88 protein-coding genes, 2 tRNA genes, 1 rRNA gene, 2 pseudogenes, 1 CRISPR repeat array and 1 other annotated feature (2 of these 95 running past the window's edge) are annotated in these 111,912 nt (G+C 42.7%); of the genes and pseudogenes, 14 read left to right on the top strand and 79 right to left on the bottom strand.

All coding sequences use genetic code 11. The features are described from left to right. From NQ536_RS07880 to NQ536_RS07895, 4 genes are all read right to left on the bottom strand, one after another. A protein-coding gene (locus NQ536_RS07880; RefSeq protein ID WP_147566364.1) for a DUF4190 domain-containing protein crosses the window boundary here: on the bottom strand, positions 1 to 476 show its 5' portion. The gene continues 217 nt to the left of window position 1, outside the view; 476 of the gene's 693 nt are visible here — the first part of the coding sequence; it begins with the start codon at positions 474 to 476; its stop codon lies beyond the left edge, outside the window. Positions 477 to 641: 165 nt separating this feature from the next. Further along, entirely contained in the window at positions 642 to 2,273 is a 1,632-nt protein-coding gene (gene groL, locus NQ536_RS07885; RefSeq protein WP_004853959.1) for a chaperonin GroEL, read from the bottom strand. Between the two features lie 136 nt (positions 2,274 to 2,409). Further along, on the bottom strand, positions 2,410 to 2,697 hold the full coding sequence (locus NQ536_RS07890; RefSeq protein WP_015534141.1) for a co-chaperone GroES: 288 nt from the start codon (positions 2,695 to 2,697) through the stop codon (positions 2,410 to 2,412). Positions 2,698 to 2,849: 152 nt separating this feature from the next. Then, positions 2,850 to 3,725 carry a DNA-3-methyladenine glycosylase family protein gene (locus NQ536_RS07895; RefSeq protein WP_119202660.1) on the bottom strand — a complete coding sequence of 292 codons (876 nt, stop codon included), beginning with the start codon at positions 3,723 to 3,725 and terminating at the stop codon, positions 2,850 to 2,852. 223 nt (positions 3,726 to 3,948) lie between these two features. On the opposite strand from NQ536_RS07895, the gene NQ536_RS07900 reads away from it, so the two are divergent. After that, a complete protein-coding gene (locus tag NQ536_RS07900) occupies positions 3,949 to 4,668 on the top strand; it encodes a DUF6062 family protein (RefSeq protein WP_004853954.1) in 720 nt (239 codons plus the stop codon). Positions 4,669 to 4,891: 223 nt separating this feature from the next. Beyond that, on the top strand, positions 4,892 to 6,109 hold the full coding sequence (locus tag NQ536_RS07905; RefSeq protein ID WP_167530854.1) for an IS256 family transposase: 1,218 nt from the start codon (positions 4,892 to 4,894) through the stop codon (positions 6,107 to 6,109). A 230-nt stretch (positions 6,110 to 6,339) separates the two neighbouring features. On the opposite strand, the gene NQ536_RS07910 is transcribed toward NQ536_RS07905, so the two are convergent. Together NQ536_RS07910 and NQ536_RS07915 are read right to left on the bottom strand one after the other, a co-directional pair. Then, positions 6,340 to 7,062, bottom strand: coding sequence for a hypothetical protein (locus NQ536_RS07910; RefSeq protein ID WP_004853948.1), 723 nt, complete (start codon positions 7,060 to 7,062; stop codon positions 6,340 to 6,342). Between the two features lie 129 nt (positions 7,063 to 7,191). Further along, positions 7,192 to 8,868, bottom strand: a complete 1,677-nt coding sequence (locus NQ536_RS07915) for a glutamine--tRNA ligase/YqeY domain fusion protein (protein ID WP_004853947.1) — start codon at positions 8,866 to 8,868, stop codon at positions 7,192 to 7,194. Positions 8,869 to 9,119: 251 nt separating this feature from the next. Here NQ536_RS07915 and NQ536_RS07920 point away from each other — a divergent pair. Then, positions 9,120 to 9,192, top strand: a tRNA-Thr gene (locus NQ536_RS07920). A 73-nt stretch (positions 9,193 to 9,265) separates the two neighbouring features. On the opposite strand, the gene NQ536_RS07925 is transcribed toward NQ536_RS07920, so the two are convergent. Genes NQ536_RS07925 through cysS form a run of 4 tightly spaced genes read right to left on the bottom strand, consistent with a single transcriptional unit; the run spans position 9,266 to position 12,532 of the window. Further along, positions 9,266 to 9,856, bottom strand: coding sequence for a sigma-70 family RNA polymerase sigma factor (locus tag NQ536_RS07925; RefSeq protein ID WP_004853945.1), 591 nt, complete (start codon positions 9,854 to 9,856; stop codon positions 9,266 to 9,268). Between the two features lie 12 nt (positions 9,857 to 9,868). Then, entirely contained in the window at positions 9,869 to 10,651 is a 783-nt protein-coding gene (gene rlmB, locus NQ536_RS07930; RefSeq protein WP_022058312.1) for a 23S rRNA (guanosine(2251)-2'-O)-methyltransferase RlmB, read from the bottom strand. Position 10,652: 1 nt separating this feature from the next. After that, positions 10,653 to 11,156: a Mini-ribonuclease 3 gene (locus tag NQ536_RS07935; RefSeq protein WP_004853942.1), complete on the bottom strand. Its 504-nt coding sequence runs from the start codon at positions 11,154 to 11,156 to the stop codon at positions 10,653 to 10,655. Next, entirely contained in the window at positions 11,141 to 12,532 is a 1,392-nt protein-coding gene (gene cysS / locus NQ536_RS07940; RefSeq protein WP_004853940.1) for a cysteine--tRNA ligase, read from the bottom strand. The genes NQ536_RS07935 and cysS overlap by 16 nt, the downstream gene beginning before the upstream one ends. Positions 12,533 to 12,626: 94 nt before the next feature. After that, positions 12,627 to 12,922, bottom strand: a binding site (T-box leader). Between the two features lie 142 nt (positions 12,923 to 13,064). Here cysS and NQ536_RS07945 point away from each other — a divergent pair. Together NQ536_RS07945 and htpG are read left to right on the top strand one after the other, a co-directional pair. Beyond that, on the top strand, positions 13,065 to 13,562 hold the full coding sequence (locus NQ536_RS07945) for a DUF5721 family protein (protein ID WP_044998399.1): 498 nt from the start codon (positions 13,065 to 13,067) through the stop codon (positions 13,560 to 13,562). A gap of 277 nt (positions 13,563 to 13,839) precedes the next feature. Further along, complete coding sequence (htpG, locus tag NQ536_RS07950) at positions 13,840 to 15,825, top strand: molecular chaperone HtpG (protein WP_044998398.1); 1,986 nt, start codon at positions 13,840 to 13,842, stop codon at positions 15,823 to 15,825. A gap of 237 nt (positions 15,826 to 16,062) precedes the next feature. Here the strand turns inward: htpG and NQ536_RS07955 are convergent, their stop codons facing one another. The 8 genes from NQ536_RS07955 to NQ536_RS07990 all read right to left on the bottom strand — a co-directional run bounded on the left by NQ536_RS07955 (position 16,063) and on the right by NQ536_RS07990 (position 24,257). Next, positions 16,063 to 16,935: a methionyl aminopeptidase gene (locus NQ536_RS07955; protein WP_004853934.1), complete on the bottom strand. Its 873-nt coding sequence runs from the start codon at positions 16,933 to 16,935 to the stop codon at positions 16,063 to 16,065. Between the two features lie 100 nt (positions 16,936 to 17,035). Continuing rightward, entirely contained in the window at positions 17,036 to 19,171 is a 2,136-nt protein-coding gene (locus NQ536_RS07960; RefSeq protein ID WP_155803905.1) for an LTA synthase family protein, read from the bottom strand. Between the two features lie 165 nt (positions 19,172 to 19,336). Continuing rightward, entirely contained in the window at positions 19,337 to 20,011 is a 675-nt protein-coding gene (pyrE, locus tag NQ536_RS07965; RefSeq protein WP_004853930.1) for an orotate phosphoribosyltransferase, read from the bottom strand. An 18-nt stretch (positions 20,012 to 20,029) separates the two neighbouring features. After that, positions 20,030 to 20,932, bottom strand: a complete 903-nt coding sequence (locus NQ536_RS07970; protein WP_186814610.1) for a dihydroorotate dehydrogenase — start codon at positions 20,930 to 20,932, stop codon at positions 20,030 to 20,032. Between the two features lie 11 nt (positions 20,933 to 20,943). Next, positions 20,944 to 21,708 carry a dihydroorotate dehydrogenase electron transfer subunit gene (locus NQ536_RS07975; RefSeq protein WP_004853925.1) on the bottom strand — a complete coding sequence of 255 codons (765 nt, stop codon included), beginning with the start codon at positions 21,706 to 21,708 and terminating at the stop codon, positions 20,944 to 20,946. A gap of 72 nt (positions 21,709 to 21,780) precedes the next feature. Next, positions 21,781 to 22,707, bottom strand: coding sequence for an orotidine-5'-phosphate decarboxylase (gene pyrF / locus NQ536_RS07980; RefSeq protein ID WP_004853924.1), 927 nt, complete (start codon positions 22,705 to 22,707; stop codon positions 21,781 to 21,783). A 29-nt stretch (positions 22,708 to 22,736) separates the two neighbouring features. Further along, positions 22,737 to 23,600 carry a chorismate mutase gene (locus NQ536_RS07985; protein ID WP_004853922.1) on the bottom strand — a complete coding sequence of 288 codons (864 nt, stop codon included), beginning with the start codon at positions 23,598 to 23,600 and terminating at the stop codon, positions 22,737 to 22,739. Between the two features lie 105 nt (positions 23,601 to 23,705). Further along, the gene (locus tag NQ536_RS07990; protein ID WP_004853921.1) at positions 23,706 to 24,257 is read right to left on the bottom strand and encodes a VanZ family protein; all 552 of its coding nucleotides are present in this window, start codon (positions 24,255 to 24,257) and stop codon (positions 23,706 to 23,708) included. A 150-nt stretch (positions 24,258 to 24,407) separates the two neighbouring features. On the opposite strand from NQ536_RS07990, the gene NQ536_RS07995 reads away from it, so the two are divergent. Further along, positions 24,408 to 25,370, top strand: coding sequence for a DUF6709 family protein (locus tag NQ536_RS07995; protein WP_004853918.1), 963 nt, complete (start codon positions 24,408 to 24,410; stop codon positions 25,368 to 25,370). 109 nt (positions 25,371 to 25,479) lie between these two features. Here the strand turns inward: NQ536_RS07995 and NQ536_RS08000 are convergent, their stop codons facing one another. Together NQ536_RS08000 and NQ536_RS08005 are read right to left on the bottom strand one after the other, a co-directional pair. Further along, a complete protein-coding gene (locus tag NQ536_RS08000) occupies positions 25,480 to 26,070 on the bottom strand; it encodes an NADH peroxidase (protein WP_004853916.1) in 591 nt (196 codons plus the stop codon). A 334-nt stretch (positions 26,071 to 26,404) separates the two neighbouring features. Continuing rightward, complete coding sequence (locus NQ536_RS08005) at positions 26,405 to 28,069, bottom strand: GGDEF domain-containing phosphodiesterase (protein WP_227909643.1); 1,665 nt, start codon at positions 28,067 to 28,069, stop codon at positions 26,405 to 26,407. A gap of 382 nt (positions 28,070 to 28,451) precedes the next feature. Between NQ536_RS08005 and NQ536_RS08010 the strand changes: the two genes are divergently transcribed. Next, positions 28,452 to 29,900 (top strand): sodium:proton antiporter, encoded by a 1,449-nt coding sequence (locus tag NQ536_RS08010; RefSeq protein WP_004853913.1) that lies wholly within the window; start codon positions 28,452 to 28,454, stop codon positions 29,898 to 29,900. A gap of 12 nt (positions 29,901 to 29,912) precedes the next feature. Further along, a complete protein-coding gene (locus NQ536_RS08015; RefSeq protein WP_004853911.1) occupies positions 29,913 to 30,530 on the top strand; it encodes a TerD family protein in 618 nt (205 codons plus the stop codon). A gap of 98 nt (positions 30,531 to 30,628) precedes the next feature. On the opposite strand, the gene NQ536_RS08020 is transcribed toward NQ536_RS08015, so the two are convergent. The 39 genes from NQ536_RS08020 to NQ536_RS08205 form a co-directional block, all read right to left on the bottom strand. Continuing rightward, a complete protein-coding gene (locus tag NQ536_RS08020; protein WP_044998397.1) occupies positions 30,629 to 32,611 on the bottom strand; it encodes a DUF4153 domain-containing protein in 1,983 nt (660 codons plus the stop codon). 72 nt (positions 32,612 to 32,683) lie between these two features. Further along, a complete protein-coding gene (locus tag NQ536_RS08025; protein ID WP_259805290.1) occupies positions 32,684 to 34,573 on the bottom strand; it encodes a hypothetical protein in 1,890 nt (629 codons plus the stop codon). Beyond that, complete coding sequence (locus NQ536_RS08030; protein ID WP_044998423.1) at positions 34,563 to 35,498, bottom strand: GTP-binding protein; 936 nt, start codon at positions 35,496 to 35,498, stop codon at positions 34,563 to 34,565. The genes NQ536_RS08025 and NQ536_RS08030 overlap by 11 nt, the downstream gene beginning before the upstream one ends. 41 nt (positions 35,499 to 35,539) lie before the next feature. Further along, positions 35,540 to 35,818, bottom strand: coding sequence for an acylphosphatase (locus NQ536_RS08035; protein WP_004853903.1), 279 nt, complete (start codon positions 35,816 to 35,818; stop codon positions 35,540 to 35,542). Positions 35,819 to 35,823: 5 nt separating this feature from the next. Continuing rightward, positions 35,824 to 37,110, bottom strand: coding sequence for a dihydroorotase (locus tag NQ536_RS08040; RefSeq protein WP_004853900.1), 1,287 nt, complete (start codon positions 37,108 to 37,110; stop codon positions 35,824 to 35,826). 30 nt (positions 37,111 to 37,140) lie between these two features. Then, a complete protein-coding gene (locus tag NQ536_RS08045; protein ID WP_004853898.1) occupies positions 37,141 to 38,283 on the bottom strand; it encodes a PrsW family intramembrane metalloprotease in 1,143 nt (380 codons plus the stop codon). A gap of 236 nt (positions 38,284 to 38,519) precedes the next feature. Next, positions 38,520 to 39,473: a DUF4097 family beta strand repeat-containing protein gene (locus tag NQ536_RS08050; protein WP_004853897.1), complete on the bottom strand. Its 954-nt coding sequence runs from the start codon at positions 39,471 to 39,473 to the stop codon at positions 38,520 to 38,522. 3 nt (positions 39,474 to 39,476) lie between these two features. Further along, entirely contained in the window at positions 39,477 to 40,070 is a 594-nt protein-coding gene (locus tag NQ536_RS08055; RefSeq protein ID WP_022058287.1) for a DUF1700 domain-containing protein, read from the bottom strand. After that, a complete protein-coding gene (locus NQ536_RS08060) occupies positions 40,063 to 40,383 on the bottom strand; it encodes a PadR family transcriptional regulator (RefSeq protein WP_004853893.1) in 321 nt (106 codons plus the stop codon). The genes NQ536_RS08055 and NQ536_RS08060 overlap by 8 nt, the downstream gene beginning before the upstream one ends. A 206-nt stretch (positions 40,384 to 40,589) precedes the next feature. After that, positions 40,590 to 41,465, bottom strand: coding sequence for an aldose 1-epimerase family protein (locus tag NQ536_RS08065; RefSeq protein WP_004853892.1), 876 nt, complete (start codon positions 41,463 to 41,465; stop codon positions 40,590 to 40,592). A 237-nt stretch (positions 41,466 to 41,702) separates the two neighbouring features. After that, positions 41,703 to 42,617 carry a quinolinate synthase NadA gene (nadA, locus tag NQ536_RS08070; RefSeq protein ID WP_004853890.1) on the bottom strand — a complete coding sequence of 305 codons (915 nt, stop codon included), beginning with the start codon at positions 42,615 to 42,617 and terminating at the stop codon, positions 41,703 to 41,705. A gap of 25 nt (positions 42,618 to 42,642) precedes the next feature. After that, the gene (locus NQ536_RS08075; RefSeq protein ID WP_022058290.1) at positions 42,643 to 43,167 is read right to left on the bottom strand and encodes a transcription repressor NadR; all 525 of its coding nucleotides are present in this window, start codon (positions 43,165 to 43,167) and stop codon (positions 42,643 to 42,645) included. Between the two features lies 1 nt (position 43,168). Next, positions 43,169 to 44,023 (bottom strand): carboxylating nicotinate-nucleotide diphosphorylase, encoded by an 855-nt coding sequence (gene nadC / locus NQ536_RS08080; protein ID WP_004853885.1) that lies wholly within the window; start codon positions 44,021 to 44,023, stop codon positions 43,169 to 43,171. A 2-nt stretch (positions 44,024 to 44,025) separates the two neighbouring features. After that, positions 44,026 to 45,306, bottom strand: a complete 1,281-nt coding sequence (locus NQ536_RS08085) for an L-aspartate oxidase (protein ID WP_004853883.1) — start codon at positions 45,304 to 45,306, stop codon at positions 44,026 to 44,028. Between the two features lie 344 nt (positions 45,307 to 45,650). Continuing rightward, positions 45,651 to 46,433, bottom strand: a complete 783-nt coding sequence (locus tag NQ536_RS08090) for an AlkZ-related protein (protein WP_004853882.1) — start codon at positions 46,431 to 46,433, stop codon at positions 45,651 to 45,653. An 8-nt stretch (positions 46,434 to 46,441) separates the two neighbouring features. Beyond that, entirely contained in the window at positions 46,442 to 46,852 is a 411-nt protein-coding gene (locus NQ536_RS08095; RefSeq protein WP_004853880.1) for a peptide deformylase, read from the bottom strand. A gap of 20 nt (positions 46,853 to 46,872) precedes the next feature. Further along, positions 46,873 to 48,066 (bottom strand): class I SAM-dependent methyltransferase, encoded by a 1,194-nt coding sequence (locus NQ536_RS08100; protein WP_004853878.1) that lies wholly within the window; start codon positions 48,064 to 48,066, stop codon positions 46,873 to 46,875. Positions 48,067 to 48,132: 66 nt separating this feature from the next. After that, the gene (locus NQ536_RS08105; RefSeq protein ID WP_004853876.1) at positions 48,133 to 48,582 is read right to left on the bottom strand and encodes a YaiI/YqxD family protein; all 450 of its coding nucleotides are present in this window, start codon (positions 48,580 to 48,582) and stop codon (positions 48,133 to 48,135) included. Positions 48,583 to 48,608: 26 nt separating this feature from the next. Then, a complete protein-coding gene (locus NQ536_RS08110; protein ID WP_004853874.1) occupies positions 48,609 to 48,815 on the bottom strand; it encodes a YdbC family protein in 207 nt (68 codons plus the stop codon). Between the two features lie 140 nt (positions 48,816 to 48,955). Further along, complete coding sequence (locus NQ536_RS08115; RefSeq protein ID WP_004853872.1) at positions 48,956 to 49,219, bottom strand: ADP-ribosylglycohydrolase family protein; 264 nt, start codon at positions 49,217 to 49,219, stop codon at positions 48,956 to 48,958. Next, positions 49,212 to 49,598: an ADP-ribosylglycohydrolase family protein gene (locus NQ536_RS08120; RefSeq protein ID WP_004853871.1), complete on the bottom strand. Its 387-nt coding sequence runs from the start codon at positions 49,596 to 49,598 to the stop codon at positions 49,212 to 49,214. The genes NQ536_RS08115 and NQ536_RS08120 overlap by 8 nt, the downstream gene beginning before the upstream one ends. Before the next feature lie 145 nt (positions 49,599 to 49,743). Then, positions 49,744 to 54,605: a CRISPR direct-repeat array (repeat unit 32 nt; unit sequence ATTTCAATCCACGCTCCGGCGAACGGAGCGAC). 175 nt (positions 54,606 to 54,780) lie between these two features. After that, on the bottom strand, positions 54,781 to 55,071 hold the full coding sequence (gene cas2, locus NQ536_RS08125; protein WP_044998422.1) for a CRISPR-associated endonuclease Cas2: 291 nt from the start codon (positions 55,069 to 55,071) through the stop codon (positions 54,781 to 54,783). Positions 55,072 to 55,081: 10 nt separating this feature from the next. Next, entirely contained in the window at positions 55,082 to 56,113 is a 1,032-nt protein-coding gene (cas1c, locus tag NQ536_RS08130; protein ID WP_004853855.1) for a type I-C CRISPR-associated endonuclease Cas1c, read from the bottom strand. After that, entirely contained in the window at positions 56,110 to 56,775 is a 666-nt protein-coding gene (cas4, locus tag NQ536_RS08135) for a CRISPR-associated protein Cas4 (protein WP_004853854.1), read from the bottom strand. The genes cas1c and cas4 overlap by 4 nt, the downstream gene beginning before the upstream one ends. Continuing rightward, positions 56,775 to 57,686 (bottom strand): type I-C CRISPR-associated protein Cas7/Csd2, encoded by a 912-nt coding sequence (gene cas7c, locus NQ536_RS08140; protein WP_004853852.1) that lies wholly within the window; start codon positions 57,684 to 57,686, stop codon positions 56,775 to 56,777. Before cas7c ends, cas4 begins: the two co-directional genes overlap by 1 nt. Then, positions 57,687 to 59,432, bottom strand: coding sequence for a type I-C CRISPR-associated protein Cas8c/Csd1 (gene cas8c, locus NQ536_RS08145; protein ID WP_004853850.1), 1,746 nt, complete (start codon positions 59,430 to 59,432; stop codon positions 57,687 to 57,689). It abuts the gene before it with no gap. After that, positions 59,429 to 60,091 carry a type I-C CRISPR-associated protein Cas5c gene (cas5c, locus tag NQ536_RS08150; RefSeq protein ID WP_004853848.1) on the bottom strand — a complete coding sequence of 221 codons (663 nt, stop codon included), beginning with the start codon at positions 60,089 to 60,091 and terminating at the stop codon, positions 59,429 to 59,431. Before cas5c ends, cas8c begins: the two co-directional genes overlap by 4 nt. Before the next feature lie 209 nt (positions 60,092 to 60,300). Beyond that, positions 60,301 to 62,442 carry a CRISPR-associated helicase/endonuclease Cas3 gene (locus tag NQ536_RS08155; RefSeq protein ID WP_004853847.1) on the bottom strand — a complete coding sequence of 714 codons (2,142 nt, stop codon included), beginning with the start codon at positions 62,440 to 62,442 and terminating at the stop codon, positions 60,301 to 60,303. Positions 62,443 to 62,674: 232 nt separating this feature from the next. Further along, complete coding sequence (locus NQ536_RS08160; RefSeq protein WP_044998395.1) at positions 62,675 to 63,346, bottom strand: 3'-5' exonuclease; 672 nt, start codon at positions 63,344 to 63,346, stop codon at positions 62,675 to 62,677. Between the two features lie 193 nt (positions 63,347 to 63,539). Beyond that, complete coding sequence (locus NQ536_RS08165; RefSeq protein ID WP_227909642.1) at positions 63,540 to 65,771, bottom strand: ATP-dependent helicase; 2,232 nt, start codon at positions 65,769 to 65,771, stop codon at positions 63,540 to 63,542. Between the two features lie 265 nt (positions 65,772 to 66,036). Further along, a complete protein-coding gene (locus tag NQ536_RS08170; protein WP_004853840.1) occupies positions 66,037 to 74,856 on the bottom strand; it encodes a leucine-rich repeat domain-containing protein in 8,820 nt (2,939 codons plus the stop codon). Between the two features lie 178 nt (positions 74,857 to 75,034). Further along, positions 75,035 to 76,168, bottom strand: a complete 1,134-nt coding sequence (locus NQ536_RS08175) for a hypothetical protein (RefSeq protein ID WP_022058676.1) — start codon at positions 76,166 to 76,168, stop codon at positions 75,035 to 75,037. Continuing rightward, a complete protein-coding gene (locus tag NQ536_RS08180; RefSeq protein ID WP_004853833.1) occupies positions 76,168 to 76,974 on the bottom strand; it encodes a helix-turn-helix domain-containing protein in 807 nt (268 codons plus the stop codon). The genes NQ536_RS08175 and NQ536_RS08180 overlap by 1 nt, the downstream gene beginning before the upstream one ends. Before the next feature lie 170 nt (positions 76,975 to 77,144). Further along, positions 77,145 to 77,852: a zinc metallopeptidase gene (locus tag NQ536_RS08185; RefSeq protein WP_004853832.1), complete on the bottom strand. Its 708-nt coding sequence runs from the start codon at positions 77,850 to 77,852 to the stop codon at positions 77,145 to 77,147. Positions 77,853 to 77,963: 111 nt separating this feature from the next. After that, entirely contained in the window at positions 77,964 to 78,974 is a 1,011-nt protein-coding gene (locus NQ536_RS08190) for a GH25 family lysozyme (protein ID WP_004853830.1), read from the bottom strand. Positions 78,975 to 79,104: 130 nt separating this feature from the next. Next, positions 79,105 to 79,428, bottom strand: coding sequence for a hypothetical protein (locus NQ536_RS08195; protein WP_004853829.1), 324 nt, complete (start codon positions 79,426 to 79,428; stop codon positions 79,105 to 79,107). 556 nt (positions 79,429 to 79,984) lie between these two features. Continuing rightward, complete coding sequence (locus NQ536_RS14020) at positions 79,985 to 80,191, bottom strand: helix-turn-helix domain-containing protein (RefSeq protein ID WP_004853828.1); 207 nt, start codon at positions 80,189 to 80,191, stop codon at positions 79,985 to 79,987. A gap of 426 nt (positions 80,192 to 80,617) precedes the next feature. After that, positions 80,618 to 81,628, bottom strand: coding sequence for a GGGtGRT protein (locus tag NQ536_RS08200; protein ID WP_004853826.1), 1,011 nt, complete (start codon positions 81,626 to 81,628; stop codon positions 80,618 to 80,620). Between the two features lie 29 nt (positions 81,629 to 81,657). Then, positions 81,658 to 82,359 carry an iron-sulfur cluster assembly scaffold protein gene (locus NQ536_RS08205; RefSeq protein WP_004853825.1) on the bottom strand — a complete coding sequence of 234 codons (702 nt, stop codon included), beginning with the start codon at positions 82,357 to 82,359 and terminating at the stop codon, positions 81,658 to 81,660. Positions 82,360 to 82,703: 344 nt separating this feature from the next. On the opposite strand from NQ536_RS08205, the gene NQ536_RS08210 reads away from it, so the two are divergent. Next, a complete protein-coding gene (locus NQ536_RS08210; RefSeq protein WP_004853823.1) occupies positions 82,704 to 83,624 on the top strand; it encodes a PHP domain-containing protein in 921 nt (306 codons plus the stop codon). Positions 83,625 to 83,763: 139 nt separating this feature from the next. Here the strand turns inward: NQ536_RS08210 and yajC are convergent, their stop codons facing one another. The 3 genes from yajC to NQ536_RS08225 all read right to left on the bottom strand — a co-directional run bounded on the left by yajC (position 83,764) and on the right by NQ536_RS08225 (position 87,272). Next, the gene (gene yajC, locus NQ536_RS08215; protein ID WP_004853822.1) at positions 83,764 to 84,135 is read right to left on the bottom strand and encodes a preprotein translocase subunit YajC; all 372 of its coding nucleotides are present in this window, start codon (positions 84,133 to 84,135) and stop codon (positions 83,764 to 83,766) included. Positions 84,136 to 84,215: 80 nt separating this feature from the next. Further along, complete coding sequence (tgt, locus tag NQ536_RS08220; RefSeq protein WP_004853821.1) at positions 84,216 to 85,349, bottom strand: tRNA guanosine(34) transglycosylase Tgt; 1,134 nt, start codon at positions 85,347 to 85,349, stop codon at positions 84,216 to 84,218. A 255-nt stretch (positions 85,350 to 85,604) separates the two neighbouring features. Further along, entirely contained in the window at positions 85,605 to 87,272 is a 1,668-nt protein-coding gene (locus tag NQ536_RS08225) for a S1C family serine protease (protein WP_227909641.1), read from the bottom strand. Positions 87,273 to 87,470: 198 nt separating this feature from the next. On the opposite strand from NQ536_RS08225, the gene NQ536_RS08230 reads away from it, so the two are divergent. The 4 genes from NQ536_RS08230 to NQ536_RS08245 are packed head-to-tail and all read left to right on the top strand — an operon-like array spanning position 87,471 to position 90,557. Further along, positions 87,471 to 87,743 carry a hypothetical protein gene (locus tag NQ536_RS08230; RefSeq protein WP_022058680.1) on the top strand — a complete coding sequence of 91 codons (273 nt, stop codon included), beginning with the start codon at positions 87,471 to 87,473 and terminating at the stop codon, positions 87,741 to 87,743. A 1-nt stretch (position 87,744) separates the two neighbouring features. Beyond that, positions 87,745 to 88,407 carry an ATP-binding cassette domain-containing protein gene (locus NQ536_RS08235; RefSeq protein ID WP_004853818.1) on the top strand — a complete coding sequence of 221 codons (663 nt, stop codon included), beginning with the start codon at positions 87,745 to 87,747 and terminating at the stop codon, positions 88,405 to 88,407. Between the two features lie 29 nt (positions 88,408 to 88,436). Further along, positions 88,437 to 89,552, top strand: coding sequence for an ABC transporter permease (locus tag NQ536_RS08240; protein WP_004853817.1), 1,116 nt, complete (start codon positions 88,437 to 88,439; stop codon positions 89,550 to 89,552). A gap of 9 nt (positions 89,553 to 89,561) precedes the next feature. After that, entirely contained in the window at positions 89,562 to 90,557 is a 996-nt protein-coding gene (locus NQ536_RS08245) for a hypothetical protein (protein WP_004853814.1), read from the top strand. Here the strand turns inward: NQ536_RS08245 and NQ536_RS08250 are convergent. The 12 genes and pseudogenes from NQ536_RS08250 to NQ536_RS08305 form a co-directional block, all read right to left on the bottom strand. Further along, the gene (locus tag NQ536_RS08250) at positions 90,508 to 91,128 is read right to left on the bottom strand and encodes a YigZ family protein (RefSeq protein ID WP_004853813.1); all 621 of its coding nucleotides are present in this window, start codon (positions 91,126 to 91,128) and stop codon (positions 90,508 to 90,510) included. The genes NQ536_RS08245 and NQ536_RS08250 overlap by 50 nt on opposite strands. Beyond that, positions 91,125 to 91,592 carry a transcriptional regulator NrdR gene (nrdR, locus tag NQ536_RS08255; RefSeq protein WP_004853812.1) on the bottom strand — a complete coding sequence of 156 codons (468 nt, stop codon included), beginning with the start codon at positions 91,590 to 91,592 and terminating at the stop codon, positions 91,125 to 91,127. The genes NQ536_RS08250 and nrdR overlap by 4 nt, the downstream gene beginning before the upstream one ends. 190 nt (positions 91,593 to 91,782) lie before the next feature. Next, positions 91,783 to 92,568 (bottom strand): RnfABCDGE type electron transport complex subunit B, encoded by a 786-nt coding sequence (locus NQ536_RS08260; protein WP_004853811.1) that lies wholly within the window; start codon positions 92,566 to 92,568, stop codon positions 91,783 to 91,785. A 12-nt stretch (positions 92,569 to 92,580) separates the two neighbouring features. Then, positions 92,581 to 93,153 (bottom strand): electron transport complex protein RnfA, encoded by a 573-nt coding sequence (locus NQ536_RS08265; protein WP_004853810.1) that lies wholly within the window; start codon positions 93,151 to 93,153, stop codon positions 92,581 to 92,583. A 527-nt stretch (positions 93,154 to 93,680) separates the two neighbouring features. Further along, a pseudogene (gene rsxE / locus NQ536_RS13945) lies at positions 93,681 to 94,412 on the bottom strand (electron transport complex subunit RsxE); the annotation flags it as partial. Further along, positions 94,412 to 95,074 carry an RnfABCDGE type electron transport complex subunit G gene (locus NQ536_RS13950; protein ID WP_306801014.1) on the bottom strand — a complete coding sequence of 221 codons (663 nt, stop codon included), beginning with the start codon at positions 95,072 to 95,074 and terminating at the stop codon, positions 94,412 to 94,414. The gene NQ536_RS13950 and the pseudogene rsxE, both read right to left, overlap by 1 nt. Positions 95,075 to 95,122: 48 nt before the next feature. After that, a pseudogene (locus NQ536_RS13955) lies at positions 95,123 to 96,055 on the bottom strand (RnfABCDGE type electron transport complex subunit D); the annotation flags it as partial. A gap of 12 nt (positions 96,056 to 96,067) precedes the next feature. Continuing rightward, positions 96,068 to 97,393: an electron transport complex subunit RsxC gene (gene rsxC, locus NQ536_RS08285; protein WP_004853807.1), complete on the bottom strand. Its 1,326-nt coding sequence runs from the start codon at positions 97,391 to 97,393 to the stop codon at positions 96,068 to 96,070. 96 nt (positions 97,394 to 97,489) lie between these two features. Further along, positions 97,490 to 97,993, bottom strand: a complete 504-nt coding sequence (locus tag NQ536_RS08290; RefSeq protein ID WP_004853806.1) for a Gx transporter family protein — start codon at positions 97,991 to 97,993, stop codon at positions 97,490 to 97,492. Continuing rightward, on the bottom strand, positions 97,990 to 98,379 hold the full coding sequence (locus NQ536_RS08295) for a NusG domain II-containing protein (RefSeq protein WP_004853805.1): 390 nt from the start codon (positions 98,377 to 98,379) through the stop codon (positions 97,990 to 97,992). The genes NQ536_RS08290 and NQ536_RS08295 overlap by 4 nt, the downstream gene beginning before the upstream one ends. Positions 98,380 to 98,424: 45 nt before the next feature. After that, the gene (locus NQ536_RS08300) at positions 98,425 to 99,534 is read right to left on the bottom strand and encodes an FAD:protein FMN transferase (protein WP_004853804.1); all 1,110 of its coding nucleotides are present in this window, start codon (positions 99,532 to 99,534) and stop codon (positions 98,425 to 98,427) included. Positions 99,535 to 99,568: 34 nt separating this feature from the next. Then, positions 99,569 to 101,365 (bottom strand): nucleotidyltransferase family protein, encoded by a 1,797-nt coding sequence (locus tag NQ536_RS08305; protein WP_004853803.1) that lies wholly within the window; start codon positions 101,363 to 101,365, stop codon positions 99,569 to 99,571. A 222-nt stretch (positions 101,366 to 101,587) separates the two neighbouring features. Between NQ536_RS08305 and NQ536_RS08310 the strand changes: the two genes are divergently transcribed. After that, a complete protein-coding gene (locus tag NQ536_RS08310; protein ID WP_004853802.1) occupies positions 101,588 to 103,522 on the top strand; it encodes an ABC-F family ATP-binding cassette domain-containing protein in 1,935 nt (644 codons plus the stop codon). Positions 103,523 to 103,624: 102 nt separating this feature from the next. Here NQ536_RS08310 and NQ536_RS08315 read toward each other — a convergent pair whose 3' ends face one another. The 5 genes from NQ536_RS08315 to NQ536_RS08335 form a co-directional block, all read right to left on the bottom strand. Next, a complete protein-coding gene (locus NQ536_RS08315; RefSeq protein WP_155803903.1) occupies positions 103,625 to 106,063 on the bottom strand; it encodes a hypothetical protein in 2,439 nt (812 codons plus the stop codon). Positions 106,064 to 106,120: 57 nt separating this feature from the next. After that, complete coding sequence (locus NQ536_RS08320; RefSeq protein WP_004853800.1) at positions 106,121 to 108,379, bottom strand: ATP-binding protein; 2,259 nt, start codon at positions 108,377 to 108,379, stop codon at positions 106,121 to 106,123. Further along, entirely contained in the window at positions 108,376 to 109,536 is a 1,161-nt protein-coding gene (locus NQ536_RS08325; RefSeq protein WP_004853799.1) for a metallophosphoesterase family protein, read from the bottom strand. Before NQ536_RS08325 ends, NQ536_RS08320 begins: the two co-directional genes overlap by 4 nt. 361 nt (positions 109,537 to 109,897) lie before the next feature. Beyond that, positions 109,898 to 109,968 (bottom strand) — tRNA-Trp (locus NQ536_RS08330). A 191-nt stretch (positions 109,969 to 110,159) separates the two neighbouring features. Next, positions 110,160 to 111,912, bottom strand: a 23S ribosomal RNA gene (locus NQ536_RS08335) (it continues 1,127 nt past the right edge of the window).

The raw sequence follows: 111,912 nt of genomic DNA on the forward strand, positions 1-111,912 counted from the left end.
GTAATACAGCATCCAAATGTAAGCGAAAAGATACCAAGCACCATAGATGCTATGGATACGCCTTTGCTCTCCTGTGGCTGCATATTATTCTGTGGATATGCCGGACCTCCGCCCATATTCATATCCTGGTTAGCATAATTCTGTCCGTATGGATCTCCCGGCTGTCCGTAGCCCTGGCCATACTGACCATAATTCTGTCCGTACTGTCCGCCTGGCTGTCCATAATTCTGTCCATACTGGCCACCCGGCTGACCATAATTCTGATCATACTGTCCACCCGGTTGACCATAATTCTGTCCATACTGGCCACCTGGCTGACCATAGTTCTGATCGTTCTGTCCATACTGAGGCGCACCTTCATATGGATTCTGCTGTCCCACCTGTCCGTTGTCTTCTGTTGGCTGATAGCCGCCAAAGCTGTTGTTATCTTCTCCCATCTCTTCCTGCCTTTCATTTATAACTTTTTTATAACCCATACTTTCCCTTAGTCGAAAAATATCTGTTCTGATTATCTCACACATGCCGGTTAGTGTCAATTAACCTACATAAAAAAAGAAACACATCACCCAATTACGAATGATGTGATCCTTTTTTATCTTAGTCTTTGCATTTTACTGCGAAATCGTGTCTGACTCTATTCCTTAGAAGCCCATTCCGCCGCCCATTCCTGCTCCGCCTGCCGGCATTGCTGGAGCGTCTTCCTTGATATCAGCTACAACTGACTCTGTTGTGAGCATTGTTGAAGCAACTGATGTAGCGTTCTGAAGTGCACTTCTTGTAACCTTAACAGGATCAATGATTCCTGCCTCGATCATGTTGACATATGTCTCATTGTATGCATCAAAGCCCACACCAACCTCAGACTCTTTGATCTTGTTGATGATGACTGATCCCTCAAGTCCTGCATTGGCTGCGATGTGGAACAGTGGAGCCTCCATAGCCTTGAGAACTACCTTAGCGCCTGTCTTCTCATCGCCCTCAAGATCCTTTACAAGCTCTGCAACCTTCTTTGCAGCATGGATATATGCTGAACCACCACCTGAGATGATTCCCTCTTCAACTGCAGCTCTTGTGGCATTGAGTGCATCCTCCATACGGAGCTTAGCTTCCTTCATCTCTGTCTCTGTAGCTGCGCCGACTCTGATAACTGCAACTCCACCGGCAAGCTTTGCGAGTCTCTCCTGAAGCTTCTCTTTATCAAACTCTGATGTTGTCTCCTCAAGCTGGGCCTTGATGACATTTACACGACCTGCGATGTCTTCCTTAGCGCCCATACCATCAACGATAACTGTGTTCTCCTTTGTGATCTTAGCACTCTTTGCACGTCCAAGGTCATCAAGAGTAGCATCCTTGAGCTCATATCCAAGCTCCTCTGAGATTACCTTACCGCCTGTAAGAATAGCGATATCCTGAAGCATCTCTTTTCTTCTGTCGCCATAACCAGGAGCCTTTACAGCTACTACCTGGAATGTACCACGCAGCTTGTTGACGATAAGTGTTGTGAGAGCCTCGCCCTCGATATCCTCAGCGATGATCAGCAGCTTTGAACCGCTCTGAACGATCTGCTCAAGAAGTGGAAGTATCTCCTGAATATTTGAGATCTTCTTATCTGTTATAAGTATATATGGGTTATCAAGCTCTGCAACCATCTTCTCCATATCTGTTGCCATGTAAGCTGAAATATAACCTCTGTCGAACTGCATACCTTCTACAAGGTCGAGCTCTGTCTTCATTGACTTTGACTCTTCGATTGTGATGACTCCATCCTTTGACACTTTCTCCATAGCGTCGGCAACCATCTGTCCAACCTCATCGTCACCAGCTGAGATAGATGCAACTCTTGCGATCTGATCCTTTCCACTGATAGTCTCACTCATATCAAGAATAGCCTCAACTGCCTTGTCACAAGCCTTCTTCATTCCCTTTCTGAGAACGATAGGATTAGCACCTGCTGCCAGATTCTTCATTCCTTCATTGATCATAGCCTGTGCAAGAACTGTAGCTGTTGTAGTACCATCACCGGCAACATCGTTTGTCTTTGTTGCAACTTCCTTGACGATCTGAGCACCCATGTTCTCAAATGCATCCTCAAGCTCGATATCCTTTGCGATTGTAACACCATCATTTGTGATGAGTGGTGAACCGTATGACTTTGCAAGTACTACGTTTCTTCCTTTAGGTCCAAGTGTAACTCTTACTGTATCTGCTAACTGATTAACGCCTGCTTCAAGTGCCTTTCTAGCTTCGGCACCATACTTAATTTCCTTTGCCATTTCTGTCTACCTCCATATCTTGATCTATCATTACCTTGATCTATCATTTCGTCTTATTATTTATTCCGGTCAAACATTACATCACAATATATGTTATATCCTTCTTACGTGTATCGGATCAGTCTCAAGAGATTGATTATTTCTCTACGATTGCAAGAATGCTGTCCTGCTTGATAACTATGTACTCCTCATCGTCAAGCTTTACCTCTGAGCCTGCGAACTTCTGATATATTACAGTATCTCCAACCTTAACATCCATAGGAACAAGCTTGCCATCAACAACTGCTCCAGGACCTACCTCAATAACCTCTGCATACTGTGGCTTTTCCTTTGCCTGACCTGGCAAAACTATTCCAGACTTTGTTGTCTCCTCTGCTACTGACTGCTTTAATACTACTCTGTCTCCAAGTGGTCTCAACTTCATGATATATACCTCCTGATTTCTTATTTTTCTATTACTCTTCTTTTCACCTTTGTTTTTAGCACTCATTTTATGTGAGTGCTAACACTGTTTTATATTCTATACATTTCTATAAAAAAATCAACCCTTATTTTCTAAAAAAATTATAAAACTGATTATTTGAATAGTGTTGTCCTTGCATAGTCGAACAGATACTGCTGTGCATATCCTCCAAGATCTCCGAATTTATTCACCGCAAATGCCTCTATGTCCTGTTTCTTTGTATCTTTTCCGTCAAAATACATCTGCTCCATTATCCTCTTCATCCACACATCCACAGGAAACGCTTCCCGTCTGCCAAGTCCGAACAACAGAACGCAGTTTGCAACCTTTTCCCCAACGCCCTTTATCGTCATTAACAGTTCCCTTGCCTGTGCTATGTCCAGCTCGTCCAGCTTCTCCTTTGTGACTGCACCTGAATACACTGCCTCCGTAGCATTTTTGATATACGGAGCCCGGAATCCCACTTTGCACTCCCTGAGTTCTTCCTCTGTTGCATCATGCAGCCTCTGAACATCCGGGAATACATAAAATGCCTCACCGTTATATCCTATGACTTCATCACCAAATCTATGCGATATATTTTTTACGCACTGCTTGATCTGCGGTATACTCTTATTCTGTGATACGATAAATGATATAAGTGTCTCAAAAAAATCCTGGTTTAATATGTGGATTCCACTCTTCTCATCAACAGCCGTCTTCAGTGCCCCATCTGCCTTTATAACACTTTGCTTAATAAGTCCATAATCATTGTCCATATCAAGATACAACTTCCATATTCCTTCATAATCCTCCATGGATGAACCATATATCCTGAGCACCTTGTCTGTCTGCTCCATCTTTACTGCTCTGCCAAATGCCACGACTTCATACACTTCTTCGTCAAGCTTATCAAAATGGAAACACTGACCGCACTCAAGTATCTGAGAGAGTGTAAAATCATTCACACCGTCTACTGTTACTATATTATTCTCACAACTTACTTTCATCTTCTGTACACCTGCCATTTCCTGTATCTAAAATCTCATGAATTGCACTATATCTTTATCTATCTTAAGCATACCGCGTATCAACCGTCTAATAATACTTATTTGTAAATTACCTTTATAAAACACACCAGACTATTGTATAATACACGTATATTATTTTCAACGTCACTTATATTATGGTAAACGGAAATAATTGCCTATATTTAAATTCACAGGAGGACTTATGGCAGAACAAATATATACCATTCCGGTAAACGATGCATTTGACAGTGAATGCGAATGTCCTATGTGCCAGATGCAAAAGGAACTTGAACGAAACGCAATCGAATACACTATGGGACCAAGCTATATGGAGGATGACAATCGCGCCATGACTGACAAGCTTGGATTCTGCAGTCATCACCTGAGACTTCTCTATCAAGAAAAGAACCGCCTGGGACTGGCTCTCATGATGAACACCCATATGAACAAAACTATCAAGGATATGAAGGAGCTTGCGGCTAAAGGTCCCGCGTCAAAGGCTGGTCTATTCGGCAAAAGCACTCCAAACGCCCCTATAGTCGACTACATCGATAATATGGAAAAAAGCTGCTTTATATGTGGGCGCATGGACAATATGTTCGTTAGATATGTGGACACTATCTTCCACATGTGGAAGAAGGACGCCGAATTCAGAGAGAAATTTGCGAGCTCTAAGGGATTTTGTACATATCACTATGGTATCCTCTACAAGACAGGTCAGAGCAAGCTGAGCAAAGAGCAATACAGCGAATTCATCAACGCTTTAAACAAAGTCTTCTTTGAGGGAATGGAGAGAGTGAACGAAGACATCAGCTGGTTCATCGACAAATTCGACTACAGATATAAGAATGAACCTTGGAAGAATTCCAAAGACTCCGTACAAAGAGGAATCATCAAAATGGGACATACATTTGTGGAATGATGGATAAATAATGCTGAATAAATAAAAATGGATAAATATAAAAATATCTGAAAATAACAGTTATAAAACAAAAGTAAAAAGTCATCTGCTCATGCTATCAATGACGAAACACGCGGGAGCATCCCAAAGTTTGTGTAAACCTCCAAACTGATGTAAGATAAAATTACTCAGTTTGGAGGTTATTTTTATGGCAAGAAGAAAAGACAGCCCACAAAAAGCAGCAATGAGAGAAATGATGCGTGATTATCTGAAGAATAATGATATCAGCATCAAAGACGGCACCGATGTAAACAGTATCATGCGTGACATGATGTCTGTCATTTTGGAAGGTGCTTTGGATGAAGAACTGGATGAAGAATTAGGATATTCCAAGTACGACTATCGAAACAAAGAAACAGACAATAGTAGAAATGGACATTCCAGCAAAACCATGCACACCAGTTATGGAGATATGGATGTGGCAATCCCAAGGGATCGTAATGGTGATTATGAACCACAGCTGATTAAAAAATATCAGAATACCGTAACTCAGGACATGGAAGAAAAAATACTTTCCATGTATGCCAAGGGAATGACAACTGGAGACATTGAATCCCACATGCGTGAATTATACGATATTGATATTTCTGACAGCACAATCAGCCGGATCACAGACAAAATCCTGCCGATTGTAAAAGAATGGCAGGAACGCCCTTTGGAAGAAGTGTATGCTGTAGTATTTATGGATGCAATCCACTATCACGTCCGCAGTGAAGGACGTATTGTAAAACGTGCGGTTTACATTGCCCTTGGTATCGATATGAATGGGAAAAAAGATGTTCTTGGAATGTATGTTGGAGAAAACGAAAGTGCGAAGTTCTGGCTTTCTATCATGAATGGATTAAAAAACAGAGGCGTTGAGGATATCCTGATTGCATGCGTTGATGGTTTAAATGGATTTCCACAGGCAATCGAGGCTGTTTATCCAAAAACAGAGATTCAGCAGTGTATCATCCATCAGATCCGTAATTCAACGAAGTTTGTTTCTTACAAAGATATCAAAAAACTGATGGCTGATCTGAAGCTTGTATATGCGGCTCCAACGGAAGAAACCGCTTTAAATGAACTGGAACTGTTCAAGGATAAATGGGATTCCAAGTACCCGAAAATCTATAAATCCTGGCATGATAACTGGGCAACACTGTCCACTTATTTCAAATATCCAGAGGCAGTAAGACGGCTGATTTATACCACAAATGCCATTGAAGGATTCAACCGCCAGCTCCGGAAAGTGACCAAAAGCAAAACGGTTTTTCCGTCGGATGACAGCCTTTTGAAAATGCTGTATCTGGCAACCATGGATATCACGAAAAAATGGACCGGACACAGGCAGGACTGGGGACAGATCCATTCCCAGCTTGAAATTTATTTTGAAGAACGTCTGGCGGGACGGAACCTGTAAAGCAGTCAATTTTAGGCAGGTTTTATTGACATGCCTAAAAACTACTGTATAATGCAGATATGGGCAGAATCCGGAAAATCGGCTCTGCCCATTTGTAACTATTCACAAATCTTATATCAGTTTTTAACGTTTACACAAAACTTGAAACGGTCTCAAACACGCCGCCATTGTCACATATGCAGATGACTTTTTTATGGTTTTATATTGTAATATTACTTGTCAGCTGACTATCAGCCGACTTTCCAAGACATGATACCGATACCATCTGTCAATGACGTTTTTCCGACATTCATATCATTTGCAGTATCTGAGTCAGCCGATATTACACTTTCTATCCTATTGACTACTCTATCGTCTATTCTGTTGCCTATTTCATTGTCTATTCCATGATGGTGCTTATATTTCTCATGCAGATATGCTCTATAATCTGCAAGGCGTCCCGTGAACACAGGTTTAAGCATAGTGCATTTTCCGAAATCTCCAGGCTTTACCAATCCCGGTTTCTTGTGGAATATATCAACTCCGGCATTTCTAAGTACTGCCGCTACGAATTGAGAACAAAAATAATTATATTCTCTGTCCATGGCTCTATGAAAAAATACACTGAACACTCCAAGGAAATTATAACCATATCGCTCAGGATGCTTCTTGAATCTTACCAATTCCCGCTGTATGTGGTCATATTGTCTTTTTGTCACATTGAGCTCGTACACTGTACATCTAGTTTCTTTATGCTTGCCAAATATACCCTTCTCTATATTCTCACTGATGAACCCACCGTTAAACGGGTTGTACATACCTCTTCTTGCAAAACTGTACATTTCATTGAGACTGATATCAAGAGCCAGAGATGTGTGACTATATGGTTCCCTGGTAAACAGCTTTATCAGATTTGATGGTATCGTCTCCGTCTTGGACAGAAGTATATATATCCTCTTGTAATCGTATTCCATAATTTCTTTCCAATCACATGTATTTGATACGCACGCCTCCCCTTAAGGCGTGTGCTCATCCCCACATATTTTCATATAATATCTGCAGATCAAAGTCAGTACTGCAGATTCTGTAATACATTGTATCTCTTACTTGCCTGGCTTGTATGAACTCTTGAGTGATACAATCCTGTTATACACAGGGTGCTCACTTGTCGAATCCTTTGAGTCAACACAGAAGAATCCATTTCTGAGGAACTGGAACGCCTCACCTGGCTGAGCATCCTCAAACGCCTTCTCAAGCTTACATCCCTGTTTGATGACAAGCGAATTTGGATTGAGGTTTAATGTACCGTCATCGTTGAGTTTTCCCTTCTCCTCGTCGATGATATTCTCGTACAGACGAACTTCAGCATCTATGGCACTCTCAGCTGATACCCAGTGTATGGTTCCCTTTACCTTACGGCCCTCAAAACCTGAGCCACTTCTTGTCTCAGGATCATATGTACAATGAATTGTTGTCACATTGCCATCCTCATCTTTCTCAAAGCCAACGCACTTTACAAAATATGCGTTCTTGAGGCGAACCTCATTGCCAGGGAAAAGTCTGAAATACTTCTTTGGTGGCTCCTCCATGAAGTCCTCTCTCTCTATATATAAATACTTGCTGAATGCAACCTTTCTGCTTCCAAGCTCCTCATTCTCCTGATTGTTCTCCACATCAAGATACTCAACCTGATCCTCAGGATAGTTGTCTATGACAAGCTTTACAGGGTCTACAACAGCCATGTATCTCTTTGCTGTGAGCTTTAAGTCATCACGCACACAATACTCAAGCATAGCATAGTCAACAGATGACTGGCTCTTTGATATTCCAACCAGCTCCATAAATTTCTTGATGGCAGATGGTGTAAATCCTCTTCTTCTGAGGGCAGCTATACTTACAAGACGTGGATCATCCCATCCATCAACTATTCCATCCTCAACGAGCTTCTTTATGTATCTCTTACCTGTTATTACATTTGTAAGGTAAAGCTTTGCAAACTCTATCTGCTTTGGTGTGCCGTCAGGTGAATCCTTGTAGCCAAGCTCCATAACAACCCAGTCATACAGAGGTCTGTGATCCTCGAACTCAAGTGTACATATGGAATGTGTAACACCCTCGATCGCATCCTCGATAGGATGGGCAAAATCATACATTGGATAGATGCACCACTTGTCGCCTGTATTGTGATGGTTCATTCTTGCTATTCTGTAGATGATCGGATCTCTCATGTTGATGTTAGGGCTTGCCATATCTATCTTCGCACGAAGTACCTTGCTTCCATCAGGGAACTCACCATTCTTCATCCTCTCAAACAGATCAAGATTCTCCTCGATACTTCTGTCTCTATATGGGCTGTTCTTACCAGGCTCTGTGAGTGTTCCCCTGTACTCTCTGATCTCATCCGGTGTGAGATCACACACATATGCCTTGCCCTTTTTGATAAGCTTTATCGCTGCCTCGTACATCTGATCAAAATAGTTAGATGCAAAGAACACTCGGTCACCAAAGTCTGCGCCAAGCCACTTCACATCTGCAAGTATGGACTCGACGAACTCTGTCTTCTCCTTTGTAGGGTTTGTGTCGTCAAATCTGAGATTGAACTGTCCGCCATACTGCTTTGCCAGACCGTAATTTAAAAGTATTGATTTGGCATGTCCTATATGTAAATATCCATTTGGCTCCGGTGGGAATCTGGTGACGATCTTCGGAACCTTTCCCTCAGCTATATCTTTCTCAATTATCTGTTCAATGAAATTCTTACCTGTCATCTCTTCAGCCATTTTATTGCCTCCCGCTTATAATATAAAGACGCATCAACATACGTGCGTACGGCGTCTGTATGTATCATATTTTCCCGTGTTTCAATAGTTTTTACCCTATTTTTGCACGCGATTATAATTATTTTACCATACTTTTGCCACTTGTACCACAATTATCTTTTGATTTGCAATAATTTTCACAACAAATACAAATATTCCGCTTGATTTTTCACATCTGTTTTGGTATAGTTATTATTGCTTTTGGAAAGCAAGCTACTATAGCTCAGGTGGTAGAGCGCAACATTGGTAATGTTGAGGTCACGGGTCCGACTCCCGTTAGTAGCTTTTATTTTTTTGCAAAAAAATGGAAACAGCTTCACGCTGTTCCCATTTTAGTTGAATCTCTTAATTTGTGTTTTTATATGTTTCTGAGTTTAGTTCGTATACGCTGTATCGCATTATCTATAGATTTTGCAGGTTTGCCCAGCTTTAAGCCAATCTCTTCATACGATGCCCCTGTCAAATATTCTTTCAAGACCATTATCTCCAGCTTTGACAGTTTCCTGTCTATGGTCTTTAATATATCTGACTCTCTAAGCCTTGCCATCATAATCTCTTCCGGATTGGTAATAACACCACTGTCCATTTCATCAAGCGGACTCATATATTCACTTTTTTCATCACCATATATTGATATGTAATGATTAAGCGGTGTATTTTTCTGGCTATTTGAACTGCTGACTGCTGTGAGCATCTGTCTTCTCACACACGTAAATGCAAAAGTTTTGAACGACGCTCCTCTATCCGGCTTATAATCATTTATCGCCTTTATCAGCCCTATCATACCTTCCTGTATAAGATCTTCTTCATCTGCTCCGATAATATAAAGGCTTCTGCTCTGCCTGGTCACCAGAGGGCCATATCTTTTTATAAGTGTCTCCATAGCCTCATTATTCTTTTCCGTTCCGATTAACTCAAGCAATTCATTATCTGATAAATCCGAATACATATAATGTTCCTCTTACTTACCCATTCTCTGCCTTACTACCTCGTAGGCCAGAACTCCCGCTGCAACAGATGCGTTAAGTGAATCGATATCCCCCTTCATAGGAACTGATACAACATAATCACACTTTTCTTTCACAAGTCTGCTCACACCATTTCCCTCGTTGCCAATAACAAGTCCGAGCGAACCCGTGAGATTGCATTTGTACATGAGCTCTCCATCCATGTCAGCACACGCAAACCACATACCACGCTCTTTAAGCTCCTCTATGGTCTTGCTGATATTTGTAACCTTAGCAACAGGTGTGTAGTTGATGGCACCTGCCGACGCCTTTACGACGGTGGCTGTTATACCGACTGCACGTCTCTTTGGAATTATGACTCCATGTGCACCACACAGATTTGCTGTTCTTATGATCGCACCGAGGTTATGTGGATCCTCTATCTCATCAAGTATGAAGAAAAATGGGTCCTCGCCCCTGCTCTCTGCAAGTGCAAACATATCCTCTATCTCAGCATACTTGTAGGCAGCAGCGTGGGCGATAACGCCCTGGTGTTTTCCCGCCTGTGACATCTGATTTAACTTATCCTTTGAGAGATAGTTTATCACTGTGTCCTGCTTCTTTGCCTCTCTGACTATGCTGTTCACCACGCCATCTCTGCATCCGTCAAGGACATACAGCTTATCTATAGTCTTTCCTGATCTGAAAGCCTCAAGCACTGCATTTCTTCCCTCTATGACAAATGCCTCCTCAGCATTTTCATTTACATCGTTGTTGTTCTCAAATTCTCTGCTCATATTACTCTCCATCCACCGTCACGGTGTCTTCTTCATATTTATCTGTCTCTGCAATTTTCTCTTTATTTTCGTCAGGTTCAGGCATTGACAGTATCAATTTGGTGATTTCAAACATTCTGTCATACTGCTTATCGAGATAAAGATATCCTATAAGGCACTCAAATCCGGTCGCCATACGGTACTGCCCCACCGTGGCATTCTTGGCTGTGGAATGTGTCTTTGTATTTCTTCCTCTCTTGTATATCCACTCTTCATCATCGGTGAGAAGTCCATTGTCTAGCAGATAAATGATATATCCCGCCTGTGCTTCAGCCTTAACCTTCTGGCTGACTTCTTTGTGATATTTGTATGCTTGCTTATTGTCCTTCGTGACCGCAAGTGTCTTTATGAGAAGATCAAACACACTGTCGCCTATATATGCCAGGGACAGCGGCGAATACTCTCTGGGATTGGTATACGTCACTCCTAGTATCTCAGTAAAATAGCTGTCTATGCTCTTTTCCATTTTACGCCCTCTCTTGTATCCTCAAGGATGATTCCCATGCTGCTTAGCTGATCACGGATCTCATCTGCTCTTGCAAAGTTCTTTGCCTTTCTTGCCGCCTGTCTCTCCTCGATAAGAGCCTCTATATCAGAATCAAGAATCTCCTCTTTCTTCTCGGTGATGATACCAAGTATGTCACAGAGTTTTTCTATGGTATTAAGTACAAGCTCCACTGTAGCCTTTGATGACTCCTCAGTCACATTTACATTTGCATACTTTACAAGCTCGAATATAACTGATATTGCATCCGCAGTGTTGAGATCATCATCCATGGCATCCTCATACTTCTTAACAAATGCATCCATCTCATCAGCCACTGACTTATCCACATCACCATCTATACCGTTTATTGACTTCAGTCTATCTACTGCTGTGAGTATTCTCTCAAGACCGTTCTTTGATGCCTCGACAAGCTCCGCCGAAAAGTTGAGAGGACTTCTGTAGTGTGCTGACAGCATAAAGAATCTGATGACCTGAAGAGGATACTTCTCGGCAATCTCCCTGACTGTGAAGAAGTTGCCAAGAGACTTGGACATCTTCTCATTGTTGATCTTGAGGAAACCGTTGTGCATCCAGTATCTTGCAAATTCTGTGCCATTTGCTGCCTCACTCTGGGCTATCTCGTTCTCATGGTGTGGGAATATAAGATCCTCACCACCGGCATGTATATCTATGACATCACCGATATACTTCTTGGACATAACAGAGCACTCAAGATGCCAGCCAGGTCTTCCGTCACCCCATGGTGATGGCCATGAAGGCTCTCCCTCTTTCTTTGGTTTCCAGAGAACGAAATCGAGTGGATCTTCCTTCTCATCAATTCCGGATACGAGAAGATCTCTGTTGCCTGAACGAAGATCGTCTATGTTCTTCTTTGAAAGCTTGCCATAGTCCTTGAACTTTCTTGTTCTGAAATATACTGTTCCATTCACCTCATATGCATAGTCCTTCTCTATAAGAGTCTTGACCATCTCTATCATATCAGGTATCTCTTCGGTAGCCTTTGGATGTGTCGTCGCCTCGCGGACATTGAGCGCAGCCATGTCTTTCTTGACCTCTGCAATATATCTCTCAGATATAACACTGGCATCCACACCCTCTGCATTTGCGCGCTTGATGATCTTGTCGTCAACGTCTGTGAAGTTTGATACATAATTGACCTCATATCCCTTGTACTCAAGATATCTCCTGAGAGTGTCAAACACTATCATAGGTCTGGCATTTCCTATATGAATATAGTCATACACCGTAGGTCCACATACATATATTCCGACCTTTCCCTCATTGATCGGCTTAAACTCTTCTTTTCTTCTCGTGAGTGTGTTTAAAATCTTCATAAAATATATCGTCCTTTCTATAATAATTAATACTCAATGACCAATACCATCTGTATACAAAAAACTTCGTCTCAATACACATACATATTATGCATATAGAGACGAAGTATCAATTCACGTATATTGTATTACGTATATTCTCCGCGGTTCCACTCTAATTGAATATACTCTGATATGGCATTCCACATATCAGCATATGATTCCACTTTTACGGGTGTAACGTCCCTTGCACGTGCCGGAATACTATAATTAGAAGTATTATTAAAATCAATTCCTCCGGCAGGCTCCCAAGTGCACTTCACCCCATCTCCGATAACCATGCTCGCAACCGATGGCACAGTCTCTCTGAATCTTCTGAATGTGGCTACTCTCCCTGTTCACAGCCTTTCGCATTTAGTATATGTGGGTGGGTGTTGTTTGTCAACAACTTCATTTTCCTCCATTGCTTTTTCCATTGCTTTTCCCATCTTTTCTGTTATACTTTTATATAGTTATAAACTTTATTACCTCGGCACCGAACAGGAGAATTTTGATGTTAGATATTACGATTACAGAGACACGGGACTTTGTCAAGAAACTTCTCATGGAAAATACATTTGACCACTTTCTCACCATGGAGGCATTTGTAAGAAGTGGCATCACATACAGCTTTGACGGAAGAATAAACAAAGACTTCTATGATAAGGAAGAACTCGAGGCAATGGCTTCGACATCATATACGACATGGGAAAATCTCAGGACTCATGTATACAATGTGATCCGCGGGAAAAAGCTCCCTCTGAGTTTCAAGATCGTACTGGTGCTCTCACAGTCTGATATAATGGATATGCTTGAGAAGAATCACCTCACAATCCCCGTTTCTGACGTTGCCAACCTCACACTCAATATATATTATGATGGAATGAGCATCCAGCTAACGTCCATGGCAACCCAGAACATTTTTACCATGGACAAAACTCTTGAACTCGTATGGGACGCAGAGATACGGGAGTTTCTGAAGAAAGCCGGCATATATTTTACCGACAACTAATCAATGTATTTATGAATATATTAAGGAAGTCTGAGTTTTTATATGCTCAGACTTTTTTGTTCTCACGGGCAGTAGTCAAAGGAAGTATTGCGCAAAAGTCTTGTTAGCACTCATTATATTTGAGTGCTAATTTTTTCTTGACTTTAGTAACGGGCTGATTTATCATATCTCTTAGCTTGATGTGTCAGTGTATCTTTCATACATATATGAACAGGAACACGATACGGGGATGACACATCTTTATTCTAGAAAATTATTTATAGGAGATGTATACAATATGAAGAACGGTAATTTATCAATCAATAGTGAGAACATTTTCCCTGTCATCAAGAAATGGCTTTATTCAGACCATGACATATTTGTCAGGGAGCTTATATCAAATGGCTGCGATGCCGTAACAAAGCTTAAAAAGCTGTCACTCATGGGCGAATTTGACGAGCCAGATGAGCCTTACCGCATCGATGTGACCACAAGTGCCAACGACAAGACCATAACCTTCACTGATAACGGTATCGGTATGACAGAGGAAGAGGTCGAGAAATATATCAACCAGATCGCATTCTCAGGGGCTGAAGCCTTCCTTGAGCAGTATAAGGATAAGGCGACTGAGGAGCAGATCATCGGACATTTTGGACTTGGTTTCTATTCAGCATTCATGGTTGCCGACAAGGTAACAATTGAGACAAAGTCATATAAGGGAGACGAAGACGCTGTCTACTGGGAGTGCAAGGATGGTCTTGAGTACTCCATGAAGAAGAGTCTCAGAACAGAGCGTGGTACCACTATCACTCTTTATCTGAATGAGGACAGCTATGAATTTGCAAATGAATACAGAATCAAGGAAGTTATAGACAAGTACTGTTCGTTCATGCCTGTTGAGATATACTACACCAACGCTGACGCTCCAAAGGAGAATCCTAAGGATGCAACTGTTGATGTAGACGCAAAGGAAGTCGATGAAAAAACAAACGATGCTGAAAACAGCACAGACAACAAGACCACTGATGCGGAGGCTTCAGCTGATGACACCAAAGATAAAAAGGACGGAGAAAAGCCTGAGGCTCCTAAGCCTCTCAACACCACTACCCCACTGTGGGCTAAACATCCAAATGACTGTACAGATGAGGAGTACAAGGAATTTTACAGAAAGGTATTTCACGATTATAAGGAGCCTCTGTTCTGGATACATTTGAACATGGATTACCCATTCAACCTGAAAGGAATCCTTTACTTCCCTAAGATCAACACACAATATGATAACCTTGAGGGAACCATCAAACTTTACAATAACCAGGTATTTGTCGCTGATAACATCAAGGAAGTTATTCCTGAGTTCCTCATGCTGTTAAAGGGATGTATCGACTGTCCTGACCTCCCTCTGAACGTATCACGTAGTGCACTTCAGAACGATGGATTTGTCAAGAAGATATCCGATTACATCACCAAGAAGGTTGCTGACAAACTCTCAGGCATGTACAAGGTACACAGAGAAGACTACGAGAAGTACTGGGATGACATCAATCCATTTATCAAGTTTGGCTGCCTGAAAGATCTCAAATTCCTCGACAAGATGAAGGACTACTGCATCTACAAGAACCTTGAAGGCAAATATATCACACTTCCTGAGTATCTTGAGGCAGGAAAAGAAAAGTATGAGAACAAGGTATTCTATGTAACTGACGAGCAGGCTCAGTCACAGTATATCAACATGTTCAAGAGCGAAGGAATGGATGCCCTGATCATGACTCAGACCATAGACAGTCCATTTATCACAATGCTTGAGCAGAAGAATGAGAACGTTCACTTCTACAGAATAGATGCAGAGCTCTCTGACAACTTCGTTGGTGAAGAACTCTCTGAAGAGACTGCAAAGGAATACAAAGATAAACTCACTGCTACATTTGAGAAGGCTCTTGATATGAAGAACCTCAACGTAAAAGTTGAGTCTCTCAAAGATGAGAATACATCTTCTATCCTCACACAACCTGAGGAGACAAGACGTATGCAGGAAATGATGAAGATGTACGGAATGGCAGGCATGGATCCTTCAATGTTCGGTCAGGGCGAGGGCGAAACTCTCATACTGAACAGCAATAACAAGCTTGTAAAGTATGTACTTGACAATCCTGACGGAGAGAACACAGCAACAATCTGCTGCCAGCTGTATGATCTGGCTGTACTTGCCAACCGTCCGCTGTCAGCTGATGCGATGACAAAGTTCATAGCAAGGAGCAATGAGATACTTTCAATCCTTACCAAGTAATAATGACAGGTAGCCCCAATAGAGGGATAAAATATGATCCATAATAATAAAAGCAGCCAATCGGTAATGCAGACGACTGAACTTTGACGTTTCTATGCTAAGGCGAAGCGCGCAACGCCCTTATAGCACGCGTGAGCCGCATGCATATAGAAACCAGTCAAAGTAAAGGTAGTCAAATGTGATTGGCTGCTTTATTTTATGGATATTTATCCCCATTGGGGCTATCGTTCATACTCTTTAGTGTGCCAGTATCTCTACTCCGTGATCAGTCATAACCAGTGTATACTCCCACTGTGCAGATGGTGATCCATCCTCTGTATATATGGTCCATCCGTCGTCAGCATCCTGATATACATCAGGGCCACCAAGATTGATCATAGGCTCGATAGTGAACACCATACCCGGGGCAAGCACATAATCTTTGCCAGGCTGTCCTATATGGCATACATACGGATCCTCATGTATAGCAAGACCAACTCCGTGACCTCCTATCTCCCTTACAACTGAGTATCCCTGCTCCTGTGCAAATTTGTTAATGGCATATCCTATATCGCCTATAGTAACATAAGGCTTGCCGCAGACCTCCACACCTATATCAAGTGCCCTCTTTGTATCCTCGACAAGTTTCTTCCATGCCGGATCAACATCGCCCAGCATGAACATTCTGGATGAGTCTCCAAAATATCCGTTGTACTCTGTTGTACAGTCTATATTGACAATATCTCCATCCTGAAGAATGATATCGTCACTTGGAATACCGTGACACACCACATCATTTACAGATATACATACACTCTTTGGATATCCTTCATATCCAAGACATGCAGGAATCGCATTTATAGACTTGGTATAGTTGTAGATGAGATCATCAAGCTCTCTTGTCGACACACCGATCTTTACAAATGGAGTAATATAGTCGAGCACATCTGTATTGATCTTTGATGCAATTCTTATCCCCTCTATCTGCTCTGAGTTCTTGATCATCTTGTGGGTTGGAATCTTGAAGCCTCTGTTCTTCATGTCCTCAAGCTTCTCATCCAGTGCCAGATGACACGCCTTATATTTCTTTCCACTGCCACACCAGCACATGTCATTTCTTCCAAGTTTCATAACTAACCTCTTTCCTATTATCTACATTTTATGTTTCATATCCACAAGTAAATATAATACATTTTGGAGAGAACTTCTACATTTTATGTGATAAATATTGTCATTTGCCAAGATACTCAGCAACATAGCTATAATATCCTGTCTCCGTTATATTGTCCGCTGCGGTAAATTTATCTGCAACATAGAGCTGCATAGCATCAAACGTCTCATCCGAGACATCCCCCACAATCGTACCAAGTGCGGCATTGTACTCATATGTATCAGTCACATAACTGCGGTCAGGGAACAGAACAAGCCCCGCGCTGTCCGACAAAATATCCCTGCCGATTATGAGTCTTGAATCATATTCTGCCCCCATAAGATTAAGCAGCGTTGGAAGAATATCTATACTGCTGCAGACCTTGTTTACCATCACAGGCTTTTCCATGGCCCCCGACCATATGACAAGCCTGCTTCTGTATGCATCCAGACTGTAGCCAAATTCCTGTCCAGCCAGTTCGTCTACAACTTCCATATTGTCGTATGGAACATGATCTCCCGCCAGCACTATGACCGTTTTGTCCAAAAGATTTTTCTTTTCAAGACGTTCCACTATCCCCTCAAGCATCTTCTCCATCTCATACTGTGACGCCAGATATGCCTTTGTCGTATCCGAATAGTTCAGGTCAGACACAACGTCTTTATTCTTCTCTGACATGGCATTAGCCGCACCGTACCCATAAGGCACATGTCCGCTCACCGTCAGATAATACAGATGGAATGGCTGATCGTTTGTATATTTGTCAAATGTCTCCTCCATCATTACTAGATCAGACTGAGGCCAGATGTCCTGTCCATATTCATCAGTCTGATATTCAAGCCCATTGCCACTGGCTATCCACTCATAGCCAAGCGCGGGATGTGTTATATTCCTGTCATAATATGTATAGTCATTGTCATGGAATCCATAACAGCTATACCCCATGCGCTTCAAAGTGTTTGCCAGAGAAAAGTACATGCCATTTTCGTTGTCGGCGGCCCTGCACATGCTGAGATATGCTCCGTTCTTTGTCGGACTTCCCATCAGATTTGCATACTCCCCGCCGAGGGTCGAGCCGTACCACAAAGGCTGATAGTAACTATCAAACACAAACCCTTCATCAGCAAGCTTTGATAATGTAGGGAACAGCCCGGATTCAAGTGCATATCCCGTGAATCCCTCAGCGGTTATCCATATGACATTATATCCCTCAAACATGCCCGTATACTCATTCTTCTTTGTCGGCGTTACATTTTCAAAATACTCACTCAGAGAGGCAACTGCATCGCTGCCAGAAAGCTCATTTATAGCTTCAAAATCGAGATCAAGCATATTTGGAGATGTGTCAACCGGAACCTCGGTTGTCGCCTCCGTGGTCGATACACTCTTATCTCCGGATGTATCTGTATCTTCATCAACATTTTTATATGTATTTGGCTCTTTTGTATCTGAAGCATCTGGGATATTTTCTGATGTTTTTCCTCCTTCAAGAGGATCGACCACACTGTCCATTCCTGCGGAAGCAAAACTTATCTGGCCTTTATCCGATCCGCTTGTCACTGATGCCCTTACATCTACTACAAAGCTCTCCATTACACCGAGCTTCTCCACCGCCAGATCAACAGATGTATACTGGCTGTATATCTTGTATGGACTATATACATCTGAATCAACAGCCCACATAACCATGATCGTTGCAATATACACCACCGCAACAATACCTGTTCCTATTAGATTAGTCCACCATCTGCGCCTGTCAAATGCCATTATCGTCCATATCAGAATTATCGCTATAATAACAGGGATAACCATTAGGATTATATCGGATATCTGCGCTTTCATATTAGATATGACCGTATCCGCATTATCTGCCGCCTGATTGCCAAACCGTATCGTACCCATGACCGACAGATAATTGTTGAACACCGAGTGGTATATATACTGTGCAACAAATAAGATTCCAATAAAAAGTGTGAGCACAGTGGCTATTATCTTGTCAACTATGACCGGAAATACATTTGTGATAATTCCGCATACACCCCCGCCGACAAGGGCAAATATGATTATCTGCACAATATTTCCATCGCCGATACCAAAATTCAATTCATGGAACAAAAGCTCATAATACAACAATATGGCTGTAAATAAAATCCAGCCAGACCATTTCCCGAGATAATACCTCAGATCACCAAGCGCCGCCTTGCAATGATTTATCATATACTTCTCCATAATCCGCAAAATCCGTAAAAGATCCTTAAAGTAAACCGTATTGTATGTTATCTAAACAAAAATAAAGATGCAGCCCAATTATGACCACACCTTTATTTTATATATTATCCCAAGATATTTTACAATATTTTAAGGATTAATATGCCGAATTTTTTATTTTACGCCATACTGATCGTAATATGCATCTATGGCAGCCTTCAATGTGTCATCTATGATGACTCTGCCCTTGTACTCCTTATTATACAGATGCTCAACAACCTCTGCCATGGTTACAATGGCGGTTGTCTTGATTCCATAATTCTCCTCGATCTCAGTGAGAGCACTCTTCTCTCCCTGACCTCTCTCCATTCTGTCTACAGAAACAACAAGTCCCATAACATCCACATCGCCCTGTGCCTTGATGATAGGAAGTGTCTCCTGAATGGATGTTCCGGCCGTTGTGACATCCTCTATGATAACAACCTTATCTCCATCCTGTATAGGACTTCCAAGAAGGATTCCCTTATCTCCGTGATCCTTTATCTCTTTTCTGTTTGAACAATACTTGATGTCCTCGTCATACATCTCCGCGATGGACATAGTAGTTGCAACTGTAAGAGGGATTCCCTTGTATGCAGGTCCAAATAATACATCAAAATCAAGTCCGAACTCAGCGTTGATAGCCTCTGCATAGTACTCACCAAGTCTCTTGAGCTGTGCTCCTGTTCTGTAGAAACCTGTATTTACAAAAAATGGTGTCTTTCTGCCACTCTTGGTAACGAAATCTCCAAACTTGAGCACGTTACAATCGATCATAAACTCAATAAATTCCTTCTTATACTGTTCCATAGTTCTCTGATCCTCCTTTTATTTAACACATCCAATCAACTCATGTATATCGCTGATGGAATTCTTCTTCATATACTCCTCTATGCCTTTGATTATCTCAACTGTCGCATATGGGTTGTGGAAATTCGCTGTACCAACAGCAACCGCACTTGCTCCAACCATGATCATCTCAAGGGCATCCTCAGTTGTTGCAACACCGCCCATTCCGATGATCGGAAGCTTTATCGCATTTGCTACCTGATATACCATACGCACTGCTATCGGGTGGATCGCAGGGCCTGACACACCAGCTGTCTTATTTGCCACAGCAAATGTTCTTCTGTTCACATCTATCTTCATACCTGTCAGTGTGTTGATAAGTGATACCGCATCAGCACCGCCTGCCTCAGCCGCCCTTGCCATCTCGGTTATATCTGTGACATTTGGGCTGAGCTTCATGATGATAGGCTGCTTTGCCGCTGCCTTAACCGCCTTTGTTATATCATAGAGAGCATCCGGCTGCTGACCAAATGCGATTCCGCCCTCTTTGACATTCGGACATGACACGTTGATCTCAAGCAGATCCACGTCACAGTCGCCAAGCTTTTCCACGCAGTCCACGTAGTCTTCCTTGGACTTTCCACACACATTGACGATTATCTTCGTATCATAATCTCTGAGGAATAGAATATCCCTCTTCTTGAACACATCTATTCCTGGGTTCTGAAGTCCTATGGCATTCATCATTCCGCCGTATGTCTCCGCTATACGAGGTGTAGGATTGCCCGGCCAAGGCACATTTGCCACACCCTTGGTGGTCACTGCACCGAGCTGTGAAAGATCCACAAACTCACTGTACTCCATACCTGAGCCAAATGTTCCTGATGCAACTGTTATCGGGTTCTTGAGAGTAACACCTGCTATATCCACTGACATATTGATCTTATCTGACATTACAGCTCCACCTCCTCTGCATAGAATACAGGACCGTCCTTGCATATCCTTCTGTTATGCACCTGTGAGTGCTCGTCTATATCCTTAGTCTTGCATACACAGGCAAGACATGCGCCCACACCGCACGCCATCTTCTCCTCCATGGATATCTGACACTCAATGCCCTTCTCCATGGCGTAAGCCTTGATTCCACGAAGCATAGGAGTCGGACCACACGCATATATGACAGCACCGTCCACGCCGTATTCCTTTATGGCATCTATTACATTGCCCTTCACACCGTGCTGTCCATCCTCGGATGACATGTACACGTGTGCGTACGGCTCAAACTCTTCGTTAAGAAAGATTTCGTCCCTGTATCCGAGTACAACCGACTTCTCGCAATCAAGCTCCTTTGCAAGCTGAAGCATAGGTGGGATTCCTATACCACCACCTATCAGGATCGCCTTCTTGTCTGACTTCATGAAACCATTTCCAAGAGGTCCCAATATATCCACGGTATCGCCTGCCACAAGCTGTGAGAACTCCTTTGTTCCAAATCCAACCACTCTGTACACAAGACGGAGTGTTCCCACCTCTCTGTCTATTCCGCAGAGGCTGATAGGTCTCGGGAGCATCTTACTGCCATCATGAGTGTACACAGACACAAACTGTCCCGCTATAGCCTGTGCAGCTATATCAGGCGCTTCTAGTACCAGGCTGTATACGTCAGTGGCAAGTGTCTCCTGGCTGACCACCTTTGCTGTCATCTTAAGTTTGCCCATAGTCTTCCTCCATCATCTCTTTATTATCAGTGTACGGCGGACTACATTGATCCGCCAAACACATTCTGCTTTTTACGCGTCAAGTGCGCCGTTGATATCCTCTATCATGTCAACTACTGCCTGTCTTGAAGCATCAGCGTAGTTCTCTGCACCAAACTGTGCATACTTGTCCTGCTTATAAGCTGCAATGATTCCTCTTGATGAATTGACGATCGCACCAAGTCTGTCTTCATTGAAGTAGTGTACAAGGTCTGCAGCCTTACCGCCCTGTGCTCCATAACCAGGTACAAGGATAAATGACTTTGGCATAACCTTTCTGAGCACCTTGCCCATCTCAGGGTATGTTGCACCGACAACAGCTCCAACTGCTGAGTAACCGGACTCGCCTATGACATCACTGCCCCACTTGTCAACCATCTCTCCGACTATCTCATAGAGTGGACGTCCATCAACAAGTCTGTCCTGGAACTCACCTGATGATGGATTGGATGTCTTGACGAGAACAAATATACCCTTGTTCTCCTCCTTGCACACATCCACAAATGGCTTGATTCCGTCTGTTCCAAGATATGGATTTACTGTGATGAAATCCTCATCAAATCCGGCGTATGTCTTGCTTCCAACCTGTACCTTGCCGATATGTCCAACCGCATATGCTGTTGATGTTGAACCTATATCGCCTCTCTTTATATCTCCGATAACGACAAGTCCCTTCTCCTTGCAGTAATCAACTGTCTTCTTGAAAGCCTTGAGTCCTTCGATTCCGAACTGCTCGTACATAGCTATCTGTGGCTTAACCGCAGGAATGAGGTCATATGTTGCATCAACTATTCCCTTGTTGAACTGCCATATAGCCTCAGCAGCACCCTCGAGTGTCTCTCCATACTCTGCAAATGCAGCCTTCTGGATATGCTCTGGAACATAATTCAGCATTGGATCAAGTCCAACTACTATAGGTGCATTTGTCTTCTGAATGTTTTTCACTAACTTGTCTATCATGATATTTTCTCCTTAAAATGTATTTTTTATTAAAACTGTTCCTCATCACAGGCATAACTGCCAAGTATCGTAAATTCTTCTGTCTCGTTCATAAGCTGGAATACTAAAGCCTGTATGTCTTTTCTAAGGAAATTGGCAGACAGCTCCACATAGAATCTGTAATTCCAATGCTCCTGCCTGTTCGGCGCCGAATGTATCTCTGTGAGGTTCACACCATAATCAGATATCATGGACAGTACACTACTGAGACTTCCGCTTTTATTCTTGCACACGAACATGACCTTCAGCCTGTTGTGGTTCTCCTCCACAATGAGGTGGTCGGCAAATGTGACGACCTTCTTGTTGTGTCCATTCTCCTTCACCACATTACATCTGTATATGTATAACTTGTTGTTTGTCAGAACCTCGTGAAGCGCATCTGACACACCATAACTGATGTCCTCCAGGATCCCCATTCCGGCATCAACACGTCCTGACTTTATAAGCTCGTACACTTCGTCATATGAATCGACCGCAACTACCTTATCCCTTGAACATCCCTGGCATATATACAGCTCCGGCTTTATCATTGCCACGGCATCTATATCCGGCTCATTCACATCATAATTGACGTTCAGGCAGTTCCTAAGCTCCAAAGTTCTTCCATACTGATACTTTCTGCTTATCTCCATGATTCTCTTGATAAGCGCAGTATATTCCATCTTGATATTATCATCCACATCCCCTGTCAGATTGGATATGATGATCTCCTCACGGTCAGGCTTGTATATGTCGTCCTCAGTCTCTGCCTTGACCTGGGCCACCTGATCAGCCAGCTCCATCCTCTCACGGAACAGCTTCTTGATCTCCTTGTCAACCCTGTCTATGTTTTTCCTGACATCTGCTAAAGTCATTATTTGTCCTCCAGTCGGGCATCTGGCATCTCCTGATGCTCATAGTCTTTATTAATATACCATCTGCAACAATCTAATTCAAGCTTACCCATGACTAAATCCCCATTAAAACGGCCACAAAAGCAGAAACATCGCCGCAGCCACCAATACTATACCTATCAGGAATCCTGTAACTACTCTTCCCCTTGTACTTTTCATACCTGATATGATGAGCAAAGCTATCACCGCTCCACACATATCTATAAGCACATCTGATCCCTTGCCTGCCCTGTCGGCAACAAACAACTGATGTATCTCGTCTGAACACGCATAGGCAAATGTTATAGCCGTAGACCACACATATGTCCATCCTGCAGATATCTTTCCACAGTTTTTCTTAACCGCAAGGACTAGCAACGCCATAAGAATTCCATACTCTGTCATATGGGCACCTTTTCTGACCATCACCTCGACCACACCTGTCATACGGTCGACTGCCGGTGCTGTATCGTGTCTCGCTCTCTGAAATATATCCACTATCAGATCAGTTATCGGATTGCTGACAGCAGATGAACCCTCTCCTGTTTTGGCTGACATATAGAATATAAATGTCATCCACAGAATGACCGGTATTATATATATGTATTTTTTTTCTTTCTTCTTAGAGCTTCTTGCCATAATTCTCGCACCTCCTGCATGAGTATAGCATAAAAAAGATTATTTTACATAAATTACTTTTTTTAGCTTGAAATATCACTTTTTTACCTGTAATGTAAAAATGAGGTAATTGGAAGGGGCTAAACACATGAAAAAGAGAGGTAAATTATCATGGCAAGACAAAGGAAAAAGGGAAATCCAATTGTAACTGCAGTCATATTCGGAATCTTTGGAATAGTTCTGTTATTTCTGGGTATACGTACTTTTATCGGTTTACACGGCACACTGCTCAATGTAACAACCTGTGATCCGTCAGAGATCAAACCGGGTATATATGTAGAGGGAACCATATCATATGGTTACGGTGCATATATCGAAAAAACTACTACATATAACCACATTGTCACCAAGACAGACGGCTACTATTATCTTGTAGATATATGTGACAAGAATGCAGACGGATCAGACAATGACACTGCAAGATGGATCGGAATATCCATATCCAAGAGCGATAACGATAAGTTCGATGCAATCTCCACACAGGATGACGCACCACCTATCGAGATAACCGGAGTTATCCGCAAGAACAGCAGCAAGGTTCAAGGCTTCCTCGATGATTATATAACAAGCTACGTTGACATGTACGCAAGCTACTATGACTATACAGCAACCAGCGAGGATTATGCCAACGCCAAGGCCGAGGCCTTCCCTTATTATATAGAGATGGTCGATTCATCAGACTACATATTCAACCTTGTGCTCGGGCTTATATTCGTCCTCGTCGCAGTGTTCATGGTATTCAAGGCAACAAGAAGCAAGAACCATATCAGCGCTCCTGCCCAGCCGGCCGGAACAGCATACTACGATGGCAGTGGTGATTTCAATGGTATCAACGCAACAGGTTATGTGTATCAGCCAGGCAATACATCCGGCATGTATACTCCTGGCATGAGCAATATGGATAACACCAGTTACCTGCAGCATCAGACCACAACACCACAAACCCCTTACAATGATCCTTTCTATTCACAGCAGCCAACTGCAGATGAGCTGCAGGCCACTGATTCAACAACATATGGAGCTACAGACACAGCAACCCTATCATCCTCGTTCACTCTCAAAAGCGACGACTAGGACGATGATATAGACAATACAAAAAGAAGGCATATACAGATCATAATCAATCTGATCCGCATATGTCTTCTTTTATACTTCTATATCCTACTTTTTATACTTCTATATCCTACTTTCCAAAGTATCTGTCAAGAAGTCCCTTGAGTGCCTTGCCATGTCTTGCTTCGTCACGAGCCATCTCATGAACTGTATCATGAATAGCATCCAGATTGTTCTTCTTTGCACACTTTGCAAGATCAACCTTTCCTGCTGTTGCTCCAAACTCGCAATCTACTCTCCATGCAAGGTTCTTCTCTGTTGAATCAGTCATGTTATTCTCAAGATCTGATCCGAGCATCTCTGCAAACTTTGCAGCATGCTCAGCCTCTTCATACGCTGCCTTCTCCCAGTACAGACCAATCTCTGGATATCCTTCACGATGAGCTACACGAGCCATGCACAGATACATTCCAACCTCTGAGCACTCTCCCTCGAAGTTTGCCTTGAGCTGATCAAAGATATACTTCTTATCCTCATCACTGATCTCTGAATTGTTCTTTACTGTTGAAGCGTATACACCAAACTCATGCTCTGCTGCAAGTGTGAGTTCACCCTCAACCTTCTTAAACTTATCTGCTCCTGCATGGCAGATTGGACACTCAGCTGGTGCCTGCTCTCCTTCATAAATATAACCACATACTGTACATACAAACTTTGACATAATCTTAAATCTCCTTTTCTTAATTAAATAATATTGTGTAGTATCTGCGGAACTCTATTCCGCATTTTTTGTTTCTTTTGTTGTTGTTGATATTTTGTCATCAACTATATCCTATTATAGCAATAAAAATCTCATTGTCAACCCTTATTGGGAATAATTCTTAATTATCTTTTTTCTATATTATATAATATGTATATTTTCATTGTATATTATCCACTAAACTTTTTGTAGAAGTGGGGACGGAGGTACCTGGCCCCTCCGTCCCCATTGTACGCCCACATAAAAAGGGACCAAAAATAATTTCTGGTCCCTAAAAATAATATCTTATATATTGTCAATTCTGACCTAGCACAATCTTCTTTAGAAGATATTCATATCCGGAAATAGGTATCGGCTTGCTGTAGTAATAACCTTGAATATAATGGCATCCCCATTCTCTGAGGTATTCCTTCTGCTCAAATGTCTCAACGCCCTCTGCAAGGCTCTTGATTCCAAGGTGTCTAGCCATTGTCAGGATATCCTGTGTCATGAGCATGTCTTTGTTATTCAGCTCTCCTGTTGCTATACCATCTATAAAGCTCTTATCTATCTTGATAATGTCAAGTGGCATATCCTTAAGCAGCGCCATACTGGAATATCCAGTTCCAAAATCATCCATAGAGATCTTAAATCCCTTATCCTTCAGCTGGTTCAGTACCTCTATGAGATACTGTACATCTGCAAAATCAGCACTCTCTGTAATCTCAAAATCTATAAGCGAGTGGTCAACTCCATACTCATCCACTATATCACACAAAATATATATCAGATCCGGTCTCGATATCTGATGCCTTGAGAGGTTACAAGATATCGGATACAATGGATATCCCAGTTCTTTCCACTCCTTGAACTTTTTGCACACCTTTCTGAGTACATATCTGTCTATGATATCTATTGTTCCGTCTGCCTCAAACTGTGGAACAAAATACTTAGGTGACAGGATATCTCCACCTTTATAAAACCATCTTATCAAAGCCTCAGCACCAGTAAGTGTGTCATTCTGAGGATTATATTTAGGCTGTAGATATACCATGAGATCTTCATTCTCAATGGCATCTGGCAGTTCAAGCTTATACTGCTGAGCCATTACATACTCCCTCTTCATCTCTGACGTATATATCTTTATCTCATTAACATTTGTCTTGATACATTGTAAATGAGCCATCTGTGCCATATCCTCTATGCGCATGGACATGTTAATCTTCTCAAACTCATCATAGAATACCAACCCACAGCTATAGAATATCTTGTACTTTTTATTCGTAGGAAGCTGTCCAATCTCCTCAAAGAATGTATATAGCCTGTTGACTATCTCATCCTCAGGCATATATTTGATTATCATGGCAAAATCGTCGCTTGTACACTTTGCTGAATACAGAATCCAATCCTGTTTCGACATCGCATCACACACATATCTAAACAATTCCTTTGCAACATCTCTTCCCATGACATTGTTGATAAGTCTAAACCCCTTTATATCAAACCTTGCAAATATAAACTGATCAAGACCTATATATTCACACTGTTCCAGCTTCTCTTTAAGCCATGTCCAGTTATAGTATCCTGTCGCTGGCTCTCTGTAGGCAATTTCATACAAATCCCTCTTGCTCATATTGTCTAGTGTAAGCATCTCTTCCGTCTTCGTCTTTTTCGACCACACAGGTATCTCAACGCATAGACTGTCCGAACTCTCCATATAACATATATATGGAAGTTTATGATTGGAAACTATATGAAGTTTCTCTGTCTCTATATACAGCTTGGCATATGAATAAGCCATAGTCATAAGCCTTGGTATATCCTCTATAAGAGATATATCAAAGCCTTTTATATCCACCACATCAAACCCCGGTATAGTCACACTGACGCAGCCCTGTGGAATCTGTTCCATGTCGCTGTAACCTATCTCAACACCACCACAAAGTCTTGAGTATCCGGCATCCATCATCTTATCAGGCATATAAAATAAGGCCCTGTTTGCCAGTGGCCTATACACATTGCTGAATATCTTATACCAATCATATCCGTTTTCTTGACAAAAATTGTCAAATCCTTCCGCCTCCCGAGATCTCAATACATAGAGTTTTCTCTTCGGCTTATATGCCTTTGACCATTGGTGTTCCATAATCTATCTACTACCTCTTATCCTGCCCGACGGCAATATTACAATATTATTACAGCTTTTATTATTCTATCACATAATCCGTCTTCAAGCCACACTTAATATATTTTTGTTTTGGAAAATAAATAGCAAAGTTTCGTTATTTTTCGTTGAATTTTTACCATATATTTGTTAGCATAGATAAGGTTTTTCAATTATAATTAAATAGGAGGCAAAAACAATGAAAAACAAGTTATTTCTAGGTCTTGGCACATTTATCTCACTCATTGGTCTTTCACAGATAAATGTTCTGGCGGCAAGCAGCGAATCCGGTTCTAAGTCTCTTGGTGCCGAGCTTCCCCTTACATGGTGCATCCCTTTCGTATGTATGCTTCTATGTATAGCGGTTATGCCACTTATCGCCGGTGAATGGTGGGATAAGCACAAGCAGTGGGCCGTTGCCGGCTGGTCTCTTTTATTTTTAATACCATTTGCCATATTCCATGGTTTTGGAACCATGGGCGAGCAGTTGCTGGAAGTAATGATAGGCGACTACCTCACTTTCATAGTATTGCTCTTCGCGCTCTTCTGTGTTGCAGGCAATATATCACTTGAAGGCGATCTGGCCGGAACTCCAAAACTTAATGTGATTCTTCTGCTGATAGGAACACTTCTTTCAAGCTGGATCGGTACCACAGGTGCCAGTATGCTCATGATCCGCCCTATCATCAAGGCAAATAAATGGAGACGAAGAAAAGTACAGATCATCGTTTTCTTCATCTTCCTCGTATCAAATATCGGTGGATGTCTCACACCTGTTGGTGATCCTCCACTCCTGATGGGATTTATGAATGGAGTTGACTTCTTCTGGAGTCTGCGTCTGGCAAAGGTTATGGGGGTAAACCTTATCATACTCCTTACAGTATTCTTCTTTCTCGACACCAGAGCATACAAGAAGGATATTGCTGACGGACGTGTGCAGCCTGTATTTGACAAGGATACAAAGAAGCCCGTCAGACTCAAAGGCGCGCACAATATCATATTCCTTGTCATGATAGTCGGCGCAGTTATACTCAGCGGCGTTCTTCCTATGAAGTTCCCTGTATTTGCAAAGGGCATCAACTTCTGTGAAGGTGTGACTCTCTCATGGGCTTCAATCATCGAGATCGTCATCATGCTCGCTGCTGCACTCCTGTCATTCAAGACAACAAGCAAAAAAGTCCGCAAGGCAAATAACTTCACATGGGGGGCTATCGAAGAAGTTGCCATACTGTTCATCGGTATATTCATAACCATGATCCCGGCTCTTCTCATCCTCAAGGCGAGAGGCTCAGAGCTCGGACTCACACACCCGGCACAGTTCTTCTGGATGACCGGATTGTTATCAAGTTTCCTTGATAACACACCTACATATCTTGTATTCTTCACGACCGCTGCTTCCAGTGGATTTACTGAGGGTATAAGTACAGCTATGGGTATCGTACCTCAGGTTATGCTGATGGCTATATCATGTGGTGCCGTATTCATGGGTGCAAACACTTACATTGGAAATGCGCCAAACTTTATGGTGCGCTCAATAGCTGAAGAAAATGGTATCAAGATGCCTTCATTTGTTGGATATCTTGCATGGTCAGTTTCAATTCTTGTACCTACTTTCTTTATTGATACACTGTTATTCTTCTTACACTAGGGGGGTATTTTTATGAATGAATTTGTTGTAAAAGATGATAACAAACTAACAGTCGGCATAGGCTGGGATGCCAAAAAAGTCGATCTCAAGAAAAAAATAAAAATAGCTATAGACAGCATTATGAATGCCACCTCAGAAGATACCTACGATCTCAATCTTGCTGCCATCGTTGAACATAACGACGGCTCGGATCCTGAGCTGGTATTCTGGGGTCACAAATACAGCCGCAGCGATTCTGTTGTCCTCAAGGGCGATGAAAGGACCGGTGAAAAAGAAGGAATTGATGAGGAGATGCGTATCTACCTTGACAGAGGTGAAAATGTCGGACGTATCATACTCTTCCTCTACATATACAATGGCAATCTCCACAAGCAGTGTCTTGCCGAGGTTGATAATGTATTTGCACTCATAAAATGTAAGCACACTGAAAAGGTTTATGTCAGAGAGGATGCTATCTTCAAGGCATGTGAAGACGCAAAGCATAACAACTGCTATGTATTTGGCGAAGTAATTCACAACGGCGATGAATGGATCGTGAGGGAGCGCTCACAGTTCCTTCCATACGACAAATCAGAAGATATATTTGAGTATTACACCTCAAGACATTATGTTCCTGAAGAGGACGACTAATACACGACGACTAATACACAAGGAAAGCCCCCGGTTTCCGGTTTTTAAACCAGGAGCCGGGGGTTTTTGTATATATTGATCTATGATTTCTCATTCCACTACTTTATATAATTCTCTATAGCCTTTGAAGCTCTGTATCTGGAGACGTTAAAGCCTCTGATATATCCCTTGTCATCATTCTCCTCAAGTATCTTTTCAAATCTATCTTCCACCGTGTCGTCTCTCCAGTAGTATTTGTCCTCGCTATACTTCGAAACTGTCTCCTCCATGGTCATTTCAGGCGTGATGTCTTTGGTTCTGAAATAATCGATCAAATATGGAACTCCATCACTACCTATATCCATCACATACTCAATATCCACTTTCTTTCCATTGTGTGCCTGACTGATATTGTACTTCGATATCACTGCACCAGGTCTGACAAATGCATATAGTGTAAACATAACCATAACCGTCAAAAATATGTATCTGAACAGCGGCATATTTCTCCAGAACAGGCTTATGATAACACCTAGCATCACAATAGACGTGACTATCAGTGCCCATATCGTATTAATCCTCAGATATGTGAGAGCATATTCCTTTATGTACATCGAAAGTCTCACCGCTGAAGACGCAATCATGATATAGGTGCATATACACATAACTACCAACACAGTCTTCAGCACTACGCTTTTTCTAAATATAGCATCGAATATCAATACAATACATACATTTACGACTGCCACAAATAGAAGCTGGAAAAATCCACGTCTGGCATACTCTGCATAAGTCATATCATCAGGAAGTCCTGCACTGTTCATGAAAAGATATACGATCTGAACAACTGCAAATATGAGATAAAACGCAGTAAGCACAACCGTTATCGTTATTCCGATCACCGGTTCATAGCTTCCTTCCTTAGGTGCATTTGCCCCTAGATCTCTTCTGCCTGTCTTTACAATAAAACCATACACAAAGAAGAATATCACAGCTGCAAAGATCACGATCTTGACAACATCCCACGAATAGAACAGCTTGCCAAATATATCCTTTATAACCTTGGCAAATACCGGATCAGCCGATGACAGCAGATTCAGTATAATGACAAGAAGTGGAAGCGCTATTGCACAGCCGAGAAGAACATACATAAGCTTGGAATTGCGCTTTCGTCCCGTCTCTTCACGCTCTGCTCTTCTATCTGCAAAAGGCATATTTATATATCCAATAGCTCCGAAGAACATCTCTAGGAAGGATATGATCCCTTTAATAATGCCGTGATTTTCTGTATCATTGTAATATGACATCACTGCGTACATTTCCGTCAATATTATTCCAACATTACAGCCAAATATCATACATGACTCATCTGTAAGACTAACCGCTATCGATAAAAGCATTATGATAATAAAGTACGGTACAAGTTTCATCTGGCTTTTCGATACAGAACCTGTATCTGATCCCGAGTCAGAAGAACGCCTCTTTTCCCCACGAGAAATATTCACGCTTATAAATGCTATCGATACCACAGCCATAACTGCAGACAAAATGCTTGACCAGTTATTATATAGACACGCTGCACTCACTATGGCATATATGAGTACCGGTATTCCAAACATCTTAAACCGTTCTGCAGATATTGCAGGATTTCTCCTCTGCGGTGGTCTCGTGGCTCTATACCCCTGTGGTGGAACTCCCATTCCTCCGTTCATATATCCCGGCGGTGGTGGCGTGCCCGGTCCCATTCCATTCGTATATCCCGGCGGTGGTGGCGTGCCCGGTCCCATTCCATTCGTATACCCCGGCGGTGGTGGCGTGCCCGGCCCCATTCCATTCGTATACCCCGGCGGCGGTGGCGTGCACGATCCCATTCCATTCGTATATCCCGGCGGTGGTGGCGTGCCCGGTCCCATTCCATTCGTATACCCCGGCGGCGGTGGCGTGCACGGCCCCATTCCATTCGTATATCCCGGCGGTGGTGGCGTGCCCGGTCCCATTCCATTCGTATATCCCAGTGATGCTGATCCCGTATTAGCATTACCCATATTATCTGCTATTGCCTCAGATGAATGTTCTCCATCCTTATTTAATTCTTCTCCCATAAAATATCCTCCACTCCTTGTAAATTCCCAAATCCATATACAATACATTGTACATTTTATCACACATATCTATTACCTTCTCTGCACTAGAGCAGATTCGTCAAGGCTCACAACTCTATCCATACACACAGGGGCTGTCAGCCTGTATGCAAAGCTTCCTGACTCAAATAAACAATACAATCTGCCATTGTATGAATATATCTGTTCCAATTTCTGCGGAAGCTTAAGTTCCTGCTTCGGCGTTTCGCTGCTATAGTTTGACCCGGATATTTTTCCTGATTTGATGTCATACACCTCTACTTTAGATTCATCTATACCGTATGATATCGAAAATATGATCTCATTTCTGTAAACCTGAAGCCCCTGAACTCTTCCGGGGATGTAAAACGCCTCTTCCGGATCATCGGCAATTGCCGTCCCCCCATTCACTATCTTGTAACTGGCAGCCATACTATAGCCATTTTTCTCCTTTTTCCAATATCCCGCATATATGAGCCCATCATAATATGTTATAAATGATGTAGCAGGGAACATGACTGGACAAGTATTTCTATACGCTATAGCTGTATTCTGGTTATCGAAATTATACGCAACCATAGACTGAAGCGTCAGACAAGATATAGATGCATATTTCGTTCTGGTATCCTCCTCTTCCACTGACAAATATGAAGAGAACCACAAAACATCATTCTTATCATCATAGGCCAGCCCGCCAGCATGAGTTGTATCCTTAAGAACGATCGTCTTGAGATATGCTCCAGTCTTTGAATCAAGCATGAATATAACTGATCTATGCGCCTTGGTCCTGCAATATGCGCTTATAAATGTATATTTATCAGTGACAGCGATCCCCTGCGGTGTCATGGAAGTGCAGCTATCCGGCTCTTTTGTCTCGCAATTGAGAGTCATCGCATAGTCAAGTCCCGGAATAGTCATCATATCATATGACCTCGTCATATCTGTATTGTACATACCCATATTGTAGAATTCTGACTCTGTTGACATCTCCCACATCTGTGCCAGGAAAGAACCATTGCTTACAGCATGTGTACTCGTGCTATCCGAAACACCTGGCAACTCATAATTTCTGCAAAACACAACGCTATATAAGGCAATTACTCCTATAGATCCGAAATATAACACCGCAAATGTCTTTATCAGCCGTCTTGGTATCTCCTTCGTTGACAGTAGGATCGCCATTCCCATATGGCATATAATGGTGACCAGCATCAGTGCATTTGTCAGCACATCCCCGTAACTTAGGAGCTGCAGTGGTATGCCGACAAACATTAACCAGTATGACTTTTTCTTAACAGATAGCCTCAATATGCCAAGCCAGCCCTTTTTCTTCATAAACCACACCTGTATCGACTGCCATATAACGCACAATCCATACCCGATACACGCCACTCTCAAAAGCTGTCTACACACGGCGACCATGATAGCTTCCAATGGCTGCCCGGCAGCATACATTGCCTGATAATACACTCCATATGACAACTGCCTGAGTCTCCATAGTATCATCATGATCATGGCTGCAAATGACACAAGGGCAAATATATTGGTGACCGTCTTTCTCCTGACTCCATCGCGATGTTCCTTCATATCCCGGTGCAGTTTTTTCTTTGTCTTTGTGAGGTCGCGAACATGTCTTTTTATCCTGCGCACTCTCTTGTATTCTGCACTAAGATACTTTAACGGAGCGTGCCGTTCTTTCATCTCATGATAATCTGCCTTTACACGTTCCAATTTTTTTTCTTCATCCACCAGCTCCTGCCTTACCGCCCTAAGTGCTGATCTACATGTAACGTATCCCTCCAGATCGATCTGTGCCTGTTCCTGCAGCTCCTCGACTTGTTTTTTCAACTTCTGTTCTTTATTCAATTTAGGCCTTTTTCTGTCTTTTTTATTATCTTTTCCGTCATCCCTCATGAATAAACTCCCGGCATATCTATTCTTCAAAGTATTGTTTTATTTTATCTTCCATAAGATCAGAGCCGATAATTATGATTATTTTCTGTCCTTTATCAATGGGTTTTATCTCTGTCTTATGGACTGTGGCATTAAGCTCCAGCCAGCTGTCCTGTTCTACGCTAAAAAATCCCTTTATCCTGAACACATCTCCGCAATCTTTATCCGAAAATACCCGATTCACTATATCGACAAGTTGTTCTCTGGTAAAATTCCTGTTCATTATATATACAGAGCTATAGACATCGCTTTGTTTGAACCAAAGCTTCGTAAAATCATTGAGCTTATATCCGACTGACATAAATCTCTCATAGTCTTCACTGCCAAACAATTCCCAAGCCTTTGTGATCACATCTCCGTCAAACCGGCGTCTGCACTGAAATTCCTCCAGAGTTTTATTCACAAATTCCTTTGTATGCGATATTTCATCTTCCGAAACTCCGCTCGTCTTACTCATGACCAAAGCTCCGCAGTTGGCGATTTCAGATGCAAGAACATACCTTGACTGTCTGGACATATCTGTATCAAGCTTTGCATCGACTATTGCAATAATGCTTCCAACCTCATACCACCTGTCAAGCGGTTCCTCATGAAGAGTATCAAAGAATTCATCTACATCAAATATTCCAGAAGGTTCCACAATAACCCTGTCATATCCGCTCATCCCCATTGCTATGAGTTTTGTCTTGAATCTTCTCTTATGGCAATCCTCTCCACAGCCTCCTGCCACCATCTCGGCATGACAATTAGGACCCATCAAATCCTGCAGCAGCATCATATCCACATTCACTGCACCATAATCGTTCTCCAATATTCCAACGTTGTATCCCTTATCAACCAAATATTTCACATATTTTCTGATAAATGTAGTCTTGCCTGATCCCAGAAATCCGGTTATCAAATCTATCTTTACCACAATGTATGCCTCTCTTTCTCTGCGACCTTTGCAGTACATCTTTACCAGCCAGACCTCACATGGAATCCCCTGTCATCTTCCAAAGGAATATTCTTCACATCCATATCCTCGATAAAAATATACCTGTCCTGTCTAAGAACCGACACAACCTTATCAAGTGCCTCTGGGATTCCTTCGGCCTCCATCTCAACCGATCCGTCATACATGTTGCGAACCCATCCTGTGACACCGAATCTGGAAGCAGCGTACTCCGCCTTGTATCTAAATCCCACGCCCTGAACACGACCTTTAAACACATAATGTCTTCTAATTTTCTCCATGTAATCTATCTCACCGCGTTATCATACTTATCTGCGTCAAATACTATTTTTCCGCCACACATTGTATAGTGTACCCTTCCCGGCAATGTCCATCCAGCAAACGGGCTGTTCTCCGCCTTTGATGCAAAATTGCCAACTGTCCACTGCTCATTTTCACCAAATATGACCAGGTCTGCCGGTGCACCCTCTGCTATCTTCCCCGGCTCCATGCGGTAAAATTCCGCCGGATTCTTACTCATAAGCTCCATAAGCTTCATAAGTGATATATAGCCCGGCTGTACAAGAGAATAAATACCTAATGCCAGCGATGTCTCAAGACCGGTTATGCCACTTGGTGCTTTGTCCAGAGCTCTTGCCTTCTCCTCACTGCTATGTGGCGCATGATCCGTAACGATCATATCTATAGTTCCATCCTGAATGCCTTCTATGATCTGTCTTCTATCCTTCTCCGTTCTGAGTGGTGGATTCATCCTTGCCAGTGTGCCATATTTCAACACAGCATCCTCTATAAGGGTAAAATGGTGTGGTGTTGCCTCTGCATGAACATCCGCACCAAGTTTCTTTGCCGTCCTTACTATATCCACCGAATTTCCTGAACTGATATGCTGTATACACACAGAGGCTCCGGTGTGGAGAGCCAGAACACAATCCCTTGCGACCATTATATCCTCGGCTGTCCTCGACGCGCCTCCATACCCAAGCTTTTCTGAGACTTTGCCCTGATTTACCCCCGGCTGTACTATAAACAGTGGATCTTCTTCATGAAGGCTTATAGGAAGATCAAGCTCTCTGGCCTTTTCCATGGCTTCAAGCAAAAGTTTCTCGTCCATAATAGGGATTCCATCATCCGTGAATCCTGCCGCACCAGCCGCTGCAAGACCATCCATGTCCACAAGTTCCTTGCCTGCGAGCTCTTTTGTCACTGTGGCAGTCTGAACAACGTGAATACCAGTCTTGGCGCCTTTCTCCTGTATATACTTCAGAGTATCCAGATTATCCACTGCAGGCTTTGTATTCGCCATACATACAACCATGGTAAATCCGCCCCTGGCTGCAGCCGCAGCTCCTGTATTTATATCTTCTTTATATGTGAATCCTGGATCACGAAAATGCACATGTGTATCCACAAGTCCCGGCGCGATCACAAGTCCCGTGGCATCAATCACCTCAGCACAATCCACATCCAAGTCCTTTCCGGTCTTTGCTATAGTATTTCCGTCAACCAACACATCCATAATCTCATCTGTACCTGTTACAGGGTCAACGACTCGTCCGTTTTTTATCAATATCATTCTTTATTCACCTCATCACAATATTTAGTATTATCTTCTATTATCTGGCTGTGTGCCATAATTTCCTGTCTGACCATATGTATCCGTATGCCCGAACTGTCCATATATATTCAGCTGTGCTCCGTAGCCGCCCGGCTGACCGTATGTATTCGACTGTGCTCCGTAGCCGCCCGGCTGACCGTATGTGTTCGGATGCGCTCCATAGCTGCCCGGCTGACCATATGTGTTCGGCTGCGTGCCGTAGCTGCCCGGCTGACCGTATGTGTTCGGTTGCGCTCCGTAGCCGCCTGGCTGACCGTATGTGTTCGGCTGCGCTCTGTAGCCGCCCGGCTGACCGTATGTATTCGGTTGCGCTCCATAGCCGCCTGGCTGACCGTATGTGTTCGGCTGCGTGCCATAGCCGCCTGGCTGGTTATAATGATTTGACTGACAGCCTCTCATAGGCATATATCTGAAATTGTATGGTGCTGTCCATATAGGCTGTACAGCTATAATATGATCCTCCTTTGCCGCATGTGTTATAAGAAGGAACATCAGAATTATCACTAGCGCAAGTACCGCTATACAGAGCAGAACACTGGTGTCCTCAACCGACAGAACGAAGTCATACAGACCATGTATTCCAAGAGGACACACATACGCAAGCAGAAGATTGCCAAATGCACTCTCACCATTATTGGCATCTTCTCTCGCTTTGGCATATAAAAATCCCATAACAACACCACACGCACAGTGAAGCGGAACCGCAGATACGGCGCGCATGATTCCGGTACCTATTCCTCCCTGAAACACATATATTACATTCTCAAGAGTTGCAAATCCGAGGGATGAGCAAACTCCATATATCACTCCGTCATAGCTGTGATCAAAATTCTTGTTCTTCCATGTCATCAAAAGCATTCCAAGGAATTTTCCAAGCTCCTCTATCATCGCAACTATGAAAAAACACTCCACAAAATTATACATTGCAGAGCTGGGATCCAATCCAAGCATATACAATAATCCCGAACCCAAAATTTCAACAATGACCGCAGGTATGGCACTCACCGCGCCAAGAACCGCCAGCCACACAAGGAGACTGGTTGGATTTCTTCTCTGTTTATTTTTCCCCACCACAAACAACAAAAGTAAAATCGATGGCAGTATCGCCAGCCTCAACGCAAATGCACTCATGTAACACTCTCCCTTTATCTTATGCTAATAGACATATATATTCTAAGATACCATTTTTGATTGAAATTCACAATAAGCAGTGACCTTACATGATATTATTTTTCACAAATACGCAAAGAGCGGACATCCCTCAAATGGAAAAGCCCGCTCTCTGTCATACTATAAAATTGCTCTGTATACATGTATTATATATTCTATGATTTTACATGTACTATATACCTGCCTTATATACGCATTTAATCCCTCTTCGTCACATCTATATCACCGCTGCTCGTAATGATCTCACAGCTGCCCTCTGCATCAACATAAGAATCCGGAACATCTACATCGCCACTGCTTGTCTTTGTCTTATAATTGAATCTCTTATTTGAAGTTATATCCACTGATACATCACCACTTGAAGTTTCTATGGTGAATACTGCCGCATCACTGTCCGAGAGTGTTATATCACCACTTGACGCATTGCATACTACCCTCTCTGATTTCATATTTGTTGAACTGATATCACCACTCTTCGTTGTGAATTCAGCCTTATCTGCAGCTACAGTGTCGCTGAGTGTGAGATCTCCGCTATTTGCGGAAAGATTCAGCTCCTCTGTCGCAACACTGTCAAGCTTTATACAACCGCTACTTGCTTTTACTGTGATGCTGTCTGCATTTGCACCTGTTATACCGGTGTCTCCGCTCGAAGTAACAATGTCTATATCCTTCACCGCAAGATAATATTCCACATCCACATCGCCGCTGCCTGTGACTATCTTTATATCCTCATATTCAGTCCCAGCGAGATATACTGTAACCGACGGCCATGCAACTGTACTCACACCCAGTGATATATTAAATGCTCTATTTCTCGTATCATCGGCTGTTATCTTCAAAACCCCATCCTTCACATCAACATGATGTGTAAGACCTGTGCAATCATAATACTCAACGTAGTCTGCATCTCCCTCGGCCTTCTTCACCATGACATCTATATCCGATGAGCTCTCTATGTCTATGCTCTTGAATCCATCTTTTACATACTCTGTCTTTTTCTCATATTGTATATTCTCTGACTTCATATCCTTGAGATTGATCTGCACATTCGGCCAGCTGAAACCATTTGCCGCAAATGCAGATATTATAGTTATTATTCCGGCAACTATCATAACCGATGCCGCTATAACCGCTTTCTTTGTCCTGCTCATATCCTATTTCTCCTTTACAAACATTCTCTTGATACCGTTCACACTGGCCTTGCACACCTTGAATATGCCCACTGTAACAGGTTTTACCGACACAATGAAAAGTATCGCAATTCCTGTACCGATAAGCGCTGCTCCAAGCATGAGAAAAGCTGCATATGGGCAATGGGCTATGAACAGTGGGATTACACTCACTATTCCGCATATCCCTGCCACTACAAAACTGAGCACGACCACATAAAATGACACAAGCAGTGTAAATGCTACTATCCAAAGTGTTAATAAAAGCACCGCTGCGGTTATGAGAAGCGGTATCCATACCGGCGATCCGAGAATTATAAGGATAACCTCCCAAGCTTTGAGCTCATGCTTTGGCTTTATCTTCTCTTTGACGATCTTTGCAAGAGGCATCTCCGAGAGTATCTGTTCTACCGCATCATCCGGCGACACCATATCCGCAACAGCATCATCCTCGGAAAGTCCATCCTCGATCCTGTCATCGATCATCTCACTATAATAATCTGTAAATCTCTCTATATCCTCAGCCGGCATGGCCTTGATCTTCTCCCTTATGGCCGTCAGATATTCCTGCTTATTCATCTGCTTCATCCTCCTTCACTATGAACTGATATATAGATTCCAATTCCTTCCACTCTTCTTTGAACTCTTCTATCCTCGCCCTTCCGGCATCTGTTATATGGTAATACTTTCTTAGTCTGCCATTATGCTCCACAGAATACACATTCAGGAAAGCGCCAGCTTCAAGTCTCCTGAGTATGGGATAAAGTGTTGATTCAGATATGGTCACATATGGTTTCATATCTTTGATGATCTGGTATCCATATGAATCCTCGTCCTTTATGGCTGCCAGCACACATACATCCAACATTCCTCTTTTTAATTGTGTGTCCATCGCTATACCTCCTAACGTGGTATACTATACAACGCATAGTATTATGTGTCAAGTGGTATTTTCTATAATATCTCCACTTCGACAAAGGGGACAGGTACCTCCGTCCCCCAATGGAGTATATAAAAAGTGCGGGATATCTCTGTTTTAGAGGCTCCCGCACTTTCGATTTCTTTTATATATGCAATTCTAAATTTTCGGCACTTTTATTATAAAACTTCTATAACGTACTCTTTGTTGAATGAATGTCCACTCTCAAGGCTGTTTGAATACTCACGGTCTTCTAGTTCACCGGCATAGCCCTCTCTGTCGCATCTGCCAAACCAAGGCTCTATGCAGACAAATGGTGCATGCTTCTTGGCAGGCGACCATATACCAATCTGTGGCACGTCAAATTCCAGCTGAAGAACCGGCTTATCCGATACGTCCTTGAGTGTCACGGTATTTATGCCCTTCCCGTCTATGATAAGGGCATCCTCGTCAAACATCTCATCGGTAAGCTTCAGCACACCAGCCGTGAGGCTATGGGTAACTGTCCTGCTGCCAAGAACACCACTTTCTGTAAGCAGACCACATTCAACCTCGGACTTATTGGTATGCATATCAAGTGAATAACCATTTACGCCGCCATCGCAGGCAAACGCAGGATGTGCACCGATTGAGAAATGAAGCTTTCCGGCGCCTGTGTTGACCACTGTCCACATCACATGAACACCTGCGCCCTCAAGCCTGTAGCCAATGCGGAGAGTAAAATCAAATGGATAGTTCTTCTGCCACTTCTCGTCCTTCACCAACTCAAACCACACTGTATCCTCTGTCTGCTCTGCCACCACAAACTCGCTGTCCCTTGCAAAACCATGCTGCGGAATACCCTCATATGTAACTCCATCATGTCTATATGTCTGATTCTCAAGCTTTCCGACAAATGGAAACAGCACCGGAGAAACTCTTCCCCAATATGCTGCATCTCCGCACCACATATACTCTCTATCCGTCTCGTTACTCTTCAGACTCACAAGCTCTGCACCGTGAGTATTTACTCCGATAGCAATTCTGTCATTTTTTAATTCAACAATACCCATCATGTCCTCCTATACTCCAGCCAGTCTGGCTGATCATAATTTACAAATAATATTATACACATTTACAACATTATAGCACAGGTAAAAAAAATACGGTCACTTAATGAACTAATAAGCAACCGTATTTTATATAATTAAGCAATAGTCGCTGTCGGGGTCCCAAGTATCACATGAAGCCTTGAAAGTAAAGGTTTATTACAAAACTTTGTTTATATACTGTTTCCCGGCATCCGCAAATCGTTATCCAAGCGCGATCATTCTGTTGATGCATCGGGAAGCTCCCTCCATCACCTCATCAGAAAGGACTATCTCTTCGCCACCTGTGCCCTTTAATACATTCAATATGTCAACCAGGGTAGTAAGTTTCATATTATGGCACATCAGTTTTGAAGAAATTGGATAGAACATTTTGTCAGGGCACTCATACTGAAGATGCTCCACAATACTGTGCTCTGTACCGATGATAAATTCTTTTTTCTCTGACTTTCTGGCATATGCCATGATTCCTGTGGTTGAACCTACATAATCAGCTTCTGCTACTACATCCGGTCTGCACTCAGGATGGACAAGAAGTTCCGCATGTGGATGTAGCTCTTTTGCCTTCAAAGCATCATCTAGGGTAACCGCAAGATGTCTAGGACATCCGCCGTTAAAAAATGCAAATTCCTTTTCCGGCATCTGCTTTTGAACATAGCTTCCAAGATTCGGATCTGGAATAAAAAGAATCTTGTCGTTATCAAGCTTGCTGCAGATCTGCACTGCTGATGAGGATGTCACACATACGTCACAGGCAGTTTTTAATTCAGATGTCGTATTTATATAGGCGACAACCGCATATCCCGGATACTTCTTCTTCATCTCATTCAGCGTTTCAAGGTTCATCTGCTCAGCCATCGGACATCCGGCCTCAGGGTTAGGCAGGTACACATTCTTATCAGGGGACAATATCTTACATGTCTCCGCCATAAAACGCACACCACACATTATTATATTTTTGCGGGAATCCTTGCTCGCCTCCACGCTAAGTCCATATGAATCTCCCATATAATCTGCAACTTCAAGAATCTCATGTCCCTGATAAGCATGTGCCAGTATGCAGAAATCTTTCTCTTTCTTCAGTCTGATTATCTCTTCCTGTATCTCTTTTATCGTCATTTTATTCTCTCCAAATCATTTTATGTTATTTCTCCCACTCCTGCCACGGAACAAGGAAGCCTGTCTCATCAAGTTTCTGCTCTATGTTGTCCAGGATCTCTTCACTTGGAGCCTCTATCAGATGGTAATGATATCCGTTCGTAGCATTTCCAAGCAGGGACGACTGGCTGTTTTCCAATTTTTTCATAAATTTTGCCACGTCGTATCTGGAAGCAATATTCATCTTTGCAGTAACACGATTGTACACCGTATGACTTATACTTACATTCTTTACAACACCGCCATAATCAACTATGATCGTGAGTTCTTCCTCAGTCCTGTCATAACCGTGTTTTACTTTAAACTCTCTCTGACATTTTGATTCATTCTTGTATATATAACCCCTGTTAGTTGCAATTATGCCATCATCAGCCGCCCTGATCACTGCAATATCCTGCACTATTATCTGTCTACTGACATCGAATTCTGACGCAAGCTTATTTGCCGGAACAGGGACATCTGAATTCTTCACAATGTCAAGTATCCTTTCTCTTCTCTCTTTTGCCTTCACTTTATTCCTCCGCATGAAGATTTTTCATCGATATATCCATTATAGGTGAGCTGTGTGTAAGCGCACCGCTTGATATATAATCCACTCCCAATGATATCAGTCTCTCTATGTTCTCTTTTGTAACATTGCCTGAACATTCTGTCTCCGCACGTCCATCGATCAAATCGATCGCAGCCCTCATCTGATCCGTTGTCATATTGTCAAGCATAATGATATCGGCTCCCGCTTCAACAGCCTCTTTTACCTGATCCAGTGTCTCAACTTCAACCTCTATCTTGCGGACAAATGGTGCATACTCCTTTGCCATTCTCACTGCATTGGTTATACTTCCCGCAGCGCCTATATGATTATCCTTAAGCAATACTCCATCCGACAAATTGTATCTATGATTGCTGCCTCCGCCGACTCTGACTGCATACTTCTCAAATATACGGCAATTAGGCGTAGTCTTTCTGGTATCCAGCAGAGTAGTCTTGCTTCCTTTAAGAAGTTCTGCAACCTCATGGGTATACGTAGCTATACCACTCATACGCTGCAGGTAATTAAGCGCAACCCTCTCGCCAGAGAGAAGAACCCTGATATCACCAGTCACAATTCCCATAAGCTGTCCAGCCTTCACCTCATCGCCATCTTTGCAGAAGAACTCAACCTCAGTGCTGTCATCTAAGAGTGTAAATACTCTTGCATATACATCAAGTCCTGCAATGATTCCATCCTGCTTGCATATCAGGTCTACTTTTCCTTTCTGTGCCTTTGGCATCACCGCATTTGTGGATACATCCTCACTTGTGATATCCTCCTGTAAAGCCATCATTATAAGCTTGTCCGCATTCAATTTCATTGTTATCTGATTCATTCTCAGCCTCTTCTTTCCGTTTCTGTCAAAACTATATTCTTATATTCTCTAAACAAACCATCTATATCTTCATATTCAGACAGATCTATGTTGTCTTCTCCACAGCCTCTGTGCTCTCTGCTGAACATGATATCATCTGACGCCCTCTGTGCAAATACAAGCGACTCAAGTAACGAATTGCTTGCCAGTCTGTTTCTGCCATGCACTCCATTACATCCGGCTTCTCCTACCGCGTACAATCCTTCCATGGATGTCCTTCCGGCGAGATCTGCCTTCACTCCGCCCATGTGGTAATGCTGAGCCGGCACAACCGGTATTGGTTCAACAAGCACATCATACCCCTCATCCTTGCACTGCCTGTATATATGTGGAAAATGCTGCAGGATCACATCTCTTCCAAGCGGTCTCAGATCTTCCCATACATGCTCCGTTCCATCTAGCTCCATCTGTTTCCATATTGCATGGCTGACTACATCACGAGGCTGCAGTTCATCTGTAAACCTTTCGCCCGCCTTGTTTAGAAGCCATGCGCCTTCGCCTCTCACAGATTCAGATATCAGAAACCTTCTTCCTTTATTCCGGCTAAACAGTGTCGTCGGGTGGATCTGCACATAATTCAGATTCTCTACCTCTACACCATGTTTTAAGGCAATTGCTATGGCATCACCTGTTATATGGGCAAAATTCGTTGAGTTTTTATATATGCCTCCGATTCCACCACACGCCAATACAACGTTGTTGGATCTAAGTATGCTTATATTCTTCGCTTCATCAGCTATAACCACGCCACCACAGGCATTGTCATTGCAGACGATGTCGAGCATAGTCGTATACTCATATATCTCGATATTGGATTTCTTCTTTGCACACTCCAGCAAAGTGGATGTAATCTCTTTGCCGGTAATGTCCTCGTGGAACAATATTCTTGGCTGGCTATGAGCTCCCTCCTTGGTGAAGGCAAGCTTTCCGCTCTCATCTCTCTCAAATCTGACTCCAAGCCTTATCAATTCTCTGATAACAAGATTCGATGATCTGATCATCAGATCGACTGTCTTTTTATTGTTCTCATAATGACCGGCTCTCATGGTGTCTTCAAAATAATCTTCGTAATCTTCCTCACCCCGCAGCATACATATGCCGCCCTGGGCCAAAAAAGAGTCGGACTCATCAGCCCGCTTTTTTGTGATAATACAGACTTTTTTTGTCTCTGGAAAATTTAACGCACAGAATAAACCTGCAGCGCCAGTTCCAACGATAATAACATCATATACAGTGTTCATCATTTCTCCTCTTCAAGTAGGCATCATATTATTCTTTATAACCTGACTTGCATATAAACATAACATATGTAAACTCATATGTAAAGATATATGTAATGTTATGTGTAAACTTTTGATGTAAAGTTTTGAATTAGAGTTTTGAATTAATGTAAGTGCATGTAAACCTTAAGTCCATATAAATTTTATATAAAAGAATAAATATTTCATATAGAGTGACTACTATAGGAGTAATTGCTATGTCATCCAATTTATTTCATAAAAAACTGCACCAACATGACTATTTTCAATCGTATTGATGCAGTTTCCATACATATAAATATTTTCGTCATCTTGTCTGTATATCGTATCTACTTTAAGACTTTTTTTATCTGTTTCTCTGTGGCAATCGGGTAGATATCATCCATATGCTTCACTATCCTCTCCCACGATTCCTCAGGGCTCTCACCATATGCGGACGTCACATGATCATATCCCCACAGCTTTTCCGGCATGGAATACACAGCCACATTCCAGCCGTATTCCGCTCCCTTTTTGTTCACCCGCTTTCTAAAATCGCATGCACACAGATAGGTCTGCATCTGAAGCTGTGTCATCGTACCCTCAAAGCCCTTCTCGCCGTCCTTGCCAAATCCGGCAAGCTTCTTGATATCAAATGATAACAGCTCTGTATCATACAGGCTCTCCGGTTTTTCTGCTGCAAATTCCGCATCGCTTTCCTCATCTATCCGGTCATCCATGAACAGATCCATGATCTTCTTCTGTCTGAATGATGCAAGCTCATCATCCCATCTGGCATCGAAATCATATCCTGATCTTCTGTAATTTGCAAAATACGGGAACCATTTCTTTGAGATAAATCCCGCCTTATTGTGGAAAAATTTGCCATATGCGATATCGCCTCTTCTGGCTATGATCTCACGCCATACCCAAGGATCCATCTGTGCATCCTCACTCCACCAGTACTTCTCCGTGGTTCGCTCCTCCACTGAAAATCCAGGTATCTCATTGCGGAAAAGAGGCAGAAATCCCACTTCCTCTATATATCCGATAAGCTCATCCACCGTGTGCAGGCACTCCGGATCATCCTCCGAAACTCCATACATGATCCATGTTCCGTCTTTTGATTCCATAAACTCTCCTAAATTATTCGCCCCTCAAGGTGATCCATCTCATGGAGCACTATCTGGGCTATATATCCGTTGAACTTCATACGCTTTTTTGCAAATGATGCATCCTGAAACTCTACCTCTATGTCTCTATACCTTGTCACCTTTCTCGTGCCGTCCAGAGACAGACATCCCTCCTCTGTCTCGTAAGCCCCCGACTTTGACAGAAGAACCGGATTCAGCATGACAACATTGGCAAATCCCATGCTGACGATGATTATCCTCTTCTTATACCCGATCATGTTGCCCGCCATTCCGACGCACCTCGCCTGATTTGCCGCTAATGTGTCCTGCATATCTGCAATGATACCCGCATCCATAGGAGTCATCGGAGATGACTTCTGGCTGAGAAACATCTGGTCTCTTACTATCTGTTTTACCATGGTCTATTACCTTTCCTTATCTACTCACCATTCTTCACGTACAGGAATATTTTTGACTTGAGAAGCCTCTTCGGTGTTGCCGAGATCTCGCATATCTCCTCATATATACGGTTGCACACGATAAAATACGCTGCCATCGCCGTCAGCACATTCTTCTGATTTGCCCGCTGGAAATTATACATTCCAGTCTTCTCGTTCCTGTCACTTCTGGCATGTTTTACCAGATTATAGTCATTCCACCAATCTGCGATACGGTCACCCACAAACGCACTGAACGGCTTCAGCTCAATATCCTCAAAAGTATCTATCGTCCTCACCGCATCCAGCCGGATATCCGGGAATTTTCTAAGCACAGGAGTGAGCCTGTCATGTATGCTGTACTTCTTCCTGTAATCATCCTCCTCGACTATCTTGCAATATATCTCTATCAGAGAGTCTATATTGCTGCAGATATTCAGGAACATATTTATGTATCTGCTTGAAAATGTCGAGAAGTTGCTCTTGTGGATATCCACATACTCAGAACTGATCCGGACGTCCTTCTCAATGATCTGGTATTGCTTCCAGAAAATATTCAGGAACTCCTTCTCAGTTATGACAACTCTGGTCTTCTTTACCAGAACATTTACCCACAAATGCCCCTGACCTGTCCTGTCAGGTCTCACATCCTGACTCGTCCATACATCCTCAAGGGCCGCGCCAGAAACCGAATACACCATATCACAAACCTTTGTCTCAGTATAATTGGCAAATGTTCTTCCATCATCCCGCGTCTGCTCACCTTTTCCATACTTCCACGAAGCATAAAATACACCGCCAACCTTAAGCGCTTTCATAACCTTCGCAAAGATCCTGATCATATCACCCTTGTCAACATGGAGCATCGAGGCACACGCCCACACCGCATCAAATTCATTTTCGCAGTTTATATCCTCAATACGCATATTCAGAGCAGGTCTTCCCGTGAGCTCATATGTCTTCTTACACATTGTTTCAGACGCATCCAGAGATACGACATCATATCCCTTGTCCAGAAAATATTTGCTGTCGCGGCCACTGCCGCAGCCAAGATCAAGAATCCTGCTGCCTGGCTTTAGATGTTCCTCAAAGCGCTTGTAAATGTCCGACATGTCTGCATTTCTGGTTATCTCGGAATACCTGTCAGCATGTGTGTTGTAGTATTCTATTGTTCTGTTTGTATTTTTATCATCCATTAAAATCTGACCTCTTCCGGTTCATGTGTAGTAAGGGTGCGAATCCCCCTCCACTTTCATATGTATCTACAAATTATTTGCCTTTCGCAGCAGCTTCTCAAAAGACTCCGCAAATCTCTGGTCATCCTCGTCTGTCCTCTTCCTCGGCCCTTTGATATGATTCCTGCTCGATGCCCTTCTCGCTTTCTTGTTCAGATGCCTCTCCATAAGCATCTGATCGATATTCTCATTTGTATACCATTTACCCGATTGGTGTATCGCAAATGCACCTTTTCCCAGTGCCATCGCAGCCACGCCATAATCCTGAGTTACAACTATATCGCCTCTATGGCAAATGCTTATCAGCTTGTAATCCACCGCATCCGCTCCAGCACCGACTACTACAACCTCACTGTAATCAGATGTGAGGACATGGTTCGTATCGCATAGAAGCGTTACCGGGATGTTATATTTTGTTGCTATGTCTTCAACTATATCAACCACCGGACACGCGTCAGCATCAACAAATATCTTCATTGACCTAGTCCTTTCTCGTGCTGTCTCTACAGCAACGACTTTAATTTAGACGCCTCCTCTTCTGTAAGTGTCACACCCTTACCCATCTTCTCATGCTCCGGTGCCCACTCTCTGATATCATACTTCGGTGTGCCACCGTTCCACGATATCTTATTAAGTTCCTTAGTCCATCCCTTTGCACTTTCCGAGATTACTCCTATGTGCTCCACTATTTCGTATTTAAAATCTGCCATTTTCTATGTATCTCCTTTATCCTTTAAAGATAAAGCCCGTCACAACTCTTTGTTTGATGTGATGGGCCGTTGTTAATCATTATATCTGTTTTTATGAGGTTTTTCAATGATGCTATATCCTCAGAGACGTGGGATTGCAATTATTGGAGCAAAGAAAATAATTCTTGATCTATCATGTCCATTGACTTCATCTTTGACAACCACTCATCTGGTATACCTTCAAGTCCATACATGATTCCCGCAAGTCCCCCGGCTACCGCTGCGGTCGTATCCATATCGCTACCCAGATTCACAGCCTTGAGCACACAATCCCTGTAGTTATCCGTCGTAAGCAGGCACCACATAGTCGCCACAAACGTATCAACAACGTACCCCGAAGATCCTACGGATAAACTGTTAACCATATTCTCTATTCCAATAGCTGCCGATAGCTTTGAACCTTCCGGTACATGTTCCATTATTGCCTCTGCAAGCGGCACACCATTTACAAGAATATGCTCCTTCTTTTAGCCATCTGCGGAATCTATCTCTGATGTCGTCCACATCAACTCTGCCACACGCTTTGATACTGGCGCAAGTGGCAAGCGCCATACTGGTATCATCCGACCAGGTTCCCTCCGGCTGATTGTGCGTACCATAGCCTATCATATCTGTACACTCAAATGCGCCCCTGAATTTAAATTCATACGGAACTCCCAACGCATCGCCTACGGCAAGACCGTAGATGGCGGATTTTAAAGTATTTGTATTATCACGCCCACTTAAATCCTCCCTGTTTATCAATGATTTACTTGTCCAGCGGTCTTGTAAATTTGCACTTTAGATATGCACTACATCGCCTGTAATTCTCGGTGTCATGTGCACGTTGAACATACTTATTCATATTTTGTTAATATCTGGTTCATTTGCACCTGGCACCTCGTTTGTAAACGCAATCCACGCTCCGGCAAACGGAGCGACAGAAGACCAGCATCAAGCCACGGAAGTACATCCAATTTCAATCAACGCTCTGACAAACGGAGCAACTGCAATAAAGAACTTGCAGATGACCTTATCGACAAATTTCAATCCACGCTCCGGCGAACGGAGCGACGATCAAGCTTATGACTTATGAGAGAGACACAGAATTTCAATCCACGCTCCGGCGAACGGAGCGACACCAACCATTCCTGCCATCTGTGCAGCAATCTGATGATTTCAATCCACGCTCCGGCGAACGGAGCGACATTGTATGACGTGCTTATTAAGATAAGACCAAACATTTCAATCCACGCTCCGGCGAACGGAGCGACCTGCACAAACCGAGAGCCACGGAGCAAGAACGCAATTTCAATCCACGCTCCGGCGAACGGAGCGACAGCGTGGACTTACACTAAAGACGGTAAGAATACAGATTTCAATCCACGCTCCGGCGAACGGGGCGACCAGCATCCCATGTGTTAAGAAATCCAGTTATTGAAATTTCAATCCACGCTCCGGCGAACGGAGCGACGACTTTTATGCTTTTTCGTGGGTTTATGCTAATATTTCAATCCACGCTCCGGCGAACGGAGCAACGATATTTACCATTACAACAAACAGGATCTTCTAAAATTTCAATCCACGCTCCGGCGAACGGAGCGACTCGTTATAGTTTCAGTGTCAGAACGTTTAGGAAAATTTCAATCCACGCTCCGGCGAACGGAGCGACGTGCAGAGTAAAGCTATTTTTGGTGACTGTTATGTATTTCAATCCACGCTCCGGCGAACGGAGCGACCATACACAATCTTGGATGGAGCTGGTGTGACATGGGTATTTCAATCCACGCTCCGGCGAACGGAGCGACACAACATCCATTAAACAATTCTCAAGTGCATCTTATTTCAATCCACGCTCCGGCGAACGGAGCGACTAGCTGTGCCATAGTTCTGTGATGCCGCATTAGCATTTCAATCCACGCTCCGGCGAACGGAGCGACATCATGCCGGTGATAATCTCTATAGATATGAATATTTCAATCCACGCTCCGGCGAACAGAGCGACTGGAAATACTCATCAGCCGTGTACCCGGCCTCAGCATTTCAATCCACGCTCCGGCGAACGGAGCGACCGTCTTCCGTCGTCTTAACTGTTGGAATATTTGTATTTCAATCCACGCTCCGGCGAACGGAGCGACTATGCCTTGTATTTTATATTCTCATCCTCATCAAATTTCAATCCACGCTCCGGCGAACGGAGCGACTAACTCAAGAAAATCATAGCAGAAAAGGGGAAGAATTTCAATCCACGCTCCGGCGAACGGAGCGACTACATGTGATTTCTACTATCAGCGCATTGAAACATTTCAATCCACGCTCCGGCGAACGGAGCGACTGTGGTATACCATTTATTTCCTCCTACAAAAAAATTTCAATCCACGCTCCGGCGAACGGAGCGACGTGTCCACTTGGGCGGTTCATTCGCTTTGCCATATTTCAATCCACGCTCCGGCGAACGGAGCGACCTCCAGCTTATCAAAGAGTATAGAGAATTTAACATTTCAATCCACGCTCCGGCGAACGGAGCGACTTTAATAAATATGACGGTCTCCCGGTCTGGAACATTTCAATCCACGCTCCGGCGAACGGAGCGACTTATTCAGGCAGGTGAAAGCGGGCTTACAATTAAAATTTCAATCCACGCTCCGGCGAACGGAGCGACCCATAATCATGATCACAGTAATCAATTAAAGATATTTCAATCCACGCTCCGGCGAACGGAGCGACATTATGCAGGAAGTGCTTGACGGCACTAATGTGCGAAATTTCAATCCACGCTCCGGCGAACGGAGCGACCACATGAATATGGTCATTATTTCGATACTAAAGCAATTTCAATCCACGCTCCGGCGAACGGAGCGACGACGTACACAGATTACTATTATGCGGATGAATTTAAATTTCAATCCACGCTCCGGCGAACGGAGCGACTTCTTCCAGTTACGACCTTTTTCCTGAGTTGGAGATTTCAATCCACGCTCCGGCGAACGGAGCGACACGTTGATTTTCCGTTATTTCCCATTCCGTACAAATTTCAATCCACGCTCCGGCGAACGGAGCGACTGCCTGTATTGCCATTCTATAAGCACTTTCAAAAATTTCAATCCACGCTCCGGCGAACGGAGCGACCTTTTTGCTGTGCCCTAGTGTGGACAAGCACACAATTTCAATCCACGCTCCGGCGAACGGAGCGACACAAGTTTTATTTCATCCCTGAATAATTCCTCCATTTCAATCCACGCTCCGGCGAACGGAGCGACGATTAACGCCATCTGCTGTGCTGAAATCAATATTGGAATTTCAATCCACGCTCCGGCGAACGGAGCGACGCTAGAGAAGTATCAGCATCTCCTATTATAATTATTTCAATCCACGCTCCGGCGAACGGAGCGACAAAAATGTGTAAATTACCTTACAATGTATATCAGTATTTCAATCCACGCTCCGGCGAACGGAGCGACTGTATAATTCCGGATGATGTAAAAGCTCTGCTTTATTTCAATCCACGCTCCGGCGAACGGAGCGACATTCTTTATACAAAATATCAAGCTGTTCAATAAATTTCAATCCACGCTCCGGCGAACGGAGCGACCTACCCTTTTCGATATCTCCGCCCATCTTGATAGAATTTCAATCCACGCTCCGGCGAACGGAGCGACCGGGCGTACGCTGTGGCTCACACATACACAAATTTCAATCCACGCTCCGGCGAACGGAGCGACCATTTCTCGCCTCCTTCACCCTGCAGATGTGCTATTTCAATCCACGCTCCGGCGAACGGAGCGACAATTGTTACAAGCTCGGCCTTATTGTCCTTAAAATTTCAATCCACGCTCCGGCGAACGGAGCGACTTCTTGATCTTAAGCGCATTCTCATGCATCATCAGATTTCAATCCACGCTCCGGCGAACGGAGCGACTTAATTCTCCGTCCTTATTTTCATCTTTATCATGCAATTTCAATCCACGCTCCGGCGAACGGAGCGACTTTTTAAAATCTGTCAATATCCTTGATACTGTACATTTCAATCCACGCTCCGGCGAACGGAGCGACTCCAGAAGATGTACTATCACCATTACCACCAGACATTTCAATCCACGCTCCGGCGAACGGAGCGACAATTTCCTTTGTCAAACGGACTCTCTTCATCAATATTTCAATCCACGCTCCGGCGAACGGAGCGACTAGCATAATCCCACTTAAAAGTTCTAACATCTGACATTTCAATCCACGCTCCGGCGAACGGAGCGACGCATTTCTGCCTCACCTATGGTCATTCCCTCACGATTTCAATCCACGCTCCGGCGAACGGAGCGACAGGCTATCAATGCTGACACTGTAGCTGGTATGCAATTTCAATCCACGCTCCGGCGAACGGAGCGACAGCCAAACACCGTTATATTGTCCCCTAAATCGGGATTTCAATCCACGCTCCGGCGAACGGAGCGACGTAGGTGAGGGTGATGAAGGTATCACCCGGACTATTTCAATCCACGCTCCGGCGAACGGAGCGACGGATTCAATCTGTAAGTGGTTCGGTATCACATCATTTCAATCCACGCTCCGGCGAACGGAGCGACCAAAGGAACCCACTTTGGCATGGATTGTTTGAAAATTTCAATCCACGCTCCGGCGAACGGAGCGACAGGAATTTGTTAGGGTAAATGCTACAGATAACCTACAATTTCAATCCACGCTCCGGCGAACGGAGCGACCTTTGTCACAGTCAAAGCCAAGATCTTTAATGTATTTCAATCCACGCTCCGGCGAACGGAGCGACGTTGAAAGATATAGTCGATTACTATTTTGATGACATTTCAATCCACGCTCCGGCGAACGGAGCGACGGTCACAATGTTGAATGGACCTTATTATTCATTCATTTCAATCCACGCTCCGGCGAACGGAGCGACGCGGAATTAAATGACGCGATGGCGCAAGTGGGCATTTCAATCCACGCTCCGGCGAACGGAGCGACTTATTGCTCGGCCTGCTGCAAAAAACACACTGATATTTCAATCCACGCTCCGGCGAACGGAGCGACGATAATATCTCATGTTTTTATACCTCCTTAACAATATTTCAATCCACGCTCCGGCGAACGGAGCGACCCTCAGTTGCTTTGACAATACAAAAATCAAAAGATTTCAATCCACGCTCCGGCGAACGGAGCGACACATGCAGATGGGGCAAGACGCATATATGCAGAGCATTTCAATCCACGCTCCGGCGAACGGAGCGACATATCAGACAAAGCTAACCCGGTTTGAACTGCTAATTTCAATCCACGCTCCGGCGAACGGAGCGACGCAAAATCGGGTTATTTAGCAGTGCGCAATTATATTTCAATCCACGCTCCGGCGAACGGAGCGACGGTAAACACTCTATAAACCGTCCTTATTACATTCCAATTTCAATCCACGCTCCGGCGAACGGAGCGACGCAAGCTCTATATAAAAATGACACCGCTTACAATATTTCAATCCACGCTCCGGCGAACGGAGCGACTTATTAACACAATAAAGACTTCCAGTGATCTGACATTTCAATCCACGCTCCGGCGAACGGAGCGACACCTGCACTTGCACGCTTTTGCACTCTCACCTTATTTCAATCCACGCTCCGGCGAACGGAGCGACTATCATAACAAGTTGTAAGCCTTTTTAATCCATAATTTCAATCCACGCTCCGGCGAACGGAGCGACGTAAAATCCGGGGAGATCACAATTGATGAGCTTGGCATTTCAATCCACGCTCCGGCGAACGGAGCGACAGCAATTTTGCACAAAAAAATTTAAAAAACTATACAAAACCGCTTAATAATATTATTGCTTTTTACAATTAAATCTGTTTCTTATGCATATATAGATAGATACGCTTCTCAGCTGTATATTTTTCATGGTGCGAATGACCTTGTAATTCTATGTTCACTATCATTACGCACAACATCAAAAAATTAATGGCTGATCAACATCTATCCCCTTATCACATCCTATATGATCAACTTTAGTTTGATATTTACTTCCCAAATAATAAAACCTGAGACTGTCCACTGTATCATCAATTATTTCAGACAACAAGGCTTTCAATTTAACGCTCTGTGCTTGGTCCACTATACATTCGAAAACTGAATTCTGTACTCGTCGGCCATAATTTTCACATTGTTTTGCAACCTTTCTCAATCTATTTTTTCCTGCAGATGTTTCCGTATTAACATCATAGGTTATCAATAATAACATTCTTATCACCTCATTTCCACAAAAAAACAGGGTATCCATCAATATCCCCTCGGAGATATCTTGCCAAAAGCATTGTCTGAACATATGGCACTATTCCCCACTCAACCTTTTCCTTCAAATATGGATGTGTAATTACTTCTTTCTTTTTATTTTGCCACTCCACCAATACCTTTTTTCTTGCATTATCACTTAGTAATACTGCCCCATTTTCTTTTTTAGAAAAATCCTTTCCTGTTATTATCCTTTTATTTATAAGTGACAGAACAAACCTATCTGCATAAACCGCTCTAAATTCCTCAATTAAATCTAACGCCAACGAAGCCCTGCCAGGTCTATCCGTATGTAAATACCCTATATACGGATCCAACCCTACAACTTCCAAGGCCGATGCAATCTGATTGGTCAATAATGTATAAACAAATGACAGCATAGCATTTATATTATCTTGAGGAGGTCGTTTATTTCTTACTTGAAACACAAAATCTCTTTTTTGCTGTAATATAAGCTCATTGAACACCCCAAAATAAATACTTGCCGCCTCTCCCTCATATCCTCTTAATTCATCATTTGACTTAGCACCTCTTATTAATTCCAAGGAATTTTTTAAATGTAATGATGCGCGTTTCACCCGTTCCGCATCTATCTGCATCGCATGATCCCTAATAGCCCTCTCCAAAACCCATCGTGCATTATATACTTTACCCAATATACAACTTTTGGAAATCTCTAGGCTTTTTTCTGCATCTAATGAGCTATCATATTGTTGTCTCCGCAAAATAACATTTCCCTTTACTTTTCCCGTTATACGAGCTAGAAATTTTCCTTGAGGAGTTACATAACATAATGAAATATTCCGATCTGCACATGCGCCCATAAGTGCCGGACTTGTTCCTTTATACCCAAACACAACTATCCCATCCAAATTATGCAAAGGCAATCGGCCAATCTCTAGGCTATCTTGATATACTACAACAGTTTCTCCTTCTAACCCCAAATAACCATTTTCAGATGTTACATAAAGTGTATTTAATAATTTTTTCATTCAACATTATCTCCTAACATCTGTGATATATAATTTTTTACTGATCCAGCTTTATTTAATCTTGGCAAACAAATGTCTTTCAATGAGCAAGAATTACATGATTTGCTTTGTTTTACCTTGGGAGTATACCCTCTCTTAAAATAATCATGCATCTCTTCAAACATTTTAGTTGCCATATCTCTTAGCTCCTGAGAAACCTGCACAACTTCTCTTCTTCTTGTTTCTCCATAATATATTGCGCCCTCTTCTATTTGTGTAGAAAACATCTCCTCTAGGGCCATTGTCTGTACTACTAATTGAAGTTTATCCTCCTCCGACACCTTGGGCTTTCCTTTTTTATACTCAATTGGATATATGCTATATAATCCACGATGCCCACGTAGAGAAACTCCATCATCACACTTATGGAACTCAACAATATCACACTCCCCTACTGCACCCAGTTTCCTGGATGCAATTGGAAGTGCTCTCACTATAAGTACATCTTTTCTCTTCTCCGTAATATATGGATCATGAGCTTTCTTATGCATAAGCTCACCTACTGCAGTATGATAATTTTCAGACCACTGCTGCTCTATATGTATGAGTGCCCATTGGCGTCTGCAAAACTTAAAATGCTGTATACCAGATATCATCAAATACTCTTCTTCTGCGTACTCCATTAAACCATCCTTTTTACCTCTACTGAGTCTGGAATATTATCATTATGTATCTCTACAATATAATCCTGATATCTTCTTGGATATTCAATACCATCCATCTTCTTAACTTCAACAGAATCAAACAACTTATATGCTGGACAATCACCAAGTTCTTTACTGTGCTTAAATACTATCAACTCACGCACAGCCATCTTGCCTCTAGCGGCAGAATGATCATTTTCAAACATATTGATAAGTGCATCCCATAGTAAATCAAGATCCTCTTCTGAAAATCCCGTTACCTTTCTTGCAAGATTTGCTGATATATATCCCTCCAAACGATATAACCCATATGGTACAATACTTTTTCTTCCCATCTCTGTACTCTTGTTTTCAGCATCCTTTTCAGTTGTAATTGCAACTCTGGTAATTGTAACTTCCTGACTGATAATTGGATCTATGCTCCTAGCAAATCCTAACTGTACCGGTCCCCTGACCTGTCCGCAATTCAATGAGGCTTTAACAAACGTAGTCATAACTGCTCCAAATGTCCTAATATCATAAAAATTCTCGCACATATAATCTCTCAATTTTCTATCAACATCTGGATCTGACTTTTTTAATTTCTTTATTTCTTCCGTAAGTTTTTTGTCTTCAGTCTCCTCAACCCCTAAACTTTTACAAGCATTTCTGTCACTCTTATTTAATGGCACATCCTCTTTTATATATATTCCATATCCCTTTTCATCTTCTTTAACAGTTTCAACATAATTACGTATTTTCCGTTTTATACAAACATCTGTAACCAAACCCAATCCACTCTCAGGATCAATTCTTGGCATATTGCCAGCATCAGGATCTCCATTTGGATTTCCATTCTCAACATCAAATAACACTACAAATTCATATCTGTTTTTTATTACATCACCCATTTATTTATCCTCCTTTTTTTCGTACCTTTTCTGAACCTGATGGTAATATCCAAGCATGAATTTTCCCTGTTCTTCAAGAGATAATCGTCTTGGAAATCCTATCTGTGTTTCAGCCATGTTTAATTTTCCCATTAACTCTGTTATCGTTTTCTCATACTGAATTTTTAATCCTGTTGAACCTCTTTCAATTTTCTTCATATGACTATTTTTTAACTTAATCAAAATTGGAAAAACTGACGCTGGTGTTGCACATGCTGAATTAAAATATCGATCTTTGATAGTTGAATTAATTCCTGGATTTGCATCCTTTTGAATCAATTCAAGTACCGCGAACAACCTTCCAAGTACATATGCCTGTTCATTACAATTTTCATTCAATCCCATGTACTTTTCTCCCTCCTTCATATTATAATTTTTTATTAAATACGCTTTTACAATAGCTGCCCTTCCGTAAGTTATACCACCTTGCTCTGCACGTATTCTTGCCAGCACTTCGGTATATAAACCTGTAGGATACCTGTCATCCATCAATATATCCCTTAATACCAATGATGCCATGTTTGATACAAGTTTTTTATCTTTCAATTTATTGTTTCCAGTTTCCATCAGCATCTCTTGAATACTCAAATACTCTTTTTCCCACTCAGGTTTAACTATTGCCATTCTTTCATAATGATCTGATAAATTCTTCAATATATTACCAAATGAATTCTCGTAGAAAAATCGAATAGACAATCTCGCAGCATTAGGCGCAAGACACAAAATATAAAACCTTTGATTTAAATCAATTTTTACATCATCTATATCCACTGCTAGTCCATTCTTCAAATTTCCAAAAATCTTTTCCAATTCCTTTTGATTATCTATGTTAGAGTTAAAAAAGTTTTTAAGCATATCCTGATACTGGGTTTGTGCCGATTCAGCCCAGTATACAACCATTGAATCTCCCAATTGAAAAGTATATTTCTTTTCAGAAAGAAGATAATTCAGCGCTGTTGTATAAGCAAATTCTGCATACTTACCTACTGGCGCATTATAACTCTGTTCCTTTCCATAGGATTCAAATGCTGGAGCATTAAACGAAACCAAAGCTGCGCCACTGGACTGAGCTCCTGGCACTCCTTTTATACCTCTATGAATTCTTGATATTTCTGATTTTTCCCCTGTTACAAGGCATATACCATCAACTAAACCTGAATTATTTTCTTGATATATATGCCATATCTTTTTGATTTCTTCATCTTCCTGGGCATACTCACTTTCCAAGCAAAATATCAAGTTTCCACCATCAGTCAACTCTTCCCAATGTGCTTTAATAACCGGATTAACATCTGCATTATCTGGATTCCATGTTTCAAAATACCTGATAATTGCTTTTGCCATTCTTCCCTCTGAATCCTGCAATATGCTACAATGTTTATCTCTCGCAGCCATAAAACATTCTTTTATTCTTTGACTTGTACCTTTACTGTCTATCCCCAACATATATTTTGAATTGTCACACAAAAAATTTGCCGATATGCCTGAAGATCTTACCACCATCTGTGGGACATGCATCTGTTTGGGAACCCAAACTTCCTTTTTCCCAAACATTTCGGGTACTTTTAACGGAATAATGGCTTTTACTTGTCCATCTTCATTCAGATCTATAGCACAAGATACTTTTGCATAACACCACCCCATACGTGGCACTTTCCCTTTTTCTGCCAAACTCTCGTAGTATTGCATTAGAGACTGTAATATCATCTGATCACCTCACAATCCCTCAAATCTAATACTCCTCTTTTCATGATAGCCCTATAAAACATAGGCTGTATATTGTTTCTATCGCTATAATCAAGATCGTATAACATAAACCCTAAATCTTTCTCTGGAACCTCGTCATATATGGTATGTACTTCCTCCTCATCACAGATGCAAAAATTGACTGGAAATTCTCTGCATCCAAAATATGGCATATGATAGCATTCGCCTCTTTTTAATCGTCTCATTATAATATCTTTAAATTTACCCGGATTATCAGAATCATTTGCATTTTCTGTAATCTCAAAATGTGCCTCTATCACATAACACACATCTCTTAAGATCAAAGAAGCTCTTTGCACTATATCCTCCTTTGTGCTAATGTATAAAGGCTTATCTGCTCCATTGTATGCTTGCAATACATTATTTGCAGATATTTTACTCTTTACTTCATTTCGTCTTACACTCGTAAATCTTATTGGATTCTTAACATATATCTTGTCTATTACCCATTTCATTCCGGGATGCCAATATATTGCTTCCAATATCCCTCTTGCAGCCGATGGTGTTATCACATCATATGAACACCTCTCAACTTTCATCTCAGGTCTGGAAAACAATGCATAATCTCCCCAAACCTTTACTTTTACTCCTTTCCCCATTTTCTCACCTCCATCATATTAAATATATTGTATTTCTATAATAACGCATTGTGATACGTATAGCAATACAATATTTAAAACATTATTGAAATTTATTATATTTTTATATATACTAAACGTGTCTGTTTTACAGTGGATTGAAATAATAAGGTTTTCAATATGATTACCTGATGCGGTGGATATTTATATACCCACCGCATTTCATTTATTTATAAAAATATCGCATCCCCCTCATCTACCAAGCAAACTAAACCACATTCTTCTGAGTAGTATTCCATTGATGTCAATTCATAAAAATCTCGCACATCATCTGAAACGAGGCGTATTATTCCTGCATCATACAATTTCTGAAATTCTGATTTTTCACCACAATAAACCTGAACACAAAACTGTCCTGCTTTTCGCATTCTTTCTTTTGATATGCCTTTTAGCTTTATCTCATCCATCAACTCTTTTGCCTCATCTGTATTACCGACAAAAATTGTTGCCATATCCTGCTCAATTATTTTAAACTCTTTTCCGACCTTTGCATAATTATACTCAGGATGAACAAACTCACCTAAAATTTTCTTCTTATCAAGGCCATCGCCCCTGAAATGATACAGTCTCTTAAAATAATCTGATATACACTCTGGACTATCTACTATTTCATAATCACATAATACAGACTTAGCAACCTCAATCTGTTGTTTTTGATTTAACGGAATCCTGCAATTCTCAATATCAAAAATATTAACTATACTCTCAGCTTGATTTCTTTTTCCCTCTCTATTGCATCTACCTGCAGCTTGTATAATAGAATCTATTCCTGCAATCTGACGATACACATGCTTAAAGTCTAAATCCACCCCTGCCTCGACTAAACTTGTTGATACTACGACACATTTTTCTCCATTCTGCAAACACTTTCTTATTTTTTTCAAAACAATTTTTCTATGCAATGGGTACATATTTGTTGATAGATGAAACACTCCTATTCCACATAGTTCCATATAAATATCTTGAGCCATTCTCTTCGTATTTACGATACACAAAGCACAATCTTCATCTTTTAGCATACTTGTCAATTTATCTCTCGATATTGTTCCGATGTTATTGTATTTAACTCTCTTAAAATATCCAAATTGTTCATGCATCCTTGGACATAGTTCCATAAATTGTGTGTTTTCTGGAAATAATGAACCTAACGCTGGCTGTGTCGCCGTGCATAATACTATACTTGATCTATATCTAATTACTAGTTCGCTAATCATATAAATACAAGGTTTCAGATAATCAGTCGGCAACATCTGTGCCTCATCAAATATAATGACACTATTTGCTATATTATGTAATTTCCTGCATTTTGAAGATTTATTTGAGAATAACGACTCAAAAAACTGAACATTCGTTGTAACTACAATGGGTTTATCCCAATTTTCACTAGCCAATTGCATTGGCTCAAAATCTTCTCGTCCATCATAATCTACATTACAATGATTTTCCAAAACGTTCTGTTCTCCAAGTATGTCCCTGAACACCTGCGCATTCTGCTCTATAATACTGGTATATGGAATTACATATATTACACGATCCATATCATTTTCTACTGCATGTTTTAGTGCAAATGCAAGTGATGCAATAGTCTTTCCTCCCCCAGTTGGAACTGTTAGTCTAAAATAGCCTTTTTCATTCTGCCCTTCATTTAAACAATGTTTTAATATTTCTGTTCTACGTCCATTTATCGATTCTGTATTATCATTTTTCAACCATCTACTAATATGTGTTTCAAGTTTGCTCAATAATATCTTTACATTTTCCCCTGAGTTTCTATTAACATCCCCATTTTTCATAAAATACTCAGTATCAAGGAAATCTGCATCAACCAAACACGAATAAATCATTCTAAGAAAAACGCTTAAAGGAAAATCTGCATCTGAAAGATTCTGTAATATAATTGGATCTGTTTTCAATTCAGGAATCTCTATTTCATATTTATACGAACTATAATCATATATCTTTTTCTTTTCACATCTATACCTTAAACTTGAATGAATAACTGTATTTCCATAATCTGGTAACCCAGCATGGTGTCCTGCTATACAATAGCTTAATAACTGATAATACCCCCCCAATTCCATACATAGTTTTGCACCTGCTGTGGAATGATCGACTTTATCATCTGTGTTATTAATTATTTTATTTTGAAACTGCTTTGAATATTTACCAATGTCATGCAATAATCCACAACAATATCCCCAGTCTGCTTTTCCAAACTTATCAGCAAATTGAGCTGTTAACCTTGCTGTTCCTATCAGATGATCCTTAACACTTTGTTCTGAAACACCATTTATATGTGCAATATATTTCACCTTATCCCCCTACTCGTATAAATTGACTTTTATATTATTATACACCATCCCCCCATCCCTGTCCTACCATTCACTCCCGATTTTCGACCACTCATTCCAGCACCCCCTCGAAATCTACAACATTTACCATCCCTTAACCGCGATTATTACCACCCACTTACTCTGTCATTCTCTCCCATCTATCCCATTCTTCCCAAGAAGGCTGCCTTCCGGCAGCCCCCTATCGTTCATCTCAAGCCCCAACTCCGTTCCACGCTGAGAAGTCTATCAAACTTCCTATGCTCGAGGTCAGTTCTTCATGATTGAATGCCTCCAGCACACTCTTCATTGTCTTGGCAAATCTTTTCTCGTCCTTTGTGAGTGCCAGAAGATATGCGGTGTTTCTGGCATCACAGCAAGCGTCATGCTTCTGACCTGCGAAGTCTATACCTGCATAATCCACCGCCTGGGATAAAGTAATGATCCTTCCAATGCCAACCAGATCGCTGAATTCCTTCTGGAAGTCATGCCACTGTCTGAATACCTTGTCTACATCTTCTTTCCACGGTATGTTCTTCAGCTTCATTTCTCTGCGAAGCTGAAGTTCATCAGAATCGCTCCAGCCATACATGACCACTTCTTCTCCGAAACTAATGCACCACTTTATGAAAGCGTCAAATGCGTCTGCAAACACAGGACTATCCTGAAGCTTATCCATGGTTATTCCCGTGAGCTTCTCAACCTTTTTTACCACCTTTTCGTTGAACTGCGGTTTTACATACATCTTAAATGCGCCTATTTCCTCGAATTTTTCATTCATGGTAACGGCTCCGATCTCTATCACCTCATTGGTGCTTATCTTTCTCTCATTTTCATATTTGAAGTCCAACCAGTTCATCTCAAGATCTACAACTATATGTACCATTTTTGCTCCTTTCCGACACCGTATCATATTTTTTCACAATCCTAACTTTTCTCTTATGCAATTCTACCTCATTCAGTGTACTATTTTTTTCACACCGGGGTAAAACAAAAAGGGCAGCCACCAATCCGGTAGTCTGTCCCTGTCTGTTTCATATATCATTGTTCGCTGCTTTCACTGACTAGTGTTTCCTACGCTATCGGCCAAACTTTTCAAGAGCCGTCCCAATCTTCAGATTTCTCTCAGTTGCCATCTTGTCAAACTTTATGACATAGCAGCCTATATCTGTCCGCATAGCTGTTATAGTGCCCTCTCCAAATACTTTATGCATCACACGGTCACCCACTGAAAGTTCCGTATCCGAAGGGCATATCCTGGATTCATTTGCCGCTATGTAGCTCATAGCATCGTCCACCAGTCTTTTAGGGAGATCATGTGCATAGTCTATCACGTCACGGTCTATATTGAAGATGAATCTGGATGGATACCGGAAAGACTCATCATAGTTCAACCCCTCGGCATCACTGATATACAGAGCCTTCTCCGCTCTAGTGAATGCCACATACGCCATTCGTCTTTCTTCCTCTAGGCGTTCCTCTGTATCCACATGCTTACTTGGAAATATCCCCTCATTCATCCCGCACACGAACACATAAGGGAATTCCAATCCCTTTGCCGTGTGAACTGTCATCATGGACACTGTCTCTTTGTCTTTTTCACGGTCATTGTTCGTGTAGAGCGCGATGCTCTGGAGATATTCCTCCAGGGTATTCTCTTCACCTGATGTCTTCTCGTATTCATCTACAGACTGCTTGAATTCCGCCAGATTATCCAGACGCTCCTGCTCACCCGACTGTCTGAGCATCGCCTCATACCCGGTCTGATCCAGTACCTCCGTCACCAGATCTGACAGACTCTTTTCCTTATAGGTCTTCTTGAACGCCTCTATGGTATCCACAAATGCTGCAGCCCCAGTTGACTTGATCGTTTTATCCTCCAGAATGTCCAGGAGGCCGTTATACAGTGAACATCTGTGACTCTCCGCGTATGCCTTTACGAGAGCCATTCGTTTCTTGCCGAAGTTGCGCTTTGGCTCATTGATCACGCGGCGAAATGACAGATCGTCCGAATAGACTATCATTCTGAGATATGCAAGTACATCCTTTATCTCTTTTCTTTTATAAAACTCCATTCCACTGTACAGTGTATACGGAATCTTTGCCTTGATGAACGACTCCTCTATATTTCTCGATACAAAATGAGATCTGTACAGCACCGCCATCTCGTTGTACGATGCACCTTCTGAAACCAGTCTCTGTATCTCCGAGGTCATCCACTGAGCCTCATCCCCGGTCGTCCTGGAATGTATATATATAGGTCTTCTGCCCGACTCCTTATACGCCTCAAGCCTGTGCGGAAGCCTCTTCTTGTTCTTCTCTATGAGCGAGTTGGACACAGCAAGTATCTCTGGTGTTGATCTGTAATTCATATCAAGGAATATGGTTCTGGTATTCTCATGTGTCTCGTCAAATTCAAGTATGTATTCTATCTGTGCCCCGCGCCATGTATATATGGTCTGATCCGGATCTCCCACTATGAACAGATTCCTGTGATATCCACTGAGAATCTCTGCCAGCGCATACTGACTGTTGCTCACATCCTGAAATTCATCCACCATGACATACATCATCCGCTCCTGCCATTTGATCCGCTTCGTTTCATCTGTCTGAAGTATATACAATGCAATCGTTATGAGATCGTCATAGTCAAGCCCATACACCTTCTTCTGCTCATACAGATATCCTAGGAATACCTTATCCTCCACCTTCTCTGCCTTCTCATAGTCTGCAAGAAGTTTTTCGTTCCCTATCTCCGCAAGATACGGTATATGCAGCATCTGACTTTTCAGGGCTGTTATATGATCTCTCGCAGAGTCAAATGTATATGTTCTCGACTGTATATGTGCATTCTCATACACAGTCTTGAGTATCTCCTCTGTATCTTCGTCATCCATAACAACGAAGTTCTGTGGGAAGTTGATCGCATGTATGTCTTCCCTCAGCAGCTTCACACAGAATCCATGAAATGTACAGATATAGCCAGTATCACTGTCACCTATCATCTGTCTTATCCTCTTGCTCATCTCCCTGGCTGCCTTGTTCGTAAATGTGACACACAATATATTCGAAGTTGATATTCCCAGCTCATTGACAAGGTATGCATACCTATGAGTAAGCGCCTTCGTCTTGCCGGTCCCCGCACCTGCAATGATCCTCACGTATCCTTCTGTGGTTGTAACAGCATCAAGCTGCCTCTCATTGAGTGTGCTCAGATAATTCTCTTTATCTTCCATTCTGTTATCTTTCATCCCGTTATCTTCCATCCTGTTATCTTGAATCCTGTTATCTTGAATCCTGTTATCTTCCATCCCACTATCTCCCATCCTGTTATCTATCATAAAATCTTTAATATTATCTTTCTTATAATCTTCTCTAAAATCCAAATTAAATAGAATCCCAATTAAATCTCCATCAACGCCGCAAACATATGTTCAGTATAACAAATATATCCTGTACTGTCATCACCCTTTTAGTTTGTAACAATTACAAAAAGCAGGGCACAACCAACCCGAAAGCTGATCATGCCCTGCCATAAATACTGCTATGTCTATTTCTTGTAACTTATGCTACTTTTTAATACTTTTTATATATCGCATTCTTTGGCGCTGCCACACCCTTTGCCTTAATCTTAGCCATATATGACTTATAGTATTTCTTTGGTATCTTGAATGTTATCTTTGACTTTGTACCCTTGAATGCATTCTTTGATACAGTCTTGAGTTTTGCCGAACCAACTTTGACAGTGGCAAGGCTCTTGCAGCCGCTGAATGCTGATGCACCTATAGTCTTAACATTTGCGCCAATTGAGACTGCTGTCATCTTGCTGCATCCGCCGAATGCACTCTCTCCTATGGTTGTCACCTTTCCGCCAACAGTCAGTGTCTTAAGTGATGTGCAGCCATAGAAAGCGGCCTTGCCTATGGTTTTAAGCTTATTATTTACCGGCATTGCTGTGAGCGACTTACATTTATAGAATGCATAACCACCTATGGCTGTAACATTCTTGAATGCCGGAATAGTCTTGAGTGCTGTACATCCGCTGAATGCATATGTTCCTACAGAGACAACATTTGCACCTCCAGCAACCTTGACAATACTCTTGTAGTCCTTGAATGCTTTGCTGCCTATAGCTGTAACTTTAAATTTCACTCCGTCTATAGTTACAGTATCACTGATCGTAAGTATCTTGAACTTTCCATTGGTCTTGGCAACTGTTGTGCCTATAAGTCCTACAGTTCCCTTGCCCTTCAGATCAGCATTTGTAATCTTGTACTTGTATACTATGTTAGTTCCTGGCTGCTTTACTGCAAATACAGAATTCCTTACTATCTTGATCTGGAATGTCTCTGTGATAGTTCCTCTGTATTTTCCGATACCATTTATTGTAACCGTTGCAGTGCCATGTTTTTTATTGTTCGAATATGCTACCGTGTAATCAGTACCCTTTCTTAGAACCGTTCTGCCCGATGTAACTTTCAGATTCTTTAGGGTAATTGTGCTTCCAGTATATTTCTGAGGATCAAGTCCGGATACCTTTATCTTGTATTTTGGATTAGTGATATCCCTGCCAAGTGCCGGGATCGGCACAGTCTTCACATATCCGCAGACCTTACACTTATATACCTTGCTTCCGGCTGCTGTATCAGTAGGACTTGTCTTTATGCTTCCTGAGTCGAATGTATGCCTTGCCTTATTCTGGATATCCTTGCAGCTGCATTCCTTCCAGTGATATGTAGCATTGCTCTTGTATGCATCGCCATAATCATGTACATGTTCTTTGATGATTTCAACCTGTACTGGGAATACCACACCTCTGTAAGCTCTGTTCCAACCCTCTACTCCTGACCAGTCATAGTTAGTTATATCAGCAGGCTTAAAGCACAGCTTGTATGTTCCGCCATCTTCAGCCTTTGTTGTTCTGTCTGTGTACCATGTGTAGATTCCATTCTCTGCCTCCGGAAGTACTATATCAGCCAGAGTGTCATTTTCTTTTGCTGTGAGCTTGTCTATAGCCTGTGTGAACTTAGCCTCAGCCGGCTTTATCTCAACTGTGATCTCTATATGCTCTGCTCTTTCATATACATCCTCATCAGATGGCACAAATGTTGCAAGGAACTTCTTTGTTCCAACGTCGCCGACTGACTCATCAGCATTTTCCCAGATGAACATTCCGCCTTCTGCTTCTGGAATAACAGCCTTTCCTACAGTTTCTCCATATATAGCTGTCACTCCCTCAGGTACAGTGTATACAGGATCCTGCTTTCTCACATATACCGCAAGCTTCACTGATATTCTGACACTGCCGTCCTCTAACTGCTCATACGTTCCTGAGGCAGTATCAAACTTGCTCCAGTCATAGTTGACTGTATCTTTCGGTACAAAGTATGCATCGTAATTGTCTTCGGATCCAGCCTTGCCAACCAACTGTGTGCTGTCTGCCCAGCTATATACACCAAGTACTGACTTTGGAAGTGCTACATCAGCAAGTGTTTTGCCTGCATATGCGGTTCCGGCCTTTGATGCAGCAAGTGTCGGGATACCCTTCTCTATCTTCTCTATGGTAAGCGTGAATTCAGCTGTGGTCTGGTTCTGTCCTCTCACAATGATATTCACTGTCTGAGCCTCAGCAGAAGCCTTGACCGGAGTACCGTATATCTTGCCGCCTGACATCGCAAGTCCATCAGGAAGGGTCTGCCCCTTAGCAAGTGAGTATGCGACATAGCCGTTTTCAACATTCTCATCATTCTGAACCTCGATCTTTGTGAGGTCATAGAGTGGATCAAACTTGCTAGTTGTCACTCCAACCTGTGCTGTAACCTTGTCCTCAGCCTTCGCAAGAGTTATATTGGTTGCTTCCTGCTTTGCCATATTGATCACAGCATGTGTCGGCTCATATGCCACTGTTCCGCGCCACTTGACATTGTTACTTGACGTTGCCTCATTCTGTGCTGAACCATATACCACAGAATCTATCTTCATTCCGTCTATCGGTTCGCCGTCAACTGTCACATAGAAATCCATATTTCCAGCTATGTATACATTTGTATCACCGTCAATGCCTGACGTCTTCTGATAGTTAGCATTTGTTGCCGCTATGCTTATCTTTGCATCCTCACCCTTGAAGCAGTATGCCGGATACTCTGCATCAACTTTATAGTACACACTGCTGTAATTTTTCAGCACATACTTAAGATTCGGAATCGTTGTTGTGAGTACCTTTCCAACATCCGAGAAGTTGTTATAATATGTCTCTTCCAGAGAACCATAATTTACTATGATTCCACTGTTGACCATATTTCCGAATGTAAATGTAGCAGCTTCACGGTTGATGAACATTGAAGAAGCATTGATCCTTGTACTGTATGACCTGTCAGAAACCGTTGTGACGGTTCCATAGTTGTCAACTTTACCGCTGATACTTGATGCGCTGCTGTCACCAACGTACATATACTTCTTTGTATTCCAGATTCCATTGTTGACAAATGTTCCCTCTACATAAACATTGCCCTCTGAGGTCCATGTTCCGTTATTCTCAATATCTCCTTCGATGACAGCATTTGCTGTATGCTTAATTGATGCACCCTCAGCAACTTTGATCTTTGAACCAGAAGTTACATTGAGGATATCAGTCTCAATGTTCTCATCAACAGTGTATGTACCGCCGAGGACAAGTTTATCATTGAGTTTTAAGAAGAGTGAGCCATTATGTGTCACCTGGAAATTCTCTGAAAGTCCTTTAACACTCGCAGTGGTATTGCCACTGACATCATTGAAATAAATATCATTTACCTCTCCGCTTGCAGCAAGAACGATCTTACCGCTCACGATACCTTCTGTAGCCGATCTTACATTTATATTGCGTATCTTATTGTTCGTATTGCCGTATACGAATGCTTTTGAACCATCATTTGAATTGGCGCAGCTTATATAACCTGATTTCAGCTCAGCATTCAGATCTCCATCCACATTAGAACTATTTACAAATGTATTTGTTCTTCCTGCATACCATTCACCATTCAGAGTGTAATTTACATCTCCTGACACAGGTGTCCTGTGAACTCCGTAGAAGAAAGCGTACGTGCTTCTATACATCTTTGAACTATAGGCAAATGCCTCTCTTGTACTCAACACGCCTACCTCTGCATTTACATCTCCAGATACACTTCCTCCGCTTATGACATACAATTCTTCCTTACCTGTGCTTGAATAATTGTCGTCTGCATACATCATAGCTGTCTTTGTGAATGCAAAATTCATCGTCTGAACATCTGAATTATATGCGCCATAGGCCTTCTTATATATCTTTCCGCCTTCTGCAATGAAATTCACCGCAGCAGCATGTACATTATATGCACCATATATTTCTGTTCTTACAGTGCCGCCCAGCACCTTTACAGTAATATCACCCTCAACAGTTACATTTGCAGCTCCGGACTCGTTTGAACCTGCACCATACAGGGAACCTACCGTACCGCTTCTGAGAACTATTGATATATCGCCAGTATATGCATTGTCTCCATCTGTATAACCATATATCTTGCACTTCGACAGGTCGTAACTTGTCTCACCACCTATCTTAAGTGCTCTGTTGTTGTCTGCTATTCCGTCATGGTCTGCATCCATGTATATGGAAGACTTTGATGCATTTGACGGATCAGCTATTATCACAACTGAACTTCCAGCAAGATTTATCTTACTTACGGATGCGTCAGTTACCACTTTGTTGATATCGGACACTTCCGTGCCGGCAGCCTTTACTGTAAACTTTACGTTTACATCAACGGATGTTCCATTTCTTCCTGTCACAACAAATGTCACATCTGTTTCACCTGTTTCGGATGTCTTGCCTGTTATCTTGCCATCAGCAAGCACAAGTCCCTCCGGAAGCTTTGATCCGCTCTTTACTCTGTACTGCATATCTGTACCGTATGATGAAGTGGTGTCTCCTGTCACATCAAGTGCTGTGAGATCATATACAGGTTCCTCGGCTGTATAGCTTGTATCTGCTACGATCACAGGATCAGCATATTTCTTTGTCACTGCGATCTGATCTGCCACGTAATCAGCAGTTGCGCTCATAACTGTATTTGCTGTTGCGACCAGCGCCGATCCCGAATCTCCCTTTATTGGATCTCCGCCATTTATCGATACATATACTGTGTATCCCGGTACATCTGTATACTTTGCCGTGACTAAAGAATTGTTTCTTGCATATATCAGTCCCTCGTATTCCACTACCCTGCTCTGAGTTGGAATGGAAACCGAAGTTCCCTTCATATTCGTAGTACCGCGTTCAACATTGTAGTAGATTCCGGCCCACTCGCCTGCATCTACATCTTCTGCAAATTCTCCTGCCTTTACCCATGTTCCCTCATTTGAGAACTTGTCTGAAGGGCACTTGAATGTTCCTTTCTGATATACTTTTGCCCAGCTGTCTGATATCTTGACTTCATCTGTCTCAAACTCCGACTCTGCCCCTATAATAAGTACATTATTGTAACTCGTCATATACAGAGTATTTATCTTGACATCTCCATCAAACTGAGCAGACGAATTTCTCGAGAATGAAAGACTGCCGGCGGTAATCGCAGCCGTTGCTGTAAGCTTAGATTTTTCATACATCCTCAGATATCCTGTGAGCTCAAGCGGAGCCTCCACTGATACTTCAGATTCATTGTCCAAATCAAAATCATTTGCAGCAAGCTTCTCTGTAACTGTATACTTCTTGTATATCATGATATTGTCTTTTGCTGTTCTGAGAAGCGCTCCTGTGTATGTTGATGTACTTCCACTTACCAAACCACCTGTGATTACTGCACCTGTGCAGTTCTCATAAGAGATCGTACCATCTACCTGGGTATTTACAATCGCATATACCTCACCCACATTACCGCCTTTGATAACTACCGCAACCGCATCTCTTCCGCTGAAGCTCAGTTCTGAGTCAACCGCACCATATATCTTCTTTACGCTTCCTCCCAGCATAGTTATCTTTACACTGCGCTTAAATTCGCTGTCATCAACTCCAACCACAGTGTATTCTGACAGGTCTCCGCTGACTAATGGTGTCTTGTTGTCAGCCTGTCCATCCTTGTTAGAATCGATATAGATCTCTGTGATCACAGGACTTTCAGCCCCTGTTTCATCCGACGAAGCTTCCGCACTGTTCTCTGCAGCCTGCAATACAACTGATGTTCCATTCAGACTTATCTGTTTATTCTCTTCATCGACTGTTATACGTCCGTCTGTATTGTCCTGTATCTTCTGCTCTTTCGAAACAACAACATTTAGCGTGATCTGTGTCCTTGTTCCATTCTTTCCTGTTATATAGATTACTGCTTTCTTTCCATCCTCATATGCCGAGGTCGGTGTTCCAATTATAAGACCGCCATCAAGCTCAAGCCCCTCCGGAAGTATATAATCCTTGTCCATCTCATAGGTAACTTTGCCCTCTTTGCCATCATTCAGGATCACAACATCCGACATATCATACAGAGGTTTTTCTGCTGTGTATTTCTGACCGAGCACAGCTGAAGGATCTGACACTGTCTTTGATGCCTTTATCTGCTTACCCTTTGTTGAGACTGTCACTATACATGGTTTTTTCGGCATGGCAAATGTATACTTGCCTGATGTCTCTGTCAGCTCATTATCCTGAGTCTCATCACTTTCCCTAAACACTACCTTTTCAAGTGTATATCCTCTCTTGATAACCGGTGTCAGCGTCAAGACTGAATCTACATATGCATACATAGTATCCTTGTCAAGATAACAGGTGTAGCCAGGATTGCTCACTGTCACAGCCTTGTCATCACATACCAGAGTAACCGGATAGTATACATGGGCATTTTCATACAGCGTTTCGTCTGCCACTATGCCCTCTTTCATATATACAGAACCGTATGCAGAATCATCTGTTCTCTTAAATGTTCCAGAGAATTTTCCCGAGTTAAGGATATTTGCACCCGCGGTGAAATATATCCCTTCCTGAGCACTTACTGTTACTCCCTTGTTAATGACTGCATATACAGCAGATGTCGATTTTCCGCTGGCATAATTACCAAAGTAGATGTTATCAGCATTTATATCTTTATCTATAACTACTTTATCGCCGCCATAGTATACATCTCCTCCATATGTGACAATCGAATCCCCATAACCGTTGTATGCAGGACATATGTAATATCCATCAGGGAGAATACACGCCTCGTCAAATGCTACCCTTACTTTTCTGTTCTGATTCGCATTTACCTGAAAGCTTGCATTCTTCATACCTGTAAAGTCTGTATTCTCTATCTTAATATCAGCAGAAAGCTCTATGGCTGAATCATTGTTTGATCCATTGCCATACTCATTCAGAAGATATACTGTACTGCCGTTATATGTACTTTCAAAGCTGCTGTCTTTCAAAGTGACCGTTGTATTTCTGCCACTCACTTTTCCGCTGTAGCTGCCACCTGCAAGACCGCACGCTGCATAATGGATATTGGACAGATCTGCAGTCAGATCACCGATAACCGAATAACTGCTCAGGAGATTAAACTCACCCTTTCCTGCATTGGTATATGAGTCTACCACCGGATTGCCAGCCGCATCGACAATTGCCTTGTCATTTGCATACTGCATATTGACATCCAGATTCTTAGCACATGTACCTGAATATGCCACTGTACACAAGTTGCTGATGACATTCCTGATGTCAACAGATGCATTTTCTGCGAATGTAGCTGTATTCAGCACGTACAGACTGTTCTTGAATGCACTGTCTGTCAAGGTAAGATCAAAATCCCCAACAACCGTCGATGAACTGCCATTTCCCCTCAGAATATATGCATTTTCTGCACTGCAGTTGGACATATCCATCTTGAGTTTTCCTGTTATGGCACCTGAAAAATCCAATCCATACAGATAATTACCTGACTTTATATTATCCAGGATCATGTGTGTCGAACCCATAGTTGAAACGTAGTACACGCCATATGTGTAATATGAACTGCTTTCAATGTTCTTAAGCGTTATCACATTCGCATAGGCATCAGCTCCCTCCGGTGACGACTGTTCAAGCTTGGCTGAATAAATACCATACATAGAACTTGATACATTGATATTCTCTATATCGATATTTACCATGCCCTTCACGGTTCCACTGCTGAGTCCGTATACTGAATCAAATTCAGCGCCCTGTCCATCTATATCTATATCTACATCACCCAATATATCTGAATTAGAGCTACCATAGACATAAATGCCTTGTCCTTTTGCATTCTTTACTTCAAATTTGAGTTTTCCTGCAATATTTGCACTATATGCTCCGTACATATATGAATATCTGTCACTGCACTCTATGCCGTTTAATCTGATACTTACATCACCGGCTGCACTGGCACTGCTGCTCACACCATACATCGAATTGAGTGTTGTATCACTTATATCCACAGTAACACCACCCAGCGTATTAGCGCCATTGGTCACCGCATACACATATCCAAGCTTGGCATTCTTTGCCGTCAGGACAACATTGCCCTTCACTGCATAATCTTTGCCTGAGTATGTGCCATTTGTCGCAGCATACACATATCCACTGCCCTTGTCAGCCTTGAACAAACTGTTCACTGTGAGGCTGCCATCGATGGTCGATGCATACACACCGTACAGATAACCGATGTCAACTGTATTGTCTGTATCCACGTCCACGCTTCCTGTGGCATATCCTACCTGGATACCGTACACAGTTCCAGCAAATGCATTGTCGGTTATATCAATGTCAATATCCCCATCCACCTTGCTCTGCAATGCACCTTGCAGCTGGGAAACATTACAGTCTCCAGATATGTTGATCTTCATTGATCCTACAGCCTCTGACGAATATAAACATGTCGCCGCAGAAACATTTGATCCCTTGTTCACAGTTATTGAGACTGCAGGATCTGAGCCTGTGCTCTCATATTCCATGGCGCCTTTGTAGACACCCCATACATTCCCAAGGGATGCCCCGTCAACGGTGATTGAGATCGGAGTCTTAGTCTTTTCTCCATAAACGCCATATACCTGATATGGAAGTATATCTGTGCTGCCATCGATCTCAAATGCTTCCTCACCTTCATCCAGAACTCCATCCCGATCCTTATCATTGTAGACATTGAGTCTCGGCTCCGAACTCGTAGAATTCGGTGATTGCCTGATTATGACAGAATTACCATTCAGATTGATTCCTTCTACACGTGTGGTCGAGCCTTCGTAATACCTGTACTCTATACCCTTTGACAGATCTGCCGTGACAAGCGTACTGCCATCATCAGTCCCCTCCGCATAGACCGCTACGCCCTGTGCCAGACACAGAGCCGTCGCCAGCGAAAGTACAGCTATACCTCCTCTTAGCTTTCTTTTTCTCATCAATTACCCTCCCTGATAAAACTTTTGTGACCCTTCGTGATACATCTGTATGCTATATTTTGTGCACTATAACACAAAAAGTCCTGTGAATATGTTAGTTTTTGCCACTTTAACCATTCTATCACAGCAAAGTTGCAAATACTATCACCAAATTCACAAGACTTTTTTATGCATATTTCTATTTTATATTCAATTTTATATCTAATTTCATACATTCCAGATATGTTTCCGTATCCATCACGTCAGAATTGGTATATGAATGAGCTGATATGGTATATATCTGCCCTTCTCCAATATCGCAGTACGCTTTGAAGTTATATTCAACGATCACACTTCCATCATCACACCAGTTCTGTGCAAAATAGCTGTAATAATAAAATACCCTTCCATCCATCTCCCTGCTTCCACAGTTCTGAGGCATGGCATGGTCATTCTTCGCATAGGAATCGACATACTCTTTCAACGATTCATCATCCGTAAGCAACGCTGAATAATCTTCTATAGCTATGTATAAATGTGTTTTTCCAGAATCCGACTCATAATATGCTGAATCCAAATCTGAATCATCTTTTCTCAAATAACCATACGGAAGTCCATACTGAACAGTACGGCATGCACTGGTTAGGGTGTCACTGTCTGCATAATTTTCCTTGTTCTTCAGCGCAGTTGCAGAATAAATGATCTTGCCCGTATCGTCATCCGGCTCATCAGTCGACTCACCAGCATCCATCAGCTCCTGTATCCACGCAGATGACTTATCATACATCGCTTTTCGTTCCGCCTCTGTCATATCATCCATATCTTTATTGTAATTTATACAGATAAACAATCTGTCACCTTTATAATCAGGTGTAAGTAATATCTGCATATACTCACTGTAGTCTGTTGTCTCATCATCAGACTGCTGCCTGAGCGCATATTTTATATAATCTCTGTCCGCGGAATTATACTTTTCAGGATCTGAGTCAACCTCAAACCCGGCTGATCTGCCGGCATCCATCCTCTCATCTTTCGTGTCCCAGAAATCATCCAGAGTCTTTTCCTGATGCAACACCTGTATCCGATGGCCTGTATCAGTATCCAGAAATACACCGTTTTCTGTAACCATAACCAACTCATACTGACCACAGGAAAACTTTATCCCATCGTATACTACATACTCTTCACTCTCATCTGTTTCTCCATACCTTGTAACATCTCCCGCACCATGTCCCCAGGTTATCACACCCATGAACCACAGTGCTGTGATGACGACCAGCACGATTCCTGCGATCACACATGAACTCCGTATATATTTTCTCCTGCTATCCACTATACCTTCTCCTGTATATCACTAATTGCTCTCTCTATATCCCTCTGATGTTCCTTTGTCAGCTCTATTCTCAGAGAAATAAACATTGCCAGAAATATAAGTGCCAGAACGCACGGTATCACAAATGTACTTATGTCATGATCCACATTTGCCAGTTCGCCATCGTCATCTATATATCCGGGCAGTGTGTCCCCAGCTCTGATTCCCTTTGCATCTATCCACATCAGCCTGTGTTTGTCGTCAAGATCGTCATTCAGATATGACACATCAGCCAATGTGTACTGTGCATGAACCTTGTCCACATGCATCAAGACTTCATCACTGTGCTTCCATGCATTCTGAAGTATAATGACAAAGCTTACCACAATACAGAACACTGCCAGAGCCGCAGCTGCATACATAACCACACGCAGCCCACCATGACTGCCAATTCTTACTGTATGCTTCTTGCTGTCACTGCTTTCCTTATCACTGCCTTCCTTGTCACTGATCTCAGATTCTATATTGTCAGTTACAGTCTGGTTGTCACCCACATCTGACACATTTACCGGATCATTGGGAATCTCCACTCTCTGCTCTGCTTCCATCACAGGTTCCTCATCCTGTTCCACACCATTTACAAGTTCATCCAGGCTCAGCCCGAACATTCCGCATATATCCACCAGTTTGTCAAGGTCAGGATAAGCTTTGTCAAGTTCCCACTTGGACACTGCCTGTCTGCTGACGCCTATCTTATTGGCAAATTCCTCCTGGCTCATGTTCATTTTCTTTCTATATTCCAGTATTCTGCTTCCTATCTGTACCATCTGGCATATCTCCCACAATATCACTCTACAATATATATGTATTTGCACACCTACTCTCACGGCGCACACATGAAATAAGTATATCACCTTGTGCCAATTAAAAACAGCCCTATGCAGGCGATATACAAAGAATATATCTGTCCCGCACAGGGCTGTTATTTTGATATTATTTAGTTATCATCTCTGCTATTTCGAAGTATTACAAGTCGTAACAACTGAAGTGATACTGACACCATAGCTGCCACATATGTCATGGCTGCCGCCTTGAGTACGCTCTTTGCCCCCTTCAGCTCATCTGGGGCAAGATAACCACTATCTCTTATTATCTGGATCGCTCTCCTTGATGCGTTGAACTCAACCGGAAGTGTCACTAACTGCAGTATCACCACCAGCGAGAATAACAGGATTCCAATTGTCATACAGAAATTCAGTCTCGGTATGATAAGTCCGATCAGAACCAGAGGCCAGGCAAATGATGAACCAATATTCGCCGCTGGTATAATCGCGGATCTGACGGTCAGTGGTACATAATGTCTTGCATGCTGTATCGCATGGCCACACTCATGTGCCGCAACTCCTATGGCCGCTATCGATCTAGAACCGTACACCTTATCAGAAAGGTTGAGGGTGTGTTCCCGCGGATTGTAGTTGTCCGTGAGATCTCCCGGTATATGATGTATCGACACATCAGTTATCCCTGCATTTCTGAGTATCATATAAGCTACCTGATCCGCTGTATATCCAGACCTCGATATCACGTGCTCATACTTCTTGTATGTCGTCTTGACCTGTGCAGATGCTATAAAACACACCGCCACGCCTATGAGTACCAATATATATGTCGGATCGAAATAAAAACCAAAATATGGCATATCCATCACCTTTTCCTTTCATGTATTTATTATCTTTTTCGTTTACACTATCCTATATTATATGCCACTTCCCGTCAACATATATGGACAATACTTCATGCAAATTTCATTTTTATGTTATTTCCCCAGAAGTTCATTTACTCTCTTCTGCACCTTATCATATTCATAGCCCGATTTCTTCAACCTGTTTTTTCGATCCTCGCCATTTCCCCAATCTCCGGCTATCACCTCTCTGGCTATCTCGTCAATTGATTTCTTCTGCGAAGCTTTCACTATAGCGTTCACCTTCTCCTGAACTTTATCGTAATCATATCCCGCCGTTTTTAATCTCTTTTTTCGATTCTCGCCGTTCCCCCATCTGCCCGCTATGACTTCCTTCGCGATCACATCTATGCTTTTCTTTTTTCTATTCTTATTATTCTTGTTATTCTTATCATTACTTTTCCCGCTATTGCTGTCAGAGCCTTTCCCTTTCGTTTTTCCATTATCACTGTCAGTCTTTATCGCAGCACATTTTCTCCATGTTGCTTTGTCTATATAAGACTTGTTCAGATCAAGATTTCCTTCATACCCCGGAAGCCGACCCACAGAAGTGTACTGCCTGATAGAACAATCATACTGCCCCTCATTCCACGGATGCTCCTGATATCCAGTCTGCTCATAATCAGGATACTGAGCGACCCACAGCCTGTAGCCAAGATTTTTCACATTATCCATGGCACTCTTCTGAATATATATCAGCGGTTTTACCCTGGTTTTTCTGTACACATAATCGCACCACTCCTTGCACCACGCCCTATCGCTCCTGCCAAACTGTGGATTGTTCTGTCCCTCCCAATCTAGCACGAGTATGGCTTTGCCCACATATTTCTTACTGTATGCAAGGAAATACTCAGCCTCACTGTGGGGATCGCCACCATTTGCATAGTGGAATGCCCCCAGAAGTTTTGCCGCTTTCATCGCCTGGTCACAGTGCTTTGCAAAAAATCTGTTCTTGTAGTCCGTGCCCTCCGTCGCTTTCACTATCACAAAGTCACAAGGCACCTTGGTTATATCTATAGTATCCTGCCATGCTGATATATCTATACCATCCATGTATCCTTTTAACGGAGTCTTATTAGAAGCCATAAAATTGTCTCCTGAATTCTTTTGTCTGTATATAATATTCCAGACATTGAATCAAGAGACAAACTCATGATCATTATTCCTAATCTATACATCTTTGTACCGCATTACATTTGTTGTAGCCATGTCACCTTTATTCATGCCACTTTTCCTTATCTCCGCCCTTGTAAAACCGCTTAAATATCGATATCAGGTAGTCCCATCCCCGGGTACATATAATCGCAATGACAAATGCCCCGAAAAACGCAGCCACAGGATAATACCACGCAAATGCTATGTGATAGAATGATAGTCCAACAAAAAGCCCCACCTCACACACAATGACACTGGTGATCAGAACCTGAAAAGAGGTAGGGATCTTCTTCAGCACTCCTACCTCTTTCGTAAATTCCGTTATTACCGATATCAAAGTGCAAAGAACCGCAACAACTACAAGATATACTGCGAATCTGTCCATGCGTATTCACCTCCTTGTCCATGATATAGTTTAATGTATTCCGGAAGGTGGTATGTGGTTATAAAATATTATTGTGTTCTTAAATCACATTGACTATAATTTTGATATAACTTATACTGTAATTACAATTTTATACATACAATTTGTAATTCTTTTTAAATTAAACCTCGCATTAATGCGGGGTGTTTTACGTTATATGGGAATCTCCAAAATGTATATATACATATAGTAAAATTACTTCTGTAATAAAATAGAATAACGTATTTAACTAGGCAGCCGAGGGGTGTTACACCATATCCGTTCGAGTCTTGGAAGGGAGTGGTGCCTTATGAGTACATATGAGGAATTTATGGTTTTACTTACCATTGCAATACTTATTGTAACTATTCTGAATAATCGAAAGTAAGAAAAAAACACCTCAGCCGGCTAAGCATTGAGGTGTTTTATCTTAAATAGCTTTTCACCGGACGGATAGGAAGTATCTATCGCTCGGCTGTCTTGTTAAGTATATTATACAATATTTTAGACGTTTGTCAAAAATAAATGACCTCCTTGTTTATTTCAAATGGATTACATATTCTTTAATTTCGCTTGGTTGGACATGGAGATACTCGCAGATACGGTTTAATGTATCTGTTTTGAATATTTCACTTTTGCTGATTTTAGACACAACATTTGCACTTATCCCAGTATCTTTGCACAGTTGTGTCTTTGTTATTTTGCGTTCATTTAAAAGTGTGTCAAGTTTATAATATACTATCATGTATTCCGACTTCCTTTTATATGTTCAAAGATAGCATATTATTTGACTTTCTTCATGAAATTAAATACTAATGCACTCTTAAAATATATTTACGTACTTGTGACCGTCTACACTTTATGTAGGTGCATTAAAAGGGTAATTTGACGTTTACAGCGAATACGTCTTATGCTCTACAGGAAAATGAATCATTCAATATAGAGCTATCATACACTCTTGAAAGTGATATTGTATTCACTTCTGATGTATATGGATATATTGATGCAGATTATGTTATTACAGTCAATGAAGTCTACATTAAAAAACTTTGTAGACTTCTCGTAGACATTTGCATAGTATGAACGTGTAGACTAGAAAAATCAACAAAAAATAGAGAGCCTTTAGATCTCTCTAAAAGCCCTCTAAACCGTTTAAATACTAGGTTTTTATTTAGAACTTACCAGCGTTAGCTGCTTCCTCAACAGAAACCGCAACTGCAACTGTAGCACCAACCATAGGGTTGTTACCCATTCCGATAAGTCCCATCATCTCTACGTGTGCTGGAACTGATGATGAACCAGCGAACTGTGCATCACTGTGCATACGTCCAAGAGTATCTGTCATACCGTATGAAGCAGGACCTGCTGCCATGTTATCTGGGTGAAGTGTACGTCCTGTACCACCGCCTGATGCTACTGAGAAGTACTTCTTACCCTGCTCGATACACTCCTTCTTGTATGTACCTGCAACTGGATGCTGGAAACGTGTAGGGTTTGTTGAGTTACCTGTGATAGATACACCAACATTCTCCTTGTGCATGATAGCAACACCTTCCTGAACATCGTCAGCGCCGTAGCACTTAACTGTTGCACGGATACCATCTGAATATGCCTTCTCGTATACTACATTGAGCTCAGCCTTCTTGTAGTCATACTTTGTCTCAACATATGTAAATCCATTGATTCTTGAGATGATCTGAGCTGCATCCTTACCAAGACCGTTAAGGATAACTCTAAGAGGTTTTTTACGAACCTTGTTAGCCTTCTCAGCGATACCGATAGCACCCTCAGCTGCTGCAAATGACTCATGACCTGCTAAGAAACAGAAGCACTCTGTCTCCTCCTCAAGTAACATCTTACCAAGGTTACCATGTCCAAGACCAACCTTACGATGATCTGCAACAGAACCTGGTATACAGAATGCCTGAAGACCCTCGCCGATAGCTGCTGCTGCGTCTGCTGCCTTTCTGCATCCCTTCTTGATAGCGATTGCTGCACCTACTGTGTATGCCCAGCAAGCATTCTCAAAACAAATTGGCTGAATACCCTTTACCTGATTGTAAACGTCAAGTCCAGCGTCCTTTGTGATCTTCTCAGCTTCTTCGATTGAGCTGATTCCATAGCTGTTAAGTACAGCGTTTATCTGGTCTATTCTTCTTTCATATGATTCAAATAATGCCATTGTCTCGTTCTCCTTTCCTCTTTTTCCGACTACTCTTTACGTGGATCGATGATCTTAACAGCGCCCTGCTCTGGCTTAACACGTCCATATGAACCTGAAGCCTTCTCCCAAGCTGTGTTAGGGTCATCACCCTTCTTGATAAAGTCAGTCATCTTTCCAAGAGAAACGAACTGGTATCCGATAACTTCGTCATCTGCATCAAGTGCGATTCCTGTTACATAACCCTCTGCCATCTCAAGGTAACGAACACCCTTAGCCTTTGTTGCGTACATTGTACCAACCTGTGAACGAAGACCCTTTCCAAGATCCTCAAGTCCGGCACCAACTGCAAGTCCATCATCAGAAAATGCACTCTGTGTACGTCCGTATACGATCTGAAGGAATAACTCTCTCATTGCTGTATTGATAGCATCGCACACAAGGTCAGTGTTGAGAGCCTCAAGGATTGTCTTACCCTGAAGGATCTCAGCTGCCATAGCTGCTGAATGTGTCATACCTGAACATCCAATAGTCTCAACAAGAGCCTCCTCGATAACACCCTCTTTTACGTTAAGTGAAAGCTTGCAGGCACCCTGCTGTGGTGCACACCAGCCTACACCATGTGTAAAACCAGAGATATCTTTGATTTCCTTTGAGTAAACCCACTTTCCTTCTTCTGGAATAGGAGCTGGCTCATGCTTTGCACCCTTTGCTACAGGGCACATGTTTTCAACTTCCTTAGTGTAAATCATTGTGAAACTCCTTTCAAAATATGAATTCTTAAAAGCGGTTTCGAATTCTCTAATTCAAACCATCAGTGGTATTTTCTCACAAAACACCCTTGAAGTCCATAGCTTATTGAAAAAATTTGTCGCATTTACATGTACTTTATCAAGTACACACATTCTTATTGATAATTTTTTTGATAACTTTTCAAATACTTTTCAAATCTTCTATATGACCTTGAACATCACATCCCCAATATTATAAAATAACCCTGTAATAAAATACGTGATGCGCTGTGATATGGACTTGTATTATAAATGACAATTTGTCTGTAGCCATTACGCTCACAGCAATATCAGGGAGGTCAACCATGAGATTTATAGATATGCATCTTCACACTACAGCATCAGATGGCTCCTGCTCACCGTCAGAGGTCTGCCAGCTTGCAATAGATAAGGGGCTTGCAGCAATAGCTATCACCGATCACGATACCATTGACGGAGTTTCCGAAGCCATCTCATATGCTAAGCACCACAACGCCTCACTGCCATCTGAGGTAGTCCCCAACACCAAGGAAAATGGATCTGCATTTTCATCCAGTGGCGATCGTCATATAACAGTTGTTCCAGGAATAGAGATGTCCGCAATTTACCACGGCGTAGAGATCCATATACTGGGTTTTTACATGGACTACACCGATCCGGAGCTCATATCCCGCCTGGCAGCTATCAAGCAGGCACGCTATGACAGAAATGAGGCAATGTGTGCCCGTTTCCGCGCAGATGGCATAGACATGACAATGGAGAGACTTCAGCATGGCAACCTTGACACTGTCGTAACCAGAGCACATTTTGCAAGGATTCTGATAGCAGACGGCATATGCCGTGACATGAATCAAGCGTTTAAAAAATATCTCGGCAAAAAATCTAAGTACTACATACCTACCCCGGATATTCCAGCCGATGAGGCCATAGAACTTATAAACACATACGGAAAAGCTGCATTTGTCGCGCATCCGCTCCTGTACGGATTCGGATACAAGCAGATAGAAGAAATGCTCGAAGAACTTAAAACCTGCGGTCTTGCAGGTCTTGAAGTCTATCACTCCTCCAACAACTCCTATGAATCCGGCAAACTCAGGGAAATCGCCAGAGCCCACGGACTCCTAATATCCGGTGGTTCCGACTTTCACGGCGCAGCAAAGCCTGACATATCTGTCGGCAGCGGCAGGGGCGGACTCAGGATCACAGAAGCGGTATTCCACGACATTAAGAACTACTGTCAAAAGTAGCTCTGCACTAAAACATAAAAAGGTAAGAGGACCTGATCAAACATTGACCAGATCCTCTTACCTTTTTATGTTTTATGCTATCCATGATTGAATCATTGATCGAATCATCGATAATATCATCAGATATTAAAAACAAAAATTATTTCTTGCTCTTGTCATCCTCTGACTCAACTGCACTGCCCTGCTTCTCAAGTTCAGCAACTGCACTCTTGTGCATTGGAATACGGCAGTTCTTATTGTTTCCAAACTCAACTATGATAGTTGTATCATCAACAACGTCAAGTACTGTTCCATAAAATCCGCTTGTTGTCATGATATTATCACCCGGTTCAATACGTTTCTGCATATCCTGTGTCTTTGCCTGCTGCTTCTTCTGTGGTCTTATCATAAAAAAATAAATGATAGCACCAAATACAACAACATAAACAATTATGATCATAATATTAGCACCGCCACTGGCACCTGATGCACCTGAAGATGCATTTGACAAAATAGTTGAAAGTGAGTTCATTCTCTAGTCTCCTTCTTAATTATTTACAGTCAGATATATGCTTAACACATAATCACTATATATCCTAACATATATTCTACCTACTGTTCTCCACCAGCAAGGCTTTCAAGCATCGATTTCTTATATGACTGATATCTTCCTTCTTCAATAGCCTCTCTGATTTCTTTCATCATATTATTATAAAAATACAAATTATGCAAGACACAAAATCTCATCCCCAACATTTCATTTGCTTTTAAGAGATGTCTTATATACGCTCTGCTGTAATGCTGGCATGCCGGACAGCCACATCCTTCCTCTATCGGTCTGTCATCTGTCTCAAATCTTGCATTCTTGAGATTAAGTTTTCCATGCTTAGTGTATACGTGGGCATGTCGGCCATTTCTTGATGGATATACACAATCAAAGAAATCCACTCCTCTGTCCACTGCCTCAAGAATATTTGCAGGAGTTCCAACGCCCATGAGGTATGTCGGTCTGTCCTCCGGAAGATGTGGCACAGTGACATCGAGTATATGATACATCTGCTCCGCAGACTCTCCAACGGCAAGCCCGCCAATCGCATATCCCGGAAGGTCAAGCTCGCTTATCCTCTTTGCATGATCAATTCTGATATCATCATATATCGCCCCCTGATTGATTCCAAATAAGAGCTGATTCTTGTTTATGGTATCTGGAAGGCTGTTAAGTCTCTCCATCTCATTCTTGCATCTTACAAGCCATCTGGCAGTTCTCGCAACCGAATTCTCCACATACTGTCTGTCCGCTAGTGCAGGGGCACACTCATCAAATGCCATCGCTATAGTAGATGCCAGATTGGACTGTATCTGCATACTCTCCTCCGGTCCCATAAATATCTTTCGTCCATCGACATGTGAGTTAAATGTAACTCCTTCTTCCTTTATCTTCCTGAGTCCAGCCAGTGAGAAGACCTGAAATCCGCCTGAATCGGTAAGTATCGGCCTGTCCCAGTACATAAACTTGTGCAGACCTCCCATCTGCTTTACTATCTTGTCTCCAGGTCTCACATGAAGATGATATGTATTTGAAAGCTCTATCTGGCAGCCAATATCCTTTAGGTCGGTGGTTGCCACCGCACCCTTTATGGCCGCAGCTGTACCCACGTTCATAAACAGAGGTGTCTGCACTGTTCCGTGTACGGTCTGAAATTCAGCTCTCTTTGCTCTTCCGTCTTTACAAAGTATCTTGTACATTTTATGTAAACCTTTCTTTTAATGTCGCATTCCACCCACATTCGGGTGGTATTTAATGCCCACCAGTATCTTTTTATGTGGGCGCAGTTATCCTGTCATATAATGCACCATTTTAACTAAATTTGCAAGCGCATACTTCGCCGCGCTGCCACATAACTAAAACGGCACCTGTAATTTCACTTACAGATGCCGTTATCTCAATCTATAGGCTTTCAGTTCTGTTAGCACCGTGCTAAATCACCACTGAATTTTATCTTACTGTTTCTCCTGCAGTGTCGCTGTGGTTGTCTGCTTTTCATAGTTACCATTGTTATTTCTGTAGTATACGATGGTTACCTTATCGCCCGGCTTACAAGCAACTATCCTGTCATGGAATGTATCCATATCTGCTATGTCCTCACCGTCAAGGCTGCAAATGATATCACCTGACTGAAGTCCGCACTCCTCTGCTGCTGATCCCTGCTCTACTGATGAGATGTAAACGCCCTCTGGCATATTTAGCAGCTGTGAATACTGGCTTGTTATTGTCTGTGCTGAAATTCCAAGGTAAGCCTGGCCTGATGCTGTTCCGTCACTTGCCACCTTCTTGCCTGCTATAAGGTCATTGATGATGTCCTGTATGTCTGAGATAGGAAGTGCATATCCCATGCCTTCAACGCTTGTATCTGAATACTTTGCTGTATTTATACCGATAAGTTCTCCCTGCATATTTACAAGAGCACCGCCACTGTTACCAGGGTTGATGGCCGCATCTGTCTGAAGAACCTTTACTGTCTCATCCGATGCGCTGATCTCTCTGTTGAGTGCGCTTATATATCCAACTGTCACTGACTGTCCATATCCAAGTGCATTTCCTATAGCCACGCAAGGATCACCTACTGAGAGGTCATCCGATGAACCTACCTGAATCTCCTTTATCTCATTCAAAGTGTCATCAGATATATCTGCAAGCTTAACTGTTACAACTGCTATATCATTGTTCTCTACGTATCCCTTTACCGTTGCATCTGCACTCTTGTCATTGACAAATGTTACAGACAATGACTTGGCATTCTGTACTACGTGATAGTTTGTTGCAAGATACAGATACTGGTCATCCTTTCCTATAATGATTCCTGAACCAGCTCCTGTTGACTCCTGCTGATATGAGTTGAACCAATAGTCATATGTTGTCACATATGTACCTGTGATAGATACTATAGACGGCATGACCTTCTGGGCAACTGTTGCCACATCATAAACTGTGTTTGTGGCATCCGATGACGCCTGCTTGAGCTGCGGTGCATTGTTCTCGGTAGTTGCATCTGCGCTCGCTTCAGTAGTCGCGCTGTTCTTGTTCAGCATCTTATCTGAGCCATATCTGACACCCTGGAATACAACTCCGGCAACCAGTCCGAAAACAACTGCTGCCGCTACGACTCCGGCTACCTTCTTGCCAACCCCGCTCTTCTTTCCGCTGTTCTTCTTTGGCTTAGGCTGTTTCTCATGCTTGTGTGAAGTCTCAGTCTTGTGAGGCACCGACTGACTTCCCTGTCCATATCCACCCACATTATTTTCTGGATTCTGATATCCGGCATTCATTCTCTGGCTGTCATACCAAGCCTCCATGCCATTTACATTTCTCTGAAATCCCGAATACGCTGTATTCTGTGTACCACCCTGTACATTTGCTGTTTCACGCATATTCTGTGTCTGGGCACCCATTCTCTGCTGTGAAGTCTCTCCTGCAGGTCTGTCAAATCTTGCATCACCCTTATTGTTCATATAACTGTAATGATACAGGCTATCCTGCTGCGTTCCCTGACCAGTTTGCTCTGGATGCATGTTCTGACTGCTCTGAGTATTCTGTTCCGGCTGTGTGCCACCGGCTGAAGCATTTGAAATATTTTCGCCGTTTATCTGATTTCTGTTGTCCTGTTCCATATCTATCATCCTTTCACATATTTGATTCTTGACTAATGCTTTCTATAATTTTTATCTTCGTGGGATTTATTTCCCTATCTCTTTCTTACAGTTGATACTATACGCATTAAATGTGTCATATTTGTGTCTTTAATGTTTTAATTCTGTGCACAAATGATATATACTAATCAAGTAATAAAAATTACAGGAGGACAACATATGTTTAGAGTATGGGGAAAGCTCATAAAGGACAACCGTCTCTTAAAGGATACTGTCATATGCATAAATGATTACGAAATGACGCGCACCCACAAGGTATACAAAGCCCTTGAGGATATGTGTTATGAGTTTGATCTGGCTAAGCCTATCTGGCTGAAAAAGAACAAGGATGAGTTCATACAGAATGCCAGAACAAGATTCACAGCCGACAATTTCGTTGAGGATATAGATTTCGATTATCTTGATTTTCACGTCATTGAGGAGGAATACTAAAATGTTTTATGTTTCCTCGATAAATAAAAGCTACGGAAAAAACAAGGTCCTTACCGATATATCTCTGACTGTGGAACCAGGACAGTGCATTGCTCTTCTTGGAATCAATGGTTCTGGCAAATCAACCTTGCTCGGAATTCTCGCCGGCAGCATAAAACCGGACTCCGGGAGCTTTGGATTTGACACTCCTGCCTCCACAGCCCTTCTACCACAGGACAATCCACTTCTTCCCGAGCTTAGTGCCCTTGACAATATCAGATTGTGGAATCCGGGAAGCAAGCGATCCGTACTGAATGAACACAACATGAGCATATGCCGCAGTCTCGGTGTTGATACATTTCTTGACAAGCGAGTGTCCAAGTTATCCGGCGGAATGAAGAAGCGTCTGAGTCTAGCCATCACTATGATGTCAGATCCTGATCTTCTGCTTCTCGATGAACCACTGGCATCCCTTGACCTTCTCTGCAAAAACGGTATTCTGAGATATCTGCAGTCATACACTGCATGCGGAGGAAGTGTTATCATCGCAACACACGAGACATCGGCTCTGGATATCTGTGACCAGATATACACTTTAAAAGGAGGTCACATCCGCCTTGCCCTGGACAAGAAAACAGATCCTGACGGATTTGCCTCTGATACTTATTTGAAACTTTTGTACTGATCCATCGTCAGCTTTATCAAAGGAGTACTATGTTTTTCAGACTCATAAAAACTGATTTCAAGAGAATAACCGGTTACGGAATATACATGATAATTGCTGCATTTGTCATCATGTCTGTGCTTCTTGGTCTTGCCATAAAGGCTGATGATATACTCTATTCCGATGATGATCAGGCTCCACTTAACATCGGCATTGTTATGAGCGCCGACTCAAAAATGGCGCGCATGGCTTACTCAACCATAGAGGACATGGACAGTTACCGCACATCATGCGTGTTCACTGAAATATCCGACAAAGGCACAGCTTTATCGATGCTTGAAGATAAAAAGTTGTTTGCAGTGATATATGTTCCCGACAATATAATAAGCGACATCATGGATGGCACAAACACGCCCGTGGAGGTATACTACTCCGACATGCACTCTATCAACACATTTGTGTTGAACGATCTTTTCCGTTCCACATCATCAATGCTCGGAATATCACAGGCTGCAATATATTCTGTCCAGGCAATAGGCAGAGATATGGAGCTTCCAGCAAAGATGCAGGAGCAGCTCAGCAATGATATCAACGCTATGTTCCTAAGCCAGGTATTAAACAGGGCTTCTACATTTGCTGTAAATGAGATAAATGCAGTACGGGCAGTCAGCACAACCACCTTCTACACATGTGCCGCTGTTGTTCTCATGATGATGCTGAGTGGTTCCGTATTTATCCCGTTCATAATTGATATACCGAATTCATACAAAACCCGACTGCGTTCATACGGTATAGGAGCTGCCAGCAGGACTTTCAGCAGCTTTTTATCCGTATTTACCTGGGAGTATCTGCTTTATATGACTGTATACACCGCCTTGTCTGCCGTATCTATTTTCACAGATCAGCTTCAGATCCACATGACTGCTACCGGATCGTTGTTCGGACTTGCCGTATCAGTCCTTGTCACACTGTTAATAATCATCGCATGTTTTGTACCTGCCGGAACAAACGGATGCGTTCTTTTTCTCACCGTGACAGCCATGATACTTGCATACCTCAGCGGATTTTTTGTGCCGGAGGCCATGCTTCCAAACTTTGCTAAAGAGTTTTGCCAGCTATCTCCATTTAACAGACTTGTCCATTTTATGTGTCAATACTTTTCATAAGGAGGGTATATGAAAAACCTTGTGCAGATCAACATACTGATAAAGAGAATGCTTTGCAGACCAGCCATGATAGCTGTTTTGATGCTGATACCTATGGCTCTTATACTTGTCCACGCATTGCCTGAAAAAAAGCAGTCCACCGAGATCGTCTCAGGTATATTTATCGAGACGCCGGACGAATATACTGACTCTTTCACCGGCTATCTGTACAACACCGCAACCGGATTTACATTTCAGCCATATGAGTCTCTGCCTGATATGAAAGATGATGTGGCATCCGGTAAGCTTGACGCAGGATACAGTTTTCCCGTAGATTTCAGCCAGGCTATGATCCATATGGACACAAATGTCAAAGTAGATGTCTACACCTCTGCTGGAAGTTCATTTGAAAACGTTACATGTGAATCAGTCTACGCGGCACTTCTCTACGCATATGCCGCTGATATGTCCATAAACATGCTGGGAAATCGATATATATTCGATACAACCAGCATTGATATAGAAGACCGTGCAGACAAATTTATCAGGGAGCGCTTCAACGGATATATAGAAAACGATGACATTTTCTCCATAAGCGGAGGTCTTTCAGGCAAATATACATCCCCTGACAAGATCGTTCCAAACAACTTTCCTGCCGAACTGCTGATCTACATGACTATATTTATCTGCGCACTGCTGGGTACCCAGAACTATCTTAAAGATTTAGACAACGGTGTATATTCGAGCCTGCCCGGATATAGAAAACTATCCTTTTGCACAAAAAATATAGCAGCTGGAATAATTCCCGCTGCTATCATGAGTTTTATATCTTTGATCATATATATGAGTTATGCCAGCATTTTGTACATAACGGTGCACATAGCTGTAGTATCTGTCATTAGTCTCGCATCTTCCATGCTGACCGGTATGATACTCAGGCGATATAAGGTATTCACAATTGCCATGCCGTTTGTCATCATCTGTACTCTTCTCCCGTTACTTCTAGCACAGCTCTCGCAGATGTAGACTCAGTTATCTGCTTTTCTAAACGGCCATACTCGTCAGCCGGAATCGCGATCTTGAAACACACATCCATAGTGTAATCTGTTCCGTCTATAACTGCCTGGCTGTTGCTCAGAAGATATTGTACTTTCCCAGAATCATTATAATTCGTAGTGATACTCACCAGCTTCATGAGCTGCATCGTATGAATACCGGCATCTGCCAGTGCTAGCTTCGCCGCTTCTGTGTACGCCCTCACCAAGCCACCTGTTCCGAGCAGCGTGCCTCCGAAATATCTTGTCACGACTATGCATATATTCACCACCTGATTTCCGGTTATCACCTCAAGTATAGGCTTTCCCGCCGTCCCCTGTGGTTCACCGTCGTCCGAAAACCTGAGAAGCGTATTCTCGCTTCCTATGGCAAATGCAAAGCAGTTGTGTCTCGCATCATAGTGCTGCTTCTTTATCCTTTCAACAAAAGCATATGCCTCTTCTTCTGTGGAGACAGGTACTGCATATCCGATAAATCTCGACTTCTTCTCGACTATCTCGTCCTGTCCCTCGCTGATTATAGTGTTGTATGTTTCTGTCATCGCTTCTCCGAATTGTTTGTGAGCAGTTTGCCGAGCTCATCCATAAATGTATTCACATCCTTGAATTCTCTGTACACCGATGCAAATCTTACATATGCTACCTGATCGAGGTCCTTTATCTTGTCCATGACTATCTCACCTATGGTCGTGCTCTCTATCTCCCTGACTTCCATATTAAAGATGGTGTTCTCTATATCATCTATACACTTTGTGACAGCCTCCGCCGACACCGGTCTCTTGTGACATGACTTTATGACTCCTGACTCTATCTTTGAACGGTCATATGTCTCTCTGTTCTTATCCTTCTTGATGACTATGAGTGGTATGGTCTCAACCTTCTCATATGTGGTAAATCTCTTGCCACACGCATCACACTGTCTTCTTCTTCTGATGGCACTTCCATCCTCCGCTGGTCTGGAATCAATGACCTTGGTATCATCTGCTGAGCAAAATGGGCATCTCATATATTATATTCTCCTTACGATATTATAGTGCAGACGCATTAGAGGCGCTTCGCGCGGCGTCTGCTTCATCGTAAGAAATCTCCCACCTTGCGGCGGGTCCTTCTTACGATTAATGTGCAGACGCATTAGAGGCGCTTCGCGCGGCGTCTGCTTCATCGTAAGAAATCTCCCACCTTGCGGCGGGTCCTTCTTACGATATGATTTTAACTGGGCACTTGTCTTTGCATACGCCACAATTTGTACATTTCTCTGGATCGATGTGGGCAAGATTTCTATCCATGGTGATGGCTCCAGCCTCACAGTTTCTTGCACACAAGGTACATCCGATACAACCTGCGCTGCAGGCCGCCTTGACCTGAAGTCCCTTGTCGTGGGAGTTACATCTGACAAGTCTCTCCGCATCGTATGGAACAAGCTCTATCAGATGTCTTGGACACTCTGTAACGCATTTACCGCACGCCTTACACTTCTCCTTATTAATTACAGCAATTCCGTCTATAATGTCAATAGCCCCGAACTCACATACCGCTTTACAAGATCCATATCCTGTACATCCGTATGTACACGCCTTCGGTCCACTGTTCGGATTATTCTGAGCCAGCTTGCAGTCTCTAGGTCCCACATATTCGTACACATCTTTTGCCTTCTCACAGTCCCCTGCGCACTTGACAAATGCCACATACTTTGTATTTTCAGCGTTTTCCACGCCCATGACCTCACTGATCTTTGCCGCTACAGCTTCTCCTCCGACGGGACATGCCGATGGGGGCATCTCACCTTTTGCAATGGCTGCTGCCAGTCCGTCACATCCAGGATATCCACATCCTCCGCAGTTATTTCCCGGGAGGAGCTCCCTTACTGCTATTTCTTTCTCATCTACTTCTACCTTAAATTTTTCTCCTGCGACACCCAGAAGGATACCTATCACAATACCTACGCCTGCGACAACTGCCACAGCTATCAATATTCCTGTCATACCGCACCCTCCTTATATCAATCCTGAGAAACCAAAGAACGCGATCGCCATGAGGCCTGATGTGATGAGAACTATAGGTGTTCCCTTAAACGACTCAGGTATAGGGCTATGCTCAAGTCTCTCTCTTATTCCTGCAAGTATCACTATTGCGACGGTGAAGCCAACCGCAGATCCGCATCCGTTGATGGTGCTCTCCAGTATGCCGTAACCACTCTGTACATTTGAAAGAGCGATACCAAGAACCGCACAGTTTGTTGTGATAAGTGGAAGGTACACTCCGAGTGATTCATACAGCGACTTTACCTTCTTCTTGAGGAACATCTCAACAAACTGCACAAGTGCTGCGATCACAAGGATAAACACTATGGTGTTGAGATACTCAAGACCGAATCTTCTCAGTATTCCGTAATACACAACGCTGGTGACAAATGATGCTATAGTCATTACAAATATAACCGCCGCTCCCATTCCTGTCGCAGTGTTGACACTCTTTGACACTCCAAGGAAAGGACACAATCCAAGGAACTGGCTGAGAATAACATTATTTACAAGTGCTGCTCCGATAGCTAACAATAAAATATTCATTATCTCCTACCTCCCTTTCCTTTTTTCTTCTTTATATGAGCCATTGTCTCCTTAAGCTTTATATCTGAATCATTGTTCTGTGAATCATCAGACATCTTATCGTCCTCGACATCCTGATTTGATTCATCTGGCTTATCGGACTCCGGTTGAGACTGATGCAAATCTCCCGGCTGTGCCTGTGGCTCCTCTGGCTGTCTTTCCGGCTGAGCCTCCTGCTCCTGGACCGACTGGGAAGCCTTTTCTACATCCTGCACTTTCTCCGGCTTATCTTCCTTTTTATCTGCCTCGGCATGTTCCTTAAGCATCTTTCCTGTAGCGTTAGGGACAAGCTTTATATCCGCCAGAACTGACTCTCTAGTCGGCGCATATGGGCTGAGTCTCGGCTCTTCCCTATGAGCATCCTCCGTCTTATTATCTGCTACAGATGTCTTTTCATCCTGCTTAACCTGCTTTGTATCCCCTGAGGCTGCTGCCTTTGAAGGTGCCTCGGCTACATTTAAAGAAACCTCTGATGTCAGCTTTCCGCAACATGCCGCATTGATACATCCAGCACATGAATTAGGTCTGCATGCTTCCGGTATCTCCTGTCCATTTGCCAGAGCCTCGGCTGCCTTCTTTGCATTTCTTCTATTGATAAATGCAATGATAAACGCAAGCACGAAGAACGCTCCCGGTGCAAGTACAAATATCGTTATCGGTGTGTAAAGGCTGAGCACATTGCCGATCCCCTTTACTATTCCTGATGAGCTCTGAAGCCTATTGCCGTCACCAAGTATCTGGAATCCGAACACACAGCCCTTTCCGACAAGCTCTCTGAACATTCCTATGAGCGTAAGTCCAACTGTAAATCCAAGTCCCATTCCAAGTCCATCAAATATAGATGGAAGAACCTTGTTCTTGGAAGCATATGCCTCGGCACGTCCAAGGATGATACAGTTTACAACTATAAGTGGTATATACAGTCCAAGGCTACTGTTGAGTGATGGCAGGTACGCCTGCAGCAGGAACTGTATGATAGTAACAAATGAAGCTATGATAACTATAAATGAAGGTATTCTGACCTTATCCGGTATAACCTTTCTGAGTGCAGAGATCATGAAGTTGCTGAGCACTAGAATACATGTGGTCGTAAGTCCCATGCCCGCACCGTTGATGGCAGATGATGTGACCGCAAGTGTTGGACACATTCCAAGCATCTGTACAAAGGTCGGGTTCTCTTTCACAATACCGTTATATAAACGCTCTGTACATTTTCCCATTACTTGTCACCTCCATTCGATGCATCCGTTTCATCCAATGCATTTGACGGATCCGCAGCTCCGCCATTAATTGACTTCACATACTCAAGGCCTGCATCCACAGCATTTGTGACAGCGTTAGTCGTGATCGTTGCACCGGACAGGGCATCTATCTCCTCATCCACAGTGGCACCGGACTTGGTGTACTTGAATTTGTCAACTTTCTTTCCTGCAAACTGTGACTTGAAGCTGTCCGTGTCAGCCTCCATTCCAAGACCTGCTGTCTCTGAAAGTGAAAGGAACGATATTCCATTTGTGGTTCCATCGGTCCTGACACCCATTGCAAGTTGGAGATCACCGCTGTATGCCTCATGAGATGTCACTGTCACTACATATCCAAGTACTGATCCGTCACTGTTCTTCGCCTCCACAACTTCGTCAATATCTGCATTGTATCCGGCATCCTTTAGAACCTTTGCAGCCGCATCGGCATCAAAGTCTGAATAGCTGTCAAATGAATCCGCATCACCAAATACTGCCTTGTATGCCTCCTCCTTCGCCTTCTGCTCTGTCACAGCTATAGGATCCTTAGTGACCTTATATACATATGCCAGTGCAAATCCGGCTATAACCGTGATAATCATGATCGCTATAGTCGCTATGATTATAGACCTTGTATCCATCTTTGACTTTGTTCCAGATGTGTCTCCCTGGGCTGCAAGCTCTGCGCCCTCACCGAAACTCTTTGGCTGCGTCCATCTCTCGATTAGCGGAACAAGAAGGTTTGAAAATATGATTGCGTACGATACACCCTCGGCAGAACCGCCATATATTCTAAAACAGAATGTGAGTATACCGAGTATAACACCAAACACTACCTTACCTGCCGGTGTTATCGGTGATGTGACATAGTCAGTTGCCATGAAGAATGCACCTAACATCAAACCGCCACCACACAAATGTGCCGCAAGGAATGTCAGATCAAATCCTCTTCCCGATGCAAGCGCATATATCATAATGAGAACTGCAAATGTTCCTATATATGTAAGTGGTATAACTGGCTTTATGACTCTTCTTATCAGAAGATATGCCGCACCTACAAGAATACATACAACTGATGTCTCACCTATTGTTCCGGGTATGTTTCCAAGGAACATGTGAAGTACGTTTACATTTGCAAGATCTCCTGTGTTCTTGAGAACCGCAAGAGGTGTGGCTGTTGTAACTCCGTCATACGAGAAAGATGTCATTCTTCCTGCAAATGATATGAGCAGGAAGCATCTAGCACCCAGTGCCGGGTTCATGAAGTTGAATCCCAGTCCGCCAAAGAGCTGCTTTACTATAATGATTGCAAATGCACTTCCAAGTATAGCCATCCAGATTGGTACATCCGGTGAGAGGTTCAGTGCCAGCAAAAGTCCTGTCACAACAGCGCTGAGATCGTATATTGTCACCTTTCTGTTCATCATCTTCTGATACAGCCACTCGAACAGCACGCATGAAACCACGCATGTGAGTATGAGTATCATGGCATTGATCTCAAAGTTGATGATTCCAAATATGGTTGCAGGGAGCAATGCAATGATCACATCCCGCATAATGCTCTGTGTACTTCGCTTATCTCTTACGTGTGGAGATGACGAAATCTTAAATGTATTATCCATTGTTGGCACCTCCTACTTTTTTTTATTTGCTATTATAGATTTTCTTGTTCCGGCAATGGTCTGTGTCAGATGTCTCTTGGCTGGACATACATATGAACAACATCCGCATTCACAGCACTCCATTCCGTTGTGAGCGAGGAAACCATCGGTATCTCCGTGCTCAGCAAGTGAAGCAAGCAGTGAAGGCACAACTCGTCCCGGACACACATCAACGCAGCGTCCGCACCTTATACAATTGCTAGGTTCAAGCTCTGCCACCTCATCATGCGTCATGCAGAGCAGTGCTGACACACCCTTGGTTGCCGGCACATCTAGAGAGAAAAGGGCTTTTCCCATCATAGGTCCGCCCGAAATGACCTTCTCTGGAACCACACCGTCCTTGAAGCCACCCGCAGCCTCTATGAGTTCCTGACAGTTCGTTCCGGTCCTGACCATAAGGTTACACGGATTCTCTATGGCATCACCTGTTATTGTCACTATTCTTGAATAGAGAGGTCTTCCCTCTACGACTGCCTCATATATGGACACTATCGTGTCTACGTTGTGCACTATACATCCGGCATCTGCAGGAAGCATCTTAGAGTTGACATATCTTCCCGTGTTGGCATATATGAGCTGACGCTCGGCACCCTGGGGATACTTGGTCTTCATCACATGAACTTCTATCTTGTCATTGTCCTTGACCTTGTCCGACAGGATTGCGATAGCCTCCGGCTTGTTATCCTCTATTGCTATGATTCCCTTTGCATGGTCAAACAGATTTATACATATCTCCAGTCCAAGAATGAGCTTATCTGGCTCCTCCAGCATTCTTCTGTAGTCTGATGTGAGGTATGGCTCACACTCTGCACCATTGACTATTATGTAATCAATCGCATCCTCGTTCTTAGGGGACAACTTGACATTTGCAGGGAATCCGGCACCGCCCATTCCTACTATACCAGCCTCCTTTATGATCTCCTTTACATCCTCTCTGTACAGACTGGAGAGATCCTTGACGTTCGCAGCGAAGTCTATCTCCTCAAACTGACCATCATTTTCCACTACTATAGATTCTACCTTTGATCCTCCAGGTACATATCTCGGTTCAATAGCCTTGACTGTGCCCGATATGGATGAATGTATATTTGCAGACACGAATCCGCTGGCCTCAGCGATCTTCTGGCCAACCAGGACCCTGTCCCCCTTCTTTACTATAGGGGTTGCTGGTGCTCCAATGTGCTGACTCAGCGGATACACGCAATCGCCCTTCGGAAGGTATTCTCTGACAGGCTTTTCCATTGACAATTCTTTGCCTTCATATGGATGAATTCCGCCCAGGAATGTTAACAAACCCATGTTCTACCTCTTTTCCTTGTTTATTTTTTAAAAAATCTTTATCTATAATAACGCTTTAAGGTCTCAAAAACAACCTAAACAGACATATATTATCATTTAAATATCTGGAAGGTTTTTCACCAAAACGGCTCCCGCAAGCCCTATACACACCCCCGCTATAGTTCCCGATATACAAAGAACCGGTATGTATATCAGGATGTTTCCACTCTTCATGAGCGATGCTGCCATGATCACTTGTCCTGCATTGTGGCTCACTGCTCCGAGTATGCTCGTTCCGGTAATGCCGAAGATCCTAAATCTCATACATACTGTCATAACGATAAGGCTAAGCACCGCACCCGCAAGACTGTATATCATCACCGACATATTGCCAAATAGCAGCGCTGACAGCAGCACCCTCACCAAGGATACCATCCACGCAGATCTGGTATCCATCTTTACCATGACAACTATCGTCACAAGATTTGCAAGGCCGAGCTTCACCCCTGGAACTGCTATATTCAGCGGGATCAGCGACTCAATGTATGAAAATACCATCGCGATTGCAATGAACATACCCATATATGCTATTTTATTTGCACTCCATCTGCTTTTACTCACTTTATATCCACTTCCTGTTCCTGCCCGCCGTGAACCTCTATCACCAGCTTATGCGGCAGACATGTGATCGTCTCACCGTTCCTGTTCTTTGTTCCCATCCGTACACATACTTTATCCGGGCAATCCGCCGACTTCATGCTGACCGCACCATTCCTGACCTCAACCGTGTTACTGCCCTTATCTGTCTGAAATGTATACTCATCATCTACACTCAGATCTATCGTCTGCACCAGCTTGTCGTCTATGTATACATCCGCAGTGTTTCCAGACTTAAGTCCGTATTTCACTATGAGCACACCTGTTACGCCTAAAATGAGCAGCACCGCTGCAAGCACGATGTCGCGTTTTTTTGTTGTATATTTATCCTTCATTTCCATATCTGTCATTTTCCATTATCATCCATATAATCTATATTCGTCTTGAAACATATATCATTCCTGAATCAGACTGTAACCTGCTCCCGATAAAGTAAATCTATCCCTGAGTCCATCGCTGACGTATACATTCATCTGGTCATCGATCAGTATGGCTTCCGCACCGTATCTGTTTACCGCCTCCATCGCAGCTTCTCTGTCCAGAAGCATACAAAGTGTAGATAGCGCATCACTCAAAAGTCCGTTATCACAGACGACTGTAGCTGCTATCGTGTGTTTCCATGCCGGATACCCAGTTTTTGGATCCAATATGTGATGATATCTCTTTCCGTCTTTCTCAAAATACTTCTCATAGTCTCCCGAAGTGGACACAAATAGCGTCTCCCCGTCTTTTGCACTTATAACCCCCATGATGCTTTCCTCGCCGGCACGCGGATCCTTAACACCGATCTTCCAGTCCGATCCATCCGACTTGCTTCCATACACCATGATACTTCCTCCAAGCGCAACGCACGCACCCGTGACAGAGGTTTCTTCTAGGTAATCCGCCGCAACATCACATCCATATCCCTTTCCGACAGCTCCAAAGTCCAGAGACATTCCTTCTTTGGCTATATTGACATATGGCTTACCATCAGAGCTGTTTTTCGCTGATATGCATGTCACCTGTGTGACATCCACATCTGACAGCGCAGCATCTATATCAGTCTGGGATGGCACGTTCGTGCTTCCTGATTCTATGCCCCAAACCTCGGCAAGCGGTCTGATTGTTATATCAAGCAGATCTCCATTGTCCTCGGATATTTCAAGAGTCCTTTCGAGTACATCTGCAAGTTCATCGCTTATCTGGTAATCCTCACCAGCTTTATAAGAATGATTTATATTCCACACCTCTGAGCCGTCAGATCTCCAGGAGATCACTTTTTCGTCAAGATTATTTTCCAGATCCATTATATCATCTATAATGTCGCTGCCATTCCTGCCATACACAGTTATGGAGGCAGTTGTCCCCATCACTGTTGTGTTCAAAGTCTTCTCTGCCTTATCCGCATTCTGTCTGCCCGTTATTATCACTATAGCGACAATTGCCGCAGCACATAATGCTGCGGCAGCTATCTTAAAAGCGTTCTTAAATTTATTGTTCTTTATAACATTCTGCTTTGCCATTTATCCGTTCTCTTCTCAATATGATACTGATTTATTATTTCAAGTACTCATCATGAACCTGTTCCCTTAGTGAATATCTGAATGATTTCTCATATTCAACATTCTCGTTGATGCTGTGGTTTACCTCCTCAAAGAAACTCTGGTTGATGATGTCCATGGAGTAGAATATCGGGTAATTGCTGTTCTTCTCCCACATCATAACTCCACCGTCCACAGATTCCTTTCCATACTCAGCCTCATACCGTGCCTTGCAATCTCCGCTGCACAGATATACGTGACAAAGTCCATTCAGCGTCTTTTTCAGCATATCAGTTCTGAGTATGTATCCATCACAATCGATCGCCCAGTCCGGGATCACATCTGGTTTAACAATTACAATTATCGGCATATTTCTGTCAGGATTCTCAACTATCGTGTTGAGCTTATCATAACTTATCTCCTCCGGACTGCTGCCCTCCTCCATGAGTATTCCGGCATCAACAAATCCAACCTCATTAAATATCTCTTTCATGAACTTTGGTCTGCTGTACCGTCTCTCCTTTACATTTATAGTCTCACAGATATTCTCCACCTTAAGTCTATAGATATCTCCATCTGGAATAATATCCGCAGTGACATGCCAGATAACTCCTGCCTCTGAATTGCTTATGTGCTGGAAATCCATCTGATATCCATCATCTGAATATGCAACATAAACCTTGTATCCTATAGTCGAATAATCAACGCTTGTAAGTTCCTCCGGCATCTGCGGGAATACCATACTGATATGTTCCCGGATCCAGCTGTACACTATCTCACATGCCTTTACATATCCTTTCTTTGGGATTCCGACTATATGGCTGTACACAACATTGGGCACCATTGGTTTGATCTCTGTCTTCACATCAGGTCTAATTGCCGGAACAAACTGTTCCTTGTCCAAAAGTCTGGAAATATACTCATTGCGGACTATCTCCTTGTTGATGAGATATATGACTCTGTCCGGCGTCAGCTCCTTGTGATACTTCTTATTCAGGAGTATATCCACAAGCTCCCTCTTGGTAACCTGATGGAACTGCGCCACTATATCCGGATTCTTGTCAAGGTATTCTCTAAGCTCCGGCTTTAAAGGATCCTGGGTTATCCTCAGACGGTATTTGCTTCTGATAGCGTTCTCCCAGTTCTTCTCCTTGTACTGGGAGTCATGTATGCTGTTGAATATCTGCATGATTGACCAGTCGCACAGCTCCAGATTTGCTATGATGCTGTTCATGACTCTGGACAGATCCTCGTGTCCCGTCCACAGGTCCGTCTCCTTGGAATCGGATCCAAGCTTATATTTATATCTCATCTCATGCTCTATCTCATGCCAACCCTCAAAGAGTACTGTCCTGAGCTGCACCTCAAATGTCTGGTCAAATGGCTTTGTCCACACGCTTGCCGGTATGTTTCTCAGATATTTGCTCGGTATCCTGAACACACCGTTGCACTTCTGTGCCTCGAACTTATTCTCCTCATTCTTTGTCTTTGACCAGTTGTCAAGAAGAAACGTCTCCTCAAGTATCTTTTCACATATATCCATATCCTCAAGGTAAAAGAGGTTTATTCTTATACCTATGATATCCTGTATCTTTCGTCCCCCCTCCTCAAGAGAATACTTGCCTGTCTCCAGCTTGTGAAGAAGTGACGATTCTGACTTTATCCTTGAAGTACTGTTAAAATATATTCCTGCATTGTTGAGCTTTGTAACAAGAGTGTTGAGAAGACTCATCTTGACATTGTTAATCTCCTCTATCTCCTGCTCCTGCAAAAGTTTTTCCTCGCTATTATAGTCATAAATGCTATAATTCATTACATCATTCCTTTTATTATTTATATGTTAGATTTTCTCATACTTTTATAGTATACCACATGCATTGTCTAATTTGCATAAAAAAATATGAACATTTTATAAAAAGCAGTGCAATTCCACCTCTGATACAAGAAAACACCACTGTGTTCTTGCGAAAATAAAGTCTTATATATATAATTAGCTTTGTATGTCTAATTATATAGTACGAATGCGAGGTTTTTTATGATATTAGATTGTCAAAACATCTGCAAGTCATTTGGCACGGATGTTATTCTGAATAATATTTCCTTTCATCTGGAAGAAAAAGAAAAAATGGCTATAGTCGGCATAAACGGAGCCGGCAAAACCACTCTTTTGAAGATAATCATGGGCGAGGAGGAGGCTGACTCCGGTCAGGTCATAATCTCAAAGGACAGAACCATCGGTTATCTCTCCCAGTATCAGGAGAGCAATTACAACACTACTGTCCGTGGAGTCATGCTTGATGCTTTAAAGCCGATACTGGAGCTTCAGGACAAAATGCGAAAGCTTGAAGCCGAGATGGAGAACCAGTCCGGAGAAACACTTGAAAAATCTTTGGAGCTATACAACCGCTATACCCATGAATTTGAATACAAAAACGGCTACAGCTGTGAAAGTGAAGCAAACGGAGTCTTGAAAGGTCTCGGTTTTTCAAAGGAAGACTACGACAGGCACACAGATTCCCTGTCAGGCGGTCAACGTACACGTCTGGCCCTCGGCAGACTTCTCATGGTAAAGCCTGATATCATAATACTTGATGAGCCTACAAACCACCTTGATATGGATTCCATCTCATGGCTGGAGGGATTCCTTTCCTCCTATCAGGGAAGTGTTATCATAGTCTCCCACGACCGTTATTTTCTTGACAAAATAGTAACCAAGATCGTAGAACTAGACAACGGACACGGTCAGGTGTACAACGGCAACTACACATATTTTGCCGGCAAACGCGCCGAAATCAGAGAGAGCATGATGAAAGCTTACCTGAACCAACAGCAGGAAATAAAGCACCAGGAGGAGGTCATCACAAAGCTCAAACAGTTCAACCGTGAAAAATCCATAAAAAGAGCTGAAAGCCGTGAAAAGATGCTCTCCAAGATAGAAAGGCTCGACAAACCTACCGAGGTTACATCCGAGATGAAACTCACCCTTGAGCCGAATATACTGAGCGGTGAGGATGTCCTGACCATAGAGGGACTCACGAAATCTTTTGGCGACAACAACCTCTTCACCGGAATCGATATGGATATAAAGCGTGGCGAGCATGTTGCGCTCATCGGCGGCAATGGAACTGGGAAAACAACCATCCTGAAGATGATTAACAAACTACTTTCAAAGGACGCAGGAACCATCATTCTCGGCTCCCGCGTAAAGATCGGCTATTACGATCAGGAACACCATGTACTAACCATGTCCAACACCATATTTGATGAGATCAGCGATGCCTATCCTGACCTGTCAAACACAAGGATAAGGAATGTCCTGGCAGCTTTCCTATTTACCGGCGAGGATGTATTCAAGAAGATCCAGGATCTTTCAGGTGGCGAACGAGGCCGAGTATCTCTGGCAAAGCTGATGCTTTCCTCCGCCAACTTCCTGATCCTAGATGAGCCTACAAACCATCTGGATATCACATCGAAGGAGATCCTGGAAAATGCCATAAGGAATTACACTGGAACGGTTCTCTATGTATCCCACGACAGATACTTTATCAATCAGACTGCCACAAGGATCATAGAACTTAAGAATAAGGAGCTCACAAACTACATAGGCAATTACGACTACTACGAGGCACATAGAACTTACAGCGAAAACAGTCAGGGAAATCCATTCACCCCTGTAAGCGGTAACCAGGAGGTCAAAGCTGTTCCTGCCGTATCCCAGGCCAAGCTCTCCTGGCAGGAAAGCAAGGCAGAGGCTGCAAGAAAGCGCAAGAAGGCAAATGATCTGAAAAAGCTCGAGGCATCCATCGAGGAGCTTGAAAACAAAATCTCCGAGATAGACGAGCAGTTTCTTCTCCCAGAAAATGCCACCAATGTAGGTCTCTTAAATGACCTGACAAAGGAGAGGAATGCCGCTGAGAGCGAACTCGAAAAACTCTACGAAGACTGGGAAATTCTTTCTGAGGAAAACTAATTGATATTATAAACTTAGACAAAAATACCTGACGATGATTCATGCGAATTCAATATGCTGATATTGAAACCTACTTTCATGACCATCGTCAGGTATTTTTTATTAATGTCTTACATGTATTATCTTCTTCGCATACTGTCCTGAAAGATCATATGCTGAATTGCTTATGTACACCTGATTACCGCTACCCATACCGCCCTGGAGTATCCAGTACTCAGGCTTGTTTCCACTGTCTGTTCCCCAATCGTGGACATATGCCTCACAAGCCGCAGCAGAGATTCCAAATCCCCTCAGATACTGCTTGAGCGCCTTCGCAGTTGCAAACTTACCAAAGTAAATTCCCACATGTGTCGGCTCCCCATTTGTATAATATACTATCACATCTCCAGGTATCAGGGCGTCATATGAAAATGCTTCCCTGTCCGCAGTCAGGTCGTATTCATTTGATGTAAGCCAGCTTCCGTTCTGGGATAGTATCGCATTCGCCGTTACCTTTCTTATTGCCCAGTCAGAGCACATGTTGCTTGAATTTATCACAAATCCACCCTTTGAGTAGCTTGTATACTTAACTGTCATATCGACAGACGGATCACTGCCGCCCGCATACCTGAGTGCATTTGCCACAAATACATTACAGTATATGCCTGTCTTGCCAAGATATGCCCTGGTGACTTTCTTCATCCAGGCATTATAATCCCAGCTTACGTTCTCAACCATAAAGCACTGTCCATACTTGTTAAATGTGTATTCAACGTCATCCACAATCTTCTTGGTGGATTTGATGCACTTACCACTGCCACTCACATAGTAATATGCTGATTTGTTGTTTATGGCTGTCTTCTTAAGACCTGCGCCGCTGAGTGCAAGTTTTGCACCGCTCTTATATATTGAACAACCCTGTGCAGAATCATAATACACATATGCTGTTACATACACCTTATCGCTCACATACACGGCACTGGTCTGGCTTATAGTCTTCCATCCCTTTGTCCTGACAAGCTTGCCGTCATTGCCAAGGTAATAATATCCACCCGGAATATACACAACAGCATTTCTCTTCTTTATCCAGTTATTATTTACACATATCCTGTAGGTATCCGCATAACCGGATATAGCGTGTCCTTTTCTGTAATAGATTATATCGGACAGCCCCGTTGCATCCGTATGTATGACAAGATTGTTGTATGTTGGGAGCCACACATTCTTTGCAAGAACCAGCTTTCCCTCATCTGAGACTTCATAAGCTCTGTATCTCACTCCGTCCGCCTTCACCATATACATTACAGTTCCGGCTTTTATATAGTATCTGTATGTGTCTGACTTCACATACCACTTTGTACCATTGTATTTTGCACCATTGACAAAGTAATAATATGTACCGTTGACATTCAATATGCCTGTACCTGTACTCTTCCATGAACCGCCCTTATAATTGAACAGTTTTCCTGAGTATGCCTTATTCGGGAAATCATCTGAATAGAATACCCTCACTGCATAGAACTTATCAGAGAAATAGAACTCATAGTCACCCGTCTTTACCCAGACAGACTTTACAGCTTTTCCATCCTCGCCAAGATAATAATAATCATTATTCACATTGCGGAGCTTATTCTTGACCGGAATACCCGCCTCATAAAAATACAGGTTATCATTTTTCTTCACAACACCTGAAAGCGCATTCCCCTTGCTGTCGTAGGCAACATAAATATTGTTGATAAGTACCTTTCTGCTCTTTACCGCGGTTTTCTTTGTTCCAGTGTAACTGTAGCACTTCTCCCCATGATACGCAGTCTGCACATGTCCCTCGAACAGATGTACATACTTTACTGTAGCGCTGCCAATGCTTCCCGATATATCTGTATCCACCAGCTCTCCTGTAGGTGAAGCACTGCCATACTTGTACCATCCATCTGCAGTAACCGTCTTACCACCCACAAAGTAATCACAATATCCGTTTCTCTCAAATATACCCGTGGCAGCTTTGTCATCCGTATAATATGTGCCATTGTAGTACCCGCTGAGTTTTACAGAATAATCCTTGTTGAAAGTGAAATGCGTAAGTTCTATGTTCTTTCCGTATTTCAAACTCATTTTTACTTTTCTGATAGACGAATTATAATTTTTCGACTCAAGCATATCAAATGTAGTATCCGTATAGCTTCCGTTATATTCCACATTATCCTCACTGTCATCAGCAGCCACCAAGTACAGCTTTGTTCCGTATTTTATGAGAGCATATGTGATCTTTGTGTCCGAATCCTCCGCTGATCCGAGATAATAGCTTTTGCCTTCGGCAAAGCTTATCCTGAACATTCCATCTGTCGAATTAGAGAACACATAAGCTGAGCTGTCCATGACAAGAGCTGTCTCCTCAACCACACTTGACGGTGTAGCTATGCCGCTGCCATCATCGATTTTCCTGATGTTCTCTGCCGCGCTGACGCTGATCCCGGATATCCCGACAAATGCTGTCATCATGAGTAACGTCCGAAGAACAGTTTTCCTGATTATGTAAGTCCTGTTTTTATTTTTCAAATTCATATATCCTTTATGTAGCATTGTTCCTCCTATATTTCACCAACTAACTTAAACTCTACCTTATAGTACACGATTTTGGCTGCATGTGAAATATATAATCTGATATTTTTCTTCAAGAAGAGACATAAGCCTCACCGCACCCACCATATTTCTATCATCCAGATTGACAAATGGATCATCCATTATAAGAACCGGTCTCTCTCCCTGATACATAACATCCACCAATGCAGCCCTGATACATACATCAGTCAGATCCTTAAGTCCTGCACTCAGCGTTTCCTTATCTCTGTACATTCCCTGATCTCTGTAACTTATATCCATTTCTGAATTCATCTGCATGTCATTTTCTTTATCCGAAACGCACAAATAGTATTTGTCAAATGCTCTCTTTACCGGTTCTGTATACCTTGCGGTAAACTTTTCCTTCGCCTGACCGAGCAGATCGTATGTTTTCGACACCAATTCATATCTCTTTATATCGCAGTCGAATTCTGGCTGTTTTTGTTCAAGCTGTACCGCAATATCCTTTATATCTTCAAGCTCTCCGATGAGATCTGCAAGCTCCACATCACACTCCGCAATCCGACTGTCTATATTTAAATTAACCTCAGAATCTGTCACATCATTATCTGTATGGATTCTGTCCGCAGCGCCTGAAACCGCCATGCATCTGTCATTGTAATTGTTCAGTCTTCCCTGTATCTCTATTAGCTGGCTGAGCACATCCTCTGCCGGTTCAAATCCAAGACATTCTATATAAAGGCATATCTCTTCACGGACAGATCCGCACTCATACTGTGCCCTGCTAAGTGCTTTCTGTCTTCTGTTCAGATCAACCAATTCCCTTATCTGGTCTATATCCCCGCCGAAATTATCAAGATCTAGATGCAGGCCATATTCTGTTGTGACAGACTGAAGTTTTTTTATATTCTCTTCTATCTCACGCTTGTCAAGCTCGATCAGTTCGGATATTTCTTTATACAGCGAAGTGTGATCCTCCACATCCAACGCGCTATCCTCTGCATTCTCTCCTAATCTGGAGTACATATCGTTTTGCAAGTGTTCTCCTGCCCTATTGCCGTTTCTTATAATGATTCCTAAAATACCTGCTATCACTGCAGCTAAAAATCCCAGTGCCATGATCTGAACGGTTATAACGCCAGTCAATCTGAGAAACAAAGTTCCAACAAATGCTACTATCGCCAACACCGCACATACCCCAGATATTTTTCTTCCATATGTTTTTTTCTCCTCGGCTATATATCCTGGAACTGCTTTATCTGAGGTACTGTCGACATTTGCAAGCTGTCTGTTAAGTCTGTCTATCTCCTGCCTGTTCTGTCTGATCTCATTCCAGATATCCGAACATTTGTCAAGCTCCATGTCCGACGGCATATGAATTCCGCTTCTGTCATCCTGTTTGTGTGGGAAATATCTCGACATGAGTTCTTCACAACGCTCTCTGTCACGCAGTGGCATCTTCACAGTATCCAGACGTGCTTTCATCTTTTCTAACTCCCTGGCTCTGTCGATCTTTTCCTGAAGCTCTTTTTCATCGGGGAGCGCCCCAGGAAAATACCCGGCAGCCCTCTCTCTCTCAGCCACATTGTATTGATACTCAGCGGCATCACTCCGCATCTTGCCAATACTTTCTCTTCTCTCCCTGAGCTTTTGTATTCTAGACTCAACTATCCCTGTTCGTCTCACCCTTTCTTTGAGCTCAGAAAGTTCCTTTTTTCTTTTATACAGTTCCCCTGTCTTTTTATTTGGAGACATGCTGTTTATGACTGCTTTTAGTCTGGCACTCGCCTCGTCGTAATTATTTATATCTGCCGTACTTCCCGATATGTTTCCGATCTTTGCATTTATGCCATCGGTTGACGATGTTTCGCACTCATTCTGGCCTATGTAGACTGTTCTCTGAAATGATACTGAATCAAGCTGAAATAATTCTTCTCCTATATTATCCGAAAATCCGGGAACTGGCAGATTCGTCTCCACATCATAGATAACTGATTCATCATCACTCTTCTTTGTTCCAAATACTCTCTGAATCCTGTATGTTCTTCCATCTGTCTCAAATACCAGTTCACCGCCATACACATCACCAGCCCATGGTCTGTAATATTTCCTCTCGTTTTCAAACTCATTTCTCTTTGTCTCGCCCTCAAAGCCATAGAACATCACCCGGAGAAATGCAGCAAATGTACTTTTTCCCCAGCCATTTTCTTTGACAAAACAATTGAGCCCATCCTCGAATTTGATCTCTAACTTTCTTAATTTGCCAAATCCCTCTATGTAACATGAAATCAATCTCATCTGGTCCAGACCTCCTCACCGGCAAGCGCTCTTATACCTGTCTGTATAATATACGCCTTATCATCCTCTGACATATCCTGTTCCAGTACCATCCTGACAAACTCACCTTTAAGCGTAGCATCGTGTACATATTTCAGCGGATCCACTCTGAGATCTGTCTTATCAGCGATCTTTACATAATAAAACGAGTCGTTAAACTGTCTGGCAAGATACTCCATGTCGATCTCACTTTCCACATCAAGGCCGCCGGTCACTGTTATCTTCACAAGCGCCCTCGCCAGATCATTCTCCCTGCCGTTCACGTCACCGTATAACTTTTCGGCGATCATATCGGCCACGTCCTGGCTATCTACGGCACCTGTTATATCGACCTGTACGTCATATAACCGCCTGTATGCAAATGGTATAAACTCTGTATTCATATCCCCCGTTGCTTCATCTATATCGATCAGCATAAAACCATGCTCACCGCACTCATCAAATCCTCGTCCCTCAAGACATCCGGGATATACATACATCCCCCTGTGATCAAGTTTTTCTCTCTTCGGTCTATGAACATGTCCAAGTGCTAAATAGTCTATTCCTCTGTCTTTGAGCTTGTCCAGACAAATCTCCTCCGCCACATGGGCATCCCCATATTCCTGTTCCTGTCCATGAAGAGTCACAATATTTACATCACGCTCTCTAAGAGATAATTCATCGTATATTCTATTTTTGTTGTCGGACGTCATTTCGATCCCTGCAAGCACAATATTGCAGCGTTCATCATTTCCGCTATGCGCCGCGCTCTCATCTGCCATGCCATTCAACTGGTAATACGTCCAACGTTCGTCAAACATATGCAGATTCTTAGGAATATTTCTTCCCGCAAATATACTTATTCCCGGATCGTGATTTCCCCTCAAATAATACACTTCCAGTTCTCCGTGCCGCGCTATTTCGCCAAGCACTGTATTTACCGTAGATGCCGATATCATCTCAGAATCAAACAGATCCCCGGCGATTATAACTGCCTGCACGTCATTGTCCGATGCATAGACCAACATTCTTCTAAATGTATCAAGTATCTCTTTTCTCCTTGTCCTTGCTTTTTCTTTATCCAAATGTGTTGTAAGTGCAGAATCCAAATGAATATCTGCGCAATGTATTATTCTCATAATTCATTAACCTCTTTTTTCAACTGGCACATACGCCATATCACTTTACTTCTTCATAAAAACTTATTAAACTATTATAAAATGCAGTTTTCCAGAAGTATATAATTTTTTTGCAAAATATTTATTCCCTTATCATGTCAAAAGCCCGCGGCACCTGCCGCGGGTTCACTTTTCTTGTACCTCCTATTTGATAAATATATGTTTTCACTAAAATTTTCAGGTGAAAACAATGTCTTCAGTTGATACATGAAGTATACTATCAGTTGAATTTTGTTTCGAAGTTTTTACGAGCATTTTTCTTCAAAATATTAAAAAACGCCAGAAGCCTTGTAAATTCAAGGTTTCTGACGTTTCTTATCAGCAGGGGATGAGAGAATCGAACTCCCACCAAAGGTTTTGGAGACCCCTATCATACCATTTGACCAATCCCCTATATACAGAAAAAATTTAACACCTGTTGCAGCGTTAAATTTTCCTGGTACTCTTTACTTTTGTACCTTCAGAATTTCACACAGAAAGTTGTTAAGACTTCTATCTTTTGTCTATCTTTTTGTCCATTTCCAAGTAAACTTTTTTCTTCCGCTTTTTTGCGTATCTCCAAAGCTTATCTCTTAGAAACCTCTAAGGATAAGTCCTCGACCTATTAGTACTTCTCAGCTCAGTGCGTTACCGCACTTACACTCAAAGCCTATCAACCTTGTAGTCTTCAAGGGGTCTTACTCCGAAGATGGGATATCTTATCTTGAGGGGGGCTTCACGCTTAGATGCCTTCAGCGTTTATCCCTGCCAAACTTGGCTACTCTGCCATGCCTTTGGTAAAACAACAGATACACCAGAGGTTTGTCCATCCCGGTCCTCTCGTACTAAGGACAGCTCCTCTCAAATATCCTACGCCCACGCCGGATAGGGACCGAACTGTCTCACGACGTTCTGAACCCAGCTCGCGTACCGCTTTAATGGGCGAACAGCCCAACCCTTGGAACCTGCTACAGCTCCAGGATGCGATGAGCCGACATCGAGGTGCCAAACCACTCCGTCGATGTGAACTCTTGGGAGTGATAAGCCTGTTATCCCCAGGGTAGCTTTTATCCGTTGAGCGATGGCAATCCCACTTTATACCACCGGATCACTAAGTCCTACTTTCGTATCTGCTCCACCCGTCGGTGTCGCAGTCAAGCTCCCTTCTGCCTTTGCACTCTTCGAACGGTTTCCAACCGTTCTGAGGGAACCTTTGAGCGCCTCCGATACTCTTTCGGAGGCGACCGCCCCAGTCAAACTCCCCGTCAGACATTGTCCCCCAGCCGGGTCACGGCTGCAGGTTAGAAACCCAGTACTGTAAGGGTGGTATCCCAAGGTTGGCTCCATGGCAACTGGCGTCACCATTTCCTAGCCTCCCACCTATCCTGTACAGACAGTACCGAATCCCAGTATCAAACTGGAGTAAAGCTCCATGGGGTCTTTCCGTCCTGGCGCAGGTAACCAGCATCTTCACTGGTATTTCAATTTCACCGGGTGTGTTGTTGAGACAGTGCCCAAATCATTACGCCTTTCGTGCGGGTCGGAACTTACCCGACAAGGAATTTCGCTACCTTAGGACCGTTATAGTTACGGCCGCCGTTTACTGGGGCTTAAATTCAAAGCTTCGATTGCTCTAACCTCTCCTCTTAACCTTCCAGCACCGGGCAGGCGTCAGCCCATATACCTCACCTTTCGGTTTTGCATAGACCTGTGTTTTTGCTAAACAGTTGCTTGGGCCATTTCTCTGCGGCCATATTTCTATGGCACTCCTTCTCCCGAAGTTACGGAGTCATTTTGCCGAGTTCCTTAACAACACTTCTCCCGCCGGCCTTAGGATTCTCTCCTCATCCACCTGTGTCGGTTTACGGTACGGGTACTCATGAAACAATAGCGGCTTTTCTTGGCAGCTGGCTCACACGCTTCTCTACTAATGTTCGATCCACATCGCGCTTTACATTTCTCACACGGATTTTCCTATGTGACTGCTATACGCTTGTACCGGCTTTTCCATTTCCGGCTCGTGCTCTCCTTCTGCGTCCCCACAGTTCTGTTCATAAGCAGTACAGGAATTTCAACCTGTTATCCATCGACTACGACTTTCGTCCTCGCCTTAGGCCCCGACTTACCCAGGGAAGATCAGCTTTACCCTGGAAACCTTAGATATTCGGCCTTTAAGATTCTCACTTAAATCTCGCTACTCATTCCGGCATTCTCTCTTCTTAACTCTCCACTGCTCCTTACAGTACAGCTTCATCGACTTAAGAATGCTCCTCTACCATCCTTTCGGATCCACAGCTTCGGTGTCGTGTTTTAGCCCCGGACATTTTCGGCGCAGGACCTCTCGACTAGTGAGCTATT

This window comes from Coprococcus eutactus, assembly GCF_025149915.1.
In the GTDB taxonomy this organism is placed as follows: domain Bacteria; phylum Bacillota; class Clostridia; order Lachnospirales; family Lachnospiraceae; genus Coprococcus; species Coprococcus eutactus.

Coding starts and splice junctions, on each gene's coding strand:
- groL (WP_004853959.1), bottom strand. CDS start 2,273: ATGGCAAAGGAAATTAAGTATGGTGCCGAAGCTAGAAAGGCACTTGAA.
- NQ536_RS07890 (WP_015534141.1), bottom strand. CDS start 2,697: ATGAAGTTGAGACCACTTGGAGACAGAGTAGTATTAAAGCAGTCAGTA.
- NQ536_RS07895 (WP_119202660.1), bottom strand. CDS start 3,725: ATGAAAGTAAGTTGTGAGAATAATATAGTAACAGTAGACGGTGTGAAT.
- NQ536_RS07900 (WP_004853954.1), top strand. CDS start 3,949: ATGGCAGAACAAATATATACCATTCCGGTAAACGATGCATTTGACAGT.
- NQ536_RS07905 (WP_167530854.1), top strand. CDS start 4,892: ATGAGAGAAATGATGCGTGATTATCTGAAGAATAATGATATCAGCATC.
- NQ536_RS07910 (WP_004853948.1), bottom strand. CDS start 7,062: ATGGAATACGATTACAAGAGGATATATATACTTCTGTCCAAGACGGAG.
- NQ536_RS07915 (WP_004853947.1), bottom strand. CDS start 8,868: ATGGCTGAAGAGATGACAGGTAAGAATTTCATTGAACAGATAATTGAG.
- NQ536_RS07925 (WP_004853945.1), bottom strand. CDS start 9,856: ATGTATTCGGATTTATCAGATAATGAATTGCTTGAGTTAATCGGAACG.
- rlmB (WP_022058312.1), bottom strand. CDS start 10,651: ATGAGCAGAGAATTTGAGAACAACAACGATGTAAATGAAAATGCTGAG.
- NQ536_RS07935 (WP_004853942.1), bottom strand. CDS start 11,156: ATGGAAAAGAGCATAGACAGCTATTTTACTGAGATACTAGGAGTGACG.
- cysS (WP_004853940.1), bottom strand. CDS start 12,532: ATGAAGATTTTAAACACACTCACGAGAAGAAAAGAAGAGTTTAAGCCG.
- NQ536_RS07945 (WP_044998399.1), top strand. CDS start 13,065: ATGTTAGATATTACGATTACAGAGACACGGGACTTTGTCAAGAAACTT.
- htpG (WP_044998398.1), top strand. CDS start 13,840: ATGAAGAACGGTAATTTATCAATCAATAGTGAGAACATTTTCCCTGTC.
- NQ536_RS07955 (WP_004853934.1), bottom strand. CDS start 16,935: ATGAAACTTGGAAGAAATGACATGTGCTGGTGTGGCAGTGGAAAGAAA.
- NQ536_RS07960 (WP_155803905.1), bottom strand. CDS start 19,171: ATGATAAATCATTGCAAGGCGGCGCTTGGTGATCTGAGGTATTATCTC.
- pyrE (WP_004853930.1), bottom strand. CDS start 20,011: ATGGAACAGTATAAGAAGGAATTTATTGAGTTTATGATCGATTGTAAC.
- NQ536_RS07975 (WP_004853925.1), bottom strand. CDS start 21,708: ATGGGCAAACTTAAGATGACAGCAAAGGTGGTCAGCCAGGAGACACTT.
- pyrF (WP_004853924.1), bottom strand. CDS start 22,707: ATGATAGACAAGTTAGTGAAAAACATTCAGAAGACAAATGCACCTATA.
- NQ536_RS07985 (WP_004853922.1), bottom strand. CDS start 23,600: ATGACTTTAGCAGATGTCAGGAAAAACATAGACAGGGTTGACAAGGAG.
- NQ536_RS07990 (WP_004853921.1), bottom strand. CDS start 24,257: ATGGCAAGAAGCTCTAAGAAGAAAGAAAAAAAATACATATATATAATA.
- NQ536_RS07995 (WP_004853918.1), top strand. CDS start 24,408: ATGGCAAGACAAAGGAAAAAGGGAAATCCAATTGTAACTGCAGTCATA.
- NQ536_RS08000 (WP_004853916.1), bottom strand. CDS start 26,070: ATGTCAAAGTTTGTATGTACAGTATGTGGTTATATTTATGAAGGAGAG.
- NQ536_RS08005 (WP_227909643.1), bottom strand. CDS start 28,069: ATGCCTGATAAGATGATGGATGCCGGATACTCAAGACTTTGTGGTGGT.
- NQ536_RS08010 (WP_004853913.1), top strand. CDS start 28,452: ATGAAAAACAAGTTATTTCTAGGTCTTGGCACATTTATCTCACTCATT.
- NQ536_RS08015 (WP_004853911.1), top strand. CDS start 29,913: ATGAATGAATTTGTTGTAAAAGATGATAACAAACTAACAGTCGGCATA.
- NQ536_RS08020 (WP_044998397.1), bottom strand. CDS start 32,611: ATGGGAGAAGAATTAAATAAGGATGGAGAACATTCATCTGAGGCAATA.
- NQ536_RS08035 (WP_004853903.1), bottom strand. CDS start 35,818: ATGGAGAAAATTAGAAGACATTATGTGTTTAAAGGTCGTGTTCAGGGC.
- NQ536_RS08040 (WP_004853900.1), bottom strand. CDS start 37,110: ATGATATTGATAAAAAACGGACGAGTCGTTGACCCTGTAACAGGTACA.
- NQ536_RS08045 (WP_004853898.1), bottom strand. CDS start 38,283: ATGAGTGCATTTGCGTTGAGGCTGGCGATACTGCCATCGATTTTACTT.
- NQ536_RS08050 (WP_004853897.1), bottom strand. CDS start 39,473: ATGAGCAGGACAAAGAAAGCGGTTATAGCGGCATCGGTTATGATAGTT.
- NQ536_RS08055 (WP_022058287.1), bottom strand. CDS start 40,070: ATGAATAAGCAGGAATATCTGACGGCCATAAGGGAGAAGATCAAGGCC.
- NQ536_RS08060 (WP_004853893.1), bottom strand. CDS start 40,383: ATGGACACACAATTAAAAAGAGGAATGTTGGATGTATGTGTGCTGGCA.
- NQ536_RS08065 (WP_004853892.1), bottom strand. CDS start 41,465: ATGATGGGTATTGTTGAATTAAAAAATGACAGAATTGCTATCGGAGTA.
- nadA (WP_004853890.1), bottom strand. CDS start 42,617: ATGACGATAAAAGAGATACAGGAAGAGATAATCAGACTGAAGAAAGAG.
- nadC (WP_004853885.1), bottom strand. CDS start 44,023: ATGAATCAGATAACAATGAAATTGAATGCGGACAAGCTTATAATGATG.
- NQ536_RS08085 (WP_004853883.1), bottom strand. CDS start 45,306: ATGATGAACACTGTATATGATGTTATTATCGTTGGAACTGGCGCTGCA.
- NQ536_RS08090 (WP_004853882.1), bottom strand. CDS start 46,433: ATGGAATCAAAAGACGGAACATGGATCATGTATGGAGTTTCGGAGGAT.
- NQ536_RS08095 (WP_004853880.1), bottom strand. CDS start 46,852: ATGGTAAAACAGATAGTAAGAGACCAGATGTTTCTCAGCCAGAAGTCA.
- NQ536_RS08100 (WP_004853878.1), bottom strand. CDS start 48,066: ATGGATGATAAAAATACAAACAGAACAATAGAATACTACAACACACAT.
- NQ536_RS08105 (WP_004853876.1), bottom strand. CDS start 48,582: ATGAAGATATTTGTTGATGCTGACGCGTGTCCGGTGGTTGATATAGTT.
- NQ536_RS08110 (WP_004853874.1), bottom strand. CDS start 48,815: ATGGCAGATTTTAAATACGAAATAGTGGAGCACATAGGAGTAATCTCG.
- NQ536_RS08115 (WP_004853872.1), bottom strand. CDS start 49,219: ATGGTTAACAGTTTATCCGTAGGATCTTCGGGGTACGTTGTTGATACG.
- cas2 (WP_044998422.1), bottom strand. CDS start 55,071: ATGTTATTATTGATAACCTATGATGTTAATACGGAAACATCTGCAGGA.
- cas1c (WP_004853855.1), bottom strand. CDS start 56,113: ATGAAAAAATTATTAAATACACTTTATGTAACATCTGAAAATGGTTAT.
- cas4 (WP_004853854.1), bottom strand. CDS start 56,775: ATGGAGTACGCAGAAGAAGAGTATTTGATGATATCTGGTATACAGCAT.
- cas7c (WP_004853852.1), bottom strand. CDS start 57,686: ATGGGTGATGTAATAAAAAACAGATATGAATTTGTAGTGTTATTTGAT.
- cas8c (WP_004853850.1), bottom strand. CDS start 59,432: ATGATATTACAGTCTCTAATGCAATACTACGAGAGTTTGGCAGAAAAA.
- cas5c (WP_004853848.1), bottom strand. CDS start 60,091: ATGGGGAAAGGAGTAAAAGTAAAGGTTTGGGGAGATTATGCATTGTTT.
- NQ536_RS08160 (WP_044998395.1), bottom strand. CDS start 63,346: ATGGTACATATAGTTGTAGATCTTGAGATGAACTGGTTGGACTTCAAA.
- NQ536_RS08165 (WP_227909642.1), bottom strand. CDS start 65,771: ATGGAAGATAACAGGATTCAAGATAACAGGATTCAAGATAACAGGATG.
- NQ536_RS08170 (WP_004853840.1), bottom strand. CDS start 74,856: ATGAGAAAAAGAAAGCTAAGAGGAGGTATAGCTGTACTTTCGCTGGCG.
- NQ536_RS08180 (WP_004853833.1), bottom strand. CDS start 76,974: ATGGTACAGATAGGAAGCAGAATACTGGAATATAGAAAGAAAATGAAC.
- NQ536_RS08185 (WP_004853832.1), bottom strand. CDS start 77,852: ATGGATATGCCATATTTTGGTTTTTATTTCGATCCGACATATATATTG.
- NQ536_RS08190 (WP_004853830.1), bottom strand. CDS start 78,974: ATGGCTTCTAATAAGACTCCGTTAAAAGGATACATGGATGGTATAGAT.
- NQ536_RS08195 (WP_004853829.1), bottom strand. CDS start 79,428: ATGGACAGATTCGCAGTATATCTTGTAGTTGTTGCGGTTCTTTGCACT.
- NQ536_RS14020 (WP_004853828.1), bottom strand. CDS start 80,191: ATGATAGTATATTATAAACTTGACACACTTTTAAATGAACGCAAAATA.
- NQ536_RS08200 (WP_004853826.1), bottom strand. CDS start 81,628: ATGGCATTATTTGAATCATATGAAAGAAGAATAGACCAGATAAACGCT.
- NQ536_RS08205 (WP_004853825.1), bottom strand. CDS start 82,359: ATGATTTACACTAAGGAAGTTGAAAACATGTGCCCTGTAGCAAAGGGT.
- NQ536_RS08210 (WP_004853823.1), top strand. CDS start 82,704: ATGAGATTTATAGATATGCATCTTCACACTACAGCATCAGATGGCTCC.
- yajC (WP_004853822.1), bottom strand. CDS start 84,135: ATGAACTCACTTTCAACTATTTTGTCAAATGCATCTTCAGGTGCATCA.
- tgt (WP_004853821.1), bottom strand. CDS start 85,349: ATGTACAAGATACTTTGTAAAGACGGAAGAGCAAAGAGAGCTGAATTT.
- NQ536_RS08225 (WP_227909641.1), bottom strand. CDS start 87,272: ATGGAACAGGACAACAGAAATCAGATAAACGGCGAAAATATTTCAAAT.
- NQ536_RS08230 (WP_022058680.1), top strand. CDS start 87,471: ATGTTTAGAGTATGGGGAAAGCTCATAAAGGACAACCGTCTCTTAAAG.
- NQ536_RS08235 (WP_004853818.1), top strand. CDS start 87,745: ATGTTTTATGTTTCCTCGATAAATAAAAGCTACGGAAAAAACAAGGTC.
- NQ536_RS08240 (WP_004853817.1), top strand. CDS start 88,437: ATGTTTTTCAGACTCATAAAAACTGATTTCAAGAGAATAACCGGTTAC.
- NQ536_RS08245 (WP_004853814.1), top strand. CDS start 89,562: ATGAAAAACCTTGTGCAGATCAACATACTGATAAAGAGAATGCTTTGC.
- NQ536_RS08250 (WP_004853813.1), bottom strand. CDS start 91,128: ATGACAGAAACATACAACACTATAATCAGCGAGGGACAGGACGAGATA.
- nrdR (WP_004853812.1), bottom strand. CDS start 91,592: ATGAGATGCCCATTTTGCTCAGCAGATGATACCAAGGTCATTGATTCC.
- NQ536_RS08260 (WP_004853811.1), bottom strand. CDS start 92,568: ATGACAGGAATATTGATAGCTGTGGCAGTTGTCGCAGGCGTAGGTATT.
- NQ536_RS08265 (WP_004853810.1), bottom strand. CDS start 93,153: ATGAATATTTTATTGTTAGCTATCGGAGCAGCACTTGTAAATAATGTT.
- NQ536_RS13950 (WP_306801014.1), bottom strand. CDS start 95,074: ATGGATACAAGGTCTATAATCATAGCGACTATAGCGATCATGATTATC.
- rsxC (WP_004853807.1), bottom strand. CDS start 97,393: ATGGGTTTGTTAACATTCCTGGGCGGAATTCATCCATATGAAGGCAAA.
- NQ536_RS08295 (WP_004853805.1), bottom strand. CDS start 98,379: ATGACAGATATGGAAATGAAGGATAAATATACAACAAAAAAACGCGAC.
- NQ536_RS08300 (WP_004853804.1), bottom strand. CDS start 99,534: ATGGCAAAGCAGAATGTTATAAAGAACAATAAATTTAAGAACGCTTTT.
- NQ536_RS08305 (WP_004853803.1), bottom strand. CDS start 101,365: ATGAATTATAGCATTTATGACTATAATAGCGAGGAAAAACTTTTGCAG.
- NQ536_RS08310 (WP_004853802.1), top strand. CDS start 101,588: ATGATATTAGATTGTCAAAACATCTGCAAGTCATTTGGCACGGATGTT.
- NQ536_RS08315 (WP_155803903.1), bottom strand. CDS start 106,063: ATGAATTTGAAAAATAAAAACAGGACTTACATAATCAGGAAAACTGTT.
- NQ536_RS08320 (WP_004853800.1), bottom strand. CDS start 108,379: ATGAGATTGATTTCATGTTACATAGAGGGATTTGGCAAATTAAGAAAG.
- NQ536_RS08325 (WP_004853799.1), bottom strand. CDS start 109,536: ATGAGAATAATACATTGCGCAGATATTCATTTGGATTCTGCACTTACA.